At 64.2% G+C, this 114,343-nt stretch carries 104 protein-coding genes (1 of these 104 cut by a window edge); 47 read left to right on the top strand and 57 right to left on the bottom strand.

Going from position 1 to position 114,343, the window contains the following annotated elements; genetic code table 11:
- The 8 genes from HU752_RS00520 to HU752_RS00485 form a co-directional block, all read left to right on the top strand.
- Positions 1-1,980, top strand: partial view of an ABC transporter permease subunit gene (locus HU752_RS00520; RefSeq protein ID WP_186683762.1) — the 3' portion only. Its footprint begins 54 nt before the window's first position; the window shows 1,980 of its 2,034 coding nt (coding positions 55-2,034); its start codon lies off the left edge, out of view; its stop codon occupies positions 1,978-1,980.
- Between the two features lie 15 nt (positions 1,981-1,995).
- Entirely contained in the window at positions 1,996-3,666 is a 1,671-nt protein-coding gene (pstA, locus tag HU752_RS00515; RefSeq protein WP_186683701.1) for a phosphate ABC transporter permease PstA, read from the top strand.
- 153 nt (positions 3,667-3,819) lie between these two features.
- The gene (gene pstB, locus HU752_RS00510) at positions 3,820-4,653 is read left to right on the top strand and encodes a phosphate ABC transporter ATP-binding protein PstB (protein WP_017901744.1); all 834 of its coding nucleotides are present in this window, start codon (positions 3,820-3,822) and stop codon (positions 4,651-4,653) included.
- A gap of 120 nt (positions 4,654-4,773) precedes the next feature.
- Positions 4,774-5,535, top strand: a complete 762-nt coding sequence (gene phoU / locus HU752_RS00505; protein ID WP_186683700.1) for a phosphate signaling complex protein PhoU — start codon at positions 4,774-4,776, stop codon at positions 5,533-5,535.
- Positions 5,536-5,693: 158 nt separating this feature from the next.
- Positions 5,694-6,620 (top strand): response regulator, encoded by a 927-nt coding sequence (locus HU752_RS00500; RefSeq protein ID WP_186683699.1) that lies wholly within the window; start codon positions 5,694-5,696, stop codon positions 6,618-6,620.
- A gap of 230 nt (positions 6,621-6,850) precedes the next feature.
- Entirely contained in the window at positions 6,851-7,183 is a 333-nt protein-coding gene (locus HU752_RS00495; protein ID WP_186683698.1) for a type II toxin-antitoxin system RelE/ParE family toxin, read from the top strand.
- Positions 7,180-7,485: a helix-turn-helix domain-containing protein gene (locus tag HU752_RS00490; protein ID WP_186683697.1), complete on the top strand. Its 306-nt coding sequence runs from the start codon at positions 7,180-7,182 to the stop codon at positions 7,483-7,485. Before HU752_RS00495 ends, HU752_RS00490 begins: the two co-directional genes overlap by 4 nt.
- A gap of 66 nt (positions 7,486-7,551) precedes the next feature.
- Entirely contained in the window at positions 7,552-8,448 is an 897-nt protein-coding gene (locus tag HU752_RS00485; protein WP_186683761.1) for a peptidoglycan DD-metalloendopeptidase family protein, read from the top strand.
- A 32-nt stretch (positions 8,449-8,480) separates the two neighbouring features.
- Here HU752_RS00485 and HU752_RS00480 read toward each other — a convergent pair whose 3' ends face one another.
- From HU752_RS00480 to phoB, 3 genes are all read right to left on the bottom strand, one after another.
- Positions 8,481-9,824: a hemolysin family protein gene (locus tag HU752_RS00480; RefSeq protein WP_186683696.1), complete on the bottom strand. Its 1,344-nt coding sequence runs from the start codon at positions 9,822-9,824 to the stop codon at positions 8,481-8,483.
- Between the two features lie 137 nt (positions 9,825-9,961).
- Entirely contained in the window at positions 9,962-11,284 is a 1,323-nt protein-coding gene (phoR, locus tag HU752_RS00475; protein WP_186683695.1) for a phosphate regulon sensor histidine kinase PhoR, read from the bottom strand.
- Between the two features lie 43 nt (positions 11,285-11,327).
- Positions 11,328-12,017 carry a phosphate regulon transcriptional regulator PhoB gene (gene phoB, locus HU752_RS00470; protein WP_010447794.1) on the bottom strand — a complete coding sequence of 230 codons (690 nt, stop codon included), beginning with the start codon at positions 12,015-12,017 and terminating at the stop codon, positions 11,328-11,330.
- Positions 12,018-12,170: 153 nt separating this feature from the next.
- On the opposite strand from phoB, the gene HU752_RS00465 reads away from it, so the two are divergent.
- Positions 12,171-12,551 (top strand): COG4315 family predicted lipoprotein, encoded by a 381-nt coding sequence (locus tag HU752_RS00465; protein WP_186683694.1) that lies wholly within the window; start codon positions 12,171-12,173, stop codon positions 12,549-12,551.
- 142 nt (positions 12,552-12,693) lie between these two features.
- Here HU752_RS00465 and ubiA read toward each other — a convergent pair whose 3' ends face one another.
- Together ubiA and HU752_RS00455 are read right to left on the bottom strand one after the other, a co-directional pair.
- Positions 12,694-13,584, bottom strand: a complete 891-nt coding sequence (gene ubiA, locus HU752_RS00460) for a 4-hydroxybenzoate octaprenyltransferase (protein ID WP_186683693.1) — start codon at positions 13,582-13,584, stop codon at positions 12,694-12,696.
- On the bottom strand, positions 13,584-14,147 hold the full coding sequence (locus HU752_RS00455; protein WP_186683692.1) for a chorismate--pyruvate lyase family protein: 564 nt from the start codon (positions 14,145-14,147) through the stop codon (positions 13,584-13,586). The genes ubiA and HU752_RS00455 overlap by 1 nt, the downstream gene beginning before the upstream one ends.
- A gap of 200 nt (positions 14,148-14,347) precedes the next feature.
- On the opposite strand from HU752_RS00455, the gene HU752_RS00450 reads away from it, so the two are divergent.
- The 6 genes from HU752_RS00450 (at position 14,348) to HU752_RS00425 (ending at position 18,657) form a co-directional block, all read left to right on the top strand.
- On the top strand, positions 14,348-14,515 hold the full coding sequence (locus HU752_RS00450; protein WP_186683691.1) for a rubredoxin: 168 nt from the start codon (positions 14,348-14,350) through the stop codon (positions 14,513-14,515).
- 39 nt (positions 14,516-14,554) lie between these two features.
- Entirely contained in the window at positions 14,555-15,703 is a 1,149-nt protein-coding gene (locus tag HU752_RS00445; protein WP_186683690.1) for an NAD(P)/FAD-dependent oxidoreductase, read from the top strand.
- Between the two features lie 187 nt (positions 15,704-15,890).
- Positions 15,891-16,166 (top strand): HU family DNA-binding protein, encoded by a 276-nt coding sequence (locus HU752_RS00440; RefSeq protein WP_003213368.1) that lies wholly within the window; start codon positions 15,891-15,893, stop codon positions 16,164-16,166.
- Between the two features lie 215 nt (positions 16,167-16,381).
- Positions 16,382-16,813 carry a DcrB-related protein gene (locus HU752_RS00435; protein ID WP_186683689.1) on the top strand — a complete coding sequence of 144 codons (432 nt, stop codon included), beginning with the start codon at positions 16,382-16,384 and terminating at the stop codon, positions 16,811-16,813.
- An 18-nt stretch (positions 16,814-16,831) separates the two neighbouring features.
- Positions 16,832-18,127: a PAAR domain-containing protein gene (locus tag HU752_RS00430; protein ID WP_186683688.1), complete on the top strand. Its 1,296-nt coding sequence runs from the start codon at positions 16,832-16,834 to the stop codon at positions 18,125-18,127.
- The gene (locus HU752_RS00425; protein ID WP_186683687.1) at positions 18,124-18,657 is read left to right on the top strand and encodes a hypothetical protein; all 534 of its coding nucleotides are present in this window, start codon (positions 18,124-18,126) and stop codon (positions 18,655-18,657) included. The genes HU752_RS00430 and HU752_RS00425 overlap by 4 nt, the downstream gene beginning before the upstream one ends.
- Here HU752_RS00425 and HU752_RS00420 read toward each other — a convergent pair.
- The 21 genes from HU752_RS00420 to tssA form a co-directional block, all read right to left on the bottom strand.
- Complete coding sequence (locus tag HU752_RS00420) at positions 18,654-18,974, bottom strand: hypothetical protein (RefSeq protein WP_225920092.1); 321 nt, start codon at positions 18,972-18,974, stop codon at positions 18,654-18,656. The two genes, HU752_RS00425 and HU752_RS00420, sit on opposite strands and share 4 nt — an antisense overlap.
- A 109-nt stretch (positions 18,975-19,083) precedes the next feature.
- On the bottom strand, positions 19,084-19,461 hold the full coding sequence (locus HU752_RS00415) for a hypothetical protein (RefSeq protein WP_186683686.1): 378 nt from the start codon (positions 19,459-19,461) through the stop codon (positions 19,084-19,086).
- Between the two features lie 38 nt (positions 19,462-19,499).
- The gene (locus tag HU752_RS00410; RefSeq protein ID WP_186683685.1) at positions 19,500-20,264 is read right to left on the bottom strand and encodes a pentapeptide repeat-containing protein; all 765 of its coding nucleotides are present in this window, start codon (positions 20,262-20,264) and stop codon (positions 19,500-19,502) included.
- Positions 20,265-20,370: 106 nt separating this feature from the next.
- On the bottom strand, positions 20,371-20,805 hold the full coding sequence (locus tag HU752_RS00405) for a hypothetical protein (protein WP_186683684.1): 435 nt from the start codon (positions 20,803-20,805) through the stop codon (positions 20,371-20,373).
- Between the two features lie 35 nt (positions 20,806-20,840).
- Positions 20,841-21,710: a tetratricopeptide repeat protein gene (locus HU752_RS00400; protein WP_186683683.1), complete on the bottom strand. Its 870-nt coding sequence runs from the start codon at positions 21,708-21,710 to the stop codon at positions 20,841-20,843.
- Positions 21,711-21,894: 184 nt separating this feature from the next.
- On the bottom strand, positions 21,895-22,485 hold the full coding sequence (locus HU752_RS00395; protein WP_225920091.1) for a hypothetical protein: 591 nt from the start codon (positions 22,483-22,485) through the stop codon (positions 21,895-21,897).
- Entirely contained in the window at positions 22,460-22,630 is a 171-nt protein-coding gene (locus tag HU752_RS00390) for a hypothetical protein (RefSeq protein WP_186683682.1), read from the bottom strand. The genes HU752_RS00395 and HU752_RS00390 overlap by 26 nt, the downstream gene beginning before the upstream one ends.
- Positions 22,631-22,699: 69 nt before the next feature.
- Positions 22,700-23,104: an immunity 22 family protein gene (locus HU752_RS00385; protein ID WP_186683681.1), complete on the bottom strand. Its 405-nt coding sequence runs from the start codon at positions 23,102-23,104 to the stop codon at positions 22,700-22,702.
- A gap of 111 nt (positions 23,105-23,215) precedes the next feature.
- On the bottom strand, positions 23,216-23,875 hold the full coding sequence (locus HU752_RS00380) for a hypothetical protein (RefSeq protein WP_186683680.1): 660 nt from the start codon (positions 23,873-23,875) through the stop codon (positions 23,216-23,218).
- 253 nt (positions 23,876-24,128) lie between these two features.
- The gene (locus HU752_RS00375) at positions 24,129-25,139 is read right to left on the bottom strand and encodes a hypothetical protein (protein ID WP_186683679.1); all 1,011 of its coding nucleotides are present in this window, start codon (positions 25,137-25,139) and stop codon (positions 24,129-24,131) included.
- Positions 25,140-29,576, bottom strand: a complete 4,437-nt coding sequence (locus HU752_RS00370; RefSeq protein WP_225920090.1) for an RHS repeat-associated core domain-containing protein — start codon at positions 29,574-29,576, stop codon at positions 25,140-25,142. It lies immediately after the preceding gene.
- Positions 29,577-29,579: 3 nt separating this feature from the next.
- Positions 29,580-30,005 carry a DcrB-related protein gene (locus tag HU752_RS00365; protein WP_186683678.1) on the bottom strand — a complete coding sequence of 142 codons (426 nt, stop codon included), beginning with the start codon at positions 30,003-30,005 and terminating at the stop codon, positions 29,580-29,582.
- Between the two features lie 15 nt (positions 30,006-30,020).
- The gene (locus tag HU752_RS00360; protein WP_186683677.1) at positions 30,021-31,955 is read right to left on the bottom strand and encodes a type VI secretion system Vgr family protein; all 1,935 of its coding nucleotides are present in this window, start codon (positions 31,953-31,955) and stop codon (positions 30,021-30,023) included.
- A gap of 308 nt (positions 31,956-32,263) precedes the next feature.
- Positions 32,264-34,945, bottom strand: coding sequence for a type VI secretion system ATPase TssH (gene tssH, locus HU752_RS00355; protein ID WP_186683676.1), 2,682 nt, complete (start codon positions 34,943-34,945; stop codon positions 32,264-32,266).
- Entirely contained in the window at positions 34,938-35,990 is a 1,053-nt protein-coding gene (gene tssG / locus HU752_RS00350) for a type VI secretion system baseplate subunit TssG (protein WP_186683675.1), read from the bottom strand. The genes tssH and tssG overlap by 8 nt, the downstream gene beginning before the upstream one ends.
- Entirely contained in the window at positions 35,954-37,813 is a 1,860-nt protein-coding gene (tssF, locus tag HU752_RS00345) for a type VI secretion system baseplate subunit TssF (protein WP_186683674.1), read from the bottom strand. Before tssF ends, tssG begins: the two co-directional genes overlap by 37 nt.
- The gene (gene tssE / locus HU752_RS00340) at positions 37,813-38,334 is read right to left on the bottom strand and encodes a type VI secretion system baseplate subunit TssE (RefSeq protein WP_189656672.1); all 522 of its coding nucleotides are present in this window, start codon (positions 38,332-38,334) and stop codon (positions 37,813-37,815) included. Before tssE ends, tssF begins: the two co-directional genes overlap by 1 nt.
- A gap of 150 nt (positions 38,335-38,484) precedes the next feature.
- On the bottom strand, positions 38,485-38,973 hold the full coding sequence (locus HU752_RS00335) for an Hcp family type VI secretion system effector (protein ID WP_186683673.1): 489 nt from the start codon (positions 38,971-38,973) through the stop codon (positions 38,485-38,487).
- Positions 38,974-39,218: 245 nt separating this feature from the next.
- Positions 39,219-40,712: a type VI secretion system contractile sheath large subunit gene (tssC, locus tag HU752_RS00330; protein WP_186683672.1), complete on the bottom strand. Its 1,494-nt coding sequence runs from the start codon at positions 40,710-40,712 to the stop codon at positions 39,219-39,221.
- Between the two features lie 15 nt (positions 40,713-40,727).
- Positions 40,728-41,243 carry a type VI secretion system contractile sheath small subunit gene (gene tssB, locus HU752_RS00325; protein ID WP_186683671.1) on the bottom strand — a complete coding sequence of 172 codons (516 nt, stop codon included), beginning with the start codon at positions 41,241-41,243 and terminating at the stop codon, positions 40,728-40,730.
- Between the two features lie 81 nt (positions 41,244-41,324).
- On the bottom strand, positions 41,325-42,350 hold the full coding sequence (gene tssA / locus HU752_RS00320; protein ID WP_186683757.1) for a type VI secretion system protein TssA: 1,026 nt from the start codon (positions 42,348-42,350) through the stop codon (positions 41,325-41,327).
- A 405-nt stretch (positions 42,351-42,755) separates the two neighbouring features.
- On the opposite strand from tssA, the gene tagH reads away from it, so the two are divergent.
- The 13 genes from tagH to HU752_RS00255 all read left to right on the top strand — a co-directional run bounded on the left by tagH (position 42,756) and on the right by HU752_RS00255 (position 60,692).
- Positions 42,756-44,255 carry a type VI secretion system-associated FHA domain protein TagH gene (gene tagH, locus HU752_RS00315; RefSeq protein ID WP_186683670.1) on the top strand — a complete coding sequence of 500 codons (1,500 nt, stop codon included), beginning with the start codon at positions 42,756-42,758 and terminating at the stop codon, positions 44,253-44,255.
- Between the two features lie 56 nt (positions 44,256-44,311).
- Positions 44,312-44,809 (top strand): type VI secretion system lipoprotein TssJ, encoded by a 498-nt coding sequence (gene tssJ / locus HU752_RS00310; protein ID WP_186683669.1) that lies wholly within the window; start codon positions 44,312-44,314, stop codon positions 44,807-44,809.
- A gap of 15 nt (positions 44,810-44,824) precedes the next feature.
- Complete coding sequence (gene tssK, locus HU752_RS00305; RefSeq protein ID WP_186683668.1) at positions 44,825-46,159, top strand: type VI secretion system baseplate subunit TssK; 1,335 nt, start codon at positions 44,825-44,827, stop codon at positions 46,157-46,159.
- Between the two features lie 6 nt (positions 46,160-46,165).
- Positions 46,166-47,491, top strand: a complete 1,326-nt coding sequence (locus HU752_RS00300; RefSeq protein WP_186683667.1) for a DotU family type VI secretion system protein — start codon at positions 46,166-46,168, stop codon at positions 47,489-47,491.
- Positions 47,488-50,988, top strand: a complete 3,501-nt coding sequence (gene tssM / locus HU752_RS00295; RefSeq protein WP_186683666.1) for a type VI secretion system membrane subunit TssM — start codon at positions 47,488-47,490, stop codon at positions 50,986-50,988. The genes HU752_RS00300 and tssM overlap by 4 nt, the downstream gene beginning before the upstream one ends.
- Positions 50,985-51,638 (top strand): type VI secretion system-associated protein TagF, encoded by a 654-nt coding sequence (gene tagF, locus HU752_RS00290; protein ID WP_186683665.1) that lies wholly within the window; start codon positions 50,985-50,987, stop codon positions 51,636-51,638. The genes tssM and tagF overlap by 4 nt, the downstream gene beginning before the upstream one ends.
- Complete coding sequence (locus HU752_RS00285; RefSeq protein WP_186683664.1) at positions 51,639-52,367, top strand: PP2C family protein-serine/threonine phosphatase; 729 nt, start codon at positions 51,639-51,641, stop codon at positions 52,365-52,367. It abuts the gene before it with no gap.
- Between the two features lie 14 nt (positions 52,368-52,381).
- Entirely contained in the window at positions 52,382-55,498 is a 3,117-nt protein-coding gene (locus HU752_RS00280; protein ID WP_186683663.1) for a serine/threonine-protein kinase, read from the top strand.
- Positions 55,498-56,214 (top strand): ABC transporter ATP-binding protein, encoded by a 717-nt coding sequence (locus HU752_RS00275; RefSeq protein WP_186683756.1) that lies wholly within the window; start codon positions 55,498-55,500, stop codon positions 56,212-56,214. The genes HU752_RS00280 and HU752_RS00275 overlap by 1 nt, the downstream gene beginning before the upstream one ends.
- On the top strand, positions 56,214-57,416 hold the full coding sequence (locus HU752_RS00270) for an FtsX-like permease family protein (RefSeq protein ID WP_186683755.1): 1,203 nt from the start codon (positions 56,214-56,216) through the stop codon (positions 57,414-57,416). Before HU752_RS00275 ends, HU752_RS00270 begins: the two co-directional genes overlap by 1 nt.
- On the top strand, positions 57,409-59,136 hold the full coding sequence (locus HU752_RS00265; RefSeq protein ID WP_186683662.1) for a formylglycine-generating enzyme family protein: 1,728 nt from the start codon (positions 57,409-57,411) through the stop codon (positions 59,134-59,136). Before HU752_RS00270 ends, HU752_RS00265 begins: the two co-directional genes overlap by 8 nt.
- Positions 59,137-59,221: 85 nt before the next feature.
- Entirely contained in the window at positions 59,222-60,175 is a 954-nt protein-coding gene (tagQ, locus tag HU752_RS00260) for a type VI secretion system-associated lipoprotein TagQ (RefSeq protein ID WP_186683754.1), read from the top strand.
- A 139-nt stretch (positions 60,176-60,314) separates the two neighbouring features.
- Positions 60,315-60,692: a helicase gene (locus HU752_RS00255; RefSeq protein WP_186683661.1), complete on the top strand. Its 378-nt coding sequence runs from the start codon at positions 60,315-60,317 to the stop codon at positions 60,690-60,692.
- 933 nt (positions 60,693-61,625) lie between these two features.
- Here the strand turns inward: HU752_RS00255 and HU752_RS00250 are convergent.
- The 6 genes from HU752_RS00250 to exbB all read right to left on the bottom strand — a co-directional run bounded on the left by HU752_RS00250 (position 61,626) and on the right by exbB (position 68,453).
- Positions 61,626-63,026 carry an aminoacyl-tRNA deacylase and HDOD domain-containing protein gene (locus HU752_RS00250; RefSeq protein ID WP_186687729.1) on the bottom strand — a complete coding sequence of 467 codons (1,401 nt, stop codon included), beginning with the start codon at positions 63,024-63,026 and terminating at the stop codon, positions 61,626-61,628.
- Positions 63,027-63,104: 78 nt separating this feature from the next.
- Positions 63,105-65,180, bottom strand: coding sequence for an ATP-dependent DNA helicase RecG (gene recG / locus HU752_RS00245; protein WP_186687736.1), 2,076 nt, complete (start codon positions 65,178-65,180; stop codon positions 63,105-63,107).
- A 5-nt stretch (positions 65,181-65,185) separates the two neighbouring features.
- Positions 65,186-66,106, bottom strand: coding sequence for a hydrogen peroxide-inducible genes activator (locus HU752_RS00240; RefSeq protein WP_186687726.1), 921 nt, complete (start codon positions 66,104-66,106; stop codon positions 65,186-65,188).
- Positions 66,107-66,270: 164 nt separating this feature from the next.
- The gene (locus HU752_RS00235; RefSeq protein ID WP_186687723.1) at positions 66,271-67,020 is read right to left on the bottom strand and encodes an energy transducer TonB family protein; all 750 of its coding nucleotides are present in this window, start codon (positions 67,018-67,020) and stop codon (positions 66,271-66,273) included.
- Positions 67,017-67,445 carry a TonB system transport protein ExbD gene (gene exbD / locus HU752_RS00230; protein ID WP_186687720.1) on the bottom strand — a complete coding sequence of 143 codons (429 nt, stop codon included), beginning with the start codon at positions 67,443-67,445 and terminating at the stop codon, positions 67,017-67,019. The genes HU752_RS00235 and exbD overlap by 4 nt, the downstream gene beginning before the upstream one ends.
- 6 nt (positions 67,446-67,451) lie before the next feature.
- Positions 67,452-68,453, bottom strand: coding sequence for a tonB-system energizer ExbB (exbB, locus tag HU752_RS00225; protein WP_186687717.1), 1,002 nt, complete (start codon positions 68,451-68,453; stop codon positions 67,452-67,454).
- 190 nt (positions 68,454-68,643) lie between these two features.
- Between exbB and HU752_RS00220 the strand changes: the two genes are divergently transcribed.
- The gene (locus tag HU752_RS00220; protein WP_186687714.1) at positions 68,644-69,498 is read left to right on the top strand and encodes an SDR family oxidoreductase; all 855 of its coding nucleotides are present in this window, start codon (positions 68,644-68,646) and stop codon (positions 69,496-69,498) included.
- Positions 69,499-69,600: 102 nt separating this feature from the next.
- On the opposite strand, the gene HU752_RS00215 is transcribed toward HU752_RS00220, so the two are convergent.
- The 5 genes from HU752_RS00215 to HU752_RS00195 all read right to left on the bottom strand — a co-directional run bounded on the left by HU752_RS00215 (position 69,601) and on the right by HU752_RS00195 (position 74,457).
- Positions 69,601-70,335 (bottom strand): hypothetical protein, encoded by a 735-nt coding sequence (locus HU752_RS00215; protein ID WP_186687711.1) that lies wholly within the window; start codon positions 70,333-70,335, stop codon positions 69,601-69,603.
- A gap of 26 nt (positions 70,336-70,361) precedes the next feature.
- A complete protein-coding gene (spoT, locus tag HU752_RS00210; RefSeq protein WP_186687708.1) occupies positions 70,362-72,467 on the bottom strand; it encodes a bifunctional GTP diphosphokinase/guanosine-3',5'-bis pyrophosphate 3'-pyrophosphohydrolase in 2,106 nt (701 codons plus the stop codon).
- 60 nt (positions 72,468-72,527) lie between these two features.
- A complete protein-coding gene (gene rpoZ / locus HU752_RS00205) occupies positions 72,528-72,791 on the bottom strand; it encodes a DNA-directed RNA polymerase subunit omega (protein ID WP_026144814.1) in 264 nt (87 codons plus the stop codon).
- A gap of 169 nt (positions 72,792-72,960) precedes the next feature.
- The gene (gene gmk / locus HU752_RS00200; RefSeq protein WP_186687705.1) at positions 72,961-73,581 is read right to left on the bottom strand and encodes a guanylate kinase; all 621 of its coding nucleotides are present in this window, start codon (positions 73,579-73,581) and stop codon (positions 72,961-72,963) included.
- Between the two features lie 12 nt (positions 73,582-73,593).
- A complete protein-coding gene (locus HU752_RS00195; protein ID WP_186687702.1) occupies positions 73,594-74,457 on the bottom strand; it encodes a YicC/YloC family endoribonuclease in 864 nt (287 codons plus the stop codon).
- Positions 74,458-74,699: 242 nt separating this feature from the next.
- Here HU752_RS00195 and rph point away from each other — a divergent pair, with 242 nt between their 5' ends.
- The gene (gene rph / locus HU752_RS00190) at positions 74,700-75,422 is read left to right on the top strand and encodes a ribonuclease PH (protein ID WP_186687699.1); all 723 of its coding nucleotides are present in this window, start codon (positions 74,700-74,702) and stop codon (positions 75,420-75,422) included.
- A gap of 61 nt (positions 75,423-75,483) precedes the next feature.
- Here the strand turns inward: rph and crc are convergent, their stop codons facing one another.
- Positions 75,484-76,263, bottom strand: coding sequence for a catabolite repression control protein Crc (gene crc, locus HU752_RS00185; RefSeq protein WP_017901686.1), 780 nt, complete (start codon positions 76,261-76,263; stop codon positions 75,484-75,486).
- Between the two features lie 80 nt (positions 76,264-76,343).
- On the opposite strand from crc, the gene pyrE reads away from it, so the two are divergent.
- Both pyrE and HU752_RS00175 read left to right on the top strand, forming a co-directional pair.
- Positions 76,344-76,988 (top strand): orotate phosphoribosyltransferase, encoded by a 645-nt coding sequence (pyrE, locus tag HU752_RS00180; RefSeq protein ID WP_186687696.1) that lies wholly within the window; start codon positions 76,344-76,346, stop codon positions 76,986-76,988.
- Positions 76,989-76,994: 6 nt separating this feature from the next.
- On the top strand, positions 76,995-77,576 hold the full coding sequence (locus tag HU752_RS00175; protein WP_186687693.1) for a DUF4124 domain-containing protein: 582 nt from the start codon (positions 76,995-76,997) through the stop codon (positions 77,574-77,576).
- Positions 77,577-77,773: 197 nt separating this feature from the next.
- Here HU752_RS00175 and argB read toward each other — a convergent pair whose 3' ends face one another.
- The 4 genes from argB to coaBC form a co-directional block, all read right to left on the bottom strand.
- A complete protein-coding gene (gene argB / locus HU752_RS00170) occupies positions 77,774-78,679 on the bottom strand; it encodes an acetylglutamate kinase (RefSeq protein ID WP_017901683.1) in 906 nt (301 codons plus the stop codon).
- 52 nt (positions 78,680-78,731) lie between these two features.
- A complete protein-coding gene (gene algC, locus HU752_RS00165; RefSeq protein ID WP_202894697.1) occupies positions 78,732-80,117 on the bottom strand; it encodes a phosphomannomutase/phosphoglucomutase in 1,386 nt (461 codons plus the stop codon).
- A 1,286-nt stretch (positions 80,118-81,403) separates the two neighbouring features.
- Positions 81,404-81,859 carry a dUTP diphosphatase gene (dut, locus tag HU752_RS00160; protein ID WP_186687687.1) on the bottom strand — a complete coding sequence of 152 codons (456 nt, stop codon included), beginning with the start codon at positions 81,857-81,859 and terminating at the stop codon, positions 81,404-81,406.
- Between the two features lie 5 nt (positions 81,860-81,864).
- Positions 81,865-83,073 carry a bifunctional phosphopantothenoylcysteine decarboxylase/phosphopantothenate--cysteine ligase CoaBC gene (coaBC, locus tag HU752_RS00155; RefSeq protein ID WP_186687685.1) on the bottom strand — a complete coding sequence of 403 codons (1,209 nt, stop codon included), beginning with the start codon at positions 83,071-83,073 and terminating at the stop codon, positions 81,865-81,867.
- A gap of 137 nt (positions 83,074-83,210) precedes the next feature.
- On the opposite strand from coaBC, the gene radC reads away from it, so the two are divergent.
- Positions 83,211-83,885 carry a RadC family protein gene (gene radC / locus HU752_RS00150; protein ID WP_186687675.1) on the top strand — a complete coding sequence of 225 codons (675 nt, stop codon included), beginning with the start codon at positions 83,211-83,213 and terminating at the stop codon, positions 83,883-83,885.
- Positions 83,886-83,918: 33 nt separating this feature from the next.
- Here the strand turns inward: radC and HU752_RS00145 are convergent, their stop codons facing one another.
- On the bottom strand, positions 83,919-85,508 hold the full coding sequence (locus HU752_RS00145; protein WP_186687672.1) for an ABC transporter substrate-binding protein: 1,590 nt from the start codon (positions 85,506-85,508) through the stop codon (positions 83,919-83,921).
- 452 nt (positions 85,509-85,960) lie between these two features.
- Here HU752_RS00145 and rpmB point away from each other — a divergent pair, with 452 nt between their 5' ends.
- The 3 genes from rpmB to HU752_RS00130 all read left to right on the top strand — a co-directional run bounded on the left by rpmB (position 85,961) and on the right by HU752_RS00130 (position 87,917).
- Positions 85,961-86,194: a 50S ribosomal protein L28 gene (gene rpmB / locus HU752_RS00140; protein ID WP_026144812.1), complete on the top strand. Its 234-nt coding sequence runs from the start codon at positions 85,961-85,963 to the stop codon at positions 86,192-86,194.
- An 11-nt stretch (positions 86,195-86,205) separates the two neighbouring features.
- Positions 86,206-86,361 (top strand): 50S ribosomal protein L33, encoded by a 156-nt coding sequence (rpmG, locus tag HU752_RS00135; RefSeq protein WP_003177274.1) that lies wholly within the window; start codon positions 86,206-86,208, stop codon positions 86,359-86,361.
- A gap of 188 nt (positions 86,362-86,549) precedes the next feature.
- Positions 86,550-87,917 (top strand): hypothetical protein, encoded by a 1,368-nt coding sequence (locus tag HU752_RS00130; RefSeq protein WP_225920089.1) that lies wholly within the window; start codon positions 86,550-86,552, stop codon positions 87,915-87,917.
- On the opposite strand, the gene HU752_RS00125 is transcribed toward HU752_RS00130, so the two are convergent.
- Complete coding sequence (locus tag HU752_RS00125) at positions 87,918-88,280, bottom strand: cupin domain-containing protein (RefSeq protein WP_186687666.1); 363 nt, start codon at positions 88,278-88,280, stop codon at positions 87,918-87,920. It lies immediately after the preceding gene.
- A 238-nt stretch (positions 88,281-88,518) separates the two neighbouring features.
- Here HU752_RS00125 and HU752_RS00120 point away from each other — a divergent pair, with 238 nt between their 5' ends.
- Together HU752_RS00120 and HU752_RS00115 are read left to right on the top strand one after the other, a co-directional pair.
- Positions 88,519-90,012, top strand: coding sequence for an aldehyde dehydrogenase (locus HU752_RS00120; RefSeq protein ID WP_186687663.1), 1,494 nt, complete (start codon positions 88,519-88,521; stop codon positions 90,010-90,012).
- A gap of 256 nt (positions 90,013-90,268) precedes the next feature.
- Positions 90,269-91,417, top strand: a complete 1,149-nt coding sequence (locus HU752_RS00115) for an MFS transporter (protein ID WP_186687660.1) — start codon at positions 90,269-90,271, stop codon at positions 91,415-91,417.
- Here HU752_RS00115 and HU752_RS00110 read toward each other — a convergent pair.
- Entirely contained in the window at positions 91,414-92,967 is a 1,554-nt protein-coding gene (locus HU752_RS00110) for a phospholipase D family protein (RefSeq protein WP_437182316.1), read from the bottom strand. The two genes, HU752_RS00115 and HU752_RS00110, sit on opposite strands and share 4 nt — an antisense overlap.
- A gap of 64 nt (positions 92,968-93,031) precedes the next feature.
- Positions 93,032-94,465 (bottom strand): aminotransferase-like domain-containing protein, encoded by a 1,434-nt coding sequence (locus HU752_RS00105; RefSeq protein WP_186687655.1) that lies wholly within the window; start codon positions 94,463-94,465, stop codon positions 93,032-93,034.
- 181 nt (positions 94,466-94,646) lie between these two features.
- Between HU752_RS00105 and HU752_RS00100 the strand changes: the two genes are divergently transcribed.
- Positions 94,647-94,892 (top strand): DUF1127 domain-containing protein, encoded by a 246-nt coding sequence (locus HU752_RS00100; RefSeq protein WP_186687653.1) that lies wholly within the window; start codon positions 94,647-94,649, stop codon positions 94,890-94,892.
- On the opposite strand, the gene HU752_RS00095 is transcribed toward HU752_RS00100, so the two are convergent.
- The gene (locus HU752_RS00095; RefSeq protein WP_186687651.1) at positions 94,889-96,181 is read right to left on the bottom strand and encodes an NAD(P)/FAD-dependent oxidoreductase; all 1,293 of its coding nucleotides are present in this window, start codon (positions 96,179-96,181) and stop codon (positions 94,889-94,891) included. The genes HU752_RS00100 and HU752_RS00095 overlap by 4 nt on opposite strands.
- Before the next feature lie 152 nt (positions 96,182-96,333).
- Here HU752_RS00095 and HU752_RS00090 point away from each other — a divergent pair, with 152 nt between their 5' ends.
- Complete coding sequence (locus tag HU752_RS00090) at positions 96,334-96,687, top strand: YkgJ family cysteine cluster protein (protein WP_010447925.1); 354 nt, start codon at positions 96,334-96,336, stop codon at positions 96,685-96,687.
- Positions 96,688-96,855: 168 nt separating this feature from the next.
- Here HU752_RS00090 and HU752_RS00085 read toward each other — a convergent pair whose 3' ends face one another.
- A complete protein-coding gene (locus tag HU752_RS00085) occupies positions 96,856-97,344 on the bottom strand; it encodes an Lrp/AsnC ligand binding domain-containing protein (RefSeq protein ID WP_054058367.1) in 489 nt (162 codons plus the stop codon).
- A 156-nt stretch (positions 97,345-97,500) separates the two neighbouring features.
- Here HU752_RS00085 and dadA point away from each other — a divergent pair, with 156 nt between their 5' ends.
- The 6 genes from dadA to HU752_RS00055 all read left to right on the top strand — a co-directional run bounded on the left by dadA (position 97,501) and on the right by HU752_RS00055 (position 103,632).
- Complete coding sequence (dadA, locus tag HU752_RS00080; protein ID WP_186687649.1) at positions 97,501-98,802, top strand: D-amino acid dehydrogenase; 1,302 nt, start codon at positions 97,501-97,503, stop codon at positions 98,800-98,802.
- Positions 98,774-99,127 carry a RidA family protein gene (locus HU752_RS00075; protein ID WP_186687647.1) on the top strand — a complete coding sequence of 118 codons (354 nt, stop codon included), beginning with the start codon at positions 98,774-98,776 and terminating at the stop codon, positions 99,125-99,127. The genes dadA and HU752_RS00075 overlap by 29 nt, the downstream gene beginning before the upstream one ends.
- A 90-nt stretch (positions 99,128-99,217) precedes the next feature.
- Positions 99,218-100,291: an alanine racemase gene (alr, locus tag HU752_RS00070; protein WP_186687645.1), complete on the top strand. Its 1,074-nt coding sequence runs from the start codon at positions 99,218-99,220 to the stop codon at positions 100,289-100,291.
- Between the two features lie 128 nt (positions 100,292-100,419).
- Positions 100,420-100,968, top strand: a complete 549-nt coding sequence (locus HU752_RS00065) for a cupin domain-containing protein (RefSeq protein ID WP_186687643.1) — start codon at positions 100,420-100,422, stop codon at positions 100,966-100,968.
- 186 nt (positions 100,969-101,154) lie between these two features.
- Positions 101,155-101,568, top strand: coding sequence for a c-type cytochrome (locus tag HU752_RS00060; protein WP_186687641.1), 414 nt, complete (start codon positions 101,155-101,157; stop codon positions 101,566-101,568).
- Between the two features lie 138 nt (positions 101,569-101,706).
- Entirely contained in the window at positions 101,707-103,632 is a 1,926-nt protein-coding gene (locus HU752_RS00055) for an acetyl-CoA hydrolase/transferase C-terminal domain-containing protein (protein WP_186687639.1), read from the top strand.
- Here HU752_RS00055 and HU752_RS00050 read toward each other — a convergent pair.
- The 7 genes from HU752_RS00050 to HU752_RS00020 form a co-directional block, all read right to left on the bottom strand.
- Positions 103,623-104,144: a fimbrial protein gene (locus tag HU752_RS00050; protein WP_186687635.1), complete on the bottom strand. Its 522-nt coding sequence runs from the start codon at positions 104,142-104,144 to the stop codon at positions 103,623-103,625. The genes HU752_RS00055 and HU752_RS00050 overlap by 10 nt on opposite strands.
- A 64-nt stretch (positions 104,145-104,208) precedes the next feature.
- Positions 104,209-104,718 carry a fimbrial protein gene (locus HU752_RS00045; protein ID WP_186687633.1) on the bottom strand — a complete coding sequence of 170 codons (510 nt, stop codon included), beginning with the start codon at positions 104,716-104,718 and terminating at the stop codon, positions 104,209-104,211.
- 21 nt (positions 104,719-104,739) lie between these two features.
- Positions 104,740-105,708, bottom strand: coding sequence for a fimbrial protein (locus HU752_RS00040; RefSeq protein ID WP_186687631.1), 969 nt, complete (start codon positions 105,706-105,708; stop codon positions 104,740-104,742).
- Positions 105,705-108,293 carry a fimbria/pilus outer membrane usher protein gene (locus tag HU752_RS00035; protein ID WP_186687628.1) on the bottom strand — a complete coding sequence of 863 codons (2,589 nt, stop codon included), beginning with the start codon at positions 108,291-108,293 and terminating at the stop codon, positions 105,705-105,707. Before HU752_RS00035 ends, HU752_RS00040 begins: the two co-directional genes overlap by 4 nt.
- A gap of 135 nt (positions 108,294-108,428) precedes the next feature.
- Positions 108,429-109,214 carry a fimbria/pilus periplasmic chaperone gene (locus HU752_RS00030; protein WP_186687624.1) on the bottom strand — a complete coding sequence of 262 codons (786 nt, stop codon included), beginning with the start codon at positions 109,212-109,214 and terminating at the stop codon, positions 108,429-108,431.
- A 13-nt stretch (positions 109,215-109,227) separates the two neighbouring features.
- Positions 109,228-109,992 carry a fimbria/pilus periplasmic chaperone gene (locus HU752_RS00025; protein ID WP_186687621.1) on the bottom strand — a complete coding sequence of 255 codons (765 nt, stop codon included), beginning with the start codon at positions 109,990-109,992 and terminating at the stop codon, positions 109,228-109,230.
- 63 nt (positions 109,993-110,055) lie between these two features.
- Positions 110,056-110,619: a fimbrial protein gene (locus HU752_RS00020; protein WP_186687618.1), complete on the bottom strand. Its 564-nt coding sequence runs from the start codon at positions 110,617-110,619 to the stop codon at positions 110,056-110,058.
- Between the two features lie 286 nt (positions 110,620-110,905).
- Here HU752_RS00020 and HU752_RS00015 point away from each other — a divergent pair, with 286 nt between their 5' ends.
- Entirely contained in the window at positions 110,906-111,577 is a 672-nt protein-coding gene (locus tag HU752_RS00015) for a response regulator (protein ID WP_186687733.1), read from the top strand.
- 11 nt (positions 111,578-111,588) lie between these two features.
- On the opposite strand, the gene HU752_RS00010 is transcribed toward HU752_RS00015, so the two are convergent.
- Together HU752_RS00010 and rep are read right to left on the bottom strand one after the other, a co-directional pair.
- Positions 111,589-112,161, bottom strand: coding sequence for a xanthine phosphoribosyltransferase (locus tag HU752_RS00010; RefSeq protein WP_186687615.1), 573 nt, complete (start codon positions 112,159-112,161; stop codon positions 111,589-111,591).
- Between the two features lie 172 nt (positions 112,162-112,333).
- Complete coding sequence (rep, locus tag HU752_RS00005; RefSeq protein ID WP_186687612.1) at positions 112,334-114,343, bottom strand: DNA helicase Rep; 2,010 nt, start codon at positions 114,341-114,343, stop codon at positions 112,334-112,336.

Below are 114,343 nucleotides of genomic sequence, written 5' to 3'. Positions count from 1 at the left end.
GGCATGCGGGTTTCCGACCAGGGGCAGGTCCTGTTCTTCGCTGTCGAAGGGGCGGCCGAGCTGTCTCGCCTGAGCCTCCCGCTGCCGGCCGGCACCACGGTGACCTCCATCAGCAAGGATCAGCCAGGCGTTCCCCTGGTGATCGTCGGCCTGTCCAACGGCCAGGCGCTGGTGTTCCGCCACACCTACAAAGTGACCTACCCGGATGGCAAGAAGACCATCACCCCGGCGATCGAGTACCCCTATGGTGAAACGCCGATCACCCTGGATGCGCAGGGGCATGCCCTCGAGCACGTGAACCTCAACGCCAGCGATTCGACGCTGATCGTCGTGGGTTCCAATGGCTCGCAGCTGCATGTGCTGGCGCTGACCAAGGAAGAGAACATGATGACTGGCGAGGTCACCAGCGAGCAGAAGAGCATCGACCTGCCGCAGATGACCGAGCCGGTGAAGGCTATCTATATCGATCCGCGCCAGCAGTGGCTGTACGTGATCAACGGGCGTGCCCAGGCCGATGTGTTCAGCCTGCGCGACAAGAGCCTGAACGGCCGCTACAAGCTGCTCGAGGACGCCAACACCGAAGTGACCGCCAGTGCACAGCTGGTGGGTGGCATCTCGCTGATCATCGGTGACTCCAAGGGTGGTCTCGGCCAGTGGTTCATGGCCCGCGACACCGATGGCGAACTGCGCCTGAAACCGATCCGCAGCTTCCAGATGGGCACCACGCCGATCGTCGAGATCACGGCCGAAGAGCGTCGCAAGGGCTTCGTCGCCCTGGATGCCGCCGGCAAACTCGGGGTGTTCCACAGCACCGCGCACCGTACCCTGCTGGTCGAGCAGGTGGTCGATGGCCCGGGCCTGTTCGGCCTGTCGCCACGCGCCAACCGGGTGATCATCGAACAGGGCGGCAAGATCCAGCCGCTGGTGCTCGACAACCCGCATCCGGAAGTGTCCTGGAGCGCGCTGTGGAGCAAGGTCTGGTACGAGAACTACGACGCACCGAAATACGTCTGGCAATCGACCGCCGCCAACACCGACTTCGAGCCCAAGCTGAGCCTGTCGCCGCTGACCTTCGGTACCCTGAAGGCCGCGTTCTACGCCATGCTGCTGGCGGCACCCCTGGCGATCGCCGCGGCGATCTACACCGCCTACTTCATGGCCCCGGGCATGCGCCGCAAGGTCAAGCCGGTGATCGAGCTGATGGAGGCGATGCCGACGGTGATCCTCGGTTTCTTCGCCGGCCTGTTCCTGGCGCCGTATGTCGAAGGCCACCTGCCGGGGATCTTCAGCCTGCTGCTGTTGCTGCCGATTGGCATCCTGGTCGCCGGGTTCGCCTGGAGCCGCCTGCCCGAGTCGCTGCGCCTGCGGGTGCCGGACGGTTGGGAAAGCGCGATCCTGATCCCGGTGATCCTATTCGTTGGCTGGCTCTCGCTGTTCATGAGCCCGCACCTGGAATCGTGGTTCTTCGGCGGTGACATGCGCCTGTGGATCTCCCACGACCTGGGCATTACCTACGACCAGCGCAACGCCCTGGTGGTCGGCCTGGCCATGGGCTTCGCGGTGATCCCGAACATCTATTCGATCGCCGAAGACGCCGTGTTCAGTGTGCCACGCAGCCTGACCCTGGGCTCGCTGGCCCTCGGCGCCACGCCTTGGCAGACCATGACGCGGGTGGTGATCCTCACCGCCAGCCCGGGCATCTTCTCGGCGCTGATGATCGGCCTGGGCCGTGCCGTGGGCGAGACCATGATCGTGCTGATGGCCACCGGTAACACGCCGGTCATGGAGATGAACCTGTTCGAGGGCCTGCGCACCCTGGCGGCGAACGTCGCGGTGGAGATGCCGGAGTCGGAGGTGGGCGGTAGCCATTACCGCGTGCTGTTCCTCTCGGCACTGGTGCTGCTGCTGTTCACGTTCATCATGAACACCCTCGCGGAGCTGATTCGTCAGCGTCTGCGCAAGAAATACTCGTCGCTTTAATAAAGGTAGAAGTCTGTGAAACAGAACTCCCTGAATGGCTGGTTCAAGAGCGGCGCCCCAGGCGTCTGGATCAGCGGTGGTGCGGTGTCCATCGCGGTCATCATGACCATCGGCTTGCTGGCGGTGATCGCGGTTCGTGGGCTGGGGCATTTCTGGCCGGCGGACGTGATCCAGGCCCAGTACGCTATCCCGGGCCAGGCCCCGCAGGTCGTGGTCGGCGAGGTGGTGCAGAAGGAAGAAGTGCCACGTGCGCGCCTGAAGACGGCGGGCTTGCCGGTGCCGGATGATGGTCCCGAGTTCATGACCCGCGAGTTGATCAAGGTCGGCAACCGTGACCTGAACGGCAACGACTTCACCTGGGTCGTCGGTGAGTGGCTGACCCAGCTCAGCACGCCGGCCGAATTGATGGCCATCGAGCGTCGCGAGTGGGGCAATTTCTACGGCACCCTGGTCAACGTCAAGGAAAACGGCAAGGTCGTCGCCGAGGGCGAGGCCGCGTGGCCTGAGCTGCGGGCGCGTATCGAGCGCGTGAACGGCCTGGCCAAGCAGCTCAAGTCCCTGGAGAAAACCGACATCGGCGCGATCAACGCCGGTCTCGAGCGTATCCGCCTGCATGGCCGCAAGCTGGAACTCGAAGGCAAGCTGGACGCCGCCGCGCAGGCCGACATGGAGGCCGAGAAGGCCGAACTGCATGCCCGCTACCAGGCCGTCGAAGCGCGCCTGAGCGAGCTGCACACCGAGTTCAATCGCGACAGCCTCACGGCCCGCGACGGCAACGGCAAGGAACTGGAGATCGGCATCAGCAAGGTGGTGCACGCCTACCAGCCGAACGCCATGGGCACCTTCACCAAGCTGGGTTTCTACTTCAGCAAGGTCTGGGAGTTCCTCAGCGACGACCCGCGTGAAGCCAACACCGAAGGCGGGATCTTCCCGGCGATCTTCGGTACCGTGATGATGACCCTGATCATGGCGATGATCGTCACCCCGTTTGGCGTGCTGGCGGCGGTGTACCTGCGTGAATACGCCAAGCAGAACACCCTGACGCGGGTGATCCGCATCGCGGTGAACAACCTGGCCGGTGTTCCGGCGATCGTCTACGGCGTGTTCGGCCTGGGCTTCTTCGTCTACGTGCTGGGCGGTTCGCTTGACCGGCTGTTCTTCCCCGAGGCCCTGCCGGCACCGACCTTCGGTACCCCCGGCCTGCTCTGGGCCTCGCTGACCCTGGCGCTGCTGGCGGTGCCGGTGGTGATCGTGGCCACCGAGGAAGGCCTGGCGCGGATCCCGCGTACGGTCCGCGAAGGTTCCCTGGCGCTGGGTGCGACCAAGGCCGAGACGCTGTGGAAGATCGTCCTGCCGATGGCCAGCCCGGCGATGATGACCGGCATGATCCTCGCCGTGGCCCGTGCCGCTGGCGAAGTGGCCCCGCTGATGCTGGTGGGCGTGGTGAAGCTGGCGCCGTCGCTGCCGGTGGACGGCAACTACCCGTACCTGCACCTGGACCAGAAGATCATGCACCTGGGCTTCCACATCTACGACGTCGGCTTCCAGAGCCCCAACGTCGAGGCGGCACGCCCGCTGGTGTATGCCACCGCATTGCTGCTGGTGCTGGTGATCGCCACGCTGAACCTGTCGGCCGTGTGGATTCGCAACCACCTGCGCGAGAAGTACAAGGCGCTGGATAGTTGATGACGCATTACCTGTAGGAGCAGGGCTGGCCCGCGAAGCTTTTGGCGGCCCCCGAGGCCCTTCGCAGGCCAGCCTTGCTCCTCCGAGGTCCCTTATTGCACACGCCGCCACGCGGCGTACCGAAACGAATTTGTTAGCGCAGGGAGTCTACCCATGCAGCACGAAACCCAACCCCACGGCATCAACATGTCCGCCCTGGGTCGCAGCAAGCAGAGCCTGGACCTGGCCAGCGAGACCGTGGCCATCGAAGTACCGAAGCTGAGCCTGTTCTACGGCGAGAAGCAGGCGCTGTTCGACGTCAGCATGAATATCCCCAAGCAACGCGTGACCGCCTTCATCGGCCCGTCCGGTTGCGGCAAGTCGACCCTGCTGCGCACCTTCAACCGGATGAACGACCTGGTTGACGGCTGCCGCGTACAGGGCGAGATCAACCTCTACGGCAACAACATCTACCGCAAGGGCGAGGACGTCGCCGAGCTGCGCCGCAAGGTCGGCATGGTGTTCCAGAAGCCGAACCCGTTCCCCAAGACCATCTACGAGAACGTGGTCTATGGCCTGCGTATCCAGGGCATCAACAAGAAGCGCGTGCTCGACGAGGCCGTCGAATGGGCGCTCAAGGGCGCCGCGCTGTGGGATGAGGTGAAGGACCGCCTGCACGATTCCGCCCTCGGCCTGTCCGGCGGCCAGCAGCAGCGTCTGGTGATTGCCCGGACCATCGCCGTGGAGCCGGAAGTCCTGCTGCTCGACGAACCGTGCTCGGCCCTCGACCCGATTTCGACGCTCAAGGTCGAGGAACTGATCTACGAACTGAAATCCAAGTTCACTATCGTGATCGTGACCCACAACATGCAGCAGGCCGCCCGCGTCTCCGACTACACCGCGTTCATGTACATGGGCAAGCTGGTGGAATTCGGCGATACCGATACCCTGTTCACCAATCCCGCGAAGAAGCAGACCGAGGACTACATCACCGGTCGTTATGGCTAGGAGCGGCTGTGTGCCGCAGGCCGGAGGCGGCAAGGCAGATGCTGTGCGAACCCCGGATCAACCCCAAACTGCTTGAAACGTGCGGCCTGAAGCCTGCACGTTTCGCGGAGCCAAACACCGATGATTGATAAAGAAGGTCTTACCCATCACATTTCCGCGCAGTTCAACGCGGAGCTGGAAGAAGTACGCAGCCACCTGCTGGCCATGGGCGGCTTGGTGGAGAAGCAGGTCAACGACGCCGTCACCGCGCTGATCGAGGCCGATTCCGGCCTGGCCCAGCAGGTGCGCGAGATTGACGAGCAGATCAACCAGATGGAACGCAACATCGACGAGGAGTGCCTGCGCATCCTCGCTCGTCGCCAGCCGGCGGCGTCCGACCTGCGGTTGATCATCAGCATCTCCAAGTCGGTGATCGATCTTGAGCGTATCGGCGACGAAGCCACCAAGATCGCTCGTCGCGCCATCCAGTTGTGCGAAGAAGGCGAGGCCCCGCGTGGCTACGTGGAAGTTCGCCACATCGGCGACCAGGTGCGCAACATGGTCCGTGACGCGCTGGACGCCTTCGCCCGCTTCGACGCCGAACTGGCGCTGTCCGTGGCGCAGTACGACAAGATCATCGACCGCGAGTACAAGACCGCCCTGCGCGAGCTGGCGACCTACATGATGGAAGACCCTCGCTCTATCTCGCGGGTTCTGAGCATCATCTGGGTGCTGCGTTCGCTGGAGCGGATCGGCGACCACGCACGCAATATCTCGGAGCTGGTAATCTATCTGGTACGCGGCACCGACGTACGGCACATGGGCCTCAAGCGCATGCGCCAGGAAGTTGAGGGAGTGGCCCCCGAAACTGCTAATGTTCCGGACAAAGCTGACGATAAGTAAGATTGCCCGAGAGAAACGCCCGGCCAATGGTCGGGCGTTTTTGTTTGTGGCGTACGAATTTTATGCGCCTTGCGAGCGATAAAATCCCGGCGTGACTGATCAGTTTTGCAAATGGCCATTAGCCAGTATGCTGGCCGGGATTTTTAGAGGAATGGTCAATGAGCAAAGTCAGTGTGTTGGTGGTGGATGACGCATCGTTCATCCGCGACCTGGTGAAAAAGTGCCTGCGCAACTACTTCCCGGGTGTGCGGACCGAAGACGCCGTCAACGGACGCAAGGCCCAGGCGATCCTGGCGCGCGAGGCGTTCGACCTGGTGCTGTGCGACTGGGAAATGCCTGAAATGTCCGGCCTGGAACTGCTGACGTGGTGCCGTTCGCAGGACGCCCTCAAGAACATGCCGTTCGTCATGGTCACCAGCCGTGGCGACAAGGAGAACGTGGTGCAGGCGATCCAGGCCGGGGTCTCCGGCTACGTCAGCAAGCCGTTCACCAACGAACAACTGCTGACCAAGGTCAAGCAGGCGCTGCACAAGGTCGGCAAGCTCGACGCGCTGATGAGCAGCGCTCCGAAGTCGAACGCGGGGTTCGGCAACGACTCGCTGAGCGCGCTGACCGGTGGCAAGCCGGCCGTCGTGTCGCCGGCGGCTCCAGCAGCCCCCGCAGCGGCACCCGCGGCGTCCAAGGGCATCCTCAACAGCCCGCCGGTGCGTCCACCGGCGCCTGCGGCGGCAGCCAGCGCGGCAACCGGTGGTCGTGGCCAGGGCCAGCTGCGCCTGGCCAGCGGCACCCAGCAATGCGTGATCAAGGCCCTGAGCATCAAGGAAGCCCTGCTGGTGGTGCGTCGTGGCGAGGCCCTGCCGCAGATCCTGGAAAGTGCCGTGCTCGACCTGGAGCAGGGTGAGAATGCCGAGGTGGCCCGCCTGAACGGCTACCTGCACGCCATCGTCGCCCACGAGCCCAAGCCGGACAGCGACTGGCTGCAACTGACCTTCCGGTTCATCGACCAGGATGCGCAAAAGCTCGACTACATTTCTCGCCTGATCGCTCGCGGCACCGCCCAGAAACACTTCGTTCCTGGCGCCTGATGCCCGCCTGGCAACCCGTTGCGGCTGACGCACCGGGTTGCCTGTCCTCATTCCTACCTCGCGTATCGAAAAGCCTTTCGTCCGAATAGTCCTTCGTCCGATTTTTTTATATCTGTTTTGATATAGATTGATCGACAAGGCATGGCCGCCAGCCAAGTCTTGCAACAACCTCGCACTCCGAACGGCTCGCTCATTGATTACGCTTTTCCTGGCAAGCACGGGAGGTATCGATGGCAAGGCACAAGGACGTGGTATTCGTGGGGAACTCGCTCAGGGATCTGCGGGCTTTCCCGCTGGAGGCGAGACGAGCGGTAGGTTTTCAGTTGGATCTTCTGCAGCAGGGTGAAGCACCTTGCGACTGGAAGCCCATGATGACGATAGGCAGGGGTGTCTACGAAATCCGTGTCAGTGACGAGAGCGGCGCATTCCGGGTGTTTTACGTGGCCAACAGGGTTGATGCCCTGTATGTCCTGCACGCCTTCAGGAAGACGACCCAGAAGACCCAGGCCAGGGATATCGAGCTGGCCAGGGTGAGATACCAGGAGATAGGAGCAAGACCATGAGCGATCATGCCAATGTTGAACGTTTTCCCTCCGTCTGGGATGCCCTGGAGGAGACGCCCCGGGAGGCGGCCAATATGCGCCTGCGCTCCAGGCTGATGATGGCGCTGATCAGCAGGATCAACGCCTGGGAGCTGTCCCAGAAGGCGGCGGCCCAGCGCCTGGGGATCAGCCAGCCGAGGCTGAACGACCTGCTCAACGGCAAGATCGACAAGTTCTCCCTGGATGCCCTGGTGAACCTGTCGGAGCCGGCGCAACTGGAGGTCGACCTGTGCTTCGGTCAGGACACGATCCAGTCGGCCTGAGTCATACAAACATCTTGGCGGCCTGCTAATCTGCTCGCCACGTTTCGTTTGGCGGCTTGCCCTATGTTGTTCCTGCGCCTGCTGTTTTCCTGTGGCCTGTTGATGGCCGCCACCTCGGCTACGGCCATGACGGTCTACAAGTACGTCGACGCCAATGGTGTCGTCACCTACAGCGACCGCCCTGCACCGGGTGCCCAGGTGTTCGTGTTTCGCGATCGGATGGTCGAGCACCTGGAGCGCCAGGTACGCCTGGACATTCGCAAGCAGAAGGGCGGTGACGAAGTGTTCGTGCGCAACGACCTGTATGCGCCGGTGGAGATCGAGCTGGGCTTCGGCGCGCTGAAGAACGTCAGCGGGGCACCCACGCAGCCGATTCGCAAGGTGTTGCCGGCGCGCAGCCAGCAGCGCCTGGCGCTGCTCAGTGCGACCCAACCCGGCCTGCCGTTCCTGTATACCCCAAAATTCCGCTACTCCCTCGGTGACCCCTCGGGCCAGGCCCAGGGCTATCGTTATCCGTTTCCCTGGCGAGGCGGGCCCTTTCGCCTGACCCAGGGGCCGAATGGCGAGTACAGTCATCACGGCGCCAAGAGCCGCTACGCGATGGATATCGCCATGCCGGTGGGCACGCCGATCATTGCGGCGCGGGGCGGGGTCGTGGTCAAGACCGAGAACGACCAGACCGGGCGCGGCAAGAACCCGGCCGGCAACTTCGTTCGTATCCTCCATGATGACGGCACCATGGGCGTCTACCTGCACCTCAAGCAGGGCTCGGTGAGCGTGCGTGAGGGGCAGCGGGTCGCCGTGGGCAGCCTGTTGGGCCTGTCGGGCAATACCGGCAACAGCACCGGGCCGCACCTGCATTTCGTGGTGCAGCGCAATACCGGGCTGGGCCTGGTGTCGATTCCGTACCAGTTCAGCCAGCCGATGGAGGCCTTGCCGAACTTCGCCGTGGGCGGGCAGTGACAGGACCAGCTAAACCCTGGTCCTGTGGGTGATCAGTCGAGCTTGAGGACCTTGGCCAGGATGATCTTCGGTCCCTTCATCTTCTTGATGATGATGCGCAGGCCCTCGACTTCCATGACCTCTTCTTCCTCCGGTACCCGCTTCAGGCTCTCGTAGACGAGGCCGGCGAGGGTTTCGGCCTCGATGTGGTCCAGGTCGATGCCCAGCAGGCGCTCGACCTTGAACAGCGGCGTGTCACCGCGCACCAGCAGCTTGCCCGGCTGGTAGGCGAGGATGCCGCGTTCGGCCTTGCGGTGTTCGTCCTGGATGTCGCCGACCAGCACTTCGAGCACGTCTTCCATGGTCAGGTAGCCGATCACCTTGCTGTCGGCTTCCTCGACCAGGGCGAAGTGCGAGCCGCCCTGGCGGAACTGTTCCAGCAGGCGCGACAGCGGCATGTGCTTGGACACGCGCTCCAGTGGGCGGGTCAGCTCGGCGAGGTTGAACGACTCGGGGATGTGGTCCAGCGCGGCCAGTTCCAGCAGCAGGTCCTTGATGTGCAGCAGGCCGACGAACACGTTGCGTTCGGCGTCGTACACCGGGTAGCGGCTGAACTTGTGGCGACGGAACAGGGCCAGGATTTCCTTGAGCGGCGCGTTGCAGTCCAGGGTCACCAGGTCTTCGCGCGAGTTGGCCCAGTCGACCACCTCCAGTTCGCCCATCTCCACGGCCGAGGCCAGTACGCGCATGCCCTGGTCGCTGGGATCCTGGCCACGGCTGGAGTGCAGGATCAGCTTGAGTTCCTCGCGGCTGTAGTGGTGCTCGTGATGCGGGCCGGGCTCACCCTGGCCGGCGATGCGCAGGATCGCGTTGGCACTGGCGTTGAGCAGGTAGATGGCCGGGTACATCAGCCAGTAGAACAGGTACAGCGGCACCGCCGTCCACAGCGACAGCAGCTCCGGCTTGCGGATGGCCCAGGACTTGGGGGCCAGTTCGCCGACCACGATGTGCAGGTAGGAAATGATGAAGAAGGCGGTGAAGAACGATACGCCCTTGATCACTTCGGGGGCGCTCACGCCGACCGCGCCGAGTACTGGCTCCAGCAGGTGAGCGAAGGCCGGCTCGCCGACCCAGCCCAGGCCCAGGGAGGCGAGGGTGATACCCAGCTGGCAGGCGGACAGGTAGGCGTCCAGCTGGCTGTGTACGGTGCGCAGGATCTGCCCGCGCCAGCCGTTCTGCTGGGCAATGGTTTCAACGCGGGTCGAGCGCAGCTTGACCATGGCGAACTCGGCGGCAACGAAGAAACCGTTGAGCAGGACCAGGAGCAGAGCAAAGAGGATCATGCCGAAATCGGCGAATATCGAGGCGAGGGTCAAGCTACTAGGGGAAGGGTCCATGATTGGGTTTTACGGGTTCCGTATTTCAATTTGAAGTTGTGTTTCGAGGCCTGAAAGGCAGGCCCAAGCCCACCAATGTAGCGGCACATGGGCCCCTTGCCTAGTGGCCTGTGCGGCTACTGGCTGGGACCCCTGGTTCAGGCGGAGAGTTCGTTCTTGTGCGCGCGCACGACCTGGGCCGGGGCGAAATGGCAGGTGAAGGTGCTGCCGTGGCCCAGTACGCTGCTGATTTCCAGGCGGGCGCGGTGGCGCAGCAGGACGTGCTTGACGATCGCCAGGCCCAGCCCGGTACCCCCGGTGTTGGAGTTGCGGCTGGAGTCTACGCGGTAGAAACGTTCGGTCAGGCGTGGCAGGTGCTTGTTGTCGATACCGATCCCCGAATCCTGCACGCTCAGGTGCGCGCCCTGTTCGTCACCCCACCAGCGCACGCGGATATTGCCCTCGGCCGGGGTGTACTTGACGGCGTTGAACACCAGGTTGGAGAAGGCGCTGCGCAGTTCGCCCTCGCTGCCCTTGAGGCGGATGTCCGGGTCGGCTTCGACGGTGATGGTCTGGTTGAGTTGCCCGGACAGCGCCTGGGCATCGTTGCGGATCGTCTGCAGCAGGGTATCGACCTGCACCGGATGGTTGTCCGAGGGGTAGTCGGTGGCTTCCAGCTTGGCCAGCAACAGCAGGTCGTTGAGCAGGGTCTGCATGCGTCCGCCTTGCTGCTGCATCTGCTGCAGGGCGCGCAGCCAGCGCGGATTCACGTCCTCGACGTTGTCCAGCAGCGTTTCCAGGTAGCCGCAGATCACCGTCAGCGGGGTGCGCAGCTCGTGGGAGACGTTGGCGATGAAGTCCTTGCGCATCTGTTCCAACTGGTGGATGCGGGTGACATCGCGGACCAGCATCAGGTGCTCGTTGTTGCCGTAGCGGGTGATGTGCAGCTGGATGCGCAGGCGGTCGTTGGTCGGCGAGGGGATTTCCAGCGGTTCGGCGTAGTTGTCCTGCTCGAAGTATTCCTTGAAGCGCGGGTGGCGCACCAGGTTGGTCACCGGTTGGCCGCTGTCCTGTGGGGTCTTGAGGCCCAGCAGGGTTTCGGCGGCGCGGTTCCACCATTCCAGGTTGCCGTCGCTGTCGAGCATGACCACCGCGTCCTTGAGCGCCGCAGTGGACTCCTGGACCCGGTCGATCACCGCCTGCAGGCGACCGCGCACGCGTTGGTCGCGGCGTTGCAGGTGATAGATGCTGTCGAACACGTCGCCCCACAGGCCGTAGCCATCGGGCGGTGCCTCGTCGGGTTTGTGCAGGCGCAGCCATTCGTGCAGGCGCAGCAGCTGCTTGAGGGTCCACACGAGGTAGGTCCCCAGGCCCACGGCCAGTGCCCAGCTGTAATAGCCGCTGATCAGGCCGACCAGCAGGCAGCCGGTTACCAGCAACAACAGATGGCGGATAAGGGTGCCGTGCCAGTTTTGATTCACTTCAACATGCGTCCTTGTCAGCAGTCAGTGCGCGAAAGCCGGTTCAGCCCTTGGTGGAAAACCGGTAGCCAGTGCCGCGCACGGTTTGTACCAGATTTTCGTAGGCATCGCCGAGGGCTTTGCGCAGACGGCGGATGTGCACGTCGACGGTACGCTCTTCGACATAGACGTTGCCGCCCCAGACCTGGTCCAGCAACTGCCCGCGGGTGTAGGCGCGTTCCTGGTGGGTCATGAAGAACTGCAGCAGGCGGTATTCGGTCGGGCCCATCTCGGCGGGCTTGCCGTCGATGGTCACGCGATGGCTGATCGGGTCGAGCAGCAGGCCACCGACTTCGATCGGCGCTTCGCCGTCGGTCGGGCCGGCGCGACGGAGCACGGCCTTCAGGCGGGCAACCAGTTCGCGGGGGGAAAACGGCTTGGTGATGTAGTCGTCGGCGCCGACTTCCAGCCCCTGGATCTTGTTGTCTTCCTCACCCTTGGCGGTGAGCATGATGATCGGTATGTCGCCGGTCAGCTCGTCGCGCTTGAGGCGGCGGGCCAGTTCGATACCCGAGGTCCCGGGCAGCATCCAGTCCAGCAGGATCAGGTCAGGTTTACGGTCGACGATGATTGCATGGGCCTGCTGGGAGTTTTCGGCTTCCATGCAGTCATAGCCGGCCATTTCCAGGGCGACAGCGATCATCTCCCGAATCGGGGCTTCGTCGTCGACGATCAGAATGCTCCTGCCAACCATGTCCCTTAATCCTCTTGTCATTGAACTGTCTTGCGCCGCATTAGATAACGAAATTATTGCAGTCATGTGACAGCTTTTCCGGCGTGCCGACGATAGTCATGTTCATGAACTAAGCTGAAAGTCCGAATCTACAACCACAAAAGGAAGGTTCTGATGACTAACTCTTCGTTTTCGCTCAAGGCCCTGCTGGTCGCCGGCGTGCTGGCCCTGCCGGCGTTGGCCACCGCTGCCGAACCCGCCATGGCCAAGGGTGGAATGCTGGTCGATTCTCATGGCATGACGCTCTATACCTTCGACAAGGATGCCGCCGGCAAGTCGATGTGCAACGGCGACCCTTGCGAGACCAACTGGCCACCGCTGGCAGCCAGCGCGACGGACAAGGCGTCAGGCAAGTGGAGCGTGATCAAGCGGGATGATGGCAAGCTGCAGTGGGCCTATGACGGCAAGCCGCTGTACACCTTCAAGGCCGACAAGAAGGACGGCGACAAGATCGGTGATGGCAAGGGCGGTGTCTGGCACGTGGCCAAGCCCTGAGGGCCCGTGAACCGGGGTTTTTCGCGACCCTTGTAGGAGCCGGGCTAGCCCGCGAAGCCCTTAGCCAATTCGAGGGCCCATTCGCGGGCAAGCCCTGCTCCTGCAGTCTGCGGTGTATCGGGTTGCTGTGGATTGAATAGGCTCAGCGCAGCGCGTAGTCCAGCACCACACCGATGAAAATCGCCAGGCCCGCCCAGTGATTGTGCAGGAACATCCTGAAGCAGCGCTGTGGATCGCGGTCGCGGGTCATCCAGAACTCCCAGGCGAAGCACGCCGCCGCCACCAGCAAGCCGGCATGGAACCAGCCGCCCAGCTCGAAACGCGAGCCGGCCAGCAGCAGGCAGCCGAGCATCAGTCCCTGCAGGGTCAGGATGATCACCCGGTCGGCATCGCCGAACAGGATGGCGGTGGATTTCACGCCGATCTTCAGGTCGTCCTCGCGGTCGGTCATCGCATAGTAGGTGTCGAAGGCTACCGTCCACATCAGGTTGGCGATGTACAGCAGCCAGGCCGCCGCCGGCAGGCTGCCGTCCTGGGCGGTGAAGGCCATCGGGATACCCCAGGAATAGGCCGCACCCAGCACCACCTGCGGGTAGTAGGTGTAGCGCTTCATGAACGGATAGCAGGCCGCCAGCGCCAGTGCGCCGAAGGAAAACCACACGGTGGTGGCATTGGTGCACAGCACCAGCACGAAACTGATGCCCATCAGCAGGGCGAACACCACCAGCGCCTCCTTGCCGCTGATTTTGCCCGCTGCCAAGGGTCGCTGCTCGGTGCGCTTGACGTGGCCGTCGACCTTGCGGTCGGCGAAGTCGTTGATCGCGCAGCCACCGGCCCGGGTCAGTACCACGCCGAGGCCGAAGATCAGCAGGTGGCTCAGCGAGGGCACGCCCTTGCTCGCGATCCACAGCGCGCTCAGGGTTGGCCACATCAGCAGGTAGATGCCGATCGGATTGGTCATGCGTGTCAGTTGCAGGAAGTCCCAGGCCCGTGGGTGCAGGCGGTTCATCGATTTGAGCAGGTTCAGGTACATCAGCAGGTCTCCTGGGCGGCATCGACGGCCTGCCACAGACTCGGCAGGAAGATCTCCGCCACCAGCAGGCTCAACGGCCCGCGATTGAAGCGTGAGCGCCGGCCCCAGAGGCGGTCGGCACGATGTTCGGCGGGCAGCCAGGGCGCCGGATAGTGGCAGACCTCGATCGCCTGGCGTTCGAAGGCCTGGTCGCAGAACAGCAGCTCACCCAGGGAACGGCTGCCCAGTTCATCCATGTTCAGCCCACCCTGCTGCAGCACGCTCTGCGCCGCCACGCTGCGGGCGAACACCCAGGGCTGGCCGTGGCCGCGCAGGTAGACCTCGCGCACCCAGCCGAGGCTGTCGAGCGGCAGGTCCAAGGCGGCGCATTCGTCGTCGCGCAGTGGTTGCCAGCCTTCGAACAGCGGCGTCACGCTGAAGGTATTGTTGCAAAGCTGTGTCAGTCGTCGGGTCAGGGAGCCCTCGTCGAACAGCCAGTCGAGGGTCCGAAGGCTGGGTGGGGGCGCCAGTCGGCTCTGTGTGAGCCAGGCGGGAGAGGCCGGAATTTGGGCGTTGTGCGACACGATGGGCAGTTGATCGGCAGCCAGTGAGGCCGCGAGCTTACCACAGGGTATCCGGCCAATTAGAGCGCCTGGGCGGTCATCGCTAGCGATCATGCTTGCATCTGCCGGCTTCGGTCAGTACAAAACGCCCTGAGCCGGGCGACAACGCTGCACCATCGATCGTCCGTGCCGACAATGCCTGGGAATCGAGGAAGTAGCGCATGAAGAAGTGGCAGTGTGTGGTCTGTGGCCTGATCTACAACGAAGCCGAGGGCTGGCCGGATGACGGCATCGTCGCCGGTACGCGTTGGGAAGACGTGCCCGAAGATTGGCTGTGCCCGGACTGTGGCGTCGGCAAGTCGGACTTCGAAATGATCGAAATCGCCTGATCGATCAATTTTCAAACAACAATGGACGTGGAGAAGGGAATGAATGCACCTGTCGTGATCGTCGGTACCGGATTGGCCGGCTACAACCTGGCCCGGGAGTTTCGCAAGCTCGACGGCGAAACCCCGTTGCTGCTGATCACCGCCGATGACGGGCGCTCCTACTCCAAGCCGATGTTGTCCACCGGCTTTGGCAAGAACAAGGACGCCGACGGCCTGAGCATGGCCGAACCGGGCGCCATGGCCGAGCAGCTCAAGGCCGAGGTGCGTACCCATACCCGCATCAGCGGCATCGACCCGGGCCACAAGCGCCTGTGGATTGGCGAGGAGGCGGTGCACTATCGCGACCTGGTCCTGGCCTGGGGCGCGGAAACCGTGCGGGTACCGGTCGAGGGCGATGCGCCCGAGGCGATCTTCCCCATCAACGACCTGGAGGACTACGCCCGTTTCCGCGCCGCTGTCGCCGGCAAGAAGCGCGTACTGCTGCTGGGGGCGGGGCTGATCGGCTGCGAATTCGCCAACGACCTGATCCTGGGTGGCTATGAAGTGGACCTGGTGGCGCCTTGCGAGCAGGTCATGCCGACCCTGCTGCACCCGGCCGCCGCGGCGGCGGTGCAGGCCGGCCTGGAAAGCCTGGGCGCACGCTTCCATCTCGGGCCGGTGCTGACCCGCCTGCAACGCGCTGGCGACCACTTGCAGGCGCACCTGTCCGACGGCGAGACCCTGGACTGCGACGTCGTGGTCTCGGCCATCGGCCTGCGCCCGCGCATCGACCTGGCCGCGGCGGCGGGCCTGCAGGTCAACCGTGGCGTGGTGGTCGACCGCTACTTGCGGACCTCCCACGCCAACATCCATGCCCTGGGCGACTGCGCCGAGGTCGACGGCCTGAACCTGCTGTACGTCATGCCGCTGATGAACTGCGCCCGCGCCCTGGCCCAGACCCTGGCCGGCAACCCTACCGCCGTGAGCTATGGCGCCATGCCGGTGACGGTGAAGACGCCGGTCTGCCCGCTGGTGGTATCGCCACCGCCACGCGGCATGGACGGCGCCTGGACGGTCGAGGGGCAGGGCGCCGACATCAAGGCGCTGTGCCGCGATGCCAGCGGTCGCCTGCTGGGTTACGCCCTGACCGGCGGCGCCGTCGCGGAAAAACTGGCCTTGAACAAGGAACTGCCGGCGTTGTTGGCGTAAACGGCGCTCCTTCTGTCGTAAATACCCTGCTTTTGCCTCTACAAAGGTCGCAGGTAGACTGGCGCGGGGCTCGGCGCCGTGCCATTCTCCTCCCGTCTGTCGCAGCGTAGAGCCTGCGGCGCTTTGGGCGCTGTTCCGGAAGAACAGCACGGACATAAAAACAAAAAACCGTCAAAGAGGCTTCACTATGCGTAAACCAGAACTCGCCGCTGCAATCGCTGAAAAAGCGGATCTCACCAAAGAACAGGCCAACCGTGTACTGAACGCGGTGCTCGAAGAAATCACCGGCGCCCTGCACCGTAAAGACAGCGTGACCCTGGTGGGCTTCGGCACCTTCCTGCAGCGTCATCGCGGCGCCCGCACCGGCAAGAACCCGCAAACCGGCGAGCCAGTCAAAATCAAGGCGAGCAACACCGTTGCGTTCAAGCCGGGCAAGTCGCTCAAAGACAGCGTCAACCCGTAAGCTTCCTGGCAGTACTCCCGGAGCAAGGGGAGTGTTGTACGAGAATGGGCACGCCGATGGGATCGGGTGCCCATTTTTATTGCCTGCCAGGAAAAAATGAGAGCGGCGTCATGGCTCGGTGAATGGTTGCGCCGGGCGCCTTGATTGTTACTAGTTATTGCTTGAAGATTCGCGGCTCATCGAGTCATCCACCTGCATGGAAAGCGTCTTCGACCATGACTGCATACCGCCTTCAGGAAGCCGACCTGGACATTCCTGAGACCTGGCAGGACCAGAGCCTCAATATCTTCAAGCTGCCCGCCGTCGGCGGCGCGCGCGAAGCCAGTTTCGTCATCAGCCGTGACCCGAGCCGTGGCGAGCTGCCATTTGCCGACTATGTCGACGCGCAATTGAAAAGCGCCGGGCAGCAGTTGCCCGGCTTCAACCTGATCAAGCGTTGGGACTTCGTGCTCAGCGAGCACGCCGCCGTGCTGCTCGACTACAGCTGGCAGCGCGAAGGCCGCGAGCTGATGCTGCGCCAGGTGTTCATCGACCGCCAGCCGGTGGGCCTGATCGCCACCTTGACCACCACGCCAAACGATCTCGTGCACCACGAGCCGGCGTGGAAGGCCGCCTTGCAGACGCTCAAGCTGCAGCCCCAGGCCTGATCGGGGGCCGTCGACCCTATGGACATGTTGGCCGCCGCCCGACTCGGCGATGAGATAGCCCACGGTTTCGGCGTGGCCGCGATGGTCGCCGGTGCCGTGGCCGGCGCGCTGATCGGCGCTGCGGTGGTGGCCGCCACCGTGGCCACAGGTGGCGCGGCACTGGCGATCATGGCCGGCTCGATCGCCGCCGGCGGGCTGTCGATGTTCCAGATCGTCAAGGGCCTGACCACGATCTTCGACCTCCCCGAACCGACGACCGGAACGTTGATACTCGGCAGCCAGGACGTTTTCATCAATCGTCGCAACGCCATGCGTGCCGGCGTCGATGCGGCGGACTCCTGCTCGGGCCTGCCGCTGAACCATCCGTACTGGCCGTTCAACGTCGAGATCGCCGAAGGCAGCGCCACGGTCTATATCAACGGTCAGCCGGCGGCCCGCCTGAAGAGCAAGATGAGCTGCGGCGCGCACATCAAGACCGGTAGCCCGAATACCTTCATCGGCGGGCCGACGGTAGCCGTGGCGTTCGTCCTGGATATCGAGGGCTGGATGCATACCGGCCTGGAGGCCCTGGGCCTGGCCGCGCTCGGCGGTGCGGCGATACTGGCGGCGATGACCGGGCTCGCCGCCCTGGGTGGCTTCGTCGTGATCGGCGGGGCGATGATGGGTGGCATGGAGCTGCTGGGCCAATTGGGCGACCGCCTGGGCCCCGGCTACCGCGACCTGCTGCAGGGCGTTGCCGGCATGGCCCTGCTGGGCATGGGGCCGAAGATGGCGCGCCTCGCCGAGACGCCGGCGCCGCGGGCGGCGGCGTACAAGGCCGGGATGACCGAGGCCGATATCATGGCGATTCCCAAGGGCAGCCGGCCACCGCCGAGCGACTACCTCGAAGGCTCGTACATCGACAAGCACCTGCAGACCTTCAAGGACGAGGGCGGCGGCTTTCTGTTCACCGCCGACGACATCTCCAATCCCAAGTACGGCTCGTTCAACCCGAACAAGTTCGTCATGGCCAAATCCGACCTGCAGGGGGTGGTGGCCGAGTACCAGAAGGCCGGCGATGTCTCTGTGCTGGAGTCGGCCCTGGGCTACGACCCCGGCTCGCTGGTGGGCAAGGACATTTACATGGTGAGCCTGGACAACCCCAAGGTACTGATGCCCACCGGCAACGAGGGGGGCGTCAACTCGCTCTGGCGTCCGGGCGGCCTGACCTATCCGGGTGGCATGCGCGAGGCGGTGCTGGACAATGTGCCGATTTCCCACGGTAATGACGTCAATGTGCTGATGTCGACCCACGATGTAGTGAAAATCCAATGAGCAACCCGTTCGACAATGTGCTGCAACTGGCCCTGGCCAACGATGAGCTGGACAAGTTCCTGGTGGGCGAGCCGTTCTACTTCCTCGAAGCCAAGGTCGACAACGACGAGCCGCAGAACGTGGTGGCGGCCTTCGACCAGTTGATCGTGCCGTACTGGCGCCTGACCCATGATGCGAGCTTCCCGACGCGTTTCGTCGCGGCCCTGCTGACCATCCTGGCGACCTATCCGGACCGCAACCGGGCGATCTACATCGCCCATGACTGGGTCTGGTACTACCGCTTCTGCCAGGACAAGCAGCGCAAGCAGCCGCAGGGCCCCTATGGCGACCTCTTCGACGTCGACCTGGGCAGCGTGGCGGTGGCGCTCAAGCGCCAGCTGGAAAGCCGCAAGGCCGACCTGCAGGCCGACACCCGCTGGGCGGGTGCGGCCTGGAACAGTCCGGACGGCATGTGGACGCCGCTGATGCGGTCGGCGCTGATGGTGCGGGACAAGCTCGGCGGGCCGGACTTCGTGCCGGCCAATGCCTAGGCGGTCATTGCCTGTGCGGGGTGGCCGGCGTCCTTGAGCAGGGCGTCGACCAGCTTCAGGTGATTGAGCAGGGCGCCGACGTTGCCGGCATTGATCAGCGAGCCTTGGGCGAACGCCCTGTGCAACGGGATCATGGCGCTGGACACGGCATGGTTGGCTTCGGCTTCCTGCAGGTTTTCCTGGAGTTGCCTGAGCATGTCCCTGAGCAGGGGATCATCCAGGGATAACGGCGCGCCCAGGTCATGCTTCTTCAGCGTACTGACCAGCAACCCCAGCGCCACGCTGGCCCGCATCAACGCTCTTTCTCGTGCATCCATTCGCCATCTCCCATGTTGACGATCCTGGTGACGACTCAAGAATAGACCACGATTGTGACCAACCCGCAAACAGAACATCGGGACGTGAAGTCGCACCCGTTGATCGACGTCAGCGGCCCACGACGGGATAGTGCTTGATGCGGCACGGATGGCTGTTGCCATCGCCCTTGCAGATACCGTCCAGGTAGCGGTAGTCGACCCGTACCGGCTGTCCTTTGCCGGGCCAGCGTTTGCGCGGGAGCGTGCTCTGGTAGTCGGGGGTTTCCGGGGTGAAGGTGAGACGTGTGCCCGTCTCCGGGCACTTTGCCGTCGCCGATTGTGGGCTGGCTTTCAGTACCTGGGCCTGTAGCTGCGGATAGGGTTGCTTCACGACCTCGGTGACGCGCAGTTCCAGGTGGCAGATCTGCCAGGTTGCGGCGTGTGCGGGGATGCACACAGTCGATAACGCCAGGGCCAGTAGCGCAGAAAGCGTGGTCTGTTTTTTCATGGTCGCGCAGTGCCCGTGTGAGAGGTTACCGGGCTGTCTCAGCCAGGTTGTTGCAGCAGCGAAATGAGCTGATCGGCGAACTCCTGTCCTTCGACCTCAACCAGGTTTTTCAGGTTGAAGAGGCCGCCACGCTGCATGGCCAGGTTCTTGAATCGGCGCTTGAGCAGGTTGTTCTGCGGGCTCTCGGGGTGGCTCGTGACCTGGGCCAGGGCCTTCCTGGCGCGTTCGGCCAGATCCCGGACGTAGAGGTGGCGGCTGTCCGTCGGCGGAGAAATCTGTTCCAGGTTGCAGTTCTTGAAGGTGACGTAGTCCAGGATGCAAGCGCTGAAATCTGCCCGGAGCATGGTGTTCGGTTGCTCTGCAACGAAGTTCACTTCCTGGAGCTTGCCGGAAAAACTGCAGTTTTCCAGCTTTCCGGCGTCGAAGGTGTTGTCGATGATCTTGCAGGTGTCGAACAGGCAATCGACCAGGACGCAGTCATTGAAGGGGCTTTGGCGAAAGTCGCATTTGATGAAAGTGCACTGGCGGAACACGCTGTCATTGAGGCCCGCGGCGCGGAAGTCGATGTTCCTGAAGGTGCATCGTATCAGCTCGGTGGCGCTGAAGAAGCGCGCGTTGGAAAAGTCGCTCTTCTCGAATCTGCAGTCTTGCAGCAGGCACTGGTCGAAGATCGGGTAGGCGAGGTTGGTGTTCTTCAGCTCGCATCCCTTGATCAGGGCCTGCTCGAAGCGGGTTTTCTCGGGCAGTGCCCAGTCTTCGCGCTTGACGCCCGAGAGCAGTTGCGATTCGGTTCGGTTGTTCACCACGTTACTCCTTCGTAGCCGTTTCCCGGATCGCCACAATGTTGTTCCTCAGGCTTGGCAAGGATTCATGCCTGGATCGGGGCCTGATGGGCGTCAGGGATGATCATCAGTATGTCGTGTCGCCTTCAAAGCTCTGCACGGCGGTTTTGTAGACCGTGCTCCAGCTATCGCCTGATGGACTCCCCATGATGTTCCTCGAACCAAAAACGTAGAGCGTGTCACCCAGGGAAATCTTTTCTTTCAAATGTTGTGCTGACTCAGGTACACGGAACTGATGAAGGAAGACCATGGGTTTCCCCTGGTGATACAACCAAGCAGGTTCGCCGACCCATTCCGGCTTTGCGTCCAGGGCAAGGAACTCATTTTCCAGCCGTTCGGTCAGCCATTTCTTCTTGTTCTTCGGTGCTTCTTGCCCGAGATACTCTTCGTAAAGAGTTTGCGCAAAATCTTCAGCCCCGTCTGCTTCGAGGGAGGCGGAATGCTTCTGCGCAACCTCTATGGCCGCGCCCCAGAAAACGTGAAAATCCGTCAGTTCGCTCATGCTTTATTCCTGCCAGACGGTAAGCTCCAAGGTGCTTAGCGCATACTGTTCATCAATGGATCAGCCAGGTCCGGTTCACCGGCTTCAATACGTTGCAACAGCTTTACCGCTTTGGGGAAGTTCTGTGCGGCCGACTTTCTCAGCCACTCTTCTGCCTTGGAAATGTCCTGCTCGACAATCCATCCGTCGAGATACATCTTTGCCAGATCGTATTGTCCGTGCGCGTTTCCGGATTCGGCCCTGGGGAAATGAAACTCGGCGGTTTGAGTCGTAACGCTGATATCCCAATAGTCACGCTTGTTGCTGTGAAACAGTCGGACCGTTTCATCGTCAACCCATTCCAGGGGGCCCAACAGCGATTCGAAAAGCCCCAGGGAGATGCCGATTCGGGTCGCGGCGATGAAACATTCAGGTGTTTTCTTGCTGCCTTGCAGCAGGACCCCGATGTGCAGGTGCTGATCACTCCGCCATGCGGCAGTGGCAGTCATGGTTTTAGTGCTGTTCTTGGCGGACTTGCCAGCGGTCCCTTCGAATCGATAGCCGCGCTTGATTACCTCAGCGTGGAGTTTGCGAATAGGCTCTTGGTCCCAGCCCTTGAGTTCGGCCAGTGCGAGCAAGGCATCGGTGATTTCATCGATCAGGGCCTTGCGCGCTTCCTCTTCCGAGGCGCTGGGCGGTAGCTTGTCGAGATGGCGAAGAGGATGTGCATAGGTAATGATATCCAGCAACGTTCGTTCCGTGACGGACGGTGCCTGTTGCAGGATGACCTTGGCGATGCCCCCCGTCGGAATCTTGAATTTACGCGCGATCAGGTAGAGATACAGCGCTGCCGCTTCTCGGCTGCACGTTGATGTGACTGGTCCGAGCGGGTATTCGATATCAAGATTGGTCAGGTATTTGCTCATGAACAGGTATCTCGTCGCGTTGGGCATTGCGTTGCCTGACGGCTTGGACCCAGACGGATAGAGGTTGAACCCACCCTCCAGGGTAATCGATTCGGTTGTTTACTCACCGCTTCTCGGTCACTCCTCTCTCGAATCGCTGTGATTGCACCAACCTTTCATGAAATAGGCGATTTCCACTTGAGGCTCATGGCTTGCCGGTCTGTTTATGGCTCTCGAATTTTTCATTCATTGTTCTTGTAGCCTTTTCAACTCTTTCGCTCGCGATGTCACTGTCTTCTCGAAGATCTTCGGGTAGTTTTTCATAGTCCATGATGTCGTCCGGAGCCAGAGCACCTTTCAAGTGTGCAATTACCCTGAATACGATATGGTCCATGCGCCAACAAATGGACGGTTCTATACCTTCAAGCTGGCTTTCGGTCGCGGATAGACTTTTCCCGCCAACCCAGAGACTGGAGTCGAAGGCAAATTTTATCTTGTCATACCCAGACATGGACTTTTCATAATCTGGATCGCTGAATAGAATTTTCCAACGCGGGAGGCCCGAAAACCGAAGGCTGCAGAAAATGGGTCGGAATAGTCGCCTGGTCGTATCGACTTCATCGATCGATGTCGGGATTTCGGTATAGAATTTTTCAAAAATCTCGATCAAATGTCCAAGATTCGGTTCTATAAGCTCGATGTAGCGGGCGATAATAAAACCAATTTCATCGTCTTTGTTGACCGCAGGTATGTAAAAAAGGTCGCCTGCTTTAGGTTTTGTCAACGCTTTCATCATTCACCGTTTTAATTGCAGGATTTATTTTCGACTCGGTGACGCGCAGTTCCAGGTTGCAGACCTGCCAGCCCGCCGCCTGTATGGGCATGCACAGCGCTGAGAGCGTCAAGGCCAATAGCACACGGGATGTGATCGGGTTTTTCATGGTTTACGTATTACCCTCGCCGGGTTGCCGCCGTAGCGGGATCGGCTGGTCTTCGTGGACAGAAAAAACTCAATCGCCCTGGAACAGGCCGATATACTTCAGGCCGTTATAGCTGTCCTTGATGGGTTGCTTGAGGACCAGATCCGCATCCTGATACCAGAAGATTGCATTGGCTTTCCTGACTCCCAAGGCATCGCAACGAGCCTTGAGGCGGGGGAGCTCGTCCTCGTCCACAGCGGCCTCGACAAGGATTTCATCCAGAGAAACTTCCTGTTCGCTGCGGGAAATGATGCCAATGAAGTCCTGATCATACCAACGGGTGCCGATGTCCTTACAGAAACCGCAAAGCTTGTAGTTGGGATCATCGAAGTTTCCTTCGACTGAGTAATCCAGTTCAAAGTAACTCATATAGTCTTCGTTCGAGGAGAAGTTGCTGCCTACCCATATATGCACGTTATTGCTATAGTTTGGCATTTATAAAAAAACCTGTTGGGAGAGAAGTGGGGATGGATTTATTTTCTACTTCTGCTGAGAAAATAAATCCGTCTCTGTGCTGGCCCTGTTTTGCTCGCCGCTCCTTGGTAATCACCTAGCTAGTCGCCGTGGGGTTTCCGATATTTTCTCTGGGTTAGCTAATATTTTTTGAGCTAATTCAAGATCGAATTTCTTGTTGCCGAATATCTTTTTGCTGTTGAGTACTTTCTGGAAAATATCGGAATCCAGGCTCAGGTTGTTTTTCTGCGCGCAAAATAGCGCAGTTAGAAAGGGGAAGGCATAGTTTTCTGGTGATTTGAGTATGCCGTCAATCAGGCATGGGGGGGCCGTTACACAGTTCTCCATATCGGAGAAATAAAATTTTACCAGGCGTTGCTGTATCTTGTTTGCGGTGGCCTCTACATCTGCTGCTGGAGGTGTTCTAATGATTCCACCTATTTCGTCGCCGAAATCTTTATTTGACTCTGCTAAAGAACTTTTGGAATAAAATGAAGAGTTTAATAGTTGGCTTTTGTAGGGAGGAGACTGGCTTATGCAGAAATCCATGGCCTCGCACTTTATGAGTTCCGCGCCAGCATAGTAGCCGTCGGCTTTGGATAGATGTTGGACATAAATTTCTCCATGCTTCTCTTTCGAAATCAGTAGGCTTATTTTGTTTTTTCCTACTTTTGTTTCAAAAATATCGGATGGTATTTTCTTTAGTTCTGTTACTAGCGTTTTTTCTAACTCTTTTCGTACTTCTGTGCCCATGGTGATCACTTGTAGATTAATAGGTTAAAGGTCGCGTTGTGTTGGGCTCCTTTCCCACCAAGAGGAACACCAGGGTTTCCATTGAGAACCGGGGGCGGATTTATTTTCGACTCGGTGACGTGCAGTTCCAGGTTGCAGACCTGCCAGGTTGCTGCCTGTGCGGAGATGCACACTGTGCAGAGCATCAAGGACGACAGGATGTGTAGTGCCTGGTTTTTCATGGTCGTGCAGCCTGGTTGTCGGCTGGCTGTCTCTAACGGCTATACAGGATGTTATAGAACAAGGCGTCATTGTGTTTTACCAATGACAGGCTTTCGCCCAGGGGGAGCTTTTCAAGCAAGGCTTTATCGATCGACATTCGACGAGTAATTATCGCCTCCAGCAACTTGCCGAAAAGTGCCTCATCAGCAACATGCTTTCTCAGTTTGAGAAGCTCTCGAGGCCGGCTTTTCAATATGTGGAAAGAATAATTCATCAGGATAAGGTTGGAGACGAAAAGGTTTTCCGTCGACTGAAGCGGATTGATCGTATCAGCCAGGGCCTCAAGCACCCGCGTCCTGTCCTGGGCGTAGGTGGCCAGAAACACGTCGGGATAGACAAGTTCGCTGTATCGGTCATTGAGAGCAAACCGATGGGCTGTTCCTTCGGGGGTTGCCAGTAACTCGACGATACTCGCCTGGTAGTCCTTCAGTGTGCCCAGCAGCTCGCTTTCTTTCCTGCTCTGGGCCTTGAGTGCCTGGTAAACCTGCTCGATGACCTCCAGGAACGGTACAGTCCCCAGCGCATCAGTAGTCATGACCCAACGATCATCCTGGATACTGAATCGACGATACGCCTCGTCGTCGATGCTCAGTTCGAAAAGCAGGAACCTGAGCATGTGATTCCTGGTTTTCGCATCCGCATCGAATGGGCTGTTTTTCAGGCCGATCAATTGGATCAGGTAGAAGAAAATGAAGTACTCCCTATTGGTTCGCTGGCGGTTGTCGATCTCCAGCAGATAACCAAAACGGGACAGTACCAAGAGGAGTGCGTAGCAATCCGGCTCGGTGAAACCCCGTTTAGACATGGCCTTCTGGAACGTGCCCAGGGAAAACAGATCCTGCCAGCGACTTGCGCAGAGGGGCTTGCCATTGCGTTTGCGAGCCACTACGGAAAGCAGGGCGGGCTCCTCTTCCAGGTAAAAGACCGCTCCCGGTTCTCTTGGCAGGGGACGGGCATTCAGGAAGTGCTCAAGCTTGCATGAAAGAAGATCGAAGACATCCATTTAGAGTTTTCCGCAGGTCTTCCACTTTCCGTTCGGGCCTTTCTTCTCGACACGGAATGACGTGATGGTCTTGTTCAATTTGCCCAGTAGCCGGAAACCAATACCCTTGGCCTTGGGTTCATTCGTTTTGGACAGCACGCCATCTTTAAGGCCGGTTTCCTTGTAGTCAACGGTCGAAATATCCTGGTGGTTGTTGAGAATGTTGACGCCTTCATTGTTCACGGTTGCCACGACCCTGTACTGCTCTTTGCCCGGGTTGAATCCAGGGTTGCTATCCTGGTTGACCCAGACTGCCTTCTCACCCCGGTTGTTCGGGACCAATCCGCCCTTGCCACCATTGGTTGCCTGGGACGCGGCAGCCTCCTCCTTGCTCATGTAGCGAATGATCTCATCTTCTTTAAGGCCCAGCGGGTCGATCCAGGTGAATGGATTCGGTGCATAGCGGTAGAGGTTCAGGCTACCGGATAGGCCCAGCGGATCGGGTGTGGTGAAGCGTCCTATATCGGGATCGAAAAAACGGAAAGTGTTGTAGTGCAGCCCGGTCTCCCGGTCCAGGTACTGTCCCTGGAACCGCAGGTTCTGCTCTTCGCTGTAGTAAGGTTCCCGCACCTCGTCAATGGTGTTGCCCCACACCTGATAATGGGCCTGCCATACCGGATGGCCGTCGCTTTCGGTCAGTACCTGCGGTAGTCCGTTGGGGTCGTTGTGGTAGTAACGGACTTTCTGGTTTGCGCCGTTGCCATCGACTCTGGCCAGGGGGTCATGGCTGTGGTCGACATAAAGATACAGGCTGGTCTGGTGGTTCTTGTGTTCCTTGAGCAGTTGCAGGGCATCCCAGTCGAAACGGGTACTGGAAATCAACCGCCCATTGCTGTCGTGCTCGGTTTTTTCAATCCGCCGGCCCAGCGGGTCATAACGCATCCGGACTACGTTCTCACCGTCACCCTGCTGTGTTCGAACTTCAACCAGGCGATGGTCGGTGTCGTAGCTGAAACGCTGTAGTCCTCGTCGCCGGCTACGCTTTTCAATCATGCGGCCAAAGCCGTCGTAGCGATAACGCTTGTCCTGATAAGTCAGCAGCTGGTTGTGCAATACCTGGCCTGCGGAGGTGGACGTGCCGTCGAGGAGGTTGGCTGCGGCATCGAAGGCAAAGGTCTCATTCTGCCGTTGGCGATTGCCCTGGCTTGCAATGATCCGGCCCGTCGCATCGTATTGCAGCGACTGGTGGTGCTGGCCTTGCGGCAGGCGTTCGAGACGCCCTACGAGATGATCGCCAGGGTCGAAATCAAAATGGACCTGTTCTGCGGCTGGCATCGACAAGGGCTGACTGCTCAGCCGACGCTGGCGGGTACGCAAGCGACCGCCGCGGTCATACTCGCTGCGGGTGCTGATCTGGCCCTGGGTACGCAGCACTTCGCGATGCAGGCGGTCGCGTTCGAAGTCACTGATCACCTGGCCGTCGAGGTTGATCTGGTGCAGGTGACCGCTGCCGTAGTACAGCCGGTTGAGCCAGCGACCATCGGGTAGGTGGGTCTGGGTCAGGTTGCCCAGCTCATCGTAGTGATGTTTCAGGCTGCCGGCCGAGCTTTGCTCTTCAACCAGGTAACCTAGGGCGTCGTAGGCAAAAGCCAGGCGTTGTTCGTTTCCGTCGTTATCGACAGTGGCCGCTTCCAGCAACTGATTCAGTGGGCTGTAGGTGTATCGTGACTGCCCATCAGGGGTTCTCCTGGTGGTCAGGCGGCCAATTGCATCACGCTCCAGGTGTTGAACGATGGTGGCTTCGGCTGGCTGGCGGTCATTTTGTGGTGCAGCGATGGTCTCGACCCGTTTTACATTATCGAGGGGGTCGTACGTGTAGCGTTTGATACTGCCATCGAGATTGCGCTGTTCCGCCAGTCGATCCCCGGCATCCCAGGCGAACCGATAACTCTCGCCGTTCTCATTGGTCAGCGCCTGCAGTCGTCCGTAGTTGTCGTAGGTGAACCGTACCTGCCGGCCATGGGCGTCAGTTCGCTGGTGTACCTGGCCACGACGGTTGTGCTGGTAGAGCGTGGTATGTCCGACCGGGTTGGTGTAGCCGGTCAACTGACCGCTGCTGTCGCGCTGGTACTGTTCGACGCGGCCATCGGTCAGTGTGGTCTGCAGCAGGTTGCCCTGGGCATCGCGCTGATAGGTGGTACGTTCGCCGAGGGCGTCGGTGACCACCTGCAGGTAGCCGCAGCGGTCGTAGCCGAAGCGGGTCGGGTAGCCGGAGCAATCGACGTGTTCGGTCAGTTGTCCAAGATCGTTCCATTGCAGGGTCTTGCGCTTGCCGCTGGCGTCGATGATCTGCACCACCTGGCCGCGGGCGTCGTAGCAGTACCGGGTAACCTGGCCCAGCGGATCGGTCTCGTGGGTGCAGTTGCCACGCGAATCATAGCGATACTGCCAGTTGTGGCCGGCGCTGTCGGTTTCCACCAACGGCAACGCCCAGTGTTCCAGCCACACGGTCGACTCGCTGCGCCCCAACGGGTCGAGGCTGTCGCTCAGGTTGCCGGCCTCGTCGTAGCTGTAGCGGTACTGGCCACCCTGGGGATCGATGGCACCGAGCAGTTGGCGCTCGTCGTTCCATTCGAACTGCCAGGTCTGGTCGAGATTGTCGGTGTATTCGGTGATCTGGTGTTGCGCGTTCCAGCGTCGTGTACTGACTCGGCGCAGGCCATCGGTAATCCGGGTGGCACCACTGTCCAGGTCGTAGTCGAAGAGATACTCGTCGCCGTCATCGGTCCAGTGACGAATGACCCGCCATTCGCGATGACCGACCTCGGCCCACTGGTAGAAGCAGCGCAGGCCGCTTGGCAACTGGTGCTCGACCATCCGCCGCTGTTCGTCATAGGCGAAACGACGCTGGATTTGGCCGAGGGCATCACGCACTTCGGCCAGCTCACCGCCATTATCGTAGCTGTAGCTGACCAGCACCTCGCGCTGCTGATCAGGGTACAGGCGCTCGATCTGGGCGATTCTGCGTGGCCACTGCGGGCTGTAGATCAGTTCCACCTGCACATGGTCGAAGGTGTCGCGCAACCTCGCCAGTTTTCCAGACTCATCGTAGTCGAGATAGATGCGGTTATCGTTACGATCGCCCAGTTGGCTCAGACGAAGATGGGCGGGGTTGTCCTGGGTCGGCTCGAACAGGCGGTAGAGGCCGTCATCGCTCTCGATCAGCAGTTGCCCATTGCCGTTGCGCCGCACCGCCAGGCTTTCACCGGCGCTGAACACCGCACCACCGAGCGGGATCGTGCCCATGTCGATGCGCCGCGCCTGTTCGTCGGTATAGACCAGGCGCTCGCCACCGTCGGGATGGGGCTCTATCTGTACACAGGTTTCATAGCGCAGGCTCCAGCCGCTGCCGAGCAGGCTCTCATTGCGCTCGTCGCGGCTGTTGTAGAAGCGCTGCCAGTCGATGGGCAGGATGCCGGGCAGAACGAAGTCCAGCTCGTCCGCACCACCCAGTACCTTGGCACCGGTGGCCGCATGCACCGGATTCGGCGACCCGGCAATGGCCCGAGTCAGGGCGCCGGTGGCCTGGCTGACGACGAACGAGTTGACCCCCGACAGCAACATGCACGGCAGGTTGCTCATGAACTTGCCCTTGCCGCCCTTGAGCATCATCAGCACGGTGACCGCCAGGCCGACGCCCGGGGTCTTGCCGCTGCGGATCTCGCGCACCACCACCGAGTTGCCGCCGATGGTCACGTTCGGCGAGATGGTGCCGGAGGACACCACCTTGCCATCGCAGGTGCTGCGGTCGCCGCTGCGCACGGCCGGCTGGCCGTTGATGCTGACTTTCTCCGAGCCTTCGGCGAGGTACTGCTCCGGCATCGGCGAATGCTTGGTGCAGCTCACCAGGTCCAGCGGCTTGGGTTGCGTGCCGGGTGCCGGGCTGGCGACCGTGGGCCGCCACATCTGCGAGAAGAAGCCCTTGGCCATGTCGAGGAAACCGGGGCCTTCCTCTTCCGGTGCGGTTTCCTCGGGTACTTCGGCGGCCTCACTGTCGGGCACGCCGCCAGCCGGTGCCGGCGGTGGTGCAGTCCCCGCAGCCCGCGCGGCGGGAATCGAGTTGGTGAGGGTGTTCTTCGAGCCGGTATGGATGGTCGCCTGCACCGTGGGCGGAAACAGCGCGTTGCCGATCCCCTCGCACATGTCGCTCAGGCCCTTGTCGGCGCCGGTCTTGCTCATGACCACGCCAACGATCACCCCGACCACCGCGCCCAGCAGGCAGGCACCGAGACCGCCGGTGGCCACGGTAATGCCGGTGGCGGCCACCACCGCGGCCGTCGCCAGCGCGCCGATGGCGACGTTGGCCGCCACCTCCAGCACGCCGCCGACGATGTCGGCCATGACCGAAGTGTGTTCCAGCCCGTCTCCCAGGCGGGCGGCCCAGAGTGCGTCGGACATGGCTCAGGCCAGTGCCAGGCTGTGCTTGATTCTGGCCCAGTGGGCGGCTTCGGCATCGCCCAGCGGTTGCGCCTTGACGTAGCTGAGGGCGGTCATCTTGCGCGTGCCGGGCAGGACGAAGGCCAGCTGGAACTGGTAGACCTTGTCCGCGCCCTTGCTGTACTGGCTGCGCGACTCGATGGCGTCGAGGGATTGATCCGCGCCCAGGCGCACGTCCTGGCGCGGCTGGTAGCGCAACTCCTGGACCTGCTGTTCAAGGCGCTTGAGCTGGCTGTCGAAGTTGCTGCGCAGGTCCTCGCCCTCGCCCAGCAGGCTGCGGCTGACGATCAGCGACGTGCCCAGCTCCGGGAACTTGAGGATGTTGATCGAGGCATCGAGCAACTCGCTGTCGGGTAGCTGGAACTGGAACTCGTTGAGGCGGTAGGTCATGGCGTGAAGTCCTTTTTACTTGGCCTTGGGAAAGGCCGATGCCACCTTGGCGTCGATCGTGCCTTTGACACCGTCGCCGTCCGGGGTGGCGTCGGGGCCCTTGCCGTTGTTCAGGTGCAGGACGCCGCCCGTGTTGAACTGCGCGTCACCGCTGGCGTGGAAACTGATCTGCACGCCGCACAGGTTGATCTGGCCGCTGGCGTTGAGCTCCAGCACGCTGGCGCCGCAGACCAGCCGCAGGTTTTCGCCGACCTCGATCAGGTAGCTCTGGCTGATGCTGTCGGTCTTGCTCTGGCCGACGGTGAGCACGTCCTGTTGCTTGACGATGCGCACCCGGTTGTTGCCGATCAGCACGGTCTCGTCGTGGCCGATGCTCTTGTTGCGGTCATGGCCCACCGAGTGGCTTTCGTCGACCTCGACCACGATGTCCTGGTTGCGCTCGGCATGGATGTACAACTGCTCGGCGCCCTTCTTGTCCTCCATGCGGATTTCGTTGAAGTTGGCCGGGCTGCCGCCCTTGCTCGAACGGCTCTTCATGCCGCTCTGGGTAGCGTTGGCGGGCAGGTCATAGGGCACCGTCTGTTCGGCGTTGTAGACTCTGCCGGTGATGATCGGCCGGTCGGGGTCGCCTTCGAGGAAGCTGACGATGACTTCCTGGCCGATCCGCGGGATCTGCATCGAGCCCCAGTTCTTGCCGGCCCAGGCCTGCGAGACGCGGATCCAGCAGGAGCTGTTTTCGTTGGACTGGTCGTGGCGGTCCCAGTGGAAGTGCACTTTCACCCGGCCGTACTGGTCGGTCCAGATCTCTTCGCCGGCGGGGCCGACCACTACGGCGGTCTGTGGGCCGCGGACGATGGGGCGGGTGGTGTTCGCCAGCGGGCGAAAGGTCTGCTGGGCGTCGATGCAGGCCAGGCTGCTTTCGAACTGCGAGCCTGCGGTACCGCTGCCGGATTCCAGGCTTTCCTGGGCGATGTAGTAGCGCGCACCGACGATCAGGTACTCGCGGTTCTGGTCCTGGCGGCCGAAGCCAGTCAGGCTGAACAGGTTGCCGGCACCGATGCCCCGGGCGTTGCCGTTGAGCTGCACACGCTCGTGCAGGCTCTGGATCGCCTCGATGCGGGTACGCGCGTAGTGCTCGCCGTCCTGGCTCTGCACGTAGCTGCCGGGGTAGTCGTACAGCGGGTAGTCACCGGCGGTGTGCGGGCGCGGCATGGTCGAGCGCACATCGATCCGCGCGCTGGGGCGCTGGAAGTCGTAGTCGTTGAGCTCCAGCGAGCCAGGCTGCACTTCCTGGGCCAGCTGCCAGCCGTTGAGGTGGTCGCGCTCGCGGTGCTGGCCGTCCGGCGGGTAGTAGGGGATCGACTCGTAGCCGGGCGCCGGGTGGTGGGCGCCGTAGGCATCGGCCAGCACCAGCACGTGGCGGTCCTTCTCATGGCGGAAGTAGTAGTAGATGCCTTCCTGTTCCATCAGCCGGCTGACGAAGTCGAAGCTGCTCTCGCGGTACTGCACGCAGTACTCCCACTCGCGGTAGGGTTGGCTGAGCACGTCTTCGAAGTCGGAGAAGCCGAGGTCCCGGAACACCTGCTTGATGATCTGCGGGATGGTCATGTGCTGGAAGATGCGGCAGTCGGACGTGCGCGTCAGCAGCCAGAGCCAGGGGCGCAGGGTCACCTGGTAGCTGGCGAACTGGCCGGTGTCGACGTTCTGGCTGCAGCGCGCGACGATGCCGTGGAAATAGCGGCTGGCGCCGCCCTGCAGTTGCAGGGAGAGGCTCATGGGCTTGCCCAGCAACTGGTTCAGGTCGATGGCACCGTCGGTGGAGGTCAGGTGCAATTCGTATTCGAACGGTCGCCCCAGTTCCTCGCCGCCGCCCATGTCCTTGAGCAGCAGCACATCCGGCCCGAGGGGGCTGTGGACCTGTGTCAGGCGGGTGGCTTGTGTGAATAGCATCGGTTATCTCTGGGTCTTGTGGAGGCTGGGCGGGCTCTGTGTGTTTTTTGTGGTGAGGTCTGCTTGGGTGTAGTGAGGTCCAGTGTGGCGAGCGGGCTCGCCCGCGCTCGGCTGCGAAGCAGCCGTAAACCGGCGATCGCAGGTTGCCTGGCAGGCCGGGGTGTCCGGTTCAGGGGCGCTTTGCGCCCCAGCGCGGCGGTGCGGCGTCCCGACAAGTCCGCTCGCCACATCCATTTCCACAGTTACATCCACTTCCAGAGGTACATCCATCTGCGCAGCTACATCCACAGGTTGGCCTGGGGGCCGGCTCAGGCGCCCACGTCGCTGAACTGGTAGTGCAATTCGTTATCCCGCACGCTGATCCGCACGCCGGCCAGCGCCTTGCCTTCGAGCATGCGCGTGAGGAACTCGCGGCTCATGTCCGGCAGCAGGCTGTTGGTCAGGATCGCGTCGATCATCCGCCCGCCGCTTTCGGTCTCGGTGCAGCGCGAGACGATCAGGTCGACCACCTCGTCGTCGAACTCGAAGGCGACCTTGTGGGTGCTTTCCACGCGCTTCTTGATGCGCCCCAGCTGCAGGCGGGTGATGGCCTTGAGCATGGTGTCGCTGAGCGGGTAGTACGGAATGGTCACCAGGCGTCCGAGCAGCGCCGGCGGGAAGATTTCCAGCAGCGGCTGGCGCAGGGCCTTGGCGATGTCTTCCGGATCGGGGACGTTGCTGGCGTCCTTGCACAGGTGCGCGATCAGGTCGGTACCGGCGTTGGTGGTCAGCAGGATCAGGGTGTTCTTGAAGTCGATCACCCGGCCTTCGCCGTCTTCCATCACGCCCTTGTCGAACACTTGGAAGAACATCTCGTGCACGTCCGGGTGGGCCTTTTCCACCTCGTCCAGCAGCACCACGCTGTAGGGCTTGCGCCGTACCGCCTCGGTCAGCACGCCGCCTTCGCCGTAGCCGACGTAGCCGGGCGGGGCGCCCTTGAGGGTCGAGACGGTGTGGGCTTCCTGGAACTCGCTCATGTTGATGGTGATGACGTTCTGCTCGCCACCGTACATGGCTTCGGCCAGGGCCAGGGCGGTTTCGGTCTTGCCCACGCCGGAGGTGCCGGCGAGCATGAACACGCCGATCGGCTTGCTCGGGTTGTCGAGGCCGGCGCGGGAGGTCTGGATACGCTTGGCGATCATGCTCAGGGCATGGTCCTGGCCAATGATGCGCTTGCTCAGGTGCTGGTCGAGCTTGAGCACGGTTTCCAGTTCGTTGCGGGCCATGCGGCCCACCGGGATACCGGTCCAGTCGGCGACCACCGAGGCCACCGCCTGGTAGTCCACGGTCGGCAGGATCAGCGGGCTTTCGCCCTGCAGGGTGCTGAGACGCTGTTGCAGGTCGATCAGTTTCTCGCGCAGGGCGTGGCCCTGTTCGCCGCCGGCGTCACTGTCCACCACGCCGGTGCTCTCGCGCAGCTCGGCACGGGTGGCAAGCAGTTCGTCGACCAGGCTCTTTTCCTCGGCCCAGCGGCTTTCCAGTTCGGCCAGGCGCTCGCGCTCGCCGGCCAGCAGCTCCTCGCTGGCGCTCTTGCGGCTGCGGGTGTCGATCCCGATGGCGTGTTCGCGGGCGATGATCTGCAGCTCGATTTCCAGCGCCTCGATGCGCCGGCGGCTGTCGTCGACCTCGGCCGGCACCGCATGCAGGCTGATGGCGACGCGGGCGCAGGCGGTGTCGAGCAGGCTGACCGACTTGTCCGGCAGCTGCCGCGCCGGGATGTAGCGGTGCGACAGCTTGACCGAGGCTTCCAGGGCTTCGTCGAGGATCTGCACCTGGTGGTGTTTCTCCATGGTCGAGGCGACGCCGCGCATCATCAGGAGTGCCTTGTCTTCCGACGGCTCCGGGACCTGTACTACCTGGAAGCGGCGGGTCAGCGCCGGGTCCTTCTCGATGTGCTTCTTGTACTCGGCCCAGGTGGTCGCGGCCACGGTGCGCAGGGTACCGCGGGCCAGTGCCGGCTTGAGCAGGTTGGCCGCGTCACCGGTACCGGCGGCGCCACCGGCACCGACCAGGGTGTGGGCTTCGTCGATGAACAGGATGATCGGCTTGGGCGAGGCCTGGACGTCCTCGATGACCTGGCGCAGGCGCTGTTCGAACTCGCCCTTCATGCTTGCGCCGGCCTGCAGCAGGCCGACGTCGAGGCTGCGCAGTTCGACGTCCTTGAGCGAAGGCGGCACGTCGCCGGCGACGATGCGCAGGGCGAAGCCCTCGACCACCGCGGTCTTGCCGACCCCGGCTTCGCCGGTGAGGATCGGGTTGTTCTGGCGACGGCGCATGAGGATGTCCACCAGCTGGCGGATTTCCTCGTCACGGCCGACGATCGGGTCGAGCTTGCCGCTGCGTGCCTGTTCGGTCAGGTCGACGGTGAAGCGCTTGAGCGCCTCCTGCTTGCCCATGGCGCTCGGCGCGATGGCGCCGCTGGCTTCGCCCGGCACGGCACCGGCATTGAAGCCGTCGCTGGCGCCCAGGTTGTTTTCCGGCGAGTCGCCGACGTATTCGTCAAAACGCTCGCTCAGCGCCTCGGCCTTGATCTTGTCGAACTCCGACGACAGCCCCAGCAGGGCGTGGCGCAGGCTCGGGGTCTTGAGGATGCCGAGCACCAGGTAGCCGGTGCGCACCTGGCTTTCGCCGAACATCAGGCTGCCGTAGACCCAGCCGCGCTCCACCGCTTCCTCGACGTGGGAGGAGAGGTCGGTGATCGAGGTCGAGCCGCGTGGCAGGCGGTCCAGCGCTTCGGTCAGGTCGCGGGCCAGGCGCGCCGGCTCGATGTTGAACTGGCGCACCAGGCGGTGCAGGTCCGAGTCCTGCAATTGCAGCAACTGGTGGAACCAGTGGGCGAGTTCCACATACGGGTTGCCCCGCAGCTTGCAGAAGACCGTGGCGGCTTCGATGGCCTTGTAGGCGACGCTGTTGAGTTTGCCGAACAGCGCGGCGCGACTGATTTCACCCATGCTCTGTGCTCCTTGAGTGGTGGGCTGGTGTGGCGTGTTCGGCGTAATGCCGGGCCAGGATCAGGTCCCTGGCGTCCTCTTTGGGTTGGCCGACCCAGGTGTTGAAGCCCAGGCGGAATTGGCCGTTGAGTTGCAACCGGGGGACTTCGGGCTGTTCCAGGACCAGATTGAGGTCCCAGTCCAGCTCGTGTCCCAGGTATTCGGCGACCCAGGCCACCAGGTGGTGGAAGGGTTGCGCATCGGGCAGCAGGCTCATGTATTCGTCGAGCTTGAGGGGGCCGAAGCGGATGCGGAACTTGTGCTGGCGGTCCCAGACGTGGCGGCCCAGGCAGAAGTCCACGCCCAGCCGACTGGCGCTGACCCCGAGGCGGCTGCGCTCGGGCAACTCCAGCCACTGGCCGACGTATTCCTCGATCTCGACCGGCAGGCCGAAGTACTCGCTTAGGATTGCCTTGAGGCCATCCGGGTAGCGGGTCTGGGCAGCCAGGTGGCCGCTGAAATGCAGTTTGGCGGTCGCCGGGATCAGCCCCTGCCGGAGCAGGCTGGGCATGCCGCGACCGCTGAGGGCGGCCAGGCGCTCGGACCAGTAGTCGTCATCCGGGCGGTCGTGACTGACCGTCGGCCGGGCCTCGGCCCAGGCCCGGTAGAACAGGCTCAGCAGGCGGTGGTGGAACACATCGAGAAAGCGCTTGCTGGTGCTGTCGGCGTTATTGCGTTGGCGCTCGCGCACGTATTCGGTGATGTGCAGCGGCAGCGGGCCGTTGGGGCCGCCGAGGCCGAAGAAGAACTGCTCCAGGCGTGCCGGTGCGGTGCCTTCGGCCGGGGTCATGGAGGCCAGGGTGGCCGGGGCGAAGGCGCAGTCCAGCTGCTGGCCCAGGCGCAGCGGGTCGTCCGCCAGGCGCAGCGAATGGCCGAAGCGCGGCAGGTGCGGCGATTCGCACTCGATACGTCGCAGCGCCTGGAAGAAATCGTATTCCCAGGGCTCGGATTGCATCGCCGTGAGCGTGCTCACAGGGTCGGACGGCGTCCGGGCTTGGCTTTCCATCGCATGATCTCGCCGCGTTCGGTGGTACGGATCACCGTCTCGGTAAAACTGTTGATCGACACGTAGCGTGCCAGGAAGCGTTCGAACACCGCACCGAGGAGGAACACCCCGGTGCCGCGGAACGCGTTCTCGTCGAATTCCAGGGTGATCTCCAGGCCGCGTCCGAAGACGATCGGCCCGGGCATCGGCAGGCGCCGGGTGCAGGCCTTGCTGCTGACTTCGCGCAGGCCCTCGATCTGCAGTTGCAGGGCGGCGTCATTGCTTTCGCCGTACAGGCGCAGCAGCTCGCGCAGGGCGGCGGCGCCCTGGCCGTCTTCGCTCAGCGACAGGTAGTTCAGCGACAGCTGGCTGATCAGGCGCCAGGCCTTGTTGTCGTGGGCGTGGCTGGCCCGTGGTCGGCTCGGTCCGGCCAGGCAACGCACGGCCGACACCGGCGCGCTGTCGGCGAGGGTGAAGTCGCTCTTGCCGCTACCGACGCTCATGAACAGCGGCAGGTCGCGGTTGGTGCACAGGGCGCTGACACCGAGCTGGCGCAGGTCGTGGCGGTAGGGCGCCTGCTGGCTGTCGACCAGGCTGACGAAGGTCTCGCTGCCGATGTAGGTCGAGCGGGTGCCCTTGCGCCGTTGCTCGCTGGACAGCACCCGTGGCTCGCGCCGCAGGATGTAGTAGGCCTGGTCGCGACCGTAGCGTGAGGGGTCGCGCACGGCATAGAACGGCAGGAACGGCTGGTCGGGGCCGGTACCGTGGCCGGTGACACCGGTCAGCGAGTGGATCTCGAAATCCATCGGTCGGGTGCGGTCGGCGATCACATGGTGTTCGTTGACCCGCTCGGACAGGTGGATACGGTCCAGGCGCCGTGGGAACAGGTTGATCGCCGGGCTGCAGAACGGCACGAACTGCGCGGCGCCGACGCTGCCTTCCAGGCTTGGGTCGAAGCGCTCGAACAGAATGACCAGTTCCAGTTCCTGGCCGCTACAGCGCTTGACCGCGCGACCGAGTCCGGTGAAGTCGACGAACAGGTAGCGCTGGGGCAGGGCGAAGTATTCCTGCAGCAGGCGATAGCCCTGGAAGGCCTGGGCCACCACCGGCATCGCCGCTTCGCGATCGTCGAAACCGCAGGCGCGCAGGGCGTCCTGGGGCAGGCGTTCGACCCAGTCGCCGCCCGGAGCGCGGGCGAATACCGCGCAGGCGTTGCCCAGCAGTTGCTCGTAGAGACGGAACGGTTGTTCGTCGGCGCCGTTGAGGTACAGCGGCAGGTTGTCCAGGTCGAGCTGGTTGAACGGCAGTTCGGCGCCGGTGCGCAGGGTCAGGCGCAGGCCGGCCTTGGCCTTGGGCTCGCTGGCGGCCAGACGGCCGAGCACGGTCGCCGGGTTGCCGAAGTACTCGGCTTGGCTGACCTGCAGCGGCCACAACGTCACCGCGTGGGCGGTGCGGTACTCGCAGGAGGTCTGGGTGTCCTTGCCGAGCGTGGCACGCAATACGCTGTCACGCGGCAGGGTGAAACCGCCGGCCAGCGAGCCCTCGTCGGGGTCGGTCTGCAACTGCACCACGGTCATCGACGGGGTCGGTGCCAGGTAGTGCGGGTAGGCGATTTCCAGCAGGTTGTGAGTGAAGGTCGGGTACTCGGCGTCGAGCTTGAGCTGCACGCGCGCGGTGAGATAGGCGAAGCCTTCCAGCAGGCGCTCGACATAGGGGTCGGCGCAGTCGATCCCGGACAGCGTCAGGCGGCCGGCGATCTTCGGGTATTCCTTGGCGAACTCGGCCGCGCTTTCGCGGACGTGCTGCAGCTCCTGGTTGTAGAGGTCGAGCAGGCGCGGGTTCATTAACGTCTCCGTTGCTCGGCCGGGACCACGCGCACATGGCCGGACTCCAGGTCGAGGTCGGTGCGCAGCAGCAGCGGCAGCGGCGCCGGCAGGGCCCACAGGTCACCCTCGATCTCGAAGCTCAGGGCGTTGTGGTTCATCTCGCCATGGGCGACCTGGGCGCGGACCCGCAGGCTGCTGGCCAGGATGCGCGGCTCGAAGGTGGCGATGGCCTTGTGGATCAGGCTTTCCAGTGCCGGGATATCGATGCTCGAGGCACTGTAGCCGGCCAGTGCTGGCAGGCCGTAGTTGATCACCGAGGTGCCGGCCGGCGTATGCAGCGTGGCATCGGCGTCGAGCAGCGAGGTGGTATTGAGCAGCCAGGTCAGGTCACGCAGTACCGAGGCCTTGAGTTGGCTCAGGGACAGCACGCGCTTGTCCGTGCCTTCCTGCTCGTGGCCGGGCTCATCGTCGGTCAACCGGTCGAGCAGCGACGGTTGCAGGCGTTCGCGCAGGGCGAAGTCGCTTGGCACGCTGCTCATCGTGCAACGTCACAGGGGCTGGACGCTGCGGGGCGGCAGCTCCACTGTTCGGGAAGCGCAGGCTTGGCCATGCTCGGACACCGGCAATGTATCGAATTCTGGGGGAGTCGCACCCAATGCCCCCGACGCGGCGCGTCGAGGGCACGAGGATCAGATCTTGGTGTTCGTGCGGATGTTCCAGCCGAACTTGACCGGGCCGCCCTGCTTGGAACCGTCGGCCTTCTGCTCCTGATACTCGATCTGGACCTGGGCGAAGTTCAGGGTGACGTTTTCGGTCAGGCGATCATCGCTGCCCGAACCGCCGGTGCTCAGCGAGGTGATCAGCACTTCGCTCAGGTCGATCTTCATGTACTCGACCTGGCTTTCGCCGCCGGCCTTGCGCACCACCAGGGTGACCTTGTCGACGTGCTTGCCGCTGGCGCAGTGCATCATCAGGTTGGGCGAGGACTTGTCGACGTACTTGGTCAGCGACAGGTCCTGGACGTTGACCTTGCCGGCGCCACCGCCACCGCCCATGTGCATGTTGCCGGACTGGGACATGCCCCAGCTCCAGTTCAGGACGTCGATTTCGTCCTTGTGGGCCTTGTCCATGGACTCGCCCTTGATGTCACCGATCTTGATGAAGATATCAACAGCCATGTTTTCTCCAGTGTGGTCTGCACCACGAGGTTGTTAGCCAGGACCCGCCATCGATGGCGAGGTCGCCGTTATTACGGATGATGCTTTCCCCTTGTGGGAGCCGGCTTGCTGGCGATCGAGTGCGCAGCACTCGTAAAGCCAGGGTATGCGGTCTTTCAGAAAGACCGTGGGCTCGGGATTCACGGCCGCTGCGCGGCCGATCGCCAGCAAGCCGGCTCCCACAGGGGAAACAGTGCCTGGGGGTGTTACGCCCCCTTCGCCGAAGGCAGCTTCGACACCAGGCGCAACGACACGGTCAGGCCTTCGAGCTGGTAGTGCGGGCGCAGGAAGAACTTGGAGGTGTAGTAGCCCGGGTTGCCCTCGACGTCCTCGACCACCACTTCCGCCGCCGCCAGCGGGTGCTGGGCCTTGGTGGTTTCGGTGGAGTGGGCCGGGTCGCCGTCGACGTAGTTGAGGATCCAGTCCTGCAGCCAGCGCTGCATCTCGTCCTTTTCCTTGAACGAACCGATCTTGTCGCGAACGATGCACTTGAGGTAATGGGCGAAGCGGCAGGTGGCGAACAGGTACGGCAGGCGCGCGGCCAGGTTGGCGTTGGCGGTGGCGTCCGGGTCGTCGTACTCGGCCGGTTTCTGCAGCGACTGGGCGCCGATGAACGCGGCGAAGTCGGTGTTCTTCTTGTGCAGCAGCGGCATGAAGCCGTTCTTCGCCAGTTCCGCCTCACGACGGTCGGAGATGGCGATTTCGGTCGGGCACTTCATGTCCACGCCGCCATCGTCGGTCGGGAAGGTGTGCGCCGGCAGGCCTTCGACTTCGCCGCCGGACTCGACGCCGCGAATCCGCGAGCACCAGCCGTAGTGCTTGAACGAGCGGTTGATGTTCACCGCCATGGCGTAGGCCGCGTTGGCCCAGGTGTACTTGTCGCTGTCGGCGCCGTCGGTGTCTTCCTCGAAGGCGAACGCTTCCACCGGGTCGGTCTTGGCACCGTAGGGCAGGCGAGCCAGGAAGCGTGGCATGGTCAGGCCGATGTAGCGCGAGTCTTCCGACTCACGCAGCGAGCGCCAGCCGGCGTATTCCGGGGTGGTGAAGATCTTGGTCAGGTCGCGCGGGTTCGACAGTTCCTGCCACGAGCCCATGCCCATCACGGTGGGCGAAGCGGCGGAAATGAACGGCGCGTGCATCGCCGCGCAGACCTTGGACAGCTCGCCCAGCAGTTCGACATCCGGTGGCGACTGGTCGAAGTAGTAGTCGCCGACCAGGCAGCCGTACGGCTCGCCGCCGAACTGGCCGTATTCCTCTTCGTACATCTTCTTGAAGATCGGGCTCTGGTCCCAGGCCGTGCCCTTGAATTTCTTCAGGGTCTTGTGCAGTTCCGGCTTGGCGATGTTCAGCACGCGAATCTTCAGCTGCTCATCGCTTTCGGTGTTGTTGACCAGGTAGTGCAGGCCACGCCAGGCGCTTTCCAGCTGCTGGAACTCGGGGTGGTGGATCACCTGGTTGACCTGGGCGGTGAGCTTGGCGTCGATGGCGGCGATGATCGATTCGATCGACTTGATGGCGTCGTTGGAGACCAGGTCGGTCTGCGCCAGGGCCTGCTCGGCCAGGGTGCGCACGGCGCCTTCGACGGCTTCGCGGGCGCGCTCGGTCTTGGGCTTGAACTCCTGCATCAGCAGGCTGGCGAACTCGCTCGGTTCGGTGGTGCCGCTTTGCAGAGGCTGATTGTCTTGCTGCAACTGGGTCATGATCGTTCGTCCTGATTAAGCGCTGGGCTCGGAGTCCTGGGGCTTTGGCGCACTGGCCAGGGCCTGGAGCAGCGCCGGATCCTTGATGGCCTTCATGATGATGTCTTCGGCACCGGTCTTGCCGTCCATGTAGGTCAGCAGGTTGGCCAGCTGGGTCCGTGCCTCGAGCAGCTTGTTCAGCGAGTCGACCTTGCGTGCCACGGCGGCAGGGCTGAAGTCGTCCATGCTTTCGAAGGTGATGTCCAGGCTCAGGTTGCCTTCACCGGTCAGTTCGTTCGGTACGTTGAACGCGACACGCGGCTTCATGGCCTTGAGGCGCGAGTCGAAGTTGTCGACGTCGATCTCCAGGAACTTGCGGTCGGCGACGGCAGGCAGTGGCTCGGCGGGTTTGCCGGCCAGGTCGGCCAGCACGCCCATCACGAAAGGCAACTGGACCTTTTTCTCGGCGCCGTAGAGTTCCACGTCGTACTCGATCTGGACCCGTGGCGCGCGATTGCGCGCGATGAATTTCTGAGAACTTTGCTTCGCCACGTTGCTGCTCCTGGTCGCTGTTGCGACGGTGTAGGCGTCATCGGTATAGGCCGTTAACGTAACTGCGCGGAGGGGTCGGGCTTATTCGCCTTCGGGACCGCGCAGGTTTTCAAACTGGGACATGCCATCCGGGATCAAATTGCGCACGATCGCCTCGAAGTCGGCGTGGACCAGGTTCTTCGCCCGGTTCAACAGCACTGGCAGCGGGCTCGAAGGCTCGTGGCGGGTGTAGTAGGCGAGGATCCGGTCGAGGCTGCGCAACACGTCGTCGCGGTTGCCGATCTCGCCGCTGGCGCGTAGCGCCGCGACGGCCGGAACGTCCGCCGACGGGGATTCGCCGGTCTCGGCGCTGCTGTCGGCATCGTCCACGGCCGGGGCGGCACCGCCCGGGGCGTATTCGGCGAACACCTGCAGCGCCAGCTTGAGCTGTTGGCGCAGGGGGCTCAGGTCGACACCCTGGGCCGAACCGACCTGTTCGGAGACGTAGCGCTCGATGGCGTCGAGGCTGCTGCGCGACTCGGTGATGGCGTTGCGTACCGCGTCCAGCTCATCCGGGTCGGTGTCGCGCAGGGCGCCGCTCAGTTCGTCGGGGCTCAGGCTCTCGTCGGGAAAGCTCAGCAGACCGCTGGCGTTGAGCGCGGCACGCAGGGTCACGGTGCCGAAGGCCCGCGAGCGGGTCAGGATGCTTTCGCGCAGCAGGCGCACGTTGGTATCGCAAGCCAGGCCCGACAAGGCGTTGACCCGTACGGTGGGGTCATTGTCGTCATCGGCGTCGAGCTGGGGATAGAGTTCGCCCCAGTATTGCTGGAGCAACTGGTGAATCAGCTCGAGTGCATCGCGCAGGCCGGCGAAGCCTTCGAGGGCCAGGCTGCTTTGCGTCAGGAAATGGGTGATGCGCAGGTCCTTGCTGCGTTGCAGCAGGGCCGTGCTCGATTGCTCGATGACACGCCAGGCGGGAGGTTCTGCCGGTTGCACGGAGTCGCCCATGATACGCTCGGGCTTGCCCATGGCATCACGTTCCAGTTGCAGGAATTGCGCGTCATATTCCAGATCTTCGCCGCAGGGCGAATTCGCGGAAACAGCAGCAAGCAACAACGGCAGGTCCAGCAAGTTCGATCTCCTTATCGTCTGGCAAAGTGCCAGGTATTACCTGAGCATATTTCCCAGGAAAAGTTCCCTGGGAAAGTCCCATAATTCTTCTGGATATGAGGCCTTTGATATCACGCGGCCATCATGTATAAACAGGAAGTTGTGCATTTTTGGTGTAGTACTTGGGGCTTGTCAAGGTAAGCTACTGACCCTTTGTTACAGTTGTGACGGGTTCGGCAAGGCCGTCGACTACCGGGTCATGACCTGTACGATTGTAAGAAAATTGTGGGTAGAATCTGACAGTTTCGCCGAAATGGCTGAAAACAATGGGGTTTTACCCCTGGGTTGAAAGACCCGGACCGAGCTTGCTGCAGGGGCATCGCAGCGGGCCGGCTGTGCGTGGAAGTACTGCAAGGAGGCGCAATGTCGCTGTGCTTGACTATTACTAGTTATCACAAGATTACCCCTGGCCAATGTCCTGAAAAGACTCTGGACAAGGGAGTGATGGCAATTGGCCGTAGTTCGGAGAATGACTGGGTACTGCCTGATCCGGAACGGCTGGTTTCTTCACGACATTGCGTTATCCAATACAAGGACGGTCGCTACTATCTGACCGATAACAGCACCAACGGCGTTGAACTGGTCAATGCCGGTATTCGCCTGCGCCGGGGTAATAGCGAACCGTTGCAGGATGGCGAAGTTATCCGAATCGGCGAATACGAAATCCGTGTGCGCATCGACTTCGATCTGCAATTGGCCAGTTCGCCGTTGTCCGGTGTCGACGCCTCCAACAGTTTCGAAGCCCTGATGGGGCGCGCCACCGCGCCGATCCCGTCGCCACCGCCGGCGAGCACCCCGGCCGCGCATTTCCAGGGTGGCTCGGCGATGGATACCTTCCCCGACCTGTTCGATTTCCTGACGCCGGTGAGCGTGCCGCCGGCGACCGTGCCGGATCATGTCCCGGCGCAGCAGCATGATTTTCGTCCGCCGACGCCGGTGGCTCCGCCTGCGCCGGTGATCCCGCCGCTGCCGGAGATCACCTCGGCCCCGCTGGTTCCGCCGACGGCCACGCCTGGTGCGAACATGATCCCGGAGGACTGGGACCTGTTCGGCGACGCGCCGAAAGCGCCGGTCAGTCAGCCGGCACCGATCCCGGTGGTGATTCCCGAGGTGGTTGCGCCGCCACCGATGGCGCTGGAGCCTGTGCCAGCTCCAGCTCCAGCTCCAGCTCCAGCTCCAGCTCCAGCTCCAGTCGCCGCGCCTGAACCTGCTCCTGTAGCAGTTCCACCGCCGGCCGCAGTGGCTGCCCCGGCTCCCGGCGAGGTGCCGCAGGCCAACCTGCTGCAGGCCTTCCTGCGCGGTGCCGGGCTCGACCAGTTGCGGCTCGACACCGCCCAGGTGGAAGCGCAGATGGAAGCGGTCGGGCGCAGCTACCGGCTGATGGTCGAGGGTCTGATCGATGTCCTGCGTGCCCGCAGCAGCCTCAAGGGCGAGTTCCGCATGCAGCAGACCATGATCCGGCCGGTGGAGAACAACCCGCTGAAATTCGCCCCGAATGCCGATGAGGCGCTGCTGCTCCTGCTGCGTCACGGCAACCAGGCGTTCATGGCGCCGGACCAGGCGATCCGCGACAGCTTCGATGACCTGCGGGCGCACCAGCTGGCGGTCATGGCGGGCGTGGAAGCGGCGATCAAGCACTTGCTCGAACGTTTCGAGCCGGCCGAGCTGGAGGCGCGCATGAGTCGCCCGGGCGGCCTGTCGAACCTGTTCGGCGGTTCTCGCCAGGCACAGTACTGGCAGCAGTTCACCGAGCTGTACTCGCGGATTTCCCGTGAGGCCGAGGATGATTTCCAGGACCTGTTCGGGCGCGAGTTCAGCCGGGCGTACGAGGAGCACAGCGCCCGGCTGGGCAGGAACCGGTAGCGGGCAACAGCAACACGGGATTCAACGGAAAGCCAGAACGTCACTGAGGACGCAGGATGATTCACCGAGTTTTACTGGCAGCGGCCATGGCGCTGCTGCTCAACGCTTGCAGCAAGGATGCGGCCGCGCCAGCGCCTGCCGACGAGCCGGCGGCCGACAGCGCTACCGCGGTCCTGAACTTTCACGCCATCAGCGGTCTGAACCCCGGCGCCAACGGTGCACCGGCTCCGGTCCGGGTGCGCATTTTCGAATTGAAGAACACCGCCAACTTCAATCGTGCCGACTACTTCGCCCTGGCCGAACGGGCTCAGGCGACCCTCGGCGCCGACCTGATCGACCAGGACGAAGTGCTGGTCCAGCCCGGCCAGCAGTTGAGCGTCGAGCGGCCGCTCAACCCCGCGACCCGTCATGTCGGGCTGGTGGTGGGCTATCGCGAGATCGACCAGGCGTTGTGGCGCAGCGTGCTCAGCGTCCAGCCCCGGCAGGTCACCGACTATCAGATCAGCCTCGATGTGCGTGCCGTGCGCAGCGCCGTCGAAGGCTCCGCCCCATAGGCAAACGGAGAAGCCATGTCCTGGAACAATCGAGTGGTCTGGTCGGAAGGCATGTTCATTGGAACGCAGCACTTCCAGCAGCATGACCGTTACCTGGAAAACCTCATCGATGCCCGCAGCCGTCCGCTGTCTGCCGGGGCCTGGGGTTTCTCCGAACTGTTGATCGACCAGGGCCTGCTGGCCCAGGGCAAGCTGGCCATCGTGTCCGCCAAGGGGCTGCTGCCGGACGGTACGCCGTTCAACATCCCCCACGACGACCTGGCGCCGAGCCCGCTGAGCATCGAGGACAGCCTGCGTGACGGCGTGATCTATCTGGCACTGCCGCTCAAGCGCGCCGGTGCCCGCGACACCGTGGACGAGGGCGAGGAGCTGGGCGGGGCACGTTACCTGAGCCAGGTGCGTGAGGTGCGTGACGACAACGCGCCGTTCGAGAACCGTGCACCGGTGGCCGTCGGTTCCCGCGCGCTGCGCCTGCTGACCGAAGGGGATGGCCTGAGCGATTACGCCGCCATCGGCCTGGTGCGGATCAAGGAAAAACGCGCCGATCGCGCGCTGGTGCTGGACGAGAGCTACATCCCGCCGGTGCTCGACGTGGCCGCGAGCAAACCGCTGGCGGCGTTCCGCAGCGAGCTGCTGGGCCTGCTGCACCAGCGTGGCGAAGCCCTCGCCGGGCGGGTGGTGGCCTCGGGCGCCGGGGGGGCCTCGGAAATCGCCGACTTCATGCTGCTGCAACTGGTCAACCGTGCCGAGCCGCTGGTCAGCCACCTGAGCCAGCTGAGCCCGCTGCACCCGGAGCGCTTCTACAGCGAGCTGGTGAGCCTGGCCGGTGAGTTTTCCACCTTTTCCCAGAGCGGCCGGCGCCCGGCCGAATACCCGCAGTACCAGCATGATGCCCTGGCGCTGAGTTTCGCGCCGGTCATGCAGGCGCTACGCGAGGCGCTGTCGATGCTGATCGACAGCAAGGCGACACCGATCCCGATCGTGGAAAAGGCCTATGGCATCCATGTGGCGATGCTGGCCGACCGGACGCTGATCGACAACGCCAGCTTCATCCTGGTGGTGCGTGCCGATATCCCCAGCGAGACCCTGCGCGGGCGCTTCGCCCAGCAGAGCAAGATCGGCTCGGTGGAACACATCCGCGACCTGGTCAACCTGCAACTGCCGGGCATCGGCCTGCTGCCGTTGCCGGTGGCGCCACGGCAGATCCCGTTCCATGCCGGCTCCACCTACTACGAACTCGATCGTGGCAGCGAGCACTGGAAGCAACTGATGCACTCCGGCGGCTTCGCGTTCCACGTTGCCGGGGAGTTCCCGGGGTTGAACCTGGCTTTCTGGGCCATCCGAGGATAAGCGGCGATGCACTCCAATGAAGATCCGCTGGGCCAGCCAGCCCCGGTACCCAACGACCGTACCCAGTTCATGCCGCGCCCCGGTGGCCGCGAGCCCCAGGCCGCGCCCCGGGCCGAACCGGCGGCGCCGCTGTCGATGCCGGCCGCGCCGTTGCCGATCGGCCAGTCGCAGGGCCTGAACCCGTTGGAAAGCGCCGCAGGCCCGCTGCTGGCGTTGCTTACCCGGTTGCGCAACACCATCGCTCATCCGGCACCGGCCAGCCTGCGCGCGCAGTTGCTGGGTTACCTGCGCCAGTTCGAGGAGCGCGCCGAGGCCGCCGGCGTGGCTCGCAACGAAGTGCTGCTGGCGCGTTATGCGCTGTGTACCGCTCTCGACGAGGCGGTGCTCAGCACGCCGTGGGGCAGTGCCAGCGAGTGGGGCAAGCAGAGCCTGCTGATCACCGTGCACAACGAGGCCTGGGGCGGCGAAAAGGTGTTCCAGTTGCTCGAGCACTGCCTGCAGAGTCCACGCGAGCGCCTGTACCTGCTGGAGCTTTTGTACCTGTGCATGTGCCTGGGCTTTGAAGGCCGCTACCGGGTCATGAACGACGGCCGCAGCCAGCTGGAATCGCTGCGTGAGCGCACCGCCGCGACCATCCGCAGCGCCCGTGGCGAGTACGAGCGCGAGCTGTCGCCGCGCTGGCGCGGCCTGACCGTGGCTCGTGACCGCCTCAGCCAGTTCATGCCGCCCTGGGTCGGCGTGGCGATCGGCCTGGCGTTGCTGCTGGCCCTGCTGTTCGGCCTGCGCATGAAGCTGGCCTCCGACGCCGAGCCGGTGTTCAAGAACATCCACGCCCTGGGCGAAATCCCGGTGCAGACCATCGACCGGCCGGTGATTCAGCCCAAAGTGGTGGAGCGGCCACGCCTGGCCGGTTTCCTCGCCGAGGAGATCAAGGCCGGCAAGGTCGCGGTCGAGGACAAGGTCGACCGTTCGGTGGTGACCATCCGCGGTGACGAACTGTTCGCCTCGGGCAGCTCCAGCATCGTCGACGACTTCCAGCCGCTGATGCTGCGCATCGCCGACGCCATTCGCAAGGTCAAGGGCCAGGTGCGGGTCACCGGCCACAGTGACAACCGTCCGATCGCCACCCTGCGTTTCCCGTCGAACTGGGCGCTGTCCCAGGCGCGTGCCGAGCAGGTGTTGCAGATTCTCGCGGCCAAGACCGGCCAGCCCGAGCGCTTCAGTGCCGAAGGGCGCAGCGACACCGAGCCGCTGGCGTCGAACGCCACGGCCGAGGGCCGGGCGAAGAACCGTCGGGTGGAAATCACAGTCTTTGCGGAGGGAGTCGAGTGAAGGCTTTTTTCGGTTTTGTCATTCGCTGGGTGATCCCGGTGCTGGGGCTGATCGCCCTGAGCCTGATCATCTGGTTCGTCGGCCCGCTGCTCGAAGTGTTGGTGCCCGAAGGCCGGCGCTGGGCACTGATCATCCTGATCTTCGCGATCTGGATCGCCTATCGCGTGTTCCGCCTGATCCAGGCCCGCCGCCAGGCGGCGAAGGTCATGCAGAGCCTGGCCGCGGATACGCCGCCGGACGCGGCCAGCGTCGCCACCGCCGAAGAGCTGGCGACCCTGCGCCAACGCATGGACGAGGCCCTGGCCCTGCTGAAGAAGGCCCGGCTCGGTGGCGACGAGCGCCGCAACCTGTACGAACTGCCGTGGTACGTGATCATCGGCCCACCCGGCTCGGGCAAGACCACGGCGCTGGTCAACTCCGGCCTGCATTTCCCGCTCGCCGCCCAACTGGGCGCCGGGGCGATCCGTGGTGTCGGCGGTACCCGTAACTGCGACTGGTGGTTCACCGACGAGGCCGTGCTGCTCGATACCGCCGGCCGCTACACCACCCAGGACAGCCATGCCCAGGTGGACAAGGCCGCCTGGCTGGGCTTCCTCGACCTGCTCAAGAACCAGCGTTCGCGCCGGCCGATCGACGGTGCCTTCATCGCCATCAGCCTGTCCGACCTGCTGCTGGGTACCGACGCCGAGCGCGCGGCCCATGCCGCGGCGATCCGTGCGCGGATCCAGGAGCTGTACACCCAGCTCGGCGTGCGTTTCCCGATCTACCTGATGTTGACCAAGCTCGACCTGGTGCCGGGCTTCATGGAGTTCTTCGACTCCCTGAGCAAGGAAGAACGGGCGCAGGTCTGGGGCACCACCTTTACCCTGGACGACGGCAAGCACGCCGAAAGCCCGCTGGTGCACTTCAAGGGCGAGTTCGCCGCACTGGAGCAGCGGCTCAACGAGCGCCTGGTGGAACGCCTGCAGCAGGAGCGCGACCCGGCTCGGCGCGACCTGATCTACGGTTTCCCGCAGCAGTTCGGCGCGCTGCGCGAGTGCCTGCAAAGCTTCCTCGACGGCGTGTTCAAGCCCAATGCCTATGAAGACCGGGCGCTGCTGCGTGGCGTGTACTTCACCAGTGGTACCCAGGAAGGCAGCCCGATCGACCGGTTGATCGGTGCCATGGCCCAGAGCATGAGCCTGGACCGCCAGCACCTGGCCCGCCAGAGCGGCACCGGGCGCAGCTACTTCATCGAGAAACTGTTCACCGCGGTGGCCTTTGCCGAGCGTGGCCTGGTCGGGGTCAACCCCAAGGTCGAGCGGCGACGCAAGTGGCTGGCTCGCGGCGTGCTGGCGGCAACGGTGGCGGTGGTGCTGCTGGTCAGCACCCTGTGGCTGATCAGCTACAAGGCCAACCAGGCCTATATCGCCCAAGTCGACCAGAAGGTCGCGCCGCTGGGCCAGAGTGTGCAGAACCTCAGCCCGGCGCAACGCGACGTGCTGGCGGTGCTGCCGCTGCTCAATGCGGTCAGGCACCTGGCCGGCGATGCGCCGGGCTGGTCCGAGGGCCTGGGGCTGTACCAGGGCGACATGCTCGAAGCCGAGTCCGCCAGCGTCTATCGCAAGCTGCTGATCGCGGTGTTTGCCCCGCGGCTGGTGACCCGTGTCGAGGAGCAGCTGCGCAGTGGTGGCAGCTCGGACTTCCTCTACGAAGGCCTGAAGGCCTACCTGATGCTGGCCGACAACGAGCACTACGATCCGGAGTTCATCAAGGCCTGGATCGCCCTCGACTGGGACCACAACCTGCCGCGCGACCTGCCACCGGATCAGCGCCTGGCCCTGGGCGAGCACCTCAAGGCCCTGTTCGACCGGCATCCGCCCAATGCCCGGCTGGATGAGCGGCTGATCGACGACCTGCGCCGGCAATTGCAGCAACTGCCGGTGGCACAGCGCGTCTACGACCGGGTCAAGCGCCAGAAGCTGCCGGCCGGGGTCAGCGACTTCCGCATCAGCGACGCCGCCGGCCGCGATGCCGCGCTGGTGTTCAGCCGCAAGAGCGGCAAGCCGCTGAGCGAACCCCTGAGCGGCTTCTTCACCGCCAAGGGCTATCGCGAGGCGTTCCTGCTGGCGAGCCTGAACCAGGCCGGAACCCTGGCTGAAGAACAGTGGGTGCTGGGCCGCGACCAGGGCGAGCAGCAGAACGTCGCCAGCCTCGCGGCGGATGTGCGCCGGCTGTACTTCCAGGATTACCTGCGGCAATGGGATGCGCTGCTGGCCGACATCGACTTCGTGCCGATCACCAGCGTGGCCCAGGCGGCCGACGTACTGCGGGTGATTTCCGGGCCAACTTCGCCGCTGAAGAAGCTGCTGGTGGCGGTCGCCAAGGAAACCGACCTGCAGCAGGAAGAGCGCCTGCTGGCGGCCCAGGGCAAGAAGGTCGACAGCGGTGTCGACCAGATCAAGCAGCGCCTGGGTTCGATGCTCGGCCAGGAACAGCCGGCCAGTGACGCCCCGGTGGCGCCGGAAGATCCCGTCAGCGCGCACTTTGCCGAACTCAATGCCCTGGTCAGCAAGGGTGAAGGCGAGCCAGCGGCCATCGATGGCCTGCTGGCGGACATGAATGCCTTGTATGTGCAGGTCAGCGCCATGGTCGGCGCCAGCGGTGACGCCCTGCTTGGCGAGGCCAAGAACCAGGCCGCTGGTGCCGCCGCCCGTGTCAGCCTGAATGCCGAGCGGCAGCCGCCACTGGTCCAGGGCCTGGTCAAGTCGGTGGTCGGCTCGACCACCAACAGCATGATGGGCGGGGTGCGCAACCAACTGAACGCGGCCTGGGTCAGCGAGGTGGTGAACGTCTACCGGCAGTCCCTCAGCGGCCGTTATCCGCTGTCTCCCGGCAGTGCCCGGGACGCGACCCTCGACGACTTCGGCCAGTTCTTCGGCGTCGGCGGGGTGATGGACAACTACTTCCGCAAGTACCTGCAACCCTACGTCGACACCTCGACGCCGACCTGGCGCTGGCAGCCGGGTGCGGCGCAGAAACTGGGCATCTCGCCGGGGGTGCTGCAGACCTTCCAGCGCGCCGCGGCGATTCGTGATGCGTTCTTCCGCTCCGGTGGTACCCAGCCGATCGTGCGTTTCGAACTCAAGCCGGTGGCGATGGATGCCTCGATCACCCAGTTCCTGCTCGACCTCGACGGCCAGCAGGTCAGCTATGACCACGGCCCGAGCCGGCCCGTGGCGATGCAGTGGCCGAATCCGGGCAGCATCGGCGTGGTGCGCCTGTCGATCTCGCCGCCGTCGGCCACCGGCCGTTCCGGCGTGACCCTGGACGGTCCGTGGGCCTGGTTCCGCCTGCTGGAGCAATCGGACCTGGTCGCAGGCAACTCGCCGGACCGCTTCAACCTGCGCCTGCGGGTCGATGGTGCGAGCATTTCCTACGAACTGCGCGCGAACAGTGCCTTCAACCCATTCAAGAGCCGCGTACTCAACGGCTTCAGCCTGCCGGAGCATCTATGACGACGGTGGGTTACTACGGCAAGCTGGCCAGCCGCGGCGACTTCGTCAGCCGTGCGCTGCCCCAGGGATTCGTGCAGCCGTGGGACGCCTGGCTGGCGTCCGGGCTGCACGCCAGCCAGCAGCAGTTGGGCAGCGACTGGCTGAACGTGTACCTGGTCAGCCCGCTCTGGCGCTTCGTGCTGGCCCCGGGGGTTTGCGGCCCGGAGGCGGTCGCCGGGGTGCTGATGCCGAGCATCGACCGGGTCGGCCGCTACTTCCCGTTGACCATCGCCCAGCCACTGGATGCCGGGCATGCCCTGGCGGCGGTGGTCGGCGGCGCCGATGACTGGTTCGAGCGGGCCGAAGCGCTGTTGCTGGAGACCCTGGAGGAGGGCGCCAGCTTCGAGGCGTTCGAGCAGGGCGTGCAGAACCTGGGCAAGCTGACCTTTGCCAACAAGGCGCCGGCCAGCGAGTTCGCCGGCCTGCAGCGCTTTTCCGCACTCGACGCCGAGAGTCGCGGCCAGGCCCTGGCCGAGCAGGCCTGTGTCGGTTCGAGCCTGTGGTGGGGGCGCGGTTCGCAGCGCATCGATGCGGGCCTGATGCGCTGCCAGGGGCTGCCGTCTACTGCTGATTTCGGCAGTTTTCTGCTGGGCAAGGGAGCGGCGAGCTAAATGGCCAATACCCCCGAAATCACCTACCAGTCGGCGAGCTACAGCCATGTCGGCATGGTTCGCCAGATCAACGAGGACGCCTGCCTCGACCTGCCCGATGCCGGCCTGTGGGCCGTGGCCGACGGCATGGGCGGGCATGCGGCGGGCGACTATGTCGCCAGCCTGATCGTCGACACCCTGCGGCGCATTCCGCCGTCGGACTCGCTGGCGATCTACAGTAACGCCCTGCGCACCCGGCTTTCCGAGGTCAACGCGGCGGTGCGCGAAGAGGCCGGCAACCGCGGGGTGTCGATGATGGGCAGCACCGTGGTGCTGCTGGCGGTACGCGGCGACACGGCGATCTGCCTGTGGGCCGGTGACAGTCGCCTGTATCGCCTGCGCGAAGGCCAGCTGGAGAGCATTTCCCGCGACCACAGCTACGTCCAGGACCTGCAGGACAGTGGCCTGCTCAGCGAAGCCGAGGCGCGGGTGCACCCACGGGCCAACATCGTCACCCGGGCGATCGGCGTCGAGGCGCAACTGGAACTGTCGACGAGCAACTTCGAGGTGCTCCCCGGCGACAGCTTCCTGCTGTGCAGCGACGGCCTGAACAAGACCGCCGAGGACGCCGAGATCCGCGACGTGCTCGGCCACCCGGACCCCTATGCCGTGGTGCGCAGCCTGGTCCACCTGGGCCTGACCCGCGGCGCCCCGGACAACATTACGGCGATCGTCGTCAAAGCCACCTGAAGACACTTCCACACATGGACATACTGATTCCCGGATTCGACATAGACGGCGAGATTGGCGAAGGCGCCATGGCCACCGTCTATCTGGCGACCCAACGGTCGCTGGAGCGCAAGGTGGCGCTGAAAGTCATGGCGGCCGCGCTGGCTGCCGACCCGACCTTCTGCGAGCGCTTCCTGCGCGAAGGTCGGACCCTGGCGCGGCTGTCGCATCCGCATACCGTGACCATCCACGATATCGGCAATGTCGGCGAGCTGTACTACATGGCCATGGAGTACCTGCCCAACGGTACGCTCAAGGAGCGCATCGCCGCTGGCCTGAGCCCGGAGCAGGGCGTGCAGTACATTCGCCAGATCGCCTCGGCGCTGGGCTATGCCCACGCCCAGGGGCTGGTGCACCGTGACGTGAAACCGGCCAACATCCTGTTCCGCGCCGACGGCACTGCGGTGCTCTCGGACTTCGGCATCGCCAAGTCGCTGGATGATCGCACCCAGTTCACCCAGGCCGGGTTCGCCGTCGGCACGCCGAGCTACATGAGCCCCGAACAGGCTCGTGGCCAGGAGATCGACGGTCGCGCCGACCTCTACGCGCTGGGCGTGGTGCTCTACGAAATCCTCGTCGGCAAGCTGCCCTATACCGGCACCGATGCGCTGTCGACGGCGCTGGCCCACCTCACCGAACCGCTGCCGGAATTGCCGATCCAGCACGGCCGCTACCAGCACATCCTGCAACGGCTGCTGGCCAAGGACCCGGCGGAGCGCTTCGCCGATGCCGCGGCCCTGCAGGCGGCGCTGGACAACCTGCCGGCCGAGGAGGGGTTGGAGTCGACCCTGATCCAGCCCCTGGCGCTGCCCAAGGCGCCCGAGAAACCGGCGACCACCGACCTGGGCGGGCTGACGCCGGTCTCGATCGAGATCCCCACCCAGCCACCGGCGCAGCCGGCATCACGGCCCGCCCCCCAGGCTGCGCCACAACCGGCGCCGCAGCCGGTGTTGCGCGGCAATGCCGACTCGCCGCAGCGGCGGGGGCCGGTGCTGGCCCTGCTGGCTGTCGCCGTCGCGGCCGCCATCGGCGTCGCCGGCGCCGGCTATTGGTGGCTGGGCGGCGACAAGCCGGTGAAAGCCCCGGCGACCACCACGACCACGCCGCCCTCTTCCAGCACGCCAGTGGCGAGTGGCACGACTGCTGCGTCGACCACGCCGCCGGCCTCGACCAAGCCGGCGGACCCGCTGGGTGCGACGCCGATCACCCAGGGTTCACCGGGTGACGCCGACGGCGGTAGCCGGCCGTTGCTGATGGTGGGCAAGAAGACCCTCTTCCAGCGCGTGCTGAGCCAGCCTGGCGCACAGCTCTACAGTTCCCCTGGCGGCCAGGCGGGCAAGGCCCTGCCGGCGTTCTCCGTGCTTTACGTCTACCAGCGCAAGACCGTCGAGGGCGCGTCCTGGCTGCGGGTCGGCACCTCCAGTGACGGGCGCGACGAAGGCTGGCTGCCAGGGACGAAGGTCAGCGAGTGGAAACAGAGCCTGGTGCTGAAGTTCACTGAACGCTCCGGGCGCGAGCCGGTGATGTTCCTGCGCGACGCCGCCGATATCGACAAGCTGCTGGCCAATCCGGCCTCGGCGAAGAACCTGCTGCTGAGCGCGCAGAAGAACCCGGCCGACAATCAGCGGGTACTGGCCCTGGAGCCGGCAGCCAGTGCGGTGCCGCAGAACCAGTTCTACCTGCTGCCGATCTTCGGTTCGCGCGAGAGCTTCGACGAGAATGGCCAGCCGGTGCAGTTGCTCAATGTCGCCTCGATCGACCCCGGCAGCACCCCGCAGAAAACCGCCAGTGGCGCGGCGCCGGCTGCGGCGGCGACGGACAAGTTCCGTACCGCTGTCGTGCTGGTGGTCGACACCACGGTGTCGATGCAGCCCTACATCGACCAGGTGCGCGACGTGGTCCATGAGCTGCAGAGCAAGATCGCCGAGCGCGGCGAGCTGGACAGCGTCAGCTTCGGCCTGGTGGGCTTTCGCAACAACATCCAGAAGACCCCGGGCCTGGAATACCTGAGCAAGACCCTGATCACCCTCGACCAGGGCCGCGACCCCGAACGCTTCCTCGAGCTGGCACGGCAGGTCAAGGCGTCCACGGTGTCGAGCCATTCGTTCAACGAAGACTCCTTCGCCGGGATCATGCAGGCGGTGGACGGCATGGACTGGTCCGGTTATGGCGGCCGCCTGATCCTGCTGGTCAGTGACGCCGGCTCGCTGCGCAAGAACGACCCCTACAGCAGCACCCGGATGAACGAGGCGGAGATCCGCCAGGCAGCGCTGAGCAAGCAGATCAAGATCTATGCGCTGCACCTGCGCAGCGACGCCGGCAAGAAGAACCACGCCTTCGCCGAACAGCAGTACCGCACCCTGACCGCCGACGCCAACCCGAAGATCGGCGACCTCTACATTCCGGTCCAGGGCGGTGATGTGCGCAAGCTCGGCGAGCGGGTCGAGGAAATCGGTTCGGTATTCGCCAACCTGGTGCACCAGGTGCGCAGCAACCAGGCCCAGCCGGCGCCGGTGCTGGCGGCCGCGCCGAGCCTGGCGGACAAGTCGGCGGCCATCGGTTATGCCATGCACATGGATTTCCTCGGTCACAAGGGTGCCAGCCAGGCGCCGCAGCTGGTCAGTGCCTGGACTGCCGATCGCGACCTGACCAACCCGGCGCTGCCGGCGTTCCAGGTCTGCGTGATGCTGACCAAGCTGCAGCTCAACGACCTGCAGCAGTCGCTGAAACTGATCGTCGATGCGGCCCGCAAAACCCAGAGCTCGCCGAAGGACTTCTTCCAGGAAATCGCCAGCGCCAGTGCCTACATGAGCCGCGACCCCTCGGCCCTGCGCAAGGGCGGCAACCTGGCCGATGGCGGGGTGCTCGGCGAGTACCTCGAAGGACTGCCGTATCGCAGCAAGTCGCTGAGCATGACCCAGGACCTGTGGTTGTCGCTCAGCGTTGCCGAACAGGAAGACTTCATCGACGAACTGGAATCGAAAATCCGCCTCTACGAGACGTTCCACAACGATGTGGCCAACTGGGTCCGGTTCGGCGATGCCGAGCCGGGTGATGCGCTGTACCGCGTGCCGCTGTCGACGCTGCCGTGATGATCAGCCTGCGTGACGTGCGCAAGACGCGCGGCGAGGGTGCCCAGCGCTACAGTCTGGTGATTCCGCGCCTGGACCTGGTGCCGGGCCAGCAGTGGGCGGTGGTCGGCCCCAGTGGCTGCGGCAAGAGCACCTTGCTCGACCTGCTGGCGCTGGTCTTGGCGCCGGACCGTGCCGGGCTGTTCGCCTTCGAGGCGGCCGCCGGCACGCAGGATGTGGCCGCACTCTGGCGCGAGGGGCAGCACGATCGGCTCGCGCAGTTGCGCAGCCGCTACCTCGGCTATGTGCTGCAGACCGGTGGGCTGCTGGGCTTTCTCGATGTGCGTGGCAACATCGAGCTGTCGCGCAAGCTGCTGGGCATGGCGGATGATGGCAGTGTGCAACGGTTGGCCGAGCAGCTGGAAATCGCCGATCAGCTGGACAAGAAACCCCAGGCCCTGTCGGTCGGGCAGCGCCAGCGGGTGGGTTGCGCCCGTGCGCTGGCCCATGGTCCGCGACTGTTGCTGGCCGACGAGCCGACCGCCGCACTTGATCCGTTGAATGCCGGCCGGGTCATGCAATTGCTGCTCGGGCAGGCTGCGCGGCAGGGCGCCTGCTGCGTGATCGCCAGCCATGACGAGGCGCTGGTGCGCGACCTGGGCATGAGTGTGTTGCGCATTGCCTGCCAGCGGGATGCCGATGGGGGTGTCACCGCGACCCTGGGAGGCCAGTCGTGATGCGGGCTTCGCTGGTGGCGGCCCTGGCCTGGCAGGACTATCGCGCCGATGCGCGGCTGTCGGCCTGCTCGGTGCTGGCGCTGGTGGCGGTTATCGCGCCGTTGCTGGTGCTGTTCGGGCTCAAGTTCGGTCTGGTCAGCAGCCTGACCGAGCGCCTGGAGCGCGACCCGCTGGTACGCGAGATTATTCCGCTGGGCGGCGGGCGCTTCGGCGCGGCCTACATTGCCGAACTGGGCCGTCGTGACGACGTGGCCTTCGCCTTGCCGCGTACCCGGCAGATCGCTGCCACTGCCGACCTGTCCATCAGCCGCCAGGGTCCGGCGTTGAACGTCGAGATGATCCCGACCGCCGAAGGCGACCCGCTGCTCGGCGGCCAGCCGGCGCCCACCGGGCTGGCGGCAATGCTGTTGAGCTACACCGCAGCGGAAAAGCTCGGGGTGAAGGCTGGTGACTGGCTCGAGGTGTCCTTCGGGCGCCAGGTGGCCGGTCGGGTGGAGAGCCAGCACACGCAGATCCGCGTGCAGGCGGTGCTGCCGCTGGAGGCCTTCGGCCGCGATGCGCTGTTCGCCCCGCTGGCCCTGCTGGAGGCCGCCGAAGACTATCGCGACGGTCGTGGCGTGCCGCTGCTGGGCTGGAGTGGCGAGCCGGCGGGCTCCGCCGCGCAGCGGGTGTACCCGGCCTTCCGCCTGTATGCCCGTGAACTGAACGATGTCGAGCCGCTGCGCCACTACTTCGCCGAGCGCGGCCTGCTGGTCTCGACCCAGGCCCAGACCATCGCCCAGGTGCAGTCGTTGAGTCGCAACCTGTCCATCGTATTCTGGATCATCGCCAGCCTGGCCCTGGCGGGCGCCTTTGCGGCGATCTGCGCGGGTGCGCTGGCGGCGGTCGAGCGCAAGCGTCGCGAGTTGTCGGTGCTGCGCCTGCTCGGCCTGGGCACCGGTGCGCTGCTGCTGTTCGTGGTGTTGCAGGCCCTCTACAGCGGGCTGTTCGCCGCAGGTTTGAGCGTGCTGCTGTACATCGTCGCGGAGCAGGGCCTGAACCATTTATTCGTGCAGGTGGCCGGCGAATACGCCAGCCAGTTGCTGTGGCGCCATTACATGCTGGCACTTTTTGCGGTGTTGGCGGTCTGTGCTCTGGCTGCGGCCCTCGGTGGCTGGCGAGTGGCCCGGATAGAAGCTTCGGAAGGAATCAGAGATGTTTAAGCTGCGCAGCGCGGCCCTCATGGTGTTGATCGGCTCCCTGGGCCTGGCCGGCCTGGTGCGGGCCGACGACGACAGCAACAAGCTGGACAACCCCAAGCCGCTGAGCGGCGATATCAGCCTGCCGTTGCCGTGCGATGGCGAGATGGTGTTCCGCTATGTCTATATCCTCGCCCAGGGCACCCTGGACGACCGCGAGATCAGCCTCGGCTATCCCTTCAGCGAGGATGAGCCGGGCTACAAGCAGTCGTTCATTTCCGGTTATCGCAGGGACTTCATCAACGGCCAGTTCACCCTCAAGGACCTGCCGGCCGCCTGGCAGAAGGAAATCTCCCCGGCCCTGCCGAAAACCGATGCCAGCTCGCCGCTCAAGCCGATGTTCTATTTCATGGGCAAGTACCCGGTGACGGCGCGCCAGTACGCGCTGGTCATGTCCCAGGCGCAATCGCTGGCCAGTGGCGAGCCGGCACCGGCCTGCGAGGCGCCCGAGGGGATCGCCGGGCGCCTGCCCAAGGTCAAGGTGTCGCGTTTCGATGCCGAACGCTTTTCTGCGGTCTACAGCGCCTGGCTGATGAAGTATCACCGGGACCGGCTGCCGGTCAGCGGGCGTGGCAGCTCGGCCGAGGATGGCGGCGCCGGTTTCGTCCGCCTGCCGACCGAGGTCGAGTGGGAATATGCCGCCCGGGGTGCCCAGGCCGTGGGTCGCCAGGAGCTGGAAGGCCGCCTGTTTCCCCGTCGCCAGCCGGGCAGTGACACGGACGGGCCGCTGTCCGACTACGCGGTGTTCAACCAGGTCGCCGGCGGTACCGGCCAGGCACCGCGGCTGATGCCGGTGGGTACCAAGCTGCCGAACCCGATCGGTCTGTTCGATGTCATTGGCAACGCCGCGCAGATGGTCCAGGAGTCGTTCCAGCTGGTGCATGCCGGGCGCCGCCAGGGTGCCTACGGCGGCTTCGTGGTCAAGGGCGGCAACTACCTGGAAGGCGAAGGCACGCTGTTCACCGGCATGCGCCGCGAGTACCCGCTGTTCGCCGCCGATGGTACCGAGCAGAGCAACGAGACCACCGGTTTCCGGGTCGCCATCGGCGCATTGTCGGCCCCGCGTTCGCGCTACAAGGAGCTGTTCGAGCAGTGGAAGAAGGAAGGCCGCCTGGCTGCCCTGACCGATGCCATCGACGATGCCCAGGACCCGACCAAGCGCCTGGACAGCATCATCTCCGGCACCACCGACCCACGCCTGCAGGCCGAGCTGGGGCTGGTCAACGAAGAGCTCAAGCGCAACGTGTCGCTGATCGCCCGCCAGCGCGAGGAAGCGGCCGGCAACCTGATCCAGTCGGCGGCCCTGGTGGCCGAAACCGTCAACAACTACAACATCCGTCTGACCAACCTGAAGAAGAGCCGCCAGCAGGCTGTCGATGCCAAGGACGAGGCCAGTGCCGCGCTGTTCGCCACCGCCATCGACAACGGCACCAGTGCGCTGGACGGCGCCGTGGCGATCTACATCGACAACCTGGCAACCGCCACGCGCTACACCGACGCGGTGATCCAGGCGCAGTTCCAGCGGGTCAAGGAGGAACTCAGTCGCAAACCCGTGCTCGGCAATAGCCTGGTGGCACGGGCAACCCTGTTCGTTCGTCATGTCGGGGACTACCGCAAGCAACAGCGGGCCGACCCGGAGACGATCTTGAAAGCGTTACTCGCATCGAACGCCCAGAAGCCCTGAGCGTTCGGAATCCGGCGAGTGTAGAGGGGATCCGGGCGGTAAGGTGCCGCGTCGGCCAAGTCAAACCAAGAAAGGAAACATGAACATGATTTTCTCCAGCAAACCCCTTGTTACAACCTCGCGGTGCCGTGCCGCGCTGTGGGTTGCCGCCGGATTCAGCACCGTGCTGATGGGCGGTTGCGCCACTTCGCCGACGTCCAAGGTCGGTGCCAGCACCAAGGTCGAGTACTACCCGACCTGCTACGAGCCGGTGCAACACCTGCGTGCCACCGATTCGGACATGACCCGTTCCATCGCCACCGGTGCGGTGATCGGTGCCCTGGGCGGTGCCGCGCTCGGCGCGTTGACCGGCGATGACTCGAGCAAGCGTGGCCGCAACGCCGCCATCGGCGCTGCCGGTGGTGCGCTGGCCGGCGGTGCGGCGGGCTACTACACCGAGAAGCAGAAGCAGATCGCCGACGACAAGCAGCGCATCAGCTCCTATGCCGGCGACATCAGCAAGAGCGCCGCCGAGATGGACCGCAACACCGCCTACGCCCGCGCCTCGCAGAGCTGCTACCAGCGTGAGTTCGCCAACCTGGTGTCGGCCCGCAAGGCCAAGACCATCGGCGACGCCGAAGGCCGCAAGCGCCTGGCGGAAATCGTTGCTGGCCTGAAGGAGTCGAATGACCTGATCGTCGCGGTCAACGGCCGCAACGCCGAAGACCTGAACAACTACACCCAGGCCTACGAGCAGGATTTGCGTCAGGTCGGCGTGCAACGTACCGACGTGGTCACCGTGGCGACCGCCGACACCGCACCGGTGATCGCGCCGACCACCGGCAAGACCAAGGGCAAGAAGCCGCCAGCCAAGGTCGCCAAGAAGCAACTGCCGACCGTGCCGAGCGAGGCAGTCGCCACCGAGAAGACCCTGCAGGACGCCAATGCCAAGAAAGCGGCGAGCCAGGACGTCGCCACCGCAGGCCAATCGCAGGTCAACAGCATGTGCAAGAACCCGGACCTGGGCGACTGGGCACCGGTGCCTTGCCCGAACGTCTGAGTGACCGCTTGGTCACGAACGTGCTGATATAAGTGGCAAACGCCAGCCGATCTTCTTGTAAAGAAGGAGATCGGTGGCGTTCTTCGAACAAACCGCTACACTGCGCCGGCACTTTCATTTTTCTGCCGAGGCGTTGTGCATGAAATTCCGTTTTCTTCTCTGGGCGATGGGCTTGCTGATGGCCCGGGCCAGCCGCAACAACCCCGCATTCCAGCAGCAACTGGCCGACAAGGCGCTGGTGTTCCAGCTGCAGACCCTGGACGGCAAGATCGCCCGTCACTTCACCGTCAAGGATCAACGTATCACCAGCCAGTCCGGAACCCATCCGGAGCCGGCGTTCGCCATCGGCTTCAAGGATGCCGCGTACGGCTTCGCCACGCTGCAGGCGAAGAACAAGCAGCTGGCGTTCATGACGGGGATTCAGGACAAGTCGATTCAGATCAAGGGTAATCCGGCGCTGGTGATCTGGTTCCAGGGGCTGACCAAGTACCTCAAGCCGAAGAAAAAGAAGGCCTGAAGCGTCACCTCCCTTGATCGTTCCCACGCTCCGCGTGGGAATGCAGCCCGTGACGCTCTGCGTCACAAGAGCGGACGCCGAGCGTCCGGAGAGGCATTCCCGCGCGGAGCGTGGGAACGATCGGTGTCCGTGTCCTACAGTCGTCGGTGGGCTCAGTACTGGCTGAACTAATGATCGTTCCCACGCTCTGCGTGGGAATGCAGCCCGTGACGCTCTGCGTCACAAGAGCGGACGCCGAGCATCCAGAGAGGCATTCCCACGCGGAGCGTGGGAACGATCGGTGTCAGGGTCCTACAGTCGTCGGGGGCTCAGTGCTGGCTGAACTAATGATCGTTCCCACGCTCTGCGTGGGAATGCAGCCCGTGACGCTCTGCGTCACAAGAGCAGACGCCGAGCATCCAGAGAGGCGTTCCCACGCGGAGCGTGGGAACGATCGGTGTCCGGGTCCTGCAGTCGTTGGGGAGCTCAGTACTGGCTGAACCGATGATCGTTCCCCCGCTCTGCGTGGGAATGCAGCCCGTGACGTTCTGCGTCACAAGAGCAGACGCCGAGCGTCCAGAGAGGCGTTCCCACGCGGAGCGTGGGAACGATCGGTGTCCGGGTCCTGCAGTCGTCGGGGGCTCAGTACTGGCTGAACTGATGATCGTTCCCCCGCTCTGCGTGGGAATGCAGCCCGTGACGCTCTGCGTCACAAGAGCAGACGCCGAGCATCCAGAGAGGCGTTCCCACGCGGAGCGTGGGAACGATCGGTGTCCGGGTCCTGCAGTCGTTGGGGGAGCTCAGTACTGGCTGAACCGATGATCGTTCCCACGCACTGCGTGGGAATGCAGCCCGTGACGCTCTGCGTCACAAGAGCGGACGCCGAGCATCCAGAGAGGCATTCCCACGCGGAGCGTGGGAACGATCGGTTCGGGTCCTAAAGTTGTCGGGGGCTCAGTGCTGGCTGAACTGCGAAGCCAGTTCACGCAGCAGCACTTCGGCCTCGAGTACCTTGTTCACCACGTCCTCGGCCTTGTCGCGGCTCAGGCCCAGGCGGTCGAGCAGGGCGTCGGGGATTTCCTCGTCCGGCCCGGAACCGATGTTGCGGCTGCGCAGCAGGCGTACCGCCAGGCAGACCAGGTTCGGGTACTCGGCGTAGGCGCCGTCGTAGTGCGGATCGTGCTGGAAGCGCAGCGCGGTGGCCAGTTCGTCCGGCATGTCCCAGTAACGCATCAGCCAGGCACCGATCTGTTCGCGACTGATGCCGAGCAGGTGCTGCTCGACATAGCTGTGGCACAGGTGCGGGTTGACCTCCAGGTGGCGGCAGATCAGCGAGAAATGCGGTGGGAACACGTGGGCCAGCAGCAGGTAGCCGAAGTTGTGCAACAGGCCGGCCAGGTAGGTCAGCCCGGCTTCCGGGCGCTGCGCGCGTGGCATGGCACGGGTCAGGCCTTCGATCACCGCAGCGGTGTAGATCGACTGCTGCCAGTACGGCGTGCTGTGCTGCGGCTGGTCCTTGGGCAGGCTCAGGGTCTTGCCCAGGGCCAGGCCGAGCGCCAGGTTGATCACCAGGTCGAAACCCAGCACCCGCACGATCGCGTCTTCCACCGAACGGATCTTGCCCGGCGAGGCGTAGTACGGCGACGCCGCCCAGCTCACCACTTGCGCGGCCAGGGCCGGGTCGGTCTCGACCACGCCAGTGATGTCGTCGATGGTTGCATCGGGATCGACGCGCAGCTTGATGATCTTTTGCGCGGTTTCCGCCAGCGGTGGAATCTCGATGGTCGCTTCCAGGCGCTGCTGGATGCGTCGGGCGGTAAATACCTGGACGGCCTGGGTGATTTCCTTGCGGTCGTCGTCCGGCCGGTCGAGGTTGGGCCGGATGTTGCCCACGGCCTCGCCGAAGCTGGCGGCGCTGGCCTTGGTCAGCATGCTCTTGAAGTCTTCGGTGGCGATTTCCAGCAGCAGGCCGGTTTCACCGGAGTTGATCAGCAGGCTCGGTTCGCGCAGCAGCTGTTCTTCGTAGAGGCAGGGAGAGCTGGTCAGTGCCGGCAGGCCTGGCAGCAGGTGCAGGCTGTGTTTGCCGAGCATGCGCTCCAGGCGTTCGGTCGAGACGGCCGTCAGGCGTCGACCGGTGAGTTCGGCCAGGCGGTTGAGGTCGAGCAGCTGGTTCTGGGCAAACAGGACCATGAGCGCACCGACTGCGTCATCGAGCAGCACGGCCTGAACCTTGCGCGCAGCCGGCAGGCTCGGCGAGTCCGTGACTTCGCGATAGTTGATGGCGAGCTTGTCGAGCAGCATTCGAACCACAGACGGGGTGTGCGGGGTTGCATCGATGAGGGCAACTTCAGTCATGGTCTGTATCCGGCTTCCTACAATCTCCGCAGTATAACCAGCTTGTCCGACTGGTTGGTCCACAAAATGTGAGGTCTATCACACTTGGCCGTATTGTTGGCCGTGGCGCAGCCAGCGCTCCAGCAATGGGCTGACGTGCTGCGGCCAGCGAGCCAGCAGGGCCTGGGCCGCATCACGTACGGCGGGGAGCAGGTCGGCGTCGCGCATCAGGTCGGCCACCTTGAACTGCAGCAGGCCCGTCTGGCGGGTACCGAGCATTTCCCCGGGGCCGCGCAGTTCCAGGTCCTTTTCGGCGATGATGAAGCCGTCGTTGGTCTCGCGCATGATGCCCAGGCGCTGGCGGCCGATCTGCGACAGCGGCGGATGGTAGAGCATCACGCAGTGGCTGACGGCGCTGCCCCGACCGACCCGGCCGCGCAACTGGTGCAGTTGCGCCAGGCCCAGGCGCTCGGGGTTCTCGATGATCATCAGGCTGGCGTTGGGCACGTCGACGCCGACCTCGATCACGGTGGTGGCGACCAGCAGTTGCAGGTTGCCGAGCTTGAACTCGGCCATGACCGCGGCTTTCTCTGCGGCTTTCATGCGCCCATGGATCAGCCCGACCCGCAGCTCGCCGAGAGCGGCGGTCAGTTCTTCGAAAGTGGTTTCGGCAGCCTGGCAGGTCAGCTCCTCGGACTCTTCGATCAGTGTGCACACCCAGTAGGCCTGGCGCCCCTCGGCGCAGGCGGCGCGGACCCGTTCGACCACCTCGAAGCGCCGGCTGTCGGCGACCAGCACGGTGTTCACCGGGGTCCGGCCGGGTGGCAGCTCATCGAGGATCGAAGTATCGAGGTCGGCGTAGGCGCTCATCGCCAGGGTCCGCGGGATCGGCGTGGCGGTCATGATCAACTGGTGCGGGCACATCTGTCCGCCCACGCCTTTCTGGCGCAGGGCCAGGCGTTGCTGGACGCCGAAGCGGTGCTGTTCGTCGATGATCACCAAGGCCAGGTTCTTGAACTGCACTTCGTCCTGGAACAGTGCGTGGGTGCCGACCACCATCGGCGTGCCGCTGGCGATCTGCTCCAGGGCGCTGGCCCGTGCCTTGCCCTTGAGCTTGCCGGCCAGCCAGGCGGTTTCGATGCCCAGCGGTGCCAGCCAGCGCTGGAAATTGAGATAGTGCTGTTCGGCGAGGATCTCGGTCGGTGCCATCAGCGCGACCTGGTAGCCGGCTTCCAGCGCCTGCAGGGCGGCGAGGGCGGCGACCACGGTCTTGCCCGCGCCAACGTCGCCCTGGATCAGCCGCAGCATCGGCTCGGGCTGGCTGAGGTCGTAGGCGACCTCGTTGCCGACCCGTTGCTGGGCGCCGGTCGGCGGGAAGCCAAGGTTGGCGAGAAACTGTGCGGGCAACTTGCGCGCTTTCGGCAGCGCCGGGGCGCGCAGGGCCCTCAGGCTTTCGCGCAGGCGCTGCTGGGACAGCTGGTGGGTGAGCAGCTCTTCAAAGGCCAGGCGATGCTGGGCCCAGTGATGACCGAGGGCCAACTCCTCGACGTCGGCATCGGCCGGCGGCTGGTGCAGGTAGCGGATTGCATCGTCCAGCGGTGCCAGTTGATAGTCGCTGGCCAGTTCGCGCGGCAGCCAGTCCGGCAGGCTGCGCGGGCCGAGCATTGCCAGGCTCTGCTGGCTCAGCAGGCGCAGGCGCTGTTGGGTCAGGCCTTCGGTCAGCGGATAGATCGGCGTCAGGGTCTGGTCCACCGGCGGCGGTTCATCGCCGGTCAGTGCACGGTATTCCGGGTGATAGATTTCCAGCCCCGAGGCGCCGGGGCGGGCCTCGCCGTAGCAGCGCACATGGGTGCCGCGCTTGAGGCCTTCCTTCTGCGCATTGCTGAAGTGGTAGAAGCGCAGGCTCAGGCTGCCAGTGCCGTCGTTGAGGCGCACCAGGAGGCTGCGGCGCTTGCCCATGACCACGTCGGCACCGCTGACCACACCTTCGATCACCGCGTCCTGGCCAGGGCGCAGGGCGCCGATGGGAACGACGCGGGTACGGTCCTGGTAGCGCAGGGGCAGGTGGAATAGCACGTCCTGGATGGTCTCCAGGCCGACCCTGGCCAGTTTCTCGGCCATGGCTTCGCCGACACCCTTGAGTGCCGTGACGGACACCTGCGACAGCTCGGTCACGGCATTCAGCTCGCAACGGGCGGCTTGGCCACCGAGCACAGGCGGATCGAATCGGCGAGGATCTCGATCGCCTTGGGCCGCGGGAAGCTGGCGCGCCAGGCGATGGCCACGGTACGGAACGGGGTCGGTGGGGTCAGCGGACGCACCTCGATGACGCCGGGCGCGTAGTGGTGGCTGTCCACCGCCGACAGCGGCAGTACCGAGACGCCGAGACCGGAGGCGACCATGTGACGGATGGTTTCCAGCGAGCTGGACTCGACCGTGGTGTGCTTGGCCGCCTCGGTGCCCTTGGCCAGGGTCGGGCAGGCTTCCAGGACCTGGTCGCGGAAGCAGTGGCCTTCGCCGAGCAGCAGCAGGCTCTTGTCGTTGAGCAAGGCGCTGTCGATGGTCTCCTTGCGGGTCCAGGGGTGCGAGGCCGGCATCAGCACGTAGAACGGTTCGTCGTACAGCGGCAGGGTCAGCACGTCGGCCTCGTTGAACGGCAGGGCGATGATCACCGCGTCCAGTTCGCCGTTGCGCAGCTTGTCGCGCAGTACATGGGTGAAGTTTTCCTCGATGTACAACGGCATCTGCGGGGCGACCCGATGCAGTTGCGGGATCAGGTGCGGGAACAGGTACGGGCCGACGGTGTAGATCGCACCGACCTTCAGCGGGGCGGTCAGCTGGTTTTTCCCGGCCTGGGCCAGTTCACGGATGCCCTGGGCCTGTTCCAGTACCTTCTGCGCCTGGGCGACGATGCTTTCGCCCACCGGAGTCAGGCGCACGGCGCTCTTGCTGCGTTCGAAGATCAGTACGCCCAGTTCGTCTTCCAGTTTTTTCACGCCCACTGACAGGGTCGGCTGGCTGACATGGCAGCGTTCGGCCGCGTGGCCGAAATGTTGCTCTTGGGCGAGGGTAACGATGTAGCGTAGTTCTGTCAGGGTCATAGCAAGCGTCCATGAGGTTGCCGACCAAGCATAACGGCTGCAATCGATAGACGCACGTTATCAGGTGAAGGATTGGTGAAGATTGTCGTTAATGGCGATGCGCCGTATCAACAGCACCCCGCAGAAAAAGGAATCCCACGCAGGGCGTGGGATTCGGGGAGGTGCTAGCGGTTGCGCTTGTCGATGGAGTAGACGAACGGCGCATTAATCTCGATGCTGCCGTTGGTCAGCATGTCGGCGGGTGGCTTGGGCAGCGGTTGGGCGCGGCGGATCATTTCCAGAGTAGCCCGATCCAGGTCGGCGTTGCCCGAGCGGCCGATCAGCTCATAGGAAAGCACCTTGCCTTCGGCGTCGACGACGAAGCGCAGGCGGTTCAGGCCTTCCTTGCCGCGCTGCAGGGCGGAAACCGGGTACTTCTTGTACTTGCCCAGATGTGCCATCAGGGTGCCTTCCCAACTGGCCTTGGCGGCTAGCTGCTGGGGCGACGGGCCCGGTGCCGGTGCTGCGGATTTCTCCGGTGGGCGCGGGCTCGGCGGCTCCTCGGAAGGTTTCTCTTCCTTGGGCTTTTCCTTCTCCGGTTCCTTCTTCACTTCCGGCTTGGGCGGTTGTGGCTTGGGCTTGGGCTTGACCGGCTTGGGTACCGAGATCGTCGGTTTCGGCGCCTCGGCCAGCTTCGGCAACGGCAGTTCTTCCTCCGGCTCCGGCGGTTTCGGCGGGGTCACCACCCTGGGTGGCGGCGGCGGTGGTGGCGCGGGCGGCAGCGGGGCCAGCTCGACCATCATCGCCTGCGGCGGCAGTTCGATCGGCTTGGACACCGACCAGTTCAGGGCGGCGAGGATCGCCACCGCATGAACGCCCAGTACCAGCGCCAGGCTACCGCCGTAACGCGTCAGTTTGTGGCGCGTCGTGATCATTTCTTGGCTGCCGTCTCAAGTCCGACCAGGCCGACCTTCAGGTAACCGGCGGCGCGCAGCGCGTCCATGACGTGCATCAGGTCGCCGTAGTCCACGCCCTTGTCGGCCTGGAAGAAGATGGTGGTGTCTTTCTTGCCGTGAGTCTTGGCATCCAGCGCCTGGCCCAGCGACTCGGCCTTGACCTCTTCCTCGCCGAGAAACAGCTTCTGGTCGGCCTTGACGCTGAGGAACACCGGTTTCTCCGGACGCGGCGACGGCTTGGCCGTCGAGGCGGGCAGGTCGACCTTGATGTCCACGGTGGCCAGGGGCGCCGCGACCATGAAAATGATCAGCAGCACCAGCATCACGTCGATGAACGGCGTGACGTTGATTTCGTGGTTTTCGGACAGCTCGTCGTCCGCGCCTTCCTTCAAATGCAGACCCATGACCGATTAACCTACCTTGACCATGTGCGGCTGCTGGGCGTTGCTGCGCTCGGCTGGCAGGTGGTCGAGGTCACGGCTGACCAGCAGCAGGACCTGGGCCGATGCGTCGGAAACCTGGGCCTTGTAGCCGGCGATGGAGCGGGCGAAGACGTTGTAGATCACCACGGCCGGAATCGCCGCGACCAGGCCGATGGCGGTCGCCAGCAGGGCTTCGGCGATACCTGGGGCAACCACCGCGAGGTTGGTGGTCTGGGTCTTGGCGATGCCGATGAAGCTGTTCATGATGCCCCACACGGTACCGAACAGACCGACGAACGGCGCGGTGGAACCGATGGTTGCCAGTACGCCGGTGCCGCTGCTCATGTTGCGGCCGCAGGCGGCTACCAGGCGCTCCAGGCGGAAGCTGACGCGTTCCTTGATGCCTTCCTTCTCACGGCTGTTGGCCGACAGGCGCATTTCCTCGAGGGCGTCGTGCACCAGCAGGTTGGCCAGGGTGCCTTCCTTGCCGGCGGTGGCGCTGGCGTCCTTGAGGGTGACGGCTTTCTTCAGGTTGGCGATCTCGACCCGCAGGCGACGCTTGGCGCCCAGCAGTTCGAAGCCCTTGGCGATCCAGATGGTCCAGGTGATGATCGAGGCGATGGCCAGGCCGATCATCACGATTTTCACGATGATGTCGGCATTCTGGTACATGCCCCAGGGGGACAGGTCGTGCGCCATGCCCAGGCTGTTGCCTTCGGCTGGCAGTGCGTCGGCTTCGGAGGTGTCGGCTGGCGCGGCGTTTTCTGCCGGAGCCTGTTCGGTGGCGACCGGCGTCACGGCAGGCGAGGTCGCGGCCGGGGCAGTTGGCGCGGCGGCGGTGGCAGCCGGTACGGTATGGTTGGCCGGCTCGTCGGCGAAGGCGGCGGTCGGGGCCAGCAACAGGCTGAGCAGTACCGCTGCAACCGAGCGCCAAGCGCGCGATGGGCTATGGGACTGTGTTGGCGAGGCGGAGGAGTGAATGCGTGTCATGCTGGCCGGACCTGAGCGAAGTAGAAGAGGGTCTTGTCCTTCCAGGCCTCGTTGGGCCGAGAACAAATGGTTCCTCATTATTGCAAGTAATTCTTGTTAACAGAAGTAATAGAGTCTCTTTTTTTCTTCGCTTGCTAGCCACTCGTCCATTCCTGACGCTAGGCTGCGCCCATTTATGTGGAGGTTTCCGATGTCTGCTCCTTCTGTTCTGATCGCCGGCTGCGGTGATGTCGGTTGTCGCCTGGCGAGCCAATTGCTGGGCCAGGGGTGGCAGGTGCACGGTTTGCGCCGCTCGATTTCCCGACTGCCGGAGGGTGTGCACGGCGTGGCAGGCGACCTGTTCACGGCGCAGCGACCTGCGGGCTGGCCGCTGGGTTCGCTGGATTACGTGGTCTATTGCGCGGCCGCGACCGATCATGACGAGGCTGGCTATCGAGCGGCCTATGTCGACGGGCTGCGCCACGTCCTGAGCTGGCTGGAGGCCTCCGGGCAGCGGCCGCGGCGGTTGCTGTTCGTGTCCAGCAGCAGTGTCTATGTGCAGCAGCAGGGCGAGTGGGTGGATGAGACGTCGGCGACCGAGGCCGAGGGGTATTCCGGGCGCCTGATGCTCGAGGCCGAGCAACTGGCGCTCGACAGTGGTATTGCGGCGAGCCGGGTGCGTCTCACCGGCATTTACGGACCAGGCCGCGAATGGCTGCTGACCCAGGTGCGCCGTGGCTACCGGGTGGCTGTCGAGCCGCCGCTGTATGGTAATCGCATCCATGCCGACGACGCCGCCGGGTTGCTGGCCTTCCTGCTGGAGGCCGATCGGGCGGGCCAGGTGCTGGAGGATTGCTATATCGGCGTCGATGATGCGCCGGCACCGTTGGCCGAAGTGGTGGCCTGGCTGCGCGAATACCTGGGGGTGACCGAGTGGGATGCCGAGGCCAGCGTACGCCGTACCGGCAGCAAGCGTTGCAGCAATGCCCGGGCGCGGGCCCTGGGCTGGATTCCACGTTACCCCAGCTATCGCGAGGGGTATGCGGCGATTCTCGGGGAGCGCTGACCGCCTCGCTCTTCTCATGCAGGAGCCTGGCTTGCCAGCGGCGCCTTTGGCGACCTTGAGGGCGCCTCCGCCGGCAAGCCGGCTCCTACGGATTCGGTGTGGTTACTTCTCCAGCAACCACTGGCGGTTGCCGGGATAGAGCTGCGGTTGCTCGTCGGCCGCGGCCGAGTTCAGTGCCTGGAAGATTTCCAGTTGCTTGCCCTTGCGGGCGAAAATCCAGGCATTGCCGTGGTCGCCCTGCTGCAGCCAGATACTGTCGTTCTGGCCGCTCATCGAGGCGCAGTCGCCCGCCAGGCACAGGGCGTAGCGGTCGGCACCCGGCAGGCCCTCGAGGCGGCCGTCCGGGAGGAACTTCACTGCGGCGCCTTCACCCGGGCCACTGACGATTTTCCAGTCGCCACCCATGAAGGCCGAATACAGCGCCTGCTCGAAGCTGGCGCCGACCGGGGCATTGGCCGGCAGTTCGCTAGGGGCACGGACGAAGGGCTGCTCGGGCTCGGAGTCGCTGGCGCCCTGGATCAGCTCCTTGCCATCGCGAGCCAGCGAGGTACCGGCGCTGCCGTAGAAGTCGACATGCCACTGCTTGCCGTCGGCGCGCACGTGCCCTTCGGGGCGCTCGAAGCCATTGCTGTACTTGGCCTGGCCGTTGCGGGTGTCGATGCTCCACTCCAGGTTCGGCCCGTAGGTTTCCAGGGCTTCGCGCAGGCTGCCCTTTTTCACGGCCGCGTCGATGGCCACCTGGTTGATCCAGGTGCCGCTGACGTCATATTTGGCGGGATCGCTGGCGCAACCGCCAAGCAGGAGGGCGAACAGCGGGAGGGCTAGCGCTTTGCGCATGGTGAAGTCCTTACAGGCGAGGCGGGCTATGCGCGCATGCGGGTGATGCGGATGACCCCGGTCAGGGCGCGCAGTTTCTTGATCACGCGGGCCAGGTGCACACGGTCATGCACGCTGACCACCAGCTGGACCACGCTGATGCGACCATCGCGTTCGTCCATGCTGATTTTTTCGATATTGCCGTCGGCCGCGTTGACGCTGCTGGCCAGCAGGGCGATCAGGCCGCGCTGGTGCTCCAGCTCGACACGCAGCTCGACGTTGAATTCTCCGGTGACATCCTTGGCCCACGACAACTGGATGCATTTTTCCGGGTTGTGGCGGATTTCACTGATATTGCGGCAGTTTTCCAGGTGCACGACCATGCCCTTGCCCGCCGACAGATGACCGACGATCGGGTCGCCCGGAATCGGCGTGCAGCACTTGGCGTAGCTGAGCACCAGGCCTTCGGTGCCGCGGATCGCCAGCGGGCCCTCGGGGCTGGGCAACTGTTCGCCTTCGCCCATCATGCGGCGAGCCACCACATAGGCCATGCGGTTGCCCAGGCCGATATCCTCGAGCAGGTCCTCGATCAACTCCAGGCGGTACTCATGGAGGATCGACTGCACGCGCTCGACCGGAATCTTGTCCAGGGCGCTGTCGAAACCGTTGAGCACCTTGTTCAGCAGGCGCTCGCCGAGGCTGATGGACTCGGAACGGCGTTGCAGCTTCAGGGCGTGGCGGATATGGGTGCGGGCCTTGCCGGTGACCACGAAATTGAGCCACGCCGGGTTCGGCCGGGCGCCCGGGGCGCTGACGATCTCGACCGTGGAGCCGCTTTGCAGCGGTTCGGACAGCGGTGCGAGACGGCGATTGATCCGACAGGCAATACAGCTGTTGCCCACGTCGGTGTGCACCGCGTAGGCGAAGTCGACCGCCGTGGAGCCCTTGGGCAGCTCCATGATCCGGCCCTTGGGCGTGAACACGTAGACCTCGTCCGGGAACAGGTCGATCTTCACGCTCTCGATGAATTCGAGGGAGTTGCCCGCGCGTTGCTGCATCTCGAGCACGCCCTTGACCCACTGGCGGGCCCGGGCATGGGTGCCCTTGGGCTGCTCGTCGCCACTGGACTTGTACAGCCAGTGGGCGGCGATGCCGTTGTTGGCCATCTCTTCCATTTCGCGGGTACGGATCTGGATCTCGATCGGTACGCCGTGCATGCCGAACAGCGTGGTATGCAGCGACTGGTAGCCGTTGGCCTTGGGAATCGCGATGTAGTCCTTGAAACGGCCGGGCAGCGGCTTGTACAGGTTGTGCACGGCGCCGAGCACGCGGTAGCAGGTGTCGACCTTGTCGACGATGACCCGGAACGCGTAGACGTCCATGATCTCGTTGAAGGCCCGGCGCTTGCCGCGCATCTTCTTGTAGATGCCGTAGAGGTGCTTCTGCCGCCCGCTGACTTCGCCCTGGATGCCGTCCACCGCCAGGCAGTGGCTCAAGGATTCCTCGATCTTGTTGACGATTTCCTTGCGGTTGCCACGGGCGCGCTTGACCGCCTGGTAGATGCGCGCCGAGCGCATCGGGTGCATCGCCTTGAAGCCCAGGTCCTCGAACTCGATACGTACCGCGTGCATGCCCAGCCGGTTGGCGATGGGGGCGTAGATCTCGAGGGTTTCCTTGGCGATACGCCGGCGTTTTTCCCCGGACAGCACTTCCAGGGTGCGCATGTTGTGCAGGCGGTCGGCGAGCTTGACCAGGATCACGCGGATATCGCGGGCCATGGCCATGGCCATCTTCTGGAAGTTTTCCGCCTGGGCCTCGGCCTTGGTCTCGAAATTCATCTGGGTCAGCTTGCTGACCCCGTCGACCAGCTCGGCCACAGTCTCGCCGAACTGCGCCTGCAGCGCTTCCTTGGCGATTCCGGTGTCTTCGATCACGTCATGCAGCATCGCGGCCATCAGGCTCTGATGGTCCATGTGCATGTCGGCAAGGATACTGGCCACCGCCAGCGGGTGCGTGACGTAGGCTTCGCCGCTGCGACGGCGCTGGCCGTCGTGGGCTTGTTCGGCGTAGAAGTACGCCCGGCGGACCAGGTTGACCTGGTCGGCACCGAGGTAGGTCGATAAGCGATCGGCGAGGGCGTCTATGCTCGGCATGAGGTTTCCCCCGGCCGAAGCCTTGTACCCTGCGCCGTGCTACGTCGACCAGGCATAGGCTTAGACGGCCTCGTTGGACTCGTCCTCGAAAGCCGCGAACAGAGGTTCGTCTTCGACGATCTCCTCGTTGGCGATCATTTCGTAGTTCACCAGGCCTTCGGCGATTTCACGCAGGGCAACGACGGTAGGCTTGTCGTTTTCCCATGCCACTTTCGGCTCTTTGCCGCCGGTCGCCAGTTGACGAGCACGCTTGGTGGAGAGCATGACCAGCTCGAAACGGTTATCCACGTGTTCTAGGCAGTCTTCAACGGTTACGCGGGCCATGGTGTTCCTCGTAGCAAATGCGGTAGGCGGGCTGCCCGGATGGGCGAGCGGACTCAACAGTTTAAAAAATCACCAGCGATTAGGGAAGCGCTGATTTTTTCAGCAGAGATTCCGGTGCGCCACAAGGTGCAATGTAAAGCCCTTGCGACGCTTTTGGAAAGTCTTTGTTTCAGGCCAGCAATTCGCTCAGCAGGGCGGCGTGTTGCTGTTGCTGTGGCTGCTGCCGCAGGCGGTTGGCACGGAAAATCGCCTTGAGATCGTCCAGGGCGTGGGCGAAATTGTCGTTGATGATCAGGAAATCGTATTCGACGTAGTGGCTCATTTCGCTGACGGCCTCGCGCATCCGCCCCTCGATGATCTCGTCGCTGTCCTGGCCGCGGTTGTTCAGGCGCTGGCGCAGGGCCTGCTGGCTCGGTGGCAGGATGAAGATCGAGCGGGCGTGGGGCATCTGCCGGCGGACCTGCTCGGCGCCTTGCCAGTCGATTTCCAGGATCAGGTCGTGACCGGCGTCCAGAGTCTGCTGCAGGCTGCTCTGGGAGGTGCCGTAGAGGTTGCCGAAGACTTCGGCCTGCTCGAGGAAGTCGCCCTGTTCGGTCAGGCGCAGGAATTCGGCGCGGTCGACGAAGTGGTAGTTCACCCCGTCGGTCTCGCCCGGGCGCATGGCGCGGGTGGTGTGCGAGACTGAGACGCGGATCTGTGGCTCGGCATCGATCAGGGCCTTGACCAGGCTGGTCTTGCCTGCGCCCGACGGTGCGGAAATGATGTAGAGGGTGCCAGTGCTTTGGGTCATGTCGGGGTAGCCTTACTCGATATTCTGTACTTGTTCGCGCATCTGTTCGATCAACACCTTGAGGTTGACCGCGGCGGCGGTGCTGCGTGGGTCGAAGGCCTTGGAGCCGAGGGTGTTGGCTTCGCGGTTGAGTTCCTGCATCAGGAAATCCAGGCGCCTTCCGGCGGCTCCGCCGGACTTGAGCACCCTACGCACTTCGATGATATGGGTGCCCAGGCGGTCGAGCTCTTCGGCCACGTCGCTCTTCTGCGCCAGCAGGACCATTTCCTGCTCCAGGCGCAGCGGGTCCAGTTCGGCCTGCATGTCGGCGAAGCGGTCGAGGATCTTCTGGCGCTGGGTGGCGAGCATCTGCGGTACCTGCTCGCGCAGGGTCGCGACGTCCTCCTCGATCGAGGCCAGGCGCTCGCTGATCAGGCGGGCCAGTTCCGCGCCTTCGCGCTCACGGCCCTTCTTGAGTTCCTTCAGGCCATCGGCGAACAGCGCCAGGGCCTGGTTGTTCAGGGCCTGCGGATCGCTCGCATCGGCCACCAGAACGCCGGGCCAGGCGAGGACTTCCAGCGGGTTCAGGGCGGCCGGCTGCTTGATCAGGCTGGCGACGGTCTCGGCGGCGGCGATCAGTTGCGTGGCGCGTTCGCGGTCGATCTGCAGCGGTTGGCCGCTGGTTTCCTCGGTGTAGCGCAGGGTGCATTCCAGCTTGCCGCGGGACAGGCCCTGGCGCAGGGCTTCACGCACTGCGCCCTCGAGGTCGCGGAACGATTCGGGCAGGCGCAGGTGCGGTTCCAGGTAGCGGCTGTTGACCGAGCGCAGTTCCCAGCTCAGGGTGCCCCGGGCTCCGGCACTTTCGACGCGGGCGAAGGCGGTCATGCTGTGGACCATGGAAGTACCTCGCTGTTCGGGCCTGCCGGCGTTGGCGGGGCGGGCCTGATGGGTAGATTAAAGCCGACTGGCAGCAAAGGCGCAGGATTGTAGCGCAGTGCGACGGACAGCACGAAGGTCTCCTGTCTTGTGGTTGCCTTGTCGGAGGCGGTGACATGCAGTCGAGATTTTAGAACTGCCCAGCGCCGGCCATGACCTCTATAATGCCGGGTAGATTTCCGTCCCTGTACAGGTATTCCCAGATGAAACGTCCAAGTGGTCGCGCCGCCGATCAGCTTCGCTCGATCCGCATCACCCGCAACTACACCAAACACGCCGAGGGGTCTGTACTGGTCGAGTTTGGTGACACCAAAGTGATCTGTACGGTCAGCGTCGAGAATGGGGTCCCGCGCTTCCTCAAGGGGCAGGGCCAGGGCTGGCTGACCGCCGAATACGGCATGCTGCCGCGGGCGACCGGCGAACGTACCCAGCGTGAGGCCAGCCGTGGCAAGCAGGGTGGCCGGACCCTGGAGATCCAGCGCCTGATCGGCCGTTCGCTGCGCGCCTCGCTGGACATGTCCAAGCTTGGCGACATCACCCTGTATGTCGACTGCGACGTGATCCAGGCCGATGGCGGCACCCGTACGGCGTCGATCACCGGGTCCATGGTGGCCCTGGCCGATGCACTGAAGGTGATCAAGAAGCGCGGCGGCCTCAAGGCGGGCAACCCGCTCAAGCAGATGATCGCCGCGGTGTCGGTGGGCATGTACCAGGGCGAGCCGGTACTGGACCTGGACTACCTGGAGGATTCCGCTGCCGAGACCGACCTGAACGTGGTGATGACCAGCACGGGCGGTTTCATCGAAGTGCAGGGCACCGCTGAAGGCGCGCCGTTCCAGCCTGAAGAGCTGAATGCGATGCTGGAGCTGGCGAAGAAGGGCATGAGCGAGATCTTCGAGCTGCAGAACGCCGCACTGGCCGACTGATCGGCGCGAGCAGATGCAAAAAAGCCGACATGACGTCGGCTTTTTTGTGGCTGTCGCTCACTCAGATGGTCAGCGTCCAGTCGTAGTCCACGATCAGCGGCGCGTGCTGCGAGAAGCGCGGCTGGCGTGGCAGGCGTGCACTGCGCACGGAGCGGCGCAGGCCCGGCGTCAGGATCTGGTAGTCGAAGCGCCAGCCGAGGTTGAGCATCTCGGCCTGTTCGTTGTCCGGCCACCAGCTGTACTGGTCACCTTCACGGCTGACTTCGCGCAGGGCGTCGACATAGCCCATGTTGCCCAGTATCTCGTCCATCCAGGCCCGTTCCGGTGCCAGGAAGCCCGGAGACTGCTGGCTGTCACGCCAGTTCTTGATGTCGAGCTTCTGCTGCGCCACATAGAGCGAACCGCAATAGATGTACTCACGACGCTTGCGCCGCTGTTTATCCAGGTAGCGGGCGAAGTCGTCCATAAGCTTGAACTTCTGGTTCAAGTCTTCATCGCCGTTCTGCCCGGATGGAAGCAGCAAGGTCGCGATGCTGACCTTGTCGAAATCGGCTTGCAGGTAGCGCCCGTAGCGGTCTGCCGTCTCGAAACCGAGACCGCTGATGACAGCCTTCGGTTGCAACCGCGAATACAGAGCCACGCCACCCTGGGCGGGGACTTCGGCATCGCAGGCATAAAGGAAGTAGCCATCCAGTTGGAAGGCTGGATCATCCAGTTCAAAGGCGGAGGCGCGGGTGTCCTGCAGGCAGATGACGTCGGCATTCTGGGCTTGCAGCCAACTGAGCAAACCACGCTCGACTGCAGCCTGAATACCATTGACGTTCACACTGATGATCCGCATAAATGGCCCCAAAAATCACGTGCGTGTATGATACCCGAGCTCTACCTAATTAGCTAAATTCGTGGTATCCGGGGTTTTTCATGCAGGCGTATCAGCGCGATTTCATTCGTTTTGCCATCGATCGCGGAGTTCTGCGCTTCGGTGAGTTCACCCTGAAGTCGGGTCGTACCAGCCCGTACTTCTTCAATGCCGGCCTGTTCAACTCAGGCTCCGCGCTGGCCCAGCTGGGTCGTTTCTATGCCGCGGCGATCGTCGAGAGCGGCATTCCCTTCGACGTGCTGTTCGGCCCCGCCTACAAGGGTATTCCACTGGCCGCCGCGACAGCCGTGGCCCTGGCCGAGCATCACCAGCGCGACCTGCCCTGGTGCTTCAACCGCAAGGAAGCCAAGGCCCACGGTGAAGGTGGCAGCCTGGTTGGCGCGCCACTGACCGGCAATGTGCTGATCATCGACGACGTCATCACCGCCGGCACCGCGATTCGCGAAGTGATGCAGATCATCGAGTCGCAGGACGGCGCCAAGGCCGCGGGCGTGCTGATCGCGCTGAACCGCCAGGAGCGTGGCAACGGTGAGTTGTCGGCGATCCAGGAAGTCGAGCGCGATTTCGGTATCCCGGTGGTGAGCATCGTCTCGCTGAACCAGGTGCTGGAATTCCTCGCCGGCGACGAGCAGCTCAAGCAGCACCTGCCCGCGGTGGAGGCCTACCGCGCACAGTACGGGATCTGATCCCTCTTGCGCCCGGTCTGCCTGTTTCTGGCCCTGGCGCTCGGGGCCTCGTTCGCCGCATGGGCTGACGAGGTCCTGTTCTATCGCTATGTCGACAACAAGGGCGTCACCGTGCTGGACCGTCAGGGCGTGCCGCCGGAGTACATCGGCAAGGGCTACCAGGTCCTGAACCAGCAGGGCCGGGTGGTGCAGACCGTGGCCCCGGCGTTGACGCCCGAGCAGCAGCAGCGCAAGCAGGCCGAGAAGGCCCAGGCCGATGCCAATGCCCAGTTGCTGCAGCGCTATTCCAGTGTCGAGGAAGTGGACAAGGCCCAGGCCCGCAAGCTGGCCGAGCTGGATGCGCTGATTGCCAGTGTGCAGAACAACCTCCAGGCGCTGTTGGCCCAGCAGGCCAGCCTGCAGGGCCAGGCGGCGGAGCAGGAGCGTGCCGGCAAGGAGGTTTCACCGCAGTTGCTGGCGCAGCTCGGTGGCCTGCGCGATGAACAGGGTCGGATGAAGGCCGATATCGCCAGGTACCAGGCGGCGCGCACCCAGGCCCAGCAGGATTTCGCGGCGGACCGGGTTCGGGTCGAGCAGTTGTTGCGCTGAGTGTGCCGTCATGAAAAAGCCCCGCCCGGTGTCCCGGAGCGGGGCTTTATTATGCGCTCGCATCGTGGCGAACTTGCAGGACTGCAGGAGCGAGCTTGCTCGCGATGGTAGTCGCCTCAACGCCGGGCATCAGGTGACCAGCGTTATCGTTGACGTTTATCGCGAGCAAGCTCGCTCCTGCAGAGGGTACGGGCGGATCAGTGACGCTTGCGGTTGCTGATCAGGGTGCCCATGCCGGTGTCGGTGAAGATCTCCAGCAGGACCGCGTTCGGTACCCGGCCGTCGATGATCAGCGAGCTGCCCACGCCACCCTGTACCGCTTCCAGGGCGCACTGGATCTTCGGCAGCATGCCGCCGTAGATGGTGCCGTCGGCGATCAGGGCGTTGACCTGGTCGGTGCTCAGGCCGGTCAGGACCTTGCCTTCCTTGTCCAGCAGGCCGGCGATGTTGGTCAGCAGCATCAGCTTCTCGGCTTTCAGGGCCTCGGCGATCTTGCCAGCCACCAGGTCGGCGTTGATGTTGTAGGACTCGCCGTTGGCGCCCACGCCGATCGGCGCGATCACCGGGATGAAATCGCCCTTGACCAGCAGGTTCAGCAGGTCGGTGTTGATCCCGACCACTTCACCCACCTGGCCGTAGTCGATGATTTCCGGTGCGGTCATCTCCGGGGTCTGGCGGGTGACGGTGAGCTTCTTCGCGCGAATCAGCTCCGCGTCCTTGCCGGTCAGGCCGATGGCGCTGCCGCCATGGCGGTTGATCAGGTTGACGATGCTCTTGTTCACCTGGCCGCCGAGGACCATTTCCACCACGTCCATGGTCTGGGCGTCGGTAACGCGCATCCCGTCGACGAAATGGCTCTCGATGGACAGGCGCTTGAGCAGGTCACCGATCTGCGGGCCGCCGCCGTGCACGACCACCGGGTTGATGCCCACGGCCTTCATCAACACGATATCGCGGGCAAAGCCGGTCTTGAGCTCTTCGCTTTCCATAGCGTTGCCGCCGTACTTGATCACCAGCGTCTTGCCGACGTATCGGCGGATGTAGGGCAACGCTTCGGAAAGAACCTTGGCGGTGTTGGCAGCGGCTTCGCGTTCGAGGGTCATTCAGGGCTCCGGTGAAACAGGTGGTCAGGCGGTGTTCTACACCGCCTGGAGGTCAGAACGGTAGTTGGAGATCGGGTGCAACACGTTTGAGCTGGGCGTGGAACACGTCCTTGATGCGCTGCAGCTCGTCCTCGGTATCGGCCTCGAAGCGCAGCACCAGCACCGGCGTGGTGTTGGAGGCGCGAACCAGGCCCCAGCCTTTGGGGTAGTCGACCCGGACACCATCGATGGTGGTCAGGTTGGCATCGCCCCATTGTGCGTCGTGCAAGGCTTCAATGATGCTGAATTTGCCCTCGTCGGTCACATTAATGTTGATCTCCGGCGTGGAAATATCGTTCGGGAAGGTCGCGAACAGCTCCTCGGCGGTGGATTTCTCCTGGCTGAGGATCTCCAGCAGGCGCGCGGCGCTGTAGATGCCGTCGTCGAAACCGAACCAGCGCTCCTTGAAGAAGATATGGCCACTCATCTCGCCGGCGAGCAGGGCGCCGCTCTGTTTCATCTTCTTCTTGATCAACGAATGACCGGTCTTCCACATGACCGGGCGACCGCCATACTCCTGGATCAGCGGCGTCAGGCGGCGGGTGCACTTGACGTCGAAAATGATATCCGCGCCAGGGTTGCGCGACACCACGTCCTTGGCGAACAGCATCAGCAGGCGGTCGGGGAAGACGATGCTGCCGGTATTGGTCACCACGCCGACGCGGTCGCCGTCGCCATCGAAGGCCAGGCCCACGTCGGCGTTGGTTTCCTTGACCTTGGCGATCAGGTCCTCGAGGTTTTCCGGCTTGCCCGGGTCCGGGTGGTGGTTCGGGAAGTTGCCGTCGACCTCGCAGAACAGCGGGATCACTTCGCAACCCAGCGCTTCGATCAGCTGGGGCGCGATCACGCCGGCGGCGCCGTTGCCGCAGTCGACCACCACCTTGAGTTTCTTCGCCAGGACGATGTCCTCGCGGATTTGCTTGAAGTAGCGGTCGAGGATCTCGACTTTCTCGATGCTGCCCTTGCCGCTGCTCAGGTCATTGGTTTTCAGGCGGGTGTGCAGGGCCTGGATCTGTTCGTTGGCCAGGGTGTCGCCGGCGATGATGATCTTGAAGCCGTTGTAGTTCGACGGGTTATGGCTGCCGGTCAGCATCACCCCGGATTTTCCTGCCAGCACGTTGGCGGCGTAGTACAGGGCCGGTGTTGGCACCAGGCCGACATCGCTGACGTGGCAGCCGCTGTCATGCAGGCCCTGGATCAGTTGTTGGACCAGCTCCGGGCCGGACAGTCGGCCGTCGCGGCCGACCGAAACGTTGGGTTCACCCTGGGCCAGGCTCTGCGAGCCGATGGCGCGGCCGATCCAGTAGGCGGTCTCGCCATTCAGGGTTTCCGGGACGGTGCCGCGGATGTCGTAGGCGCGGAAGATGCTGTCTGGGAATGTCGGTACGGTGCTGTTCATTGCTTGAGGGTGCTCCGTTCTCAGGAAGTCCTGGTTTTCGTCGAGAATGTCGACATCAAGGAAGTCGACATCTTGGAATAGCGGATCGATCCAGTCGGCACCATGGGTGGCGGGTTGGTTCGGCTCCGGGGCACTGCTGGTCGTTGGGCCTGAATCGATGCCGGCATGCTGCGGGGTGGCCGCAGGCTGGGCGTTGCGCTGGGAGAAGCGCGCCAGTTCCTGCGCCAGTCCGTTGAGGGCCGGCAGGCTCAAACTGAAGGCTTTGACGGCTTTTCCGCTGGAGAGTTCGTGGAACAGCTGTTCCAGCTGTCGGGCATCGTCGTCGAGGCGGCGTTGCAGGCGCTGGTGGGTCAGGCGGATCGCCAGGGCGCTGCTGCCGAGCAGCAGTCCCATGACCAACAGCAGCAAGCCGTAGACGCTGGGCGGATAGCCGAACTGGTAGGCCGGGCCCGGGGTGAATTTGAGCGTCCAGTTGCCGCTGGCGAATGGGTAGGTCTCGGTCGAGGCAGCCGTGCCACGTTGATCGAGCACCTGCTCAGGGCTGCCGAGGATGCTTTGGGTCAGTTGTAGCGAGCCGGAGTTCGCCGGCCAGTAGGCCAGGGGCTGCAACACTTGCTGCAGATCGAACACCAGCAGCAGGGTGCCGGCTATCGGGGCGTCAGTTGTCTCGCGCAAGGGGGCGACGCTGTAGACCAGCCAGCGTTGGCCGACCTTGTAGGCTTCCGGTGCGGGCCGGGTGCCGCGTTCGGCTCGGCGGATCAGGTCCAGGGCCGAGAAGTTGAGCGGTGCGGCACGGTCGGTGAGCGGTTGGGCAGCGTCGCGCAGGTTCAATTGTGCATCGACCAGGCCGGGCAGGTAATGCAGGCTGCTTTCCGCCGCTTTCACGGCACTGCCGTCCGGGGCCCGCAGGGCCTTGAGGAGTGCGGGGTCGAGGGCGGCGGCGTCCGTCAGGGCGACCAGCCCGCTGGTGGCTTGGCTCAGTTGCGAGCCTGCCATGGCGCCGGCGGATTGCGCCAGTTGCGAGCGAAGGAACTGCTGCGAGGGGGCCAGAATGCCGAACCAGAGCAGTACGGCCGCGAGCAACAGGCCGCCGAGCGCGATTTTCAGGCCCGGCAGCAACGGCCTGGCGGCTTCGTTCGAAGACGGCAGCTCCTGCTGTTCGGCGCCGTTGCCGGCCTTTGCACTGCGCTTGATGCCTTTCAAATACCGCCTCCGCGAAACTCATCCTGAAATGCAGCGCGAATCATCCTGGCCGGCTTTTGGGCGCCGGCCAGGATCAGCGTAGGTCAATGGCTGCCCGAATGCCCGAAACCGCCAGCGCCGCGTTGGCTTTCATCGAACTCCTGGACCAGTTCGAAGTGCGCCTGGACCACGGGTACCAGCACCAGTTGGGCGATGCGCTCGCCGACGGCGATGGTGAAGGCGCTCTGGCCGCGGTTCCAGCAGGAGACCATCAGCTCGCCCTGGTAGTCGGAGTCGATCAGGCCGACCAGGTTGCCCAGGACGATGCCATGTTTGTGGCCCAGGCCGGAGCGCGGCAGGATCAGCGCGGCGAGGCCGGGATCGCCAATGTAGACCGACAGGCCGGTCGGGATCAGCAAGGTCTGGCCCGGCTCCAGTACGGTGTCCTGCTGCAGCATGGCGCGCAGGTCGAGGCCGGCGGAGCCGGGGGTGGCGTACTGCGGCAGGGGGAATTCGCTGCCGATGCGCGGGTCGAGGATCTTGGCTTGCAAAGCGTGCATGGGGATTAAACCTGGTTCAGTCGTGAAGCGATGAAGGAGATCAGCTGGCGGGCAATCTTGCCCTTGCTGGTCTGGGTGAAAACGGTGGCCTGCAGCTCCCGGTCGATCACGCTGCAGGCGTTCTCCTCGCTGTTGAAGCCGATGCTGGGGTTGGCCACGTCATTGGCGACGATCAGGTCGAGGTTCTTGTCCTTGAGCTTGCGCGCGGCGTAATCGAGCAGGTGCTCGGTCTCGGCGGCGAAGCCGACGCTGAAGGGGCGGTCGGGGCGGCCGGCGATGGTCGCCAGGATGTCCGGGTTGCGCACCATCTGCAGCAGCAGGCCGTCGCCGGTTGTAGGGTCTTTCTTGAGTTTCTGGGGGGCAACGACCTCCGGGCGGTAGTCCGCTACCGCGGCCGAGGCGATGAATACGTCGCAGGGGATCGCGGCCTCGCAGGCGGCGAGCATGTCGCGGGCGCTGACGACATCGATCCGGCTGACCCGGTCCGGCGTCGGCAGGTGCACCGGGCCGGTGATCAGGGTGACGCGGGCGCCGGCTTCGACGGCGGCCTCGGCCAGGGCGAAGCCCATTTTTCCGGAACTGTGGTTGGTGATGTAGCGGACCGGGTCGATGTTTTCCTGGGTCGGGCCGGCGGTGATCAGCACATGCTTGCCGGTCAGGGCCAGGTGCTGGAAGCAGTCGGCGGCGTGCTGGGCCAGGTCGGTGGCTTCCAGCATGCGTCCCAGGCCGACGTCGCCGCAGGCCTGGCTGCCGGAGGCCGGGCCGAAGACCTTGAAGCCACGGCTGTGCAGCAATTGGGTGTTGGCCTGGGTCGCCGGGTCGCGCCACATGGCCTGGTTCATCGCCGGGGCGATGGCGACGGTGGCATCGGTGGCGAGCACCAGGGTGGTCAGCAGGTCATCGGCGATGCCTTGGGCCAGGCGGGCGATCAGGTCGGCGGTGGCCGGTGCAATCAGCACCAGGTCGGCCCACTTCGCCAGCTCGATATGGCCCATCGCGGCCTCGGCTGCCGGGTCGAGCAGGTCCAGGTGCACCGGGTGCCCGGACAGCGCCTGCATGGTCAGCGGGGTGATGAACTCACTGCCGCCACGGGTCATGACCACGCGGACTTCGGCACCCTGGTCGAGAAGTCGGCGAACCAGCTCGGCGCTTTTGTAGGCGGCGATGCCGCCGCCGACGCCGAGAACGATGCGTTTCCGATACAGCCGCTGCATAGGCCTGCCTTTTAGTGTCCAGTGGTTACCACCCCCGAGGACGCCTCCCCAGGCCGGTTCGGGGGTAAAAAAGATGGACTACGATAACACAGCGCCCGCTATGGAGCAGCGGGCCCCCAGGGTGACAGGGAGGTGTGATGAGTATTCGTGATTGGCCGGCGGCGGAGCGGCCGCGGGAGAAATTGCTGGAGCAGGGGGCGGCCAGCCTGTCCGACGCCGAACTGCTGGCGATCTTCCTGCGCACCGGTGTGTGCGGCAAGAGCGCAGTGGATCTGGCGCGGCATCTGTTGAGGCAATTCGGTAGTTTGCGTAGCCTGCTGGAGGCTGGGCCGCGGGATTTCAGCCGGGAGTTGGGACTTGGGCCGGCGAAGTTCGCGCAGTTGCAGGCGGTGCTGGAAATGGCCCGCCGCCATCTGGCCGAGCGCCTGCGCCGCGACTCGGCGCTGGAAAGCCCGCAGGCCGTGCGGGATTACCTGAAGGCGATGTTGCGCCATGAGGCCCATGAGGTGTTCGGCTGCCTGTTCCTCGATACCAAGCACCGGGTGCTGGCCTTCGAGGCGCTGTTCCGCGGGACCATCGACAATGCCAGCGTGTACCCGCGGCAGGTGGTCAAGCGGGCACTGGCGCATAACGCGGCGGCGCTGATCCTCTGTCACAACCACCCTTCGGGGGTGGCCGAACCCAGCCACGCCGACCGGCTGCTGACCGAACGGCTGAAAACTGCGCTGGAGCTGGTGGATGTGCGGGTGCTCGATCATTTCGTCATCGGTGACGGCGACCCGTTCTCGATGATGGAGCATGGGATGATGTAGCGCATGGCCCCGTTGCCGGGGCCATGCGGGAGGTCAAGGCTTGACGCTGACCTTGGCGAAGTCCTGGCGACCGAACGGGCTCACCTGGTAGCCGTGGACGTCCTTGCGCACCAGGGCGAAGGCGGTCGGGTGGGCCAGCGGCAGCCAGAGTGCCTGCTGCTGGATCTGCGCCTGGGCCTGCTGGTAGAGCTTGCTGCGCACGCCCTGTTCGCTGGTGGTCTTGCCGGCGCTGATCAGCTTGTCCAGGTTGGCGTCGCAGTAGCGGGCGAAGTTGGTCCCGGATTTCACGGCGGCGCAGGAGAATTGCGGGGTCAGGAAGTTGTCCGGGTCACCGTTGTCGCCGGCCCAGCCCATGAACAGCAGGTCGTGCTCGCCAGCCTTGGCGCGCCGGATCAGTTCGCCCCATTCGATCACGCGGATTTCCGCCTGGATGCCCACTTCGGCGAGGTCGGCCTGCAGCAGCTGTGCGCCGAGGCTCGGGTTCGGGTTGAGCAGGCTGCCGGATGGACGGGTCCAGATGGTGGTCTGGAAGCCGTTCTTCAGGCCGGCCTTGGCGAGCAGGGCCTTGGCTTTCTCCGGGTCGTGGGCGTAGCCGGGCAGCTCCCTGGCGTAGCTCCAGGTATTGGGAGGGTACGGGCCATTGGCGGCTTCGGCGGTGTCCTCGAAGACCGCCTTGAGGTAGCTGGTCTTGTCGAAGGCCAGGTTGATCGCCTGGCGCACCTCAGGCTTGTCCAGTGGTGGGTGCTGGCTGTTGATGGCGAGGAAGGCGGTCATGAAGGCGGCGGTCTTCTCCACCTTGAGCGCCGGGTCCCTGCTCGCCGAATCGACGTCCAGCGGCTTGGGCGACAGGGCGACCTGGCACTCGTTGCGCCGCAGTTTCTGCAGGCGCACGTTGGCGTCCGGAGTGATCGCGAACACCAGGGTGTCGACCGCCGGTTTGCCGGCGAAGTAGTCCGGGTTGGCGCTGTAGCGGATCACGGCATCCTTCTGGAACCGGCCGAAGACGAACGGACCGGTGCCGATCGGCTGGCTGTTGAGTTTTTCCGGGGTATTGGCCGCCATCAGCTTGTCGGCGTACTCCGCCGAGTAGATCGAGGCGAAGCCCATGCTCAGGGTGGCGAGAAAGGTCGAGTCCGGGTGGTCCAGGGTGAAGCGCACGGTCAGCGGGTCGGTGGCCTCGATGCGCTTGATCAGTGCCGGCAGCTGCAGCGACTGGGCGTGCGGGAAGCCGCTCTGGGCGATCCGGTGCCAGGGGTTGGCCGGATCGAGCATGCGCTCGAAGCTGAAGCGTACGTCGGCCGCGCTCAGGTCGCGGGTCGGCTTGAAGTAGTCGGTACGGTGGAACTTCACGCCCGGGTGCAGCTTGAAGTCGTAGGTCAGGCCGTCATCGGAGACGGTCCAGCTGTCGGCCAGGCTCGGCACCAGCTTGCCGCTGGCGGCATCGAAGTCCACCAGGCGGTTCATCAGCACGTCCGCCGAGGCATTGGTGGTGGTCAGCGAGTTGTACTGCACGACGTCGAAGCCTTCGGGGCTGGCCTCGGTGCAGACGCTCAGCGAGGTCGCGGCATGGGCCAGCGGGCCGAAAAACGGGACGAGCAATAGCGGTAGGGCAGCGAAGCGCATGTTCAGTTTCCTTTGCAGGTCGTTGTCCCATCTGCGAGTGCAGTCTGGAAAAACCTCTACCCTAGTGCCCCGGGCGGCAATTGACTATCCCATTTTTACTCGGCCGGCCGGGCTTGCTGTACAATCCTTCGCTCTTGCCTGTGCGAGATTTCCCGACTTTTACAGTGAAGCGCGGATTTTGTGCGACGAGCGGCATTTTCTGCCCCGAGCCCCGGCATTGGGGTCTCGTACCCAGGTTTTCGGGCGCTCGAGACGCTTTTAATCGCACTTGATGTTGTTGCACCGTAGTCTTTCTGGTATAAAGCAGCGCTCTTTTCTAGGGGCCCGGTTCCTTCGCTTGTAGGTGTAGCCGGTAAGACCCTTAAAGAAACGCGGCGCCTGGCGCCAAATGACTGAGAGATTAAGCGGCCAACCCATGCCGGGTTGGGCATGTGGTTTTAGAGGGCTGAGGCATGTCTAGAGTCTGTCAAGTTACCGGTAAGGGTCCGGTGACTGGGAATAACATTTCCCACGCAAACAACAAAACCCGTCGTCGTTTCCTGCCTAACCTGCAGCATCACCGCTTCTGGGTTGAGTCGGAGAAGCGTTTCGTGCGCCTGCGCGTTTCCGCCAAGGGCATGCGTATCATCGACAAGCGCGGCATCGACGCCGTGCTGGCCGAACTGCGCCGTGATGGCAAGGTATAAGGAGCTAAATCATGCGTGAATTGATTCGTCTGATCTCGAGCGCCGGTACTGGTCATTTCTACACGACTGACAAGAACAAGCGCACTACTCCGGACAAAATCGAGATCAAGAAATATGATCCGGTTGTTCGCAAGCACGTGATCTACAAGGAAGGCAAAATCAAGTAATTGATTTTATCTTTCGAAAGAAACCCCGACCTGGTTCGGGGTTTTTTTTCGCCTTTTTTCGGCCTTTTCCTGCATCGTACGCCGCCATTTCCTGCGTTTTTCCTGATGGGCCTTTCCTAGACTGCCTGGGCAACCAGAAAACGCAGTCAGGGAGGACATTCATGGTTATCGCAAGGATGCTTTTATTGTTGCTGCTGGTATTCTTGGCCGCCGCCAGTGTCGCGGTCTCGGCCGCCCCGCAGGCCGCCGTCGAGATCACTCGCGAAGCCCATGTGCAGCGGCTGATCCGGGCGACGCGCACGGCCTGGCCAGCGTTGGCCGGGTTCAGCCCCACCACCCGGGTATTTGCCGACATCCAGCTGGTGGTCAGCGATGGGCGACGAGCCTGGGCGATGGGGGCGCGGGGCGGTGAAGAAGTGGCGATGGCGAAGGTCCGGGAGCTGGGTGTCAGCTACGAGTACCAGCGTTATCGCCGAATCGTCTGGCAGGGGCTGCCGGCGATCTTCATCGGCCTGGGGGCGGCGCTGCCAGCGCAGGAACGGCAGCGGTTGCAGGATCCACGGGCGCTGCCTGAACTGTTGGGCCTGGCGACCCACGAAGCCTTTCATTTCCATGTCGAAGCCGGGTGGCTGCGCCTGCCGGGTGCGGAGCGCAGCATCATCTATCCCGCCAGGGCCGAGCCCAGGGTGTATCGCAACCAGCTCATTCGCCAGTTGCTGGCGGCGGCCCTGGGGCAGCCCGAGGCCCTGGCGCGGGCCAGTCATTGGTATCGCCGCTGGCTGGACGAACATGCCGACGAGGCGGGGCGTCTTCGCCAGGTCGACCGCTCCGAGGGCACGGCACGGTACGTGGAGTCGGTTGCCAACCTGCTGGGGCAAGGAGTGCGTCCGGGTTCAGGCGAATGGTCGAGACTGAGGCTCGAGGCGCTGATCCGCCAGGGGCAGGAGCATGACCTTGTCGCCGACCTGGCTGCCGATGTGGAGAGCTATGTGCTGGGTGACCTTGCCGGTTATCTGCTTGAGCGCCAGGGTACGGACTGGTTGCCGCGCGTGGCTCTGGGCGAAACGCCGCTGGCAATCCTGCTGGATTCGGTGGCGCCAGTTGCCGCGCCGCTCGACAGGGCCGTGGAGCGACGAATCCGCAGGGCGGTCGCCGTTGCCAATCGCAAGGTGGCGCCGGTCCTGGAGTCTTTCCTGCAACGTTTCAACGACCCGGAGAGTGGGCGCCTGCTGGTGCCGAGCCGGGCCCTGCCGGGCAGCTTCGAGGTTGGCAACTCCTACCGCCTGGCCGCGCAACCGGAAACCATCGAGGTCGACGTGCATGCCGGGTTCGTCCTGGCCGACGGACGCATCGATCTCCAGGCCGCCACGGTCGCCACCCAGCTGAAATCGATCTGCGGCGGTGAGGACCTCTACTGGATCCTGCCCCTGGCGCCGGGCGAGTTGCAGGCAACCCCGGAGGGTCGGCTACGCATCGAGCGCGCCGACCTCAAGCTCGACATCGCCTACCCGCAGCGCGCTGTCGACGAGCCGCGCAGCTGGTGCGCGGCGGCCTGATCAGGCCTTCTGTTCGAACACCACGTAGATCTTGCGGCAGTGCTCCAGCACCTCCCAGGTGCCCTTGAAACCGGCCGGGATCACGAAGCGGTCGCCGGTGCGCAAGGTCTTGGCGTTGCCGTCGTTGTCGCGCAATACCGAGACACCCTGGACGATCTCGCAGTATTCATGCTCGGTGTAGTTCACGGTCCACTGGCCGACCGCGCCTTCCCAGACGCCGGCATTCATCTGCCCGCAGGGGCTGTCGTAGTGGTTGAAGACCGTCTGCTCCGGATCGCCCTTGAGGATCTTCTCCGGTGCCGGGCGGAAGCGCTCGGGCGCGGTGTTGGCTTCACTGAAGTCGACGATGTCCTGGATGTTCATGCTGCTGTTCCTCGGCAGTGGCAGGGCGGATGCTCGAAAGCTCCGAGTCTATGTTTATTAAAATGAACATGGCAACGGCGTTTGGCCAGCTGCTGTCAAATATATTGAAAGTTCAGGGGCCGCTGGTTTAGGGTGGTGGGTGTCGTGGGCCCGAAAAACGGGCTATCGAACAGGATTCTCGACGGTGCTGGCGCGAGAGCGCGTGGCGCTTCTATTTCAATAAGAGGAGGACACTCGCATGACCACCCTGACTCGTGCTGACTGGGAACAACGCGCCCGTGAGCTGAAGATTGAAGGCCGCGCCTATATCAACGGCGAATACACCGCCGCCGTTTCGAACCAGACTTTCGAATGCATCAGCCCGGTCGATGGCCGGCTGCTGGCCCAGGTTGCCAGCTGCGATAGCGCCGACGCCCAGCGCGCGGTGGAAAATGCCCGTGCCACCTTCGACTCCGGTATCTGGTCGCGCCTGGCCCCGGCCAAGCGCAAGGCGACGATGATCCGCTTTGCCGCGCTGCTGAAAACCAATGCCGAGGAGCTGGCCCTGCTCGAAACCCTCGACATGGGCAAGCCGATCACCGACTCGCTGTTCATCGACGTGCCGGGCGCAGCCCAGGCGCTGAGCTGGAGCGGCGAGGCCATCGACAAGCTCTACGATGAAGTCGCCGCAACCCCCCATGACCAACTGGGCCTGGTGACCCGCGAGCCGGTTGGCGTGGTCGGGGCTATCGTGCCGTGGAACTTCCCGCTGCTGATGGCCTGCTGGAAACTCGGCCCGGCCCTGGCCACCGGTAACTCGGTGATCCTCAAACCTTCGGAAAAATCCCCGCTGACCGCCATCCGCATCGCCGCCCTCGCCGTCGAGGCCGGCATCCCGGCCGGCGTGCTGAACGTGCTGCCTGGCTACGGCCACACCGTTGGCAAGGCCCTGGCCCTGCACATGGATGTCGACACCCTGGTGTTCACCGGTTCGACCAAGATCGCCAAGCAACTGCTGGTCTATTCCGGCGAGTCGAACATGAAGCGCGTCTGGCTCGAGGCCGGCGGCAAGAGCCCGAACATCGTCTTTGCCGACGCGCCGGACCTGCAGGCCGCCGCCGAGGCTGCCGCCAGCGCGATCGCCTTCAACCAGGGCGAAGTGTGCACCGCCGGTTCGCGCCTGCTGGTCGAGCGCTCGATCAAGGACACCTTCCTGCCGCTGGTGGTCGAGGCCCTCAAGGGCTGGAAACCGGGCAACCCGCTGGATCCGGAGACCAACGTCGGGGCCTTGGTGGATACCCAGCAGATGAACACCGTGCTGTCCTACATCGACGCCGGGCATGCCGATGGTGCCAAGCTGGTGATCGGCGGCAAGCGTACCCTGCAGGAAACCGGTGGGACCTATGTCGAGCCGACGATTTTCGACGGTGTGACCAACGCGATGAAGATTGCCCAGGAAGAGATCTTCGGTCCGGTGCTCTCGGTGCTTACCTTCGACACCGTCGAGCAGGCCATCCAGATCGCCAACGATACGCCGTATGGCCTGGCCGCCGCGGTCTGGACCTCGAATATCTCCAAGGCGCACCTGACCGCCAAGGCCCTGCGGGCCGGCAGCGTGTGGGTCAACCAGTACGACGGCGGCGACATGACTGCGCCGTTCGGTGGCTTCAAGCAGTCGGGCAACGGCCGTGACAAGTCGCTGCACGCGTTCGACAAGTACACCGAGCTGAAGGCGACCTGGATCAAGCTGTAAGTCGCAAGCGGCCCTGTGGCGAGCGGGCTTGCCCGCGCCGGGCCGCATAGCGGCCCTAAAACGAGTGTTCACGGTGTGCGAGGCAGATCGCGCTGACCTGTTGTGCGACGGCTTCGCAGTCGAGCGCGGGCAAGCCCGCTCGCCACCACAAGCCGTTGCCACACTGGGCATCGGTCTATCGGAAGACACAGCCGGACTCTTCGCAAGGAGGTCCGGTTGTGTTGTCTCTAGCAGAATTATCCACAGGAGCGTGGAAATGCGTTGGGCGACCTATTTCGCCGTCCTGGCTTCGGTCCTCAGTGTCGGCCTGGCACTGGGGGTGAGCATGCCGCTGGTATCGCTGCGCCTGGAAAGCTGGGGTTATGGCTCGTTCGCCATCGGTGTCATGGCGGCGATGCCGGCCATCGGTGTGCTGGTGGGTGCCAGCCTGTCCAGCCGGCTGGCGGCGCGTGTGGGTACGGCCCGGCTGATGGCCTCGTGCCTGTGGGCCGGGGCCTTTTCCATCGGTTTGCTGGCGCTGCTGCCGAGCTACCCGGTGTGGCTGGTGCTGCGCCTGATGATCGGGGTGATCCTGACCATCGTGTTCATCCTCGGTGAAAGTTGGATCAACCAACTGGTGGTCGAGCAATGGCGTGGTCGCCTGGTGGCGCTCTACGGCAGCAGCTACGCGTTGAGCCAACTGGCCGGGCCGCTGCTGTTGGCGGCGGTGGGGACCGAGCATGACTATGGCTTCTGGGTCGGCGTAGCGTTGCTGGTGACCTCGCCGTTCCTCCTGTTGGGGCGTAGCGGGGCGCCGAGTGCGGAGTCCGGGCGGGTGACGCTGATGGACCTGCTGGGCTTCTGTCGCAACCTGCCGGCGATCGCCTGGGCCATCTCGCTGTTCGCCGCGTTCGAGGCAATGATCCTCACCCTGCTGCCGGTGTACTGCCTGCGCCAGGGCTTCACGGCGGACATCGCCCTGGCGATGGTCAGCACCGTGGTGGTCGGCGACGCGTTGCTGCAACTGCCGATCGGTGCGTTGGCCGACCGCATATCGCGGCGGGCGATGTTCATCGGCTGTGCGGTGGCGCTGATGCTGTCGAGCCTGGCGGTGCCGCTGTTGATCGACACCCTGCTGATCTGGCCGCTGTGGGTGCTGTTCGGCGCGAGTGCGGGCGGCTTGTTCACGCTGTCGCTGATTCTCATCGGCGAGCGTTATCGCGATGATGCGCTGGTTCGCGCCAATGCTCACGTGGCCCAGCTGTGGGGCATCGGTTGCCTGATCGGGCCTTTGGCGGCGGGGGCCGGCAGCCAGTGGGTCAGTGGGCATGCCCTGCCGCTGTTCATGGCGGTGGGGGCCCTGGGCCTGGTGATCCTGGTGTTCCGCCAGGGGGCGTTCGGCCGGGCGGACCCGGTGGCGGCCTAGAGCATGCGCTCCAGCCCGACACGCTTGGTCAGCCAGGCATTGATCCGGCGCCACCAGCTGCCGGGCTCGCGGTGCAGGACATGGATCTGGCCGTTGTCTTCGGTGACCCACACCAGTTCGCCGGCCTCCAGGCGCGGCTCGTAGCTCAGCGCCGGGGCCATGCCCTGCAGGGCCAGGGTGCGCACGTGCTCGGCCAGCTCCGGGCTGTCCACCAGTACCCCGACTTCGGTGTTCCACAGCACCGAGCGCGGGTCGAAATTGAACGAGCCGATAAAGGCCTTCTGCCGGTCGAAGATCATCGCCTTGCTGTGCAGGCTGGAGTCCGAACCCTTGGACGAGCCGCTGTGGAACAGGTGCGGCCCGCTGCCGCTCCGGTCGCCGGGCTGGCGCCGCAGTTCATACAGTTTCACCCCGTGCTCCAGCAACGCCTTGCGATAGGGTGCGTAGCCGCCATGCACGGCCGGCACGTCGGTGGCTTCCAGCGAGTTGGTCAGCAGGCTGACCGAAACCCCGGCATCGGCCCGTCCGGTCAGGTACACCAGCCCGGGCTGGCCGGGGACGAAGTACGCGGAAATCATCATCAGTTCGCTGTGGACGCTGGTCAGCACCGGTGACAGCTGGGTGGTCAGCAGCAGGCGCGGATCGGGTTCGTCCTGGGCCAGCACCTTGCTCGGCGAATCCCACAGCGCCTGGTTCCAGGCCCAGATCAGTTCACGGCGCCAGGTGTCCATCCTGGGGTGGTACTGGTAGTCGGCCAGGCGCTGGTACAGCGCGGCATTGCGCTGGCGCCAGGCGATGAGCGAGCGCACCAGGCGTTCGCGGGTCTCGGCCAGGTCGCTGGCGGTCGGCTGGCGCGAAAGGAACTCGCCGATCGGCTTGCTCAGGGCACTGTTCCAGTACTGGTCGAAACTGTGGCCGAGTTGTTCGGCCACCGGCCCGACGCTGAGCATGTCGATGTCGGTGAAGTTCAGGTCCTGCTGGGCGCCGAAGTACTCGTCGCCGAGGTTACGTCCGCCGACGATGGCTGCGCTGTTGTCGGCCAGCCACAGCTTGTTGTGCATGCGCCGGTGCTGCAGGTTCAGGTTGAACAGGCGGCCGAGGGTGCGCGTGGCGAGGGTGCTGCGGCCCAGGTCCAGCGGGTTGAACAGGCGGATCTGGATATGCGGGTGGGCGGCCAGGGTGGCGATGATGTCGTCGAGGCCGTCGCTGGTGGTGTCGTCCAGCAGGATGCGCACCCGCACGCCGCGGTCGGCGGCCTTGAGCAGTTCGTCCACCAGCAGCCGGGTGCTCAGGCCGTCATGGACGATGTAGTACTGCAGGTCGAGGCTGGTCCGGGCATTGCGGATCAACTCGGCGCGGGCCCGGAACGCTTCGCCACCGTTGGGCAACAGGCGAAAGCCCGAGCGGCCCTGGTAGGCCGCGGCCTGGGCCTGGAGGTCGCGACCGAAGGCCGAGTTCGCGGCGGGCAGGGCCTGGCTGGGAACCCGGGGAGTGTCCAGTGAGGCGCATCCGCCCAGCAGCAGGGCAAGCAACAGCAAACAGGGTTTCAAGCGCGGTCGCCCCAAGTCGAGTCTGGTCAGTGTCGGGATATGGACGCTGTCCGGCCGATAAAGGTCAATCGTTGCTGCACGAATCTTCTTCGAGCAGGCGGGTTGCTGTCGCCCCGACCTTGCGCACCGCTTCCTCGATCTGCGCCGTTGGCTTGGCAGCGTAGTTCATCCGCAGGCAATTGCGGTACTTGCCCGAGGCCGAGAAGATGCTGCCCACCGCGACCTGGACGCCCTGGTCGACCAGGGCACGGTTGAGTCGCTGGGTGTCGAAGCCGTCCGGCAGCTCGACCCACAGCATGAAGCTGCCCTGGGGGCGGCTGGCCCGGGTGCCGGCGGGGAAGTAGCGGCTGACCCAGTCGAGCATCAGGTCGCGGTTGCGCTGGTACTGGGTGCGCATCCGCCGCAGGTGCGGTTCGAAATGGCCGTTGCGCAGGAAGTCGGCGACCGCCAGTTGCGGCTGTGGGGCGCTGGCGCCGGTGCTGATGTATTTCATGTGCAGCACGCGCTCCAGGTAGCGGCCGGGCGCGACCCAGCCGACCCGCAGACCGGGGGCGAGGGTCTTGGAGAACGAACTGCAGAGCAGCACCCGGCCGTCATCGTCGAAGGACTTGATGGTCCGTGGCCGTGGGTAGGTGTAGGACAGTTCGCCATACACATCATCCTCGATGATCGCCACGTCGAAGCGCTGGGCCAGTTGCAGCAGGGCGCGCTTGCGCGACTCCGGCATGATGTAGCCCAGCGGGTTGTTGCAGTTGGGCGTCAACTGTATGGCCTTGATCGGCCACTGCTCCAGGGCCAGCTCGAGGGCATCGAGGCTGATGCCGGTCAGCGGGTCGGTAGGAATCTCCAGGGCTTTCATGCCCAGCCCCTTGAGGGTCTGCATGGCGCCGTGGAAGCTGGGCGAGTCCACCGCGACGATATCGCCATGGTCGCAGGTGGCGCGGATGCTCGCCGACAGCGCTTCATGACAGCCGGTGGTGACCACCAGGTCCTGGGCGCCGAGGTGGCAGCCGGAATCGAGCATCAGCCGGGCGATCTGCTCGCGCAGCCCGAGGTTGCCGTAGATGTTGTCGTAGGCCAGGCCTGGCAGGTCCTGGCGGCGGCTGATCTGCGCCAGGCTGCGCAGCAGCGGCTTCATGGTCGGGCTGCCGATGTCGGGGATGCCGCGCCCCAACTGTACGGTGTCCTTGCGCGGTACCGCTCGAATCAGTTCCAGCACCTGGTCCCACTGGGAGATTTCCACGGGCCGTTGCGCCGGGCGCCCCGCCACCGGAAGCGCCGGCAATTCCCGGCTGGTCGGCACGAAATAGCCGGACTTGGGCTTGGGCAGCGCCAGGCCGTTGTCCTCCAGCAACCGATAGGCCTGCTGCACCGTGCTCAGGCTGACACCATGCTCGACGCTCAATGCCCGTACAGAAGGCAGGCGATCGCCGGGGCGGTAGAAGCCTTGTTCTATGCGGGTTCCCAACAATTCGGCAAGGTTTACGTAGAGGCTCATGGCGGCTGCTCGATCAGGAGGCGAACGGGATACCGGTACAGATTGCCAGAAAATAGAGGATTCAGTGGCGATTTCGCGTTATCTGTATGGAAATAATACAGGTTGTTTGAATCTGTAATGGTTTTGCGCGAAAGGCGATCCTTGCTGCTCATGGCAACCGAGTAACGAAGGAGCAGTGGCAATGAACGGCTTGAGCGATGTGCGTCTGGTTTTGCGGGCTCAGGAACTGCTGACCGAGCAGGAGCGGGCGGGGGCGGTTTCCACCGCGGTCCCGCGTGCTCCCGAGCTGGGTCGGATGGGCCTGTTCTGGCATCGCCTGCGTACCCGCAGGATGCTGCTCGAACTCACGCCCGACGAGTTGCGCGATGTCGGCCTGACGCGCAGCGAGGCCTTGGCCGAAGGGTTGAAACCCTTCTGGAGGGATTAACCCAATTCCTTGAGACGATGCCAGAGCATGCCCAGCGCCAGCAGGGGTGAACGCAGGTAGCGGCCGCCCGGGAAGGTGATGTGCGGGACCCGGGCGAACAGGTCGAAGCCGTTGCTGTGCTGGCCGCTGATGGCTTCGCCCAGCAGCTGGCCGGCCAGGTGGGTGGCGTTGAGGCCGTGGCCGGCGTAGGCCTGGGCGTAGTAGACGTTGGGCTGGTCTTTCAGGCGGCCGATCTGCGGCAGGCGGTTGGCGCCGATGCCGATCATCCCGCCCCACTGGTAGTCGATCTTCGCCCCGGCCAGCTGCGGGAATACCTTGAGCATCTTGGGCCGCATGTAGGCGGCGATGTCCTGCGGGTCGCGGCCGGAGTAGTGGCAGGCCCCCCCGAACAGCAGGCGGCGGTCGGCCGATAGCCGGTAGTAGTCCAGCGCCACCCGCTGGTCGCAGACCGCCATGTTGCGCGGCAGTACCGAGCGGGCCTGTTCCTCGCTCAGCGGCTCGGTGGCGATGATGTAGCTGCCGGCGGGCAGTACCTTGCCGCCCAGTTCATCGTTGAGTCCGTTGATGTAGGCGTTGCACGCCAGCACCAGGGTTTTGGCGCGTACCGAGCCCTGGGCCGTATGGACCCGCACCTGCGCGCCGTAGTCGATGCGGGTGACGGCGGACTGTTCGAACAGTTTCACGCCCAGTTGCTCGGCCGCGGCCGCTTCGCCGAGCGCCAGGTTCAGTGGGTGCAGGTGCCCCGAGCCCATGTCGATGAGGCCGCCGACATAACGGTCGGAGCCGACCACGCTGTGCATTTCGTGGGCCTGCAGCAGGCGGGTCTCGTGGCGATAGCCCAGCTGCCGCAGTTCCTCGGCATCCTCGGCGAAGCCCTCCAGCTCGCGGGGTTTGTTCGCCAGGTCGCAGTAGCCCCAGGTCAGGTCGCAGTCGATCTGGAACCGCTCGATGCGGCGGCGGACGATTTCCACCGCTTCCAGTCCCAGCAGTTTCAACTGGTGCACACCGTCCTGGCCGATGATGTCGCTGAACTGCTCCAGGCCATGGCCGACGCCTCGAATCAGCTGCCCGCCGTTGCGCCCGCTGGCGCCCCAGCCGATCTTGCGGGCTTCGAGCAGGACCACGCTCAGGCCGCGCTCGGCCAGCTCGATGGCGGTGTTCAGCCCGGAGAAACCGCCGCCGACCACGCAGACATCGGCCTGCAACTCGCCCTGCAGTCGTGGGTACTCGGGCTGTGGGCGGCTGCTGGCGGCGTAGTAGGAAGCGGTATGCCGGGCAGGGGCGTTCATGTGGGTGATCCTGATGGTCGTGTTTGGAAAATTTGACGCAGGAGGATAAGCCGGACCTTTGCGTACGGGCAACCGCGCTACCGGCGGTGCTGTCTGGGGCAGGGCTTTTCAGGCAGAATCCGGGTTTTCCCAGGCCCTTGGTAACGACCGCGATGAGCTGCAACAGCCAGAAAATCCGCTTTCTGCGGCAGCAGATCCCGTCCTTCGAATGCGTGCCGGGTTGTCATGACTGTTGCGGGCCGGTGACCACCTCATCGGAAGAAATGGCCCGTCTGCCACGCAAGACTGCTGCCGAGCAGGAAGCGGCGCTGAACGAACTCAACTGCGTGCACCTGGGGCCGAACGGCTGCACGGTGTATGACGAGCGGCCGCTGATCTGCCGACTGTTCGGCACCACGCCGAGCCTGCCGTGCCCCAATGGCCGGCGCCCGGTGGAGATGATTCATCCGCGGATCGAGAAGCAGGTTCATGACTACATCGCCAGTACCCGGCAGGTGCTGGTGTAGTCCCGCCACAGAACCTGTGTCCGACTGTTCACCGGGGAGGTCTGTGGGAGCCGGATTTATCCGCGAAGAGGCCCTTGAGACTGCCAAAAGCTTCGCGGATGAATCCGGTTCCCACAGTTAGGCTTCTACAGTGGTCATATTTTCCTCCAGCCGAAACCCTCGACAGGATCAGTCGGGGATCGGCAGGTTCAGGCTCTCCTTCACTTCTTCCATCACGATATAGCTCTTCGACTCGCGCACGTGCGGCAGCTTGAGCAGGATGTCGCCCAGCAGCTTGCGATAGGACGCCATCTCGGAAATCCGTGCCTTGACCAGGTAGTCGAAGTCGCCCGACACCAGGTGGCATTCCAGCACATGCGGCAGCTTGAGCACCGCGCGGCGAAACTCCTCGAAGGTGTCGCCGGACTTGTAGTCGAGGCTGATCTCGACGAACACCAGCAGGCTGCCCTTCAGGTGCTGCGGATTGAGCCGGGCGTTGTAGCTCATGATGATCCCTTCGCGCTCCAGCCGGCGCACCCGCTCCGTGCAGGGCGTGGTGGACAGCCCGACCTTTTCGCCCAGCTCGGTGAACGAAATACGCGCGTCCGTCTGCAGGATCCGCAGGATGTTGCGGTCGATCTTGTCCAGCTCGCGTTTGCTCTGGTGGTTGGTCCGCATAGGGGATGCGCCTCCGTAAAAAGCCATTTTGCCGAGAATTCTCGCCAAATATAGGCGCTTATATAGTGAAAAGCACTGGCTATTGTTTTCTACACTGCGCGCATCTTCGTTTGAACAATAAACATCGGCGGCTGGCCGCCATTGAGGGGCATCAACATGCGAGTTCTGGTCTTGGGCAGTGGCGTCATCGGCACCACCAGCGCTTATTATCTGGCCCGGGCCGGCTTCGAGGTGGTAGTGGTCGACCGTCAGCCAGCCGTCGCGATGGAAACCAGCTTCGCCAACGCCGGCCAGGTTTCGCCGGGCTATGCCTCGCCATGGGCCGCTCCGGGCGTGCCGCTCAAGGCCATCAAGTGGCTGCTGCAGCGCCACGCGCCGCTGGCGATCAAGGCCACCGCCGATGTCGACCAATACCTGTGGATGGCGCAGATGCTGCGCAACTGTACTGCCAGCCGCTATGCCGTGAACAAGGAGCGCATGGTTCGCCTGTCCGAGTACAGCCGCGACTGCCTCGACGAACTGCGTGCCGAAACCGGCATCACCTATGAAGGCCGCACCCTGGGCACCACCCAGCTGTTCCGCACCCAGGCCCAGCTGGACGGTGCGGCGAAGGACATCGCCGTGCTCAAGGAGTCCGGCGTGCCTTTCGAACTGCTCGACCGTGCCGGCATTGCCCGGGTCGAGCCGGCCCTGGCCAACGTCACCGACATCCTCGCCGGGGCGTTGCGCCTGCCGAATGACCAGACCGGCGACTGCCAGATGTTCACCACCCGCCTGGCCGAAATGGCCGTCAAGCTGGGTGTGGAGTTCCGCTTCGGCCAGGACATCCAGCGCCTGGACCATGCCGGCGACCGGATCAATGGCGTGTGGATCGACGGCAAGCTGGAAACCGCCGACCGCTACGTACTGGCCCTGGGCAGCTATTCGCCACAACTGCTCAAGCCGCTGGGGATCAAGGCACCGGTCTATCCGCTCAAGGGTTACTCGCTGACCGTGCCGATCACCAACCCGGCGATGGCACCGACCTCGACCATTCTCGACGAGACCTACAAGGTCGCGATCACCCGGTTCGACAACCGCATCCGTGTCGGCGGCATGGCGGAAATCGCCGGTTTTGACCTGTCGCTGAACCCACGTCGGCGTGAAACACTGGAGATGATCGTCAACGATCTTTATCCTCAGGGCGGTGACCTGCCGTCGGCCAGTTTCTGGACCGGCCTGCGTCCGACCACCCCCGACGGCACCCCGATCGTGGGCGCCACGCCGTTGCGCAACCTGTTCCTGAACACCGGTCACGGTACGCTCGGCTGGACCATGGCCTGTGGTTCCGGTCGCCTGCTGGCGGACCTGATGGCCAAGAAAAAGCCGCAGATCAGTGCCGAAGGCCTCGATATTTCCCGTTATGGCAACCATCAGGAGACTGCAAGACATGGCAATCCAGCGCCAGCTCACCAATGAGCGCATGAGCCAGATCGTTGTTCACGGCGGTACCGTTTACCTGGCCGGCCAGGTGGGTGACGACCTGAGTGGCGGGATCGAGAAACAGACCCGTGAAACCCTGGCCAATATCGAGCGCCTGCTGGACCTGGCCGGTACCGACAAGACCCGCCTGCTGTCGGTGACGATCTACCTGAAGGACATCGATGCCGATTTCGCCGGCATGAACGCGGTCTGGGACAAGTGGCTGCCCAAGGGCGTCGCCCCGGCCCGCGCCACGGTCGAGGCCAAGCTCTGCGAACCGGAAATCCTGGTAGAGCTGTCCGTTGTGGCGGCGCTGCCTTAACGCAAGATCCCTCTCCCGGCATGACTTTTGGTCCCCCGTTCGTCATGCCGGTTTTTTTATTGCCAACCGACTGCCTAGAAGTTTGCCGCCATGCGTCCTGCCCGTGCCCTGATCGATCTCCAAGCCCTGCGCCACAATTACCGGTTGGCCCGCGAAGTTGCGGGTGCCCGCGCCCTTGCCGTGATCAAGGCCGATGCCTATGGACACGGTGCGGTGTCTTGCGCCCAGGCACTGGAAGCCGAGGCCGACGGTTTTGCCGTGGCCTGCATCGAGGAAGCGCTGGAACTGCGGGCCGCGGGCATTCGCGGGCCGATCCTGCTGCTCGAAGGCTTTTTCGAAGCCGATGAGCTGCCGCTGATCGTCGAGCACGATCTCTGGTGCGTGGTGCACTCGCTGTGGCAGTTGGAAGCGATCGAGCGTGCGGCCATCGCTACACCGATCACTGTCTGGCTGAAGCTGGACACCGGGATGCACCGCGTCGGCCTGCATCCGGACGACTACCAGGCGGCCTATCGTCGCCTGCTGGCGACCGGCAAGGTGGCGAAAATCGTACTGATGAGCCACTTCGCCCGTGCCGACGAGCTGGACTGCCAGCGCAGCGAAGAGCAGGTCGCGGTGTTCGAGGCGGCCCGTCAGGGCCTGGCCGCCGAGGTCAGCCTGCGCAACTCGCCGGCGCTGCTCGGCTGGCCGCGTATTCCCAGTGACTGGGTCCGCCCGGGCATCCTGCTCTACGGCGCCACCCCGTTCGATGCCGAGCATCCGGTCGCGGCACGCATGCAGCCGGTCATGACCCTCGAATCGAAAATCATCAGCGTGCGCGAACTGCCGGCCGGCGAGCCGGTGGGCTATGGCGCCAGGTTCATCACGCCCAAGCCGATGCGCCTCGGGGTGGTCGCCATGGGGTATGCCGATGGCTACCCGCGCCACGCCCCGACCGGTACGCCGGTGCTGGTGGCCGGCCAGCGCAGCCAGCTGCTGGGGCGGGTGTCGATGGACATGCTCTGCGTCGACCTCACGGACATCCCCCAGGCCGGGCTGGGTTCGCCGGTGGAACTGTGGGGCAGGAACATCCTGGCCAGCGACGTGGCGACCCGGGCTGAAACCATTCCGTACCAGATCTTCTGCAACCTGCGCCGGGTCCCAAGGCTCTACACCGGGCAATAGCGGGCGGCACGCACGACCGTTGGGGATTTTGCCCAGGCGGATTCGGGTCCAAGTGTTGTAAATACTGAACGCTATGCCATGATATCGCTCAATTACAACATCGCCTGAATCCCTGGGGGGCTGCCGCATTGGACGTCGGTGAACGACTGCAATCCATCCGCAAAATGAAAGGTCTGTCTCAGCGTGAACTCGCCAAGCGTGCGGGCGTCACCAATAGCACCATTTCGATGATCGAGAAGAACAGCGTCAGCCCCTCGATCAGCTCGTTGCGCAAGGTGCTTGGCGGCATTCCCATGTCGATGGTCGAGTTCTTTTCCGAAGAGATCCTCCAGGAGACGCCGACGCAGATCGTCTACAAGGCCCATGAGCTGATCGATATCTCCGACGGTGCGGTGACCATGAAGCTGGTCGGTCGCGCCCACCCGAGCCGCGCCATCGCCTTTCTCAACGAAATCTACCCGCCCGGCGCCGACACCGGCGAGGAAATGCTCACCCACGAGGGCGAGGAGACCGGCATCCTGCTCGAAGGTCGGCTGGAACTGGTGGTCGGCCTGGAAACATTCGTCCTCGAGGCGGGGGACAGCTACTATTTCGAAAGTACCAAGCCGCATCGCTTCCGTAATCCGTTCGATGCCCCGGCGCGACTAATCAGCGCAGCGACACCGGCCAACTTCTGATGGCCAGGGGCGCCAGGTCAGGGATTTCAGGGCGCCCGGCAGTACGGACCCGCGTCGCGGGCAATACCCTTGTAACTCTAGGGGTTGTTTCGCAGTAGCGGTCTTACCGCTATACTCACGCCCGCCCGCGAAACCGTGGTCGCGGCGTGATTAGCCACCATTGAGGGTGAACGCGTGAACCTAATTATGAAAATGCTGGCTGCACCAGCAACCGTACTGGCCCTATGGGCGGCCAGCGCTCAAGCTACGACGAACGACGACATTGCCAAGCGCCTGGAGCCGGTCGGCCAGGTCTGCGTACAGGGCCAGGAGTGCAAGGGGATGGAGGTGGCGGCCTCCGCCGGCGGCGGCGGTGGTGCGAAGACGCCTGACGAGGTGATCGCCAAGCACTGCAACGCCTGCCATGGCTCCGGCCTGCTGGGCGCGCCGAAAATCGGTGACACCGCAGCCTGGAAGGACCGTGCCGATCACCAGGGTGGTCTCGACGGCATCCTCGCCAAGGCCATCACCGGTATCAACTCGATGCCACCCAAAGGCACCTGCGCCGATTGCTCGGATGAAGAGCTCAAGGGTGCGATCAAGAAGATGTCCGGCCTGTAAGCCAGCGAGTCTTCCCGGAAAAAGCCGCTTTCGAGCGGCTTTTTCGTGCCTGCTTTCCGGAATTTTCGATTGGCAGGTGCAGCAAACGCCCGGCAAGCTCGGTCCAACCTCCATCCAGGGACAACCGAGGAAGGCCGGATGACACTGACGTGTTCCATCGAACAGGCGGTCGACGACGTGCTGGCGCGCTTGCCGGCGCATATCCACATGGGCCTGCCGCTGGGCCTGGGCAAGCCCAATCGTTTCGTCAATGCGCTGTACCGGCGGGTCAGCCAGCTACCGCAGCGGCAACTGACGATCTACACCGCGCTGAGCCTGGGCCGCCCGCCCCTCGGTGATGGCCTGCAGCGGCGCTTTCTCGAGCCCTTCGTCGAGCGGGTGTTCGGCGACTACCCGGAGCTGGATTTTCTCGCTGCCCTGCGCCATGACAGCCTGCCGCCGAATATCCGCGTCGAGCAGTTCTTCCTGCAACCCGGCAGCCTGCTGCACAGCAGCGCTGCCCAGCAGGACTACGTCAGCAGCAACTACAGCCATGCCGCCCGCGATATCAACGCCGCCGGCCTCAACCTGGTGGCCCAATTGGTCGCCGCGCACGAGCGGCGGCCGGATCGCCTGAGCCTGAGCTGCAACCCGGACATCACCCTCGACCTGCTGCCAATGATCGCCAGGCGCCGGGCCGCCGGCGAAACCATCCTGCTGCTGGGCCAGGTGCACAGCGAGTTGCCCTACATGCCGGGCGATGCGGAAATCGACCGCGAGGCCTTCGACCTGCTGATCGACGAGCCCGAGCGCAGCACGCTGTTCTCCACGCCGAACATGCCGGTCGGTTGCCAGGACCACTTCATCGGCCTGCACGCCAGCACCCTGGTACGCGATGGCGGCACCCTGCAGATCGGCATCGGCTCGATGGGTGATGCGCTGACCGCGGCGCTGTTGTCCCGGCATGCCGACAACGACGGCTATCGTGCGTTGCTGGCCGACCTGGACATGCACCCGTGGCAGGCGCTGATCGAGCGTGAAGGGGGCACCGACCCCTTTGCCAACGGCCTCTACGGGTGCAGCGAGATGTTCGTCAACGGCCTGTTGGTGCTGGCCGATGCGGGGATCGTCCGGCGTCGCGTCCATGCCGACCTCGACGCTCAGCGCCGGGCCATTGCCGGGCAGCCTGAGGAGGCGGGCGGGGTGGTGGTGCACGGTGGCTTCTTCCTGGGCCCGCGGAGTTTCTACCAGCGCTTGCGGGAATTGCCCGCGCAGCGGCTGGCCGAGTTCAACATGAGCGCCATCAGCTACATCAATGAACTGTACGGCAACGAGACGCTCAAGCGCCTGCAGCGCCAGGATGCGCGGTTCATCAACAGTGCCTTCACCGTGACCCTGCTCGGCGCCGGGGTGGCCGACCAGCTCGAGGACGGCCGGGTGCTCAGCGGCGTGGGCGGACAGTACAACTTCGTCGCCCAGGGCCATGCACTGGAAGGCGCCCGTTCGGTGCTGATCCTGCGCAGCTGGCGTGAGTCCGGTGGCGAGGTCAGTTCCAATATCGTCTGGGAATACGGCCACTGCACCATTCCCCGCCACCTGCGCGACATCGTGGTGACCGAGTACGGCATCGCCGACCTGCGCGGCAAGCGCGATGCACTGGTGATCGAGGCACTGCTCAACATCAGCGATTCGCGGTTCCAGGCCGGGCTGATCGAACAGGCGCAGAAGGCTGGCAAGCTACCGCGGGATTTCCGTCTCGATCCGCGTTTTGCCGACAACACGCCACAGCGCCTGGAAGCGCTGCGCGAGCGCCATTCGCAGCTGTTCGTGGAGTATCCGCTGGGCAGCGACTTCACGGCCGAGGAGCGCGACCTGCTGCGGGCGCTGAACTGGCTCAAGCGCCATTTCAAGCTCAGCGAAGTGCTTGAGCTGGGCAAGGCGACCCTGGACGCTCCCGAGCCGTCGAGCTTTCCCGCGCACCTGCAACGCATGGGGCTGAGCGAGCCCCAGGGTCTGCGCGAGGAACTGTACCAGCGCTTGCTGCTGGCGGGATTGCAGGCGACGGCCCGATCCTTTCAGTCGTAGGTGATTTCCACGGTGGCCAGGCTGAGCAGCGTGCCTTCGCGCACGCTACCGGTCTTCCAGTACGCCGCGCCCAGTGGCAGCACCGCCTGGCCGCCGCTGGGCGACAGCGTACGGGCGCTGTCGCTGCCGTCGGCGCGGATGGTCCGTTGCACGCCGCCCACTCGTGAGTACAGCCACAACCCGACGCCCTGGGCATCGCCGGTGTTGGCGAAACGCGCACCATCGGTGGGCACCGGGGTGCCGGCGAAGGTGAAGGTCACGCTGCTGATGTCCGAGTCGCAGCGGGCGCTGATTTCGAAGCTGCGATGTCCCGTCGATTCGCTGCCGGCAAAGTCGCTGACCTTGGCCGGCGGCAGGGTGACCGGGCGTTCGTAGTCACCGGGGACCAGGTCGCAGGTCCCGCCCTCGACCAGGCCCTCGATCTGCAGGTTGTCCTGGTTCAGGAGCTCTGCCGACGCTTGCCCCACGGGGGTGGCGACCATCAGCACCAGGGGTAGCAGGTAGGTTTTCATGGGATGTCGTCCTTCTGGGGTGGCGACCTGGCTGCCGTCATCCTGACGCAGCGGGTCCGGCATTTCAGAGGTAGGTGATGCTCACCGTCGCGGTGGTCACCAGGGTGCCCTTGGAGACCGTGCCGACCTTCATGTAGTGCGCCGCCATGGGCAGCGTCGCCTTGCCGGCGCTGGTCGCGACGGTGCGCTGGCGCTGGGCGGCGGTGCCGTTGGCCGGGATGTTGTAGTTCGGTCCGTTGCGGGCCTGGAGTACCGAGGCGATGCCGCCGGCGGTGCCGGTGCTGGCCCAGTAGGTCGGGGAGCCGCTGGCCGGAGTGCCGGTGAACATGAACGTGACGTTGCGGATATCCGAGTCGCAGCTGGCCTCCAGGCTGAACTCCCTGAGCCCCGTCCAGGTGCTGGAGTCGAAATCGCTGACCTTGACCGGCGGCAGCGTGACGTTGGCAATGGTGCTGAGGTTGCAGGTACCGCCGTCGATCTGTCCGCGTACGGTCAGGGTGCCGCTGGTGGCGGCCTGGGCGGTGGCCAGGCTGGCGGCGATCAGCAGGGGGAGTGCCAGGAGAGGGGTTTTCATTCCGGGTGTCCTTCTATGGGCTTAGTTGTAGGTGATGTTGACGGTCGCGGTGCTGATGAGTGTGCCTTTGCCCGGGGTGCCGACTTTCCAGTAGGCGGCACCCAGCGGCAGGACCGCCCGGTTGGCGCTGGTGGGGACGGTGCGGGCGCTGTCGGTTCCGTTGGCGCGGATGGTGGATTCGACGCCACCTATGCGTGAGTACAGCCACAGGCCGACGCCGGGCGCCGTGCCGGTGTTGGCGAAGCGATAGTTGTCGCCACTGTGCGGCGTGCCGGAGAAGCGGAAGGTCACGCTGGAGGCATTGCTGCAGGTGGCGCTGATCTCGAAGTTGTATTTGCCGGCCGAGTTGCCGGTGAAATTCGAGAGCTGGATCTTGTCGAGGTTGATGGTGCGGTTGACGTCGCCGGCGGCCAGGTCGCAGGTGGGCGACTGGACGACGAACTGCACCGCGTTGTCGAGCGCGATGGTCTTGATCAGTCGACCCTGCCAGAAATGCTGCCGCAGGTTCCCGGAGGGGACCGTGCCCGCGGAGATGTTTCCGATCTTGTAGAAATGCGCCTCCATTTCCACCATGGTGTGCATGATGACCCAGGGCAGGCCGGTCTCCGTACCGGAATAGCTGTGGAGGTTGACGGAGTTGAACAGGTGGAATTCGGGGCTTCGCTGGCGGATCAGCACGGCAACCCCTGGCACGTTGGTTCGATAGCCCGTGAGCCTGGGGCCGAGGTCGACCTGGTCGGAAGCCGCATAGCGCCCGGTCACCTGGAACGGGAAGGAGGGCGAACAGCGGCTTTCACCGCTGGGGTAGGGCCTGCTGAGCGAGACCTTGGCGATCAGTCCGCCCACCGGCAGGCTCGCCGGTACGGTGATCGTGCTGGGGAAGGTCGCGGCATTGCGGAAGTTGGGGTAGTAGTCACAGGCGGCCTGGGCTAGCGTCGGCAGCGACAGGCTGGTCACCAGCAAGGTGATTGATCTGATCGAACCTTTCATTGTGGGTCTCGCGAAGTCTGGTTGTGCGGGGTGTCGATCGCCTGGCACAGGCTCTCGATCTGACGCAGGTGCTGGGAACTGTCGCTGCTGTCCGGTGGGCCGAGGTCGTAGTCGATCCGGCACTGGCTGGTGCTGGCGCTGCCCCACTTGACGATGAGTTGGCCGCGATCGCGGGCCACCCGGGCGAAGGCCTTGCCGCCCTGGCCGACCACGCCGACGTGGGTGTTTTCCTCATCGAACACATCGGCCCCGAACGGCAGCGCGGACTCGTCGTCGCGGCGGGCCTCGATCATCATGGCGCGGCCGCTGCTGGTCTCGTACTTCATCACCACCACCGAGCCGGCGCGGGGCGCGACGTTGTGCGAAGCAGCCTTGAGCTCGACGTCATGGGACATGTCCCGGGGATCGAGCTCGATCACGTTCTGGCGGTAGGGCGTCAGGTGCGGGACCACGGCGTAGCCTTGTCCGTCGACCTGGGTGTGGCTGCCGACCCAGGCCCCCTTGGCTCCAGGGGCGTTGACCAGGCCGATGGTGTCGCCCAGTTCCGGGGTCAGGGTCACGCCGTCGGCGTGGGCCACCAGGCCGCCGGACAGGCTCAGCGACTGCGCGTGGTAGTCCCTTCCCTGACTGTGGCTGGTGGAGGCGAGGGCATAGCGGCTGCGGTATTGCAGGTCGGCGTTGAAGCTGTTGCCGACGCCGTTGTCGGCGTGGCTGAGCGATGCGCCGTAGTTGTACTCGTTGTGCTCGCCGAGGGTGCCGCTGAGGCCCGCCCGGGCGCTGTTCTGGCGATCACCGTGGGTCAGCGTGCTCGACAGGTTGGGCGCGCGGTCCGAATGGCCCAGGGGCAGGTGGAACGTGAAGTCGATCTGGTTGCTGCTGCGGTTGCTCAGCAGGTCGCGGCTGCGCTGGGCGCTGACGGTGTAGTTCATGCGCTGCCAGGTGCTGCTGTAGCCGGCGGTGAAGCTCAGCTCGCCGCCCTTGCGGTTCCAGTAGTGCTGCGACGAACCGGTGAGGAACAGCGAGCCGTGCTGCAGGTTCTGGTTGAGGCTGATATCCAGGCGTTCACGCAGGCGGCCGACGCGATCCAGGTCGCCGCCCCTGCGCGCCAGCTCGCGCAGTTGCGCGGTATCGCGGGCGGTGAGGAAGCCGTCGGTGGAGTAGCGGAAGGCGCCCAGGGCGAAGTCGGTCCCGGTACTGGCGAAGGTCTTGTTATAGCGGGCCTGCAGGCTCTGTCCCCGGCGTTTGCCGAAGCCCGGGATCTCGGCCTGGGAGGTGGTCAGGTCGAAGGAGATCGCGCCCACCGGCGTATTCAGTGCCGAACCGAACATCTGCGAGTGGTAGCCCTCGGAGGCGAGCATGCCGGTATAGCCGGTCAGCAGGTTGTTCAGGCCGTACTGGAAGGTGCCCTGGGCCAACCAGGGCTTGCTGTCGATACCCAGTTCGTCCATTTCGCCCAGGCTCAGGGCATAGCGGCTGTAGCCGGGGCGCAGCAGGTTGATGTTGGAGGCGAAGGGAACGATGAACTGGCGTTGGCGGCCGTCGGCCTCGGTCACGGTGACTTCCAGATCGCCGCCGTAGCCGGTGGGGAACAGGTCGTTGAGCACGAACGGGCCGGGCGCCACCGTGACCTCATCCAGCAGGATGCCGCGCTGGCGCACGCTGACCCGCGCGTTGGTCTCGGCCACGCCGCGAACGATCGGCGCGTAGCCGGTCAGCGAGTCGGGCAACATGCGGTCGTCGGTGGACAGGGTGGCGCCGCGCATGCGGATGCTGTCGAACAGCTCGCCGGTGGTGTAGATCTCGCCGGCCATCAGTTGTGATTGCAACCCACCCAGCTCCCGTTGCACGTAGGTGGCGCTGCTCTGGTATTGATTGCCGGCTTCGTTGCTGCTGTAGGCGCCGTTGTGGCGCAGGTGCCAGCCTTCCAGGTTGAGGCCGGTGTGCAGCCCCAGGTAGTTGGAGAACGAGGCGCGACCCTGGTTGCTGTTCCTGAAGCCGTTGGCGCTGTAGCGGACGAAGGCGGCGTTGACGCCCTTGTCCCAGTATTCCGGGCTGACGTAGCCGCGGGCCGAGCGTGACAGGTAGAGCTGCGGTACCAGCAGGTCCAGGCGGCTCTCGCCGGCATCGAAGCCGAGGCTGGCCCCCGGTATGTAGGTGGCGATGGGACCGCAGTAGGCCGTCGCCGGCAGGGGCGGCGGGACCGGCTCGCCGGCTTCGGCCGCCTTCTGTGGCACGTGGTCGATATCGATGCCCAGGCGCAGCAGCAAGGGGCGCTCCAGGCACAGCTGGGCATTGCTCTGGCCGTCGACGCTGACGAAGGTCAGCTCCTGGCGGCCGAGCCAGTTGCCGTTCAGCGTGACGTCGGCCCGGTATTGGCCCGGCAGCACCACGTTGCCCTCGTTGAAGCGTGAGATGTCGATCTGTTCGCCACCGGGGAAGAATGCCGGGTTGAACTCCACCCGTTCGACCTCGTCCGCCGCCAGGGCGCTACCGCTTCCCAGCAGCAACAGGCCATGGAGGACGCGGGCCAGGTGGCAGGGTCGGGTACGGGGCCCGATGGACTCGGGCGATCTCTTGGGTCTCATCGTCAAGCTTCCAAACAGTGTGTGTTGCCGAATTCGGGCAAGCCGCTCCCGACCAGCACACGTCACGCGTTGCGGCTGGAGGCGGCGATCTCGGGTTCTGGAGTCCTGGCCAGGGCCAGGCGGGCATTCAACCGGTCATGGGGCGAGCCGGACCTTGTGCAGGTGCCGGGCTCCGTAGTCGTCGATGGTCTGGAACTCGACTTGCGCATCGGCGGCTGGCGCGGCGGTCAGGCCCGGCAGGACAAAGCGGTTGCTGGCGTGTGGGTTGACCATGTTTTCGGCTGCGGCCTGGCCGCTCTGCTTGGCATGCCGTTGGCCGGCAGTGAGCAGTTCGACCGAGTCGAAGCTCAGGTGATAGGGGGTTGGATTGGTCACCTCCAGTGCCCGGCCCTGTGCGTCATGGACCAGCGCCCAGCGCAGCTTGCCGGCGGCCTGGGAGGGCTCCAGCGGCAGGTCCTGCGGTCGGAAGAACACCTTGATGCGGGTCCGGAAGGCCAGCTGCAGCTGGTTCTCCTGCTCGCTGGCCTGGACCTTGGGGGGGACTTCCAGCATGTTCAGCCAGAACAGGCTTTCCTGGTTCGTCGGCAGCGGCTCGCCGGTGTAGGACAGGCGCAGCACCTGTTGCCGGCCCGGCTCCATGCGGAAGATCGGCGGGGTGGCGAGAAAGGGCACACGGGCCTCTTCCGGGGTCGCGTCTTCATTGCCGCTGTCCAGCCAGACCTGTACCAGCGCCGGTTTCGGGTTCTTGTTCTCGAAGCGAACCGTCACTTCCTTCTGGTTGGCCGGGTACACCACGCGGGTACCGGTGATGACCACGCTGGCCTGGGCCGTGAAGCTGCCTGCGAGCATCAGGGCGAGCAGGGCGAGCCGGGCCGGTCGCTGCACGGTGCCGCGGTTGCGTTGGAATCTGTGGAGGATCATGCCGGGCTCCGCTTCAGGAGGTGATGTCGACGCTGTGACGGATACGCGCGCCGTGATCGCTGACGGCGGTGAACTCGACCTTCAACGCGCCGCTGGGCAGTGTGCGCAGGGTCGGCAGGACGAAGCGCTTGATGTCGCCGGAGGGCAGCAGCAGGCTGTCGTCGACCTGCTGATTGGGGGCCTTGGGGTAACGTCCGTTGCCACCGACCAGTTCCACTGAACCCAGGGACACGTGGTACGGCGTCGGGTTGAGCACTTCCAGGGCGTGTCCGCCGGAGTGCGGAACCAGCTTCCAGCTGAGTTTTGGCGCCGCGGCGCCCTTCGGATAGGGCAGCCCCTGCGGCCTGAAGAACACCCGCAGGCGCGAGCGGAACGACAGCTCCAGCAGGTTCCGGTCGCCGGCATCGATGGCGTTCGGCTGCACTTCCAGCACGTTCAGCCAGAACAGGCTTTCGCGATCGTCGGGCAGGGGTTCGCCGGTGTAGCGCAGGCGCGGGGCCTGCTGTCGGCCGGGCTCGATGCGCATCACCGGGGGCAATGCGGTGAATGGTGCCTGGGCGGTGGCCGGGGTCGCGTACTTGTCGCCGTTGTCGAGCCAGAGCTGCACCAGCGACGGGCGGTCTCCCTTGTTCTCCAGGCGTACGACCACCTCCTGCTGGTCAGCGGGGTAGATCACGCGGGCACCGTGGATGACCACGGCGGCCTGCGCGGTAAGGGCACTCAGCGATGTCATCAGCAAGGCGCAGAGCAGCCTGCCCGGATGAGCCATGTTGTTCATTGAAGAAAAACTCTCGGGAGGAGGAACGGACCCGCCCTGCGGCGGCGGGTCCCCTGGGAGGCGTCAGTCGGCGTACTCGACCATGAAGCCGACGCGGGTCGCGACCAGGCCCTCTCCGGCCGTACCGGTGGCGTAGTACTGGGCGGCCAGCGGGATGACCGCCTGGTTGTCGGCGATGACCACGCCCTCGGATTTTTCGTTGTAGACATGAATCGGCGTGCCGTCGCGCTGGGTCACCTCGACCTGCACGTTGCTGGCGGCGTCGGCACCGTCGTCGATGTTCAGGCGGCCGGTGGCGACGTCGATCGCCGGGCTGGTCGGGTCGAATGCGACCATCGCCGTGCGGCCGTTGGTGCAGGTCGTCTCGCCCGGGGCGCCGACGCGGATAGTGAAACCGGTGAGGTTGGCACGATCGCCGGCGTTGGCCAGGCGGGAAGCGGAGACACCGCCCAGGTCGACGTTCTTGACCACGGTGCCACCGCCCGGTGTTTCACCTTCAATGGTGCAGGTGATGTCCCGTACCAGGCCATTGAAGTTGATGATGCCGTCATTGGCGGCCGAGGCCGGCAAGGCGACCAGGGCAGCGAGAGCCAGGGAAACGGCGGCGGAAACTTGGGAGATTTTCATGGCATTACCTTGAAATGGTTTCAGTTGTTTTCCCACTGGCAGGCTTCAGGGAAGGGGATTGGCCTGCCGGATGCGGGACGCCACTGTCGCGCAAGCCCAATCCACGGAACATCGAGATAACTCGAAACACAGCAGTTTCGAGATTTCTCGAAATGCGCTTCCCATATCGGGTGCTATAAGCCTGAAAGTTCTGTAGGCATTCGCCACGACTCAGGCTGTGAGCGCGGTATTTTTTTCAGGAGGTCAATACAACATGACAAGTGCACTCCCTGGTCCCTACACCGTCATGCTGCTGGACGATCACGAGCTGATCCGGGTAGGTACGGTCCTGTGGTTGTCGAAAGAACCCGATCTGCAGGTGATCGGCTCCTATGCCACGAGCCGGGAACTGCTGGCGGCGCTGGCGACCCGGCAGCCGGACATCCTGGTCATCGATTTCATGCTCGGCCCGCGGGAGATCGACGGGATCAACCTGATTCGTACGCTGAGGACGCGGTATCCCGATTGCCGGCCGCTGGTGCTGTCGGCCCACTACACGCCGGCCACCGTGTCGCTGGCGCTCAGGGCGGGCAGTTGGGGATTCTTCGGCAAGAGCGAGCGGCTGGACGGACTGGCGTCGGCGATCCGCACGGTGGCGCGCGGTCGGATTTATCTGAATCCGGTGATGGCTGCGGAAGTGGCGGCGGTTTCGGAAACCGAGGTGCATCGGGTGGCCAGCGCTGCCGAACCTGTCTGCACGGGGGCGTCGGGCGAGGTGCTGTCACCGAGGGAACGTGAGGTGTTGCGCTGCTTTCTCGATGGCATGTCGGTCAATGGCATCGCCGCCAAGTTTTCACGCAGCGCCAATACCATCAGCACGCAGAAGCAGTCGGCCTATCGCAAGCTGGGGATCAAGAACGACAGCGAACTGTTCAAGTTGTCCAGTTCGCTGCACGGTTCGAGGGCGATGGGCTTCTGAAGCCGGCAGGCTTACTCGATGAAGGTGACCACGCCGCCGGCCAGCGACTTGACCCGGGCCAGGGATTCGACCCGGTAGCCCTGGGCGTCCAGCTCGGCACGGCCGCCCTGGAACGACTTCTCGATGACGATGCCCAGGCCCGCCACGGTGGCGCCGGCCTGCTTGATGATCGAGATCAGCGCCTGGGACGCCTTGCCGTTGGCCAGGAAGTCGTCGATGACCAGTACGCGGTCGCTGCTGGTCAGGTGGCGCGGGGAGATTGCCACGGTGTTCTCCACCTGCTTGGTGAAGGAATACACGGTCGCCGACAGCAGGTTTTCGGTCAGGGTCAGGGACTGGTGCTTGCGTGCGAAGATCACCGGCACGCCCAGGTTCAGGCCGGTCATCACCGCCGGGGCGATGCCCGAAGCCTCGATGGTGACGATCTTGGTGATGCCCGAGTCGGCGAACAGGCGGGCGAACTCGTCGCCGATCTGCTTCATCAGTTGCGGGTCGATCTGGTGGTTGAGGAAGGCGTCGACCTTCAGAACCTGATCGGAAAGCACGATGCCTTCTTCGCGAATTTTCTTATGCAGTGCTTCCACGTAACGTCCTCGAATAGCGCCTTTTGGCGCTGAAAAATAATAGTGGTTGTCCCATCACCCGATCCACCTGTAGGAGCCGTGGCTTGCCCGCGAAAGGGCCCTTGAGGAGAAAAGCTTCGCGGGCAAGCCCCGCTCCTACAGGAAGGATGGGGCGGGGGTAAAAGGGTCAATTCTAGCGCTTTAGCATCGCTCGTATATCCGCCAGTGCCGAGTTGCCGCGCACGGCTTTCACTTCGGTCGGCGTGTCGTCGTTGCCTTCCCAGGCCAGGTCGTCCGGCGGCAGCTCGTCGAGGAAGCGACTCGGTGCACACTCGACCACCTCGCCATACTGCTTGCGCTTGGCGGCGAAGGTGAAGGCCAGGGTCTGGCGCGCACGGGTGATCCCGACGTAGGCCAGGCGCCGCTCTTCCTCGATGGTGTCGGCCTCGATGCTGGAGCGATGGGGGAGAATCTCCTCCTCCATGCCCATGATGAACACGTAGGGGAACTCCAGTCCCTTGGACGCGTGCAGGGTCATCATCTGCACCCCCTCGGCGCCTTCTTCCTCTTCCTGCTGGCGTTCGAGCATGTCGCGCAGAACCAGCTTGCCGATGGCGTCCTCGACGGTCATCTCACCCTCTTCGTCCTTCTCCAGGGTGTTCTTCAGTGCCTCGATCAGGAACCAGACGTTGCTCATCCGGTAGTCGGCGGCCTTGTCGCTGGAACTGTTGGTGCGCAGCCAGTTTTCGTAGTCGATGTCCATGACCATGCTGCGCAGCGCGGAGATCGGGTCTTCGCCGGCGCACTGCTCGCGCACCCGGTCCATGAAGCGCTTGAAGCGCGACAGGCGTTCGGTGAAGCGGCTGTCCAGGTGTTCGCCCAGGCCGATCTCGTCGGTGGCGGCGTACATCGAGATCTTGCGCTCGGTGGCGTAGTTGCCGAGTTTTTCCAGGGTGGTCGAGCCGATTTCCCGGCGCGGTACGTTGATCACCCGCAGGAAGGCGTTGTCGTCGTCGGGGTTCACGATCAGGCGGAAGTAGGCCATCAGGTCCTTCACTTCCTGGCGACCGAAGAAACTGTTGCCGCCCGACAGCCGATACGGAACCTGGTGGTGCTGCAGCTTCAGCTCGATCAGCTTGGCCTGGTAGTTGCCCCGGTAGAGGATGGCGAAGTCGCTGTAGGGGCGGTTGGTGCGCAGGTGCAGGGTGAGGATTTCCATGGCCACCCGCTCGGCCTCGGCGTCCTCGTTGCGGCAGCGGATCACACGGATCTCGTCGCCGTGGCCCATCTCGCTCCACAACTGCTTCTCGAACTCGTGCGGGTTGTTCGAGATCAGCACGTTGGCACAACGCAGGATGCGGCTGGTGGAGCGGTAGTTCTGCTCGAGCATGACCACTTTCAGGGACGGGTAGTCTTCCTTGAGCAGCATCAGGTTTTCCGGGCGTGCGCCGCGCCAGGCGTAGATCGACTGGTCGTCGTCGCCCACCACGGTGAACTGGTTGCGCGTGCCGATCAGCATCTTCACCAGCAGGTACTGGCTGGCGTTGGTGTCCTGGTATTCGTCCACCAGCAGGTAGCGCACGCGATGCTGCCACTTCTCGAGGATGTCGGGGTTGTCCTCGAACAGCTTCACCGGCAGCAGGATCAGGTCGTCGAAGTCCACCGCGTTGAACGCCCTGAGCGTGCGCTGGTAGTGGGTATAGACGATGGCGGCGGTCTGTTCCTTGGGGTTGCGCGCGTTTTCCAGGGCCTGGGCCGGCAGGATCAGGTCGTTCTTCCAGCCGCCGATCATGTTCTTGATCTCGTCGACGCCGTCGTCGCCCGAGTATTCCTTCTGCATGATGTCGGTCATCAGGGCCTTGACGTCGGTCTCGTCGAAGATCGAGAAGCCCGGCTTGTAGCCCAGCCGCACGTGTTCCTTGCGGATGATGTTCAGGCCCAGGTTGTGGAAGGTCGACACCGTCAGGCCGCGGCCCTCGCCCGGGCGCAGCAGGGTACCGACCCGCTCCTTCATCTCGCGCGCAGCCTTGTTGGTGAAGGTCATGGCGACGATGTACTGGGCCCGGATGCCGCAGTTCTGGATCAGGTGGGCGATCTTGCGGGTGATCACGCTGGTCTTGCCGGAGCCAGCACCGGCGAGCACCAAAAGCGGGCCGCCGACGTAGTTCACGGCTTCTTGCTGCCGGGGATTGAGTCGGGACAT

The sequence above is a fragment of the Pseudomonas vanderleydeniana genome (assembly GCF_014268755.2).
GTDB classification, from domain to species: Bacteria; Pseudomonadota; Gammaproteobacteria; order Pseudomonadales; family Pseudomonadaceae; genus Aquipseudomonas; species Aquipseudomonas vanderleydeniana.
Note: the sequence above shows the minus strand (reverse complement) of the source record. Positions and strands in the feature narration are given on the sequence as shown.

Coding starts and splice junctions, on each gene's coding strand:
- pstB (WP_017901744.1), top strand. CDS start 3,820: ATGCAGCACGAAACCCAACCCCACGGCATCAACATGTCCGCCCTGGGT.
- phoU (WP_186683700.1), top strand. CDS start 4,774: ATGATTGATAAAGAAGGTCTTACCCATCACATTTCCGCGCAGTTCAAC.
- HU752_RS00500 (WP_186683699.1), top strand. CDS start 5,694: ATGAGCAAAGTCAGTGTGTTGGTGGTGGATGACGCATCGTTCATCCGC.
- HU752_RS00495 (WP_186683698.1), top strand. CDS start 6,851: ATGGCAAGGCACAAGGACGTGGTATTCGTGGGGAACTCGCTCAGGGAT.
- HU752_RS00490 (WP_186683697.1), top strand. CDS start 7,180: ATGAGCGATCATGCCAATGTTGAACGTTTTCCCTCCGTCTGGGATGCC.
- HU752_RS00480 (WP_186683696.1), bottom strand. CDS start 9,824: ATGGACCCTTCCCCTAGTAGCTTGACCCTCGCCTCGATATTCGCCGAT.
- phoB (WP_010447794.1), bottom strand. CDS start 12,017: ATGGTTGGCAGGAGCATTCTGATCGTCGACGACGAAGCCCCGATTCGG.
- HU752_RS00465 (WP_186683694.1), top strand. CDS start 12,171: ATGACTAACTCTTCGTTTTCGCTCAAGGCCCTGCTGGTCGCCGGCGTG.
- ubiA (WP_186683693.1), bottom strand. CDS start 13,584: ATGTACCTGAACCTGCTCAAATCGATGAACCGCCTGCACCCACGGGCC.
- HU752_RS00450 (WP_186683691.1), top strand. CDS start 14,348: ATGAAGAAGTGGCAGTGTGTGGTCTGTGGCCTGATCTACAACGAAGCC.
- HU752_RS00445 (WP_186683690.1), top strand. CDS start 14,555: ATGAATGCACCTGTCGTGATCGTCGGTACCGGATTGGCCGGCTACAAC.
- HU752_RS00440 (WP_003213368.1), top strand. CDS start 15,891: ATGCGTAAACCAGAACTCGCCGCTGCAATCGCTGAAAAAGCGGATCTC.
- HU752_RS00435 (WP_186683689.1), top strand. CDS start 16,382: ATGACTGCATACCGCCTTCAGGAAGCCGACCTGGACATTCCTGAGACC.
- HU752_RS00430 (WP_186683688.1), top strand. CDS start 16,832: ATGGACATGTTGGCCGCCGCCCGACTCGGCGATGAGATAGCCCACGGT.
- HU752_RS00425 (WP_186683687.1), top strand. CDS start 18,124: ATGAGCAACCCGTTCGACAATGTGCTGCAACTGGCCCTGGCCAACGAT.
- HU752_RS00420 (WP_225920092.1), bottom strand. CDS start 18,974: ATGGATGCACGAGAAAGAGCGTTGATGCGGGCCAGCGTGGCGCTGGGG.
- HU752_RS00415 (WP_186683686.1), bottom strand. CDS start 19,461: ATGAAAAAACAGACCACGCTTTCTGCGCTACTGGCCCTGGCGTTATCG.
- HU752_RS00405 (WP_186683684.1), bottom strand. CDS start 20,805: ATGAGCGAACTGACGGATTTTCACGTTTTCTGGGGCGCGGCCATAGAG.
- HU752_RS00400 (WP_186683683.1), bottom strand. CDS start 21,710: ATGAGCAAATACCTGACCAATCTTGATATCGAATACCCGCTCGGACCA.
- HU752_RS00395 (WP_225920091.1), bottom strand. CDS start 22,485: ATGATGAAAGCGTTGACAAAACCTAAAGCAGGCGACCTTTTTTACATA.
- HU752_RS00390 (WP_186683682.1), bottom strand. CDS start 22,630: ATGAAAAACCCGATCACATCCCGTGTGCTATTGGCCTTGACGCTCTCA.
- HU752_RS00385 (WP_186683681.1), bottom strand. CDS start 23,104: ATGCCAAACTATAGCAATAACGTGCATATATGGGTAGGCAGCAACTTC.
- HU752_RS00380 (WP_186683680.1), bottom strand. CDS start 23,875: ATGGGCACAGAAGTACGAAAAGAGTTAGAAAAAACGCTAGTAACAGAA.
- HU752_RS00375 (WP_186683679.1), bottom strand. CDS start 25,139: ATGGATGTCTTCGATCTTCTTTCATGCAAGCTTGAGCACTTCCTGAAT.
- HU752_RS00370 (WP_225920090.1), bottom strand. CDS start 29,576: ATGTCCGACGCACTCTGGGCCGCCCGCCTGGGAGACGGGCTGGAACAC.
- HU752_RS00365 (WP_186683678.1), bottom strand. CDS start 30,005: ATGACCTACCGCCTCAACGAGTTCCAGTTCCAGCTACCCGACAGCGAG.
- HU752_RS00360 (WP_186683677.1), bottom strand. CDS start 31,955: ATGCTATTCACACAAGCCACCCGCCTGACACAGGTCCACAGCCCCCTC.
- tssH (WP_186683676.1), bottom strand. CDS start 34,945: ATGGGTGAAATCAGTCGCGCCGCGCTGTTCGGCAAACTCAACAGCGTC.
- tssG (WP_186683675.1), bottom strand. CDS start 35,990: ATGGAAAGCCAAGCCCGGACGCCGTCCGACCCTGTGAGCACGCTCACG.
- tssF (WP_186683674.1), bottom strand. CDS start 37,813: ATGAACCCGCGCCTGCTCGACCTCTACAACCAGGAGCTGCAGCACGTC.
- tssE (WP_189656672.1), bottom strand. CDS start 38,334: ATGAGCAGCGTGCCAAGCGACTTCGCCCTGCGCGAACGCCTGCAACCG.
- HU752_RS00335 (WP_186683673.1), bottom strand. CDS start 38,973: ATGGCTGTTGATATCTTCATCAAGATCGGTGACATCAAGGGCGAGTCC.
- tssC (WP_186683672.1), bottom strand. CDS start 40,712: ATGACCCAGTTGCAGCAAGACAATCAGCCTCTGCAAAGCGGCACCACC.
- tagH (WP_186683670.1), top strand. CDS start 42,756: ATGTCGCTGTGCTTGACTATTACTAGTTATCACAAGATTACCCCTGGC.
- tssJ (WP_186683669.1), top strand. CDS start 44,312: ATGATTCACCGAGTTTTACTGGCAGCGGCCATGGCGCTGCTGCTCAAC.
- tssK (WP_186683668.1), top strand. CDS start 44,825: ATGTCCTGGAACAATCGAGTGGTCTGGTCGGAAGGCATGTTCATTGGA.
- HU752_RS00300 (WP_186683667.1), top strand. CDS start 46,166: ATGCACTCCAATGAAGATCCGCTGGGCCAGCCAGCCCCGGTACCCAAC.
- tagF (WP_186683665.1), top strand. CDS start 50,985: ATGACGACGGTGGGTTACTACGGCAAGCTGGCCAGCCGCGGCGACTTC.
- HU752_RS00285 (WP_186683664.1), top strand. CDS start 51,639: ATGGCCAATACCCCCGAAATCACCTACCAGTCGGCGAGCTACAGCCAT.
- HU752_RS00280 (WP_186683663.1), top strand. CDS start 52,382: ATGGACATACTGATTCCCGGATTCGACATAGACGGCGAGATTGGCGAA.
- HU752_RS00275 (WP_186683756.1), top strand. CDS start 55,498: ATGATCAGCCTGCGTGACGTGCGCAAGACGCGCGGCGAGGGTGCCCAG.
- HU752_RS00270 (WP_186683755.1), top strand. CDS start 56,214: ATGCGGGCTTCGCTGGTGGCGGCCCTGGCCTGGCAGGACTATCGCGCC.
- HU752_RS00265 (WP_186683662.1), top strand. CDS start 57,409: ATGTTTAAGCTGCGCAGCGCGGCCCTCATGGTGTTGATCGGCTCCCTG.
- tagQ (WP_186683754.1), top strand. CDS start 59,222: ATGATTTTCTCCAGCAAACCCCTTGTTACAACCTCGCGGTGCCGTGCC.
- HU752_RS00255 (WP_186683661.1), top strand. CDS start 60,315: ATGAAATTCCGTTTTCTTCTCTGGGCGATGGGCTTGCTGATGGCCCGG.
- HU752_RS00250 (WP_186687729.1), bottom strand. CDS start 63,026: ATGACTGAAGTTGCCCTCATCGATGCAACCCCGCACACCCCGTCTGTG.
- HU752_RS00240 (WP_186687726.1), bottom strand. CDS start 66,106: ATGACCCTGACAGAACTACGCTACATCGTTACCCTCGCCCAAGAGCAA.
- HU752_RS00235 (WP_186687723.1), bottom strand. CDS start 67,020: ATGATCACGACGCGCCACAAACTGACGCGTTACGGCGGTAGCCTGGCG.
- exbD (WP_186687720.1), bottom strand. CDS start 67,445: ATGGGTCTGCATTTGAAGGAAGGCGCGGACGACGAGCTGTCCGAAAAC.
- exbB (WP_186687717.1), bottom strand. CDS start 68,453: ATGACACGCATTCACTCCTCCGCCTCGCCAACACAGTCCCATAGCCCA.
- HU752_RS00220 (WP_186687714.1), top strand. CDS start 68,644: ATGTCTGCTCCTTCTGTTCTGATCGCCGGCTGCGGTGATGTCGGTTGT.
- HU752_RS00215 (WP_186687711.1), bottom strand. CDS start 70,335: ATGCGCAAAGCGCTAGCCCTCCCGCTGTTCGCCCTCCTGCTTGGCGGT.
- spoT (WP_186687708.1), bottom strand. CDS start 72,467: ATGCCGAGCATAGACGCCCTCGCCGATCGCTTATCGACCTACCTCGGT.
- rpoZ (WP_026144814.1), bottom strand. CDS start 72,791: ATGGCCCGCGTAACCGTTGAAGACTGCCTAGAACACGTGGATAACCGT.
- gmk (WP_186687705.1), bottom strand. CDS start 73,581: ATGACCCAAAGCACTGGCACCCTCTACATCATTTCCGCACCGTCGGGC.
- HU752_RS00195 (WP_186687702.1), bottom strand. CDS start 74,457: ATGGTCCACAGCATGACCGCCTTCGCCCGCGTCGAAAGTGCCGGAGCC.
- rph (WP_186687699.1), top strand. CDS start 74,700: ATGAAACGTCCAAGTGGTCGCGCCGCCGATCAGCTTCGCTCGATCCGC.
- crc (WP_017901686.1), bottom strand. CDS start 76,263: ATGCGGATCATCAGTGTGAACGTCAATGGTATTCAGGCTGCAGTCGAG.
- pyrE (WP_186687696.1), top strand. CDS start 76,344: ATGCAGGCGTATCAGCGCGATTTCATTCGTTTTGCCATCGATCGCGGA.
- argB (WP_017901683.1), bottom strand. CDS start 78,679: ATGACCCTCGAACGCGAAGCCGCTGCCAACACCGCCAAGGTTCTTTCC.
- algC (WP_202894697.1), bottom strand. CDS start 80,117: ATGAACAGCACCGTACCGACATTCCCAGACAGCATCTTCCGCGCCTAC.
- dut (WP_186687687.1), bottom strand. CDS start 81,859: ATGCACGCTTTGCAAGCCAAGATCCTCGACCCGCGCATCGGCAGCGAA.
- coaBC (WP_186687685.1), bottom strand. CDS start 83,073: ATGCAGCGGCTGTATCGGAAACGCATCGTTCTCGGCGTCGGCGGCGGC.
- radC (WP_186687675.1), top strand. CDS start 83,211: ATGAGTATTCGTGATTGGCCGGCGGCGGAGCGGCCGCGGGAGAAATTG.
- HU752_RS00145 (WP_186687672.1), bottom strand. CDS start 85,508: ATGCGCTTCGCTGCCCTACCGCTATTGCTCGTCCCGTTTTTCGGCCCG.
- rpmB (WP_026144812.1), top strand. CDS start 85,961: ATGTCTAGAGTCTGTCAAGTTACCGGTAAGGGTCCGGTGACTGGGAAT.
- rpmG (WP_003177274.1), top strand. CDS start 86,206: ATGCGTGAATTGATTCGTCTGATCTCGAGCGCCGGTACTGGTCATTTC.
- HU752_RS00125 (WP_186687666.1), bottom strand. CDS start 88,280: ATGAACATCCAGGACATCGTCGACTTCAGTGAAGCCAACACCGCGCCC.
- HU752_RS00120 (WP_186687663.1), top strand. CDS start 88,519: ATGACCACCCTGACTCGTGCTGACTGGGAACAACGCGCCCGTGAGCTG.
- HU752_RS00115 (WP_186687660.1), top strand. CDS start 90,269: ATGCGTTGGGCGACCTATTTCGCCGTCCTGGCTTCGGTCCTCAGTGTC.
- HU752_RS00105 (WP_186687655.1), bottom strand. CDS start 94,465: ATGAGCCTCTACGTAAACCTTGCCGAATTGTTGGGAACCCGCATAGAA.
- HU752_RS00100 (WP_186687653.1), top strand. CDS start 94,647: ATGAACGGCTTGAGCGATGTGCGTCTGGTTTTGCGGGCTCAGGAACTG.
- HU752_RS00095 (WP_186687651.1), bottom strand. CDS start 96,181: ATGAACGCCCCTGCCCGGCATACCGCTTCCTACTACGCCGCCAGCAGC.
- HU752_RS00090 (WP_010447925.1), top strand. CDS start 96,334: ATGAGCTGCAACAGCCAGAAAATCCGCTTTCTGCGGCAGCAGATCCCG.
- HU752_RS00085 (WP_054058367.1), bottom strand. CDS start 97,344: ATGCGGACCAACCACCAGAGCAAACGCGAGCTGGACAAGATCGACCGC.
- dadA (WP_186687649.1), top strand. CDS start 97,501: ATGCGAGTTCTGGTCTTGGGCAGTGGCGTCATCGGCACCACCAGCGCT.
- HU752_RS00075 (WP_186687647.1), top strand. CDS start 98,774: ATGGCAATCCAGCGCCAGCTCACCAATGAGCGCATGAGCCAGATCGTT.
- alr (WP_186687645.1), top strand. CDS start 99,218: ATGCGTCCTGCCCGTGCCCTGATCGATCTCCAAGCCCTGCGCCACAAT.
- HU752_RS00060 (WP_186687641.1), top strand. CDS start 101,155: ATGAAAATGCTGGCTGCACCAGCAACCGTACTGGCCCTATGGGCGGCC.
- HU752_RS00055 (WP_186687639.1), top strand. CDS start 101,707: ATGACACTGACGTGTTCCATCGAACAGGCGGTCGACGACGTGCTGGCG.
- HU752_RS00050 (WP_186687635.1), bottom strand. CDS start 104,144: ATGAAAACCTACCTGCTACCCCTGGTGCTGATGGTCGCCACCCCCGTG.
- HU752_RS00045 (WP_186687633.1), bottom strand. CDS start 104,718: ATGAAAACCCCTCTCCTGGCACTCCCCCTGCTGATCGCCGCCAGCCTG.
- HU752_RS00040 (WP_186687631.1), bottom strand. CDS start 105,708: ATGAAAGGTTCGATCAGATCAATCACCTTGCTGGTGACCAGCCTGTCG.
- HU752_RS00035 (WP_186687628.1), bottom strand. CDS start 108,293: ATGAGACCCAAGAGATCGCCCGAGTCCATCGGGCCCCGTACCCGACCC.
- HU752_RS00030 (WP_186687624.1), bottom strand. CDS start 109,214: ATGATCCTCCACAGATTCCAACGCAACCGCGGCACCGTGCAGCGACCG.
- HU752_RS00025 (WP_186687621.1), bottom strand. CDS start 109,992: ATGAACAACATGGCTCATCCGGGCAGGCTGCTCTGCGCCTTGCTGATG.
- HU752_RS00020 (WP_186687618.1), bottom strand. CDS start 110,619: ATGAAAATCTCCCAAGTTTCCGCCGCCGTTTCCCTGGCTCTCGCTGCC.
- HU752_RS00015 (WP_186687733.1), top strand. CDS start 110,906: ATGCTGCTGGACGATCACGAGCTGATCCGGGTAGGTACGGTCCTGTGG.
- rep (WP_186687612.1), bottom strand. CDS start 114,343: ATGTCCCGACTCAATCCCCGGCAGCAAGAAGCCGTGAACTACGTCGGC.